This is a genomic window from Paenibacillus sp. SYP-B3998 (assembly GCF_010820665.1).
In the GTDB taxonomy this organism is placed as follows: Bacteria; Bacillota; Bacilli; order Paenibacillales; family NBRC-103111; genus Paenibacillus_E.
Genome location: NZ_JAAIKC010000012.1, coordinates 1 through 115,343 on the forward strand (window position 1 = coordinate 1; position 115,343 = coordinate 115,343).

A 115,343-nucleotide genomic window follows, 5' to 3' on the forward strand; every position below is an offset into this window, starting at 1 on the left:
TTAGGCACGCCGCCAGCGTTCGTCCTGAGCCAGGATCAAACTCTCCATAATAGTTAAACCTATTTGAAAGCTTAATTGCTCATTTGCGTTGCTAGCGAGATTTGCATCTCTTTTTTGGTCGATTGCTTGACCGTGCTTCTTTCACTCGTTGTTCAGTTTTCAAAGATCAATTTCTTTCGTTCGCCGCCGTTGTTTCCGAAGCAGCGAGATGTAATATACCATGTTGAAATTTCTTTTGCAAGTCTTTTTCACAATTTCTTTTTTTCGATCCATTCGTGAAGATAATCAACACGTTCAGATCTCGAAAAGCATTTGTTACCTGCCCGTTTGGGACAGGAGTCATAATATAACACATATAATATTGTAATGCAACAACGTTTATTAAAATTACATCAATACATGCAAGGACCGACGAGATGGTCGCCGTCCTAAATGTATCGCTTCATATAAAGGGCGAATAAACTATATCTATTTTCAGATTACCTGGTGCCTGTCCGCCGGGAATTCAAGACCCATTTGCTTGCGAGCTTCGTCCAAGATCTCAATTGTTACTCTAGAGTTCGTGTGAGAATTCGTTCTGGATTCCAGTTGACCTGCCTTAATCAAGCTAATAAATTCAGCTGCCTCATAAACCATCGTTCGACTCGATTGCGGTTGTGTTAAATCCTCTACCGCCCCATCTCGATAACGAATTTCCACTTTCTCAGGTTCATTGATTTTGTCGATAACCATGGTGCCGTGCTCTCCTTGAATTTCAGTTGGTAGGTAAGAGCTACTAATCTTCGCGTGCATAATAACTGCATTCATTTCCTCGTACTGAAGAAGGAGGCTTCCCTGCCCATCAACACCAGATTCCAGCAAAAGCCCGTTCGCTTGAATACTGACCGGCTTTCCAAACAGCACAACTAGGGGATATATGCAATAAATGCCAAGATCCATTAATGATCCATTCGAATAAATAGGATTGAATGCGTTAAGTACTGTTCCTTGCTTATAAGCATCATACCGAGATGAATATTGACAATAGCTCGCAAAATATCGGCGAATAGGTCCGAGCTTATGGATATTATCCTGTACAGCCCGAAAATTAGGAAGCAGGGTGGATTTAAGGGCTTCCATGAATACAACATTATTCCTCTGCGAAGCTTCAATCATAGCCGCAACCTCAGAAGCATTGGAAGCAGCCGGCTTTTCGCATAGTACGTGTTTACCGTGATCCATGCAAAGAACTGCCTGTTCAGAGTGAAAGGAGTTCGGACTAGCAATATAAACAGCGTCAAATTCTTTACTTTTCACAAACATATCCAGGTCATTGTAAAGATGTTGAACCTCATACTTTTGAGCAAATTCACGACCTTTTTCCTCTGTACGGGAGTATACAGCTGTTAATACAAACTCGCCTGTATCCCTAGCTGCTTGGATGAATATCTCCGTAATCCAATTGGTTCCGATAATACCAAAACGTATCATACGCTACTTCATTTCCTTTCATACATATGTTTCGTCCACTTTATCATTTTAACAAGGAAATGAGAAACCTGTTCTACGGAGTATCTCACTTTAATTTTGTTCGTGTTTACTGTCTTCAAAACATTTCGGGAATAAGTAAAATACAACTTCAGGTTATCAATGTCAATTCAATTAATCAGTAGTTGAATTGACAAAATAATTTTGTAAATTTTAAATCACAGTTGATTCACTTTACATATTTATGTGACCATTATAAAATCAAAATATGATTACTCTTCTCAAGGAGCTGCCAGAATGAACGAAAAAACCTCTATGCAAGATATTGCCGATAAGCTTAACATTTCCAAAAACGCGGTCTCTTTAGCTCTTAACAATAAATCGGGAGTAAGTGAGCAATTACGTTCACGAGTGTTGGAGGCTGCCAGTCAACTCAACTATAGGACCGAAGTTAGGGCTAAAAAAAAGCGCAGCAACCTCCTAGTTTTAATGCCGGAGCATATACACGACGACAAGTTTTTTTATTACGAAGTATGCTGGTCTACTGAAAAGAGAGCCAAGGAAAATGGCTACAACGCAATCATCTGCAGCGTTGCGAAGGACATGGAAAACAACCTTGTTTTGCCCGAAATATATAACGAAATGCTATTTAAGGGTGTGCTACTCATTGGTGCTTTCCAACTCGACTACGTGTCTAAGCTTTTTGAATCACAGCTTCCCTTAGTAACAGTAGATCATTATTACCACGATTTGAGACTTGATGCTGTAATCACAGCTAATGCTGAAGAAGCTCATACTATCGTAAACTACTTAATTAAAAAAGGGCACCAACATATCGGTTTTATTGGAGCCTCTCCTAATAACCAGAACTTTCGGGACCGATGGTACGGTTATCAAAATGCGATGTCCGCAGCTGGTTTGAATGTGGATAGGAACCATTGCTTCTTTCCTTCATCGTCACCAGAAGCTCACAGCACAATTTCGACCGAATTAACCGTTCATTTAAAGGGAATGCCTTCCCAGCCTACGGCCTTTTTCTGCGTCAACGATCGCATGGCGATATTAACTATACAACTTCTTAGCAGTGAAGGAATTAAAGTTCCTGATGACATTTCCATCGTGGGCTTCGACGATATTGAAGCCGCAAGTATGATTTCCCCACAGCTAACAACCATTCAAGTCAATCGCGAGCATCTCGGCTTCGAAGCCGTGGACTACCTAATCCGCAAAATTGATTATGGTGGAAGCCCAGCTAAAATTTCTATTTATGGCAACCTAATCGAGCGCGACTCTTGCACAGTTACGCTGTAATTTACATTTTTTTGTAAAGTTTCTTAGAACTATATATATAGGTAATGTGAAAAAAGGAGCATTTGACAAATTACTTGACAACAATGAAATTTAACCCTCGATCTGGAATAATGCCGCTTTAGTCTTTTAACGGGTAGATTTGCAGGTAGAAAAGCTGTAGCAAAAAGAGGGAGGAGGGGAGGAGGACGCCTCTAAAATTCTCGAAATTAGGAACGAATGGAGAGGTGCTTTTCATGTTTGTTTTCTGAAGAAACGGTTCGGGTCATTTCGTCGATTCGAACGCAGCGAATATCTCTACTGTGCAAGTCATGCAGAACATCTTCAAGAGCACGCAGCATATAAAGAGGCGCATCCTTATCTGCACCTAAGGTTTCTCCGCAATCATGAAGCAGAACAACAGAGCCATCCGTAATTTGGTGAAGCAGTACCGATTTCAAATTTTTTTGTCCCACACGACTGCGCCAGTCCTTGGCCATAAGTGACCAAAGAACAAAGGTATAGTCCCTTCTTAACAGCAAATCAAACACATTGAATATGCCCCAAGGCGGGCGGTAGCAAGTAGGATGCTCTCCAGTGATGTCTTGGATTTGTGCAGCACACCGTTCTACCTCCTTACGAACTGTCCAAGGAAGCATCAACCAGTTGGATTTGTGTAAATAATTATGCAAGCCGATCTGATGCCCTTCTCGATGCATACGCAGAATAAGATCAGGATACTGTTGCGCACGTACGCCCAAAACGAAAAACGTTGCTTTCACTTCGTGCCTTTTTAGCATATCTAGCAGTTGAGGTGTGTATAGTGGATTCGGACCATCATCGAACGTCAATGCAATCTCCCTTGTTTCCTCCCCTTTGCGAAAGACGCCTATTCCCAATATACGTGTAATAATCCATGGAACTAGTGTATATACCGCACCAATCGCCACCAGGCTGATTGCCAAATGTCTCATGATCGTCCTCCTTCTCGACTCTCCTGTTCAATGCTAGCTCTTCGGAAGTCAAATGGATCATACATTAGCATATGCCACATGCAGTCCTTCTCGTGCAGCCTTTGAGTGATGCTTTGTTTCCAGGATAGCTGCTATTGTATGAAATGCGCCCTCCTTCGACTGATTAGACTTCGCATTCTTCTTTAACTCGGATAACAACGATCGGTTTGCAATTACTTCAAGCAATTGGCTTTTCAATTCCGCTGCGTTCCGCGCTTCGATTGCTGCACCTAAACCAACTAGATAAGCTGCATTTCCCTGTTCTTGGCCTGGTATAGGTTTATACAGCATCATCGGAAGCTCTAGCGCAAGCGCCTCTGAAACCGTCAAACCACCAGGCTTGGTCACTATTAAATCTGATAGTGCCATCAATTCATGAATATGGTCTACAAATCCAGTTATGACCACGCGATGAGAAGTTTTTCCGCCTCCGAGCTCCTCTTCAAGCCTTTGCTTCAGTTTCTCGTTACGTCCACAAACGAAAATAAATTGCACAGGAGCGGCCAAATCATCCGATTGAAGCACAGACTTGAACTGCTTCCCAATTAAGCCATGCCCCCCGCCCATCACAAGTACTGTGGGCATCCTTCGATCTAATTGGTATTTATCCCGCAGTTCCGAACGATCATAGGTTTGTGTGAAAGGCATCCTAATCGGGATACCAGTCACCATAATGCGATGCTCAGGAACATGATAGCGTAACAAAGCCTTTTTAACATGTTCAGCGCCCACTAGATAGCGATCCGTGCATGGATGAATCCAATAGCTATGATCTGTGTAGTCCGTCATGACCGTTACTGTCGGTACACTGGTAAATCCATTGTTTTTTAAATAAGACATCGCCGCGGCTGCTCCTGGAAACGTACTCACGACCTCGGTAGGTTCATAATCATGAAGGAGCTCCAACATTCGATCCGTACTAAACGACTTCATCCGTTTAAACCAATAGGATAACGTATTGTCTTCGCGCGTCTTACGGTATAAATAACCGTAAACAGACGGCAGGCTTTTCACCCACTGCATATAGCAGTACTTCCCCACTGAATGCAAATGCGGGTGCGTCCATTCTAGGAAGTCAACAACCTTCACTTCTACATCCGGATGGTAAAAACGCGCTGCTTCTAAAATAGCTTGCGCTGCTTTATTGTGACCATCTCCAAGACTGCCGGACAGGATTAGTATTTTCTCTCTATGCATCATTTTTCAAGCCCTCCCTTTATATGACTAGGCTGCACATTCGCAGCTATCGGCACGATCTTCCAACCTCTACAAACTCTTTGTACAACGTAAATGACGCCTTCTGCAACCAATACGGCACCCACGATATCCAGCAAAACATGCTGTTTAACAAACAGTGTGGACGCAATAATAAGTACAGACATCAGTGTGACTATTACGGTATATAAACGAGGTATTTGCTTTGTATTTAAATAAGCTTTCATCATTAGATAGGACGTAAGCACATGTGTGCTGGGGAAACAATTAAACGGTTGGTCTGAAAGATAAACCCACTGAACCATTCGCAGCATCCAATCGTCTCCACTGATTACAGGTCGAGATACAAAGGTTTGGTACACTGCGTAAACACTATAACAAAGAAGTAAGCCGATTATGAACTGAAGCAGCGTTAGATAATAGGTGCGGCGATCTTTATAAGCCAGGTACATGAACCCAAGAAGGAGAAAGACGTACCACAGCATATAAGGGACAACGAATATTTTCAGAAAAGGAATTTGCCGATCCAAGTCCGTAACCAAGCTGTAGGAAACCACTCCCGCATGATTTAAGTGGATATAAATGAGACCCACCAACGGGATAGACAACAACGCACAGCAAGCAAGCAGATACGACTTTAATGACCCTTCTCTCACACGAACTCCTCACTCTCCTTAACGTTATTACCATCATAAAAGAAATTTGATACCTGCAAAACGCACTTTGGTACTGTCTTCCTTTAGCCAAAGGTCGCAAAAAAACCTAGACCTAAGGCTAAGTAGGGGCGATAGAAAAAAGAGCCTGCACCCAAAAGGCACAAGCTCAATGGAACAAATTGCTCCAAAGCTAAGGTATTAACTTTGTTTGCCTCGCCTTCTCGGCTACCCGTTTCGTGTAGCCGCTTAGCGGCTTTTTCAAAGCGAGAGCAACGACATAGCAGATCGCAATAAAAACGCAGAGGAAGAATACATCTTTGAGCACGACCTCAAGCTGCATGCCGCCCACCGCCTCGCGCATGACTCCGACCGCATAAGTGAACGGAACGAAGGGATTAAGCTTTTGGAAAAAAGGGGACGCGGTACTGACCGGAAACGTCCCACCAGAGCTTGAGAACTGAAGTACAAGGAAGATGATCGCAATTCCTTTGCCCATGTTTCCAAACACCGAGACGAGCGTATAGGTGATCGTTATAAACACTTTACTGATCAATATCGCGAACAGAACGAACCATATTTTATCCACAACGTAGGTGCCTAGAAGAAAGAAATCCCCCAGCGTGACGATTATCGCTTGAAAAAAGCCCACTGTTAAGAAAATCATCATACGTCCAAAGTAAACATGGTAGCTTTTCAGCAAGCCATCCGAGTTATCCACATCTACTCTCATCATTGAAACAAGTAGCATAGCACCTACCCACAGAGATAAGGTCGTGTAGAAGGGAGACATAGCCGATCCATAATTAGGAATCGGAAACAGCTTTTCCTCTTTAATCAGTACTGGATTGGAGAGAAAATCGCTTTGCTTTTGGATATCGTTTTGGAGCAGCTTGAGAATTTCCTCAATGCTGTTACCGCCTTCGACACGCCGGATCTGATCAGCAGCCCTCCGAACAGCCGCCTCAAACGCAGGAAGATCACTACGAACCAAATTCGCGGCTGCATGCACCGCATCTTCCACTTCCGGAAATTTCGTTTGGTACAAATCCGACACCTTACGAATCTCATCCTCTGCCGCAGGCAGATCGTTACGCACAAAGTCCGCCGCTTCATGTAGCTTCTGCTCAACTTTGGGCAGATCATTACGAACGAACGGCGCAGCTTCATTGATAGCTTTGGTAAATTCATTCATTTTGGTTTGAATGGTCTCCGATGCCTCGTGAACTTTCGCGCGAATTTGCGGCAAATCCTTTTGCAGCGCATCCAGTTGCGTTTGAGCGAAATGAATACCTGACTGGGCATCGAGCAGAATTTCTTTAATATTAGGCAACTGATCTTTAAGTGTTTTCAGCACGTCCGCTGAGTTTTTAGCAACAGACTTGATCTGATTCAATGCTATGGTAATGTTCGGAACGATCTCTGAGTCATAACGGGAAAGGATATTGCCTATTGCGCCGCTAGCTTCTCTGGACAAGGTGTTGAGATGGTCGACTAGATCTTTGGCAGGTTTTTCTCCTCGCTTAATGGCAGACTCTATTTTATTAATTGTTTGGATTTGATCATTAAACTTCGTTTTGATAGCGGTCAAACGGCTGATATTATCGCTTAACGGACTGCTCGGCAAGTAACCGTTGAGCCGTGTGAATAGATCGATTGTTTTGTCAATGACTGCCACGCCCGTTGTAAGTCGATCTCTTAGAAAGCCTAACGCAGTTAAAGCCTTCTCTGGATCCATATTCACATCTTGAAGCACTTGCGTAATCTGCGTGACTGCGTCTGCTGTTTGTTGAAGCAGGATCAAGTTTTGCTTAACGACAGGAATCATCGCTTGAAAAGCAGCATCGTTGTTCTGCAAATAATTGTATAGTTGATCGGCGAAAGCGCCGCCTTGCGTAGCAATAGCATCCACTTTCGGGAGGGCGCTTAATGCTGCGCTAACGACCTCGTCCGCTTTGCGAGACTTATCAATGGCTGTATTAAGGGCTTCTGCAACTTTATCAAAGTTCTGATCCAACTCCGCGATCCGATCAGCGGCCTGCTGTATCTCAGGAAGCTTCTGCTGAATAACAAGCACCTCTTGCGCTACGGCCTCTATCTTCGGCCAACGCTCCTCAATCTTCAGTACCGTATCCGCCGCTCGATCAATGTCGGGAATTTTCTTTTCGAGCTCGACGATTTTCTGACCTTTTTCCTTTAATTCAGGAAGTTTTTGTTCAATCTCTATCGCTTTATTGCCCATATCCTCGATAGCTGGAAGACGCTTTTCCAATTCAAAAATTTTCGTCTCCATATTACGAATGGTAGGAAGCTCTTTTTCAAAGTCAATGCCTAGCTCTTTCATTCGTGTCAGGATGGAGGTGCTCACGGTTTTGATAAAATTTTCACTGATTTGAGCAGTCACATTAGACGCGCCTTTACTCGTAATTTTGGGCGCAACTGCGTTAATTTTCTCATTCACGGTATAGAGAATTTCTGGCTTTTCCATCGTGCCATCCATAATGCTCGTGATTTTCTTGGAAAAGTCAGCAGGAATAATCAAGCTTGCGTAATAATCACCGTGTTCGACGCCGCGAAGCGCCTCCTTCTCATCCACAAACGTCCAACCAAGCGTATGATTGTTTTTCAAATTATCTACAACTTCATTACCGATGTTAATGGCCTTATCCTCAACAGTCGCGCCTTGGTCGTTGCTTGTAACCGCGATCTTGATGCCGGACGTATTCGAGTAAGGGTCCCACATCGCCTCCAGGTTAATCCATGCATAAACGGATGGTAAAATAGCTAGCGCAATCATGAGAAAAAGACCCGTGGGCACTTTCCACAAGTTCATAAGATCTGTTTTATAAATGCTAAAAATCTTCTTCATTTTCTGTCCACCTATTTCCACTCTTTTGGTAGTTAATGTTACCTTGCATCTCGTTTACCATACAAAAGAATTCGCTCGCTGTCTACTTACAAATTGTAGGGCTGTGGATATGTCTGCTTGTGGATATGTGCACAACGACTCTTAGATATTATACACAGCAGCTTCTGTGGACATGTTGATATTGTTGATAAGTATGTGGATAACTGTAGATAGAGAAATGAGAAAAGAACGTACGATTTCGATATAAAGTTCGCACTTGCCGAGGGAAGCAAGCCTGCAAATAGGCATACTGAGCATCTGACTTCTCGCATATGCTATAGGAATCCAATATCCGATTACACGCCTGGTTGCTTATCGGTTTTTCACATAAAATAACCTATAATTAAGGAGAAGATCCATACCCAGAAAGCTAGGTGATGACATGAAAAGAACTATTGTTATTAGTGATATTCATGGAGAGCTAGAAAAATTTGAACGTTTACTAAATGAAGTCCAGTATCAACCCGAGCATGATCAGCTCATTCTGCTAGGGGATTACGTAGACCGTGGGCCAGATGCGAAAAGCGTAGTGGAGAAGGTTATTGAATTAAAAGAAGCTGGCGCCCTTGTCCTAAAGGGCAATCACGAAGATATGATGATAAACGCCCTTACCAAAAATGAGGAAAGAACATGGAATCGCTGGGTACATATGAATGGCGGACATAAGACGTTAGAAAGCTACGGCTTTACGAAGACAGATTATCTTGTTGACAAAATGACTGAAGAATTCAACAGGCCTCCCTTACATTCGGACATATTGGAGCAGCACTTAACTTTTTTAATGGACCTAGACCATTATATTGAAACTGAGGACTACATTTTCGTCCATGCCGGCGTACATCCAACAACACCTATTGCTGAAACAGATCCTTATACGCTCATGTGGATTCGAAGTGATTTTCATGATGGATATGAGGGGGAGAAAACCGTAATATTCGGCCATACCACAACAGATTCCCTGCATGATGAAGAAGACAACTTTGAGGTCTACTTCGGAGAAAATCGGATTATCGGTATTGATGGCGGCGCTGTATATGGTGGACAGTTAAATGCGTTAGAGCTGCCAAGTTTAGCTGTTTACGCTGTAAAATGAATCCTACCTTCTAAACTCAACGCTTGACACGAAACCAAATGGTTTCGTACACTCATTTATGAAACCATTTGGTTTCTGATCAAATGAATCTTTGGGAGGAACGTGACGAATGAAAAGTGCCAACCCTTTTATCGTTGTTACTAATTGCGAAGAAGCTATTCATTATTATCAGCGCATTTTCGGCGGAGAAATTCACATCCTCAACCAACATGGAGGCAAAATCCTTCATGCTGAGCTGCATGTCGGCAATAGTTTGATTCATTTCTCGGATACCTATGGACAAACTTATACAGCAGGACAAAATACGAAGATCATTTTACAATTCGAGACCGAAGAGGAAATCAGACATGTTTTTGAAACACTGCTCATCGACGGTAATGCAACGATTGAACTGCAGGATACTTTTTTCGGAGCGCTGCATGGCCAAGTGACGGATAAGAACGGAATTGGCTGGGTCTTGAATTATTTTAGGTAAAGGCCAATTCTGGAGCACTTATCCGAAGATGAGTTCCAAAGTAAAAACTGACATTAACCGTGATACGCTTTGGAGCTTGGTACAACATATATGTTCATACCGTCCTGTCAGCAACGTGGCCGTCGAGTAAAGTGGTCAGCACTGCATTTCCGACATCAAGATAAAGTGAAACCTAGTAAATATCATTTGGAGGCCTTCTACAATGGAAAATCAAACACACACTCTGCCGGATATTCGGCAAACACTCGTCTTTCAAGCACCTATTCAGAAGGTGTGGAACGCTGTCGCTACCTCAGAGGGGATTGCCGCATGGTTCATGCCCAATGATTTCAAGCCCGAAGCCGGGTATGAATTCCATCTGGAAGCTGGCCCTTTCGGCAAATCGCCTTGTAAAGTAACGGAAATCGATCCCCCAAACCGACTAGCTTTCAATTGGGGCAAAGACTGGACATTAACATTCGAGTTAGTCGATCTGGATGGCAAAACGGAGTTCACGCTCGTTCATTCCGGCTGGGATGCCGACAAGGTTACTGAGTTCGGACAAACGCACAAGGAAGTTCGCGAAAGAATGTCGCAAGGCTGGGGCAGTCTTCAAAAGTCACTCGCTACTTACGTCGAGTCTTAAGATGACTGTTCCCTCGCAGAAGCATGACGTTTTCCAAGCGATTGCCGATCCGACTCGTCGTCAGGTCTTAAAGCTGCTAGGTGAGCAAGAGATGCCAGTTACGGTCATCAGCGGTCACTTCCCAATAAGCCGCACAGCTGTTTCCAAGCACCTGCGCATATTGGCTGATGCCGGGCTCGTCAAAGAGCGAAAGGTCGGTCGCGAGACCCGTTATCGCCTAGAAGCAGAACCCCTTATGGAACTAAAGCGATGGCTTTCCTACTACGAACGCTACTGGGATAATAGATTGAATGTACTCAAACGACTTGTTGAAGCTGACGATAGTGAAGGGGCTAACCCTCTTGCCGCGTTAGCCTTAATTGATCTGGATGAGAATAAGTCCTAATAGGAAATAGAAATTAAAAAGAAAGGTCAGCAACCCCGATGTTACTTAGGGTTGCTGACCTTTTGTTTATTCATGGCGCCACTTCATCAGGGACGGGCAGCCATTCAGAGGACCATTTGGCAATCTCACCGAAGATTGGGGCTAATGCCCTTCCTTTGTCGCTTAACGAATATTCTATACGAACAGGGCTTTCAGGGAAGACTACCCTCTTAACAATGCCTTCAAGCTCCAGTTCTTTGAGACGTTCGGACAAAACCTTGCCGCTTAAATTAGGGAGCGCATGATCAATATTAACAAAACGCTGCGGACCCGAAAGCAATTGAAAAACGATGAGCGACGTCCAACGTTTGCTCAGGATTTCTACTGCTTTTTCAAACCGAGGACACATTTGACTTTGGTCCATTTTCATCACCTCAATATATTCTTCTTATTATAGCGTAAGCATACAACGAAAACCAATGTTACGCAAAGTAAATTAATTACTTGACGGAACTTAGTGTGTATAATATACTCGGTTACATTAAGTAACTAAGTATTTAGAAGTAACGAAAATATTACTTAACAAAAGGAGTGTTCACAATGATTTCACCTATCTTCGTAGGACATGGTTCGCCCATGATGGCGATTCAAGATACTGCGTGTACGGCATTTCTGCTTACCTATGGAAAGAAGTTAGCCCCTAGTGCGATTGTTATTTTCACAGCTCATTGGGAAACTGAAGTGCTAACGATCTCATCAACGAATGACGTATACGAGACCATCTACGATTTCGGAGGTTTTCCGAAGGAGTTATACCAAATCAACTATCCAGCCAAAGGTTCGACTAAACTTGCCCAAACACTTGCCGACCGCTTTCAGGCCAAAGGAATCGCCGTGAATATGGACACGACCAGAGGGCTAGATCACGGATCATGGGTACCTCTGTCAAGGATGTTTCCTACCCCGCCATGTCCAGTTATTCAAGTGTCGGTGAATCCTTATTTACCGCCCTCTGAGCAGTATCGCATTGGAGAGGCGCTTCGCGGCCTCGATCAAGAAGATATTTTAATTATCGGAAGCGGTGCGACCGTCCATAATTTGCGGGCCATCAATTGGAACGCCACCGAGCCTGAGGCTTGGGCTGTAGGTTTCGATGATTGGTTAGTCGATCATATCCAGAAGCAGGAGTTGGATGCACTTTTCCACTACGAGACACAAGCTCCTAATGCCCGGATGGCCGTACCTAGAGCTGAGCATTTCATCCCACTCTATATCGCTATGGGAAGTGGCAACCCGGAACGTCAAGCTCAAGTGATTCACCGGAGTTACGAAGTCGGATCGCTTAGTTATCTTTCCATCGCTTTTTAATCGATGGAAAGCTGTTTCAATTTTTAAATTTACAGCTCTGTTTTCGTTTATTGTTGATTTTCGCCCAAAAGAAAACCGCCCCTTTTTATTCGGAACGGTAATCTTACTGGGGATTTAGAATATGTAATTTTTTTACAGCTATCTAGAAGACAAGAAGTCCATTTTGATTAACCTTTATCAAAATGGACTTCTTGTCTTTTTTGTAAAACAGTGGCCTCTGTACCTGGCGCTTACCGACATCTTTTTTGCTCTTAACTAGGATTATAATATTAGAGACTACTCAAGGAAGGCATGGACGAGCAATGGCCTATACATTCGACGATTTATATGAAGCAGTTGAAGGGGATGAATTCAAAAAAGTTAAAAAGATCCTACAAGCGGATCCCTCGCTAATTACTGGAAAAGATGATTATGAATTTAGCGTGCTTCATGGTGCAGTTATGACGGAAAATACCAAGATGGTTGAGTTTCTGCTAGATCAAGGTGCGGATGTGAATGCTCTAAATGATGAAGGCATTACCCCACTTCATATTGCTCTGTATCCCGATGTGGTCACATGCTTGCTCAATCGCGGAGCCGAGATCAACAAAAAGTCCTCGGACGGAAGCACACCTTTACATACACAAGTCTCAGACGGTGAAGAACGTTTGGACGTAGTTGAAATGCTTCTTGCCAAGGGGGCGGACAAAAGCATTAAGGATAACGACGGACAAACCCCGCTGGACATTGCAAGGGCAAGGGAAGAAGAAGAGATGATTGAACTGCTCAGCTAAAATAATAGACCTAAAAAGCGAACGCTCTTTCCAAAGGGTGCTCGCTTTTTTGAGCCACATTTTTTTACTTTTGCAAAGATAGTGCAAACTCAAGATTATTATTCAACAAGTTGATTTTTATTACTCAGTAGCAAAAAAACTTTTCCGAGGCATTTAATCTCATTGGAGCTGCTTATTAATTTGCTCCCTCAATACCAAGTGCATCTAGCGAAACTTGATAAATCGATAGATGCTCTGGCTGAAGAATTAATGGAGTATGATTTAATTCAATCTATACCGGTATTTGGCCCAAATTGCTGCAACAATTTTAGCTGAGATCGGGAAAATTGATCGGTTTGATCACGCAAAGAAACTGGTTGCTTTCTGCCTAATTTGAATAAGCAATGTTTAGACATCGAAGAAAACCGCCCCAATTTCTTTTCTATGGGACGGTTATTTGTCTTACACTTTTGTCAGCATAGCCAAGAAAAGAAGAGCTGACTGTTCACGCAGTCAGTTTTTTGCAGTATTCAACTCTACCACTACTCTGGTTTTCGATAGCATATAAAATGCTTAGCCCAAGATTATGTATAGTCTTGGGCTGCTCTTTGTTATTTTCTGAACCCATTCTACTAGGTCACCTTAATGGACTGTTTACACGATCTTAACTTGACCCTACTCTACTTTAAATTTATATTAATGACAAATGTACAACACAAGAACAAATGTAAAAACATGAAGTACAGACAACACTGAGGTGAAAACATATGCACGTAAATATCTTGGGTTACTGGGGAGGGTACCCCGCTCCCGGTGGTGCGACTGCTGGCTACTTAGTAACAACGGACGAAGGACATATTTTGCTGGACTGTGGAAGTGGCGTAATGAGCCAGCTCACTTTCCATACATCTGTGGAGAATTTATCCGGCGTTATTTTGTCCCATTTGCATGATGATCATATGGCGGACATCGGTATATTACAGTACGCTGCCGTCGGAGCCATTAGAAACAAACGGATGAACCATAAACTGAAGTTATTCGTTCCTGAAGAGCCGGCTGATAGTCTTAGCAAGCTGTATGGTCCACATACCGATATCACCTTGATTAACCCTGCTCTTAAGCTGCAATTGGCTGGCGCTGAAATCGAGTTTGTACCCGTACAGCATACGATTTCCTGTTATGCAGTAAAAATCACTTACAAAGATAAGGTACTAGTATATTCAGGTGATACCTCTTACTGTGATTCGCTGATTGAGATCGCTAAGGATGCGGATATCTTTCTATGTGAAGCGACAATCTGCGAGGGGAGTCATCATACGACTGGTGACGGGCATATGGATGCTAGCCAAGCGGCTACAATCGCAGAAAAAGCAAACGTGAAAAAACTGATTCTCGTGCATTTGCCCGGTGACGGCAATCTTGAATTGATGAAACAAACGGCAAGTGAAGTGTTCGGGGGGCCTGTCTTCCTTCCTAATACAGAGAGCATGTACAAGGTCTAAACCTGTAACCTAAAAGAAATGGAGCAAACACATGTATAGATTACTAGCCCTAGACATGGATGGAACACTCTTGAATCCACACAAAATGATTTCACCCAGGGTTTTCCATTCAATACAAGCAATTATTGGAAAGGGGGTGAACGTAACTATTGCTTCGGGGCGATTTCCTGCTTCGGTTTGGCTGCATGGAATGCATGTGGGTATGAATAGTCCTCTGGTGGCTTTTAATGGAGCCGTCATATTAGATCCCAACACCGGAGAGAAGCTACATGGCTATCCCCTTTCCTCTGATTCCGCTCGACGTATTGCGGCTTTGGGACAAATGATGGGTACATACGTACACTTTTACGGTTATAGTGAACTGTTTGTAGAACAATTAAATGAATGGAACGTTAAATGGCCCTTAGCCAATGTTGTTATTGACCCAGAAAAAGCCCATACCTATGAGAATTATAAGGATCAAGCTAGCAGGATTCAGATGAAACAAGTAGGCTCTATGGTCAAATTCACGGAAGCTGCTTCAGAACAGCTCTATAAAGCTACCTTCATCAGCGAAGATAGCCAGTTGTTGAACGAAGTATTTAATGAGCTTCAATCATGGAATGAGTTCACCTTAACAAGAACTGGAAGTAGGCGCTTCGATGTCAATGCAGCAGGTATCAGCAAAAGATCAGCGTTAGAGGTTGTAACTCGCAGATTAGGTATTTCGTCCGACCAAGTCGCTGCTGTGGGCGATTATGACAATGATGTGGACATGCTCCAGTGGGCGGGACTAGGTATTTCCATGGACAATGGCAGTGATGAAGCCAAAAAAGCAGCCAACGCCGTAACGGCAAGCAACAGTAATGATGGTGTTGCCGATGTGATTGAGCGCTACTTTTAAATCTTATTGGCCTACCTAGACTAGTGACTATCATATTTACAAACTAGGAATTCTCAGTTAATAACCTGCTGACAAATGAACGATATAATAAAAAAATAAAAAAGAACAATGGGGAGAACACCATGTTGAAGAAAAAAGGATCTATGATAGTTAGCTTGGCGGTATTACTCGTATTAAGTGCATGCGGTACAAATGGACAACCATCAGCTACTCAAGGAGCGCAGGCAACTCCGCAAACGACACCAAATCAAGAAACTTCTGCTACGATTTCAGGGAAGCTAACCTTCTATACTTCCCAGCCTGAAGATGATGTAACGAAACTGGTCGCTGCATTCAATAAGAAATATCCAGATGTCAAAGTAGAAAACTTTCGCTCTGGAACCGAGGAAGTGACTGCCAAAATCCAAGCGGAGAATCAAGCTGGAAAAGTCCAAGCCGACGTGCTTCTGTTGGCTGATGCTGTCACCTTCGAAGGTTTAAAGAAACAAAATCTATTAAACTCTTATAAATCACCGGAATTATCAAAAATTCCTAAAGATTTCGTAGATCCGGATGGTATGTATGCCGGAACAAAGGTAATGGCAACTGTTCTTGCCATTAATACGCAAAAAGTGAAAACACCACCGACCTCATGGAAAGCACTTACCTCATCTGAGAGCAAAGATACAGCTATCATGCCTAGTCCAATTTACTCTGGCGCAGCTGCTTATAATGTTGGCGTATTGACTCGAACAGATGGATTCGGTTGGGACTTCTTCAAGGGCTTAAAAGCGAATAATATTTCCGTTGTCAAAGGAAACGGGGCTGTTCTCAATGCCGTAGCAGCTGGAGAAAAATCGTATAGCATGGTCGTTGATTATCTAGTAGCCCGTGAGAAAGCAAAAGGCTCATCTGTTGATTTGATTTATCCTTCAGAGGGTGTGCCCGTTATTACCGAGCCGATCGGAATTATGAAAAATACAGCAAATGAAAAAGCGGCTAAAGCCTTTGTTGACTTCGTTCTCTCGGAAGATGGTCAAAAATTAGCATCTGGTATCGGTTATACCCCAATTCGCGAAGGCATTCCAGCCCCTAAAGGTTTAAAAAGTATCTCGGAATTCAAAGTCATCTCCTCTGACATTTCCAAACTGACTGAAGCACGGGACGCAGATAAAAAACAGTTTACGCAGATATTCGGACAATAAGAAGCGGAGCCTACAGACAATGATCGATTCCAAAAAGATTCAGATTGCGAGGGAGGAAGTCGGGATCAAACCCGCACTCCTCCCCTTTTTAATGAAACGAGCTGTTATTTTACTAACCCTACTCTTACTTTTTGTGTTCTTTATCGTGCCGATTGCCAAATTAATCTATTTAAGCATGCAAGACGGCGTTGGATTCACGCTTAAGCACTACATGGAAATGCTACAGCAGATAAGGTTATGGAAAACGCTGAAGGACACGTTTGTCATCGTCACAGGCTCCTCGCTTTTATCTATTTTATTGGGCGTTCTTGCAGCATGGTTCATGGCTTACACGGATCTTAAACACAAGAAATTGCTTCATATGGCCATCTTGCTTTCCTTTATTCTTCCGTCTTACGTTTTAACCTTATCTTGGTCTTCCTTCATGGGCACTCAAGGAGCCGTAGCCCAAATCTTGCACTTGTTTAATCCAGATGCTAAGCCATGGAGTATGTATAGCTACGGCGGTATCATTTTCGTTATGGGTATCCATCATTTCCCGCTTGTTTATCTCTTGACCGTTGATGTGTTGAGAAAAATTCCCCGCGATTTGGAGTGGGCAACAAGAGCTAGCGGTGCTGGAAAATGGAAAACATTTTATCTGGTTACCCTTCCCCTGTCTTTGCCAGGTTTGACAGCTGGAGGACTGCTCGTATTCTTAGCTTCGTTAGATAATTTCGGAATTCCAGCTTTTCTTGGCATTCCCAAAAATATATCCGTCTTAAGCACATTGATTTATGAAGAAATTATCGGTTTTGGCCCCTCTGCTTTCGCAAGAGCGGCAGCTTTATCCGTCATGCTAGGCATTATTGCGGTCTTTGGTACACTCCTGCAATGGCTTACCGTCAAAAAAATTAAAACCACTGATACCGTTATCATCGATAACAGCCCGCGCCATTTGCTAGGTAAAAACCGCTTATGGATTACGTCTGCCGTATGGGCATTCCTCACTCTGATTACAGTGGTACCTTTAAGTTCCATGGTAGCTATTTCCTTGAAAAAGGCATATGGACTCCCTTTTCAAGCCGTAAATTTAACGTTTGCCAATTATCAGTACATCCTGTTCGAGAATCCAAAGGTATGGAAATCCATTCAAAACAGCTTCATGCTTTCCGCTACGACGCTGATCATTTGCTTAGTGCTTGGATCTCTACTTGCTTATGTACGAGTACGTAAGCCTTCGTGGATTACCAAATCAATGGAGTTAGCCGTCGCCCTTCCTTATACGTTGCCTGGGATTGTATTTGCTTTATCCATGATTTTTGCATGGATGGAACCGATTCCCGGCTGGAATCCTGGTGTCTACGGTTCCATTCGCATTTTATTTATCGCTTATGTGTGCCGATTTCTTATTTTGCAGGTACGAGCAAGTATCACGGCCTTTATGCAAATCGATGTATCGATGGAAGAAGCAGCACATATTTTCGGTGCCGGTTTATGGAAAAAATGGACAACCATCCTTCTGCCACTTCTTCTGCCAGGACTGTTGAGTGGAGCTTTTCTCGTCTTTTTGACGGCTTTCACCGAGTTGACGGTATCTGCCTTATTATGGTCCACCGGCTCTCAAACTATCGGTGTTACGATATTTAGTTTTGAACAGGCCGGTAATACCCTGTACTCAACTGCTCTATCTAGCTTGATTGTCATATTGATCGTTCTAGGAATGGGCATTCTGTATATCTTCCAACAGTTTCAATCCAACAAAGGAGTTCAGCAGCCATGAGCATTCAAATCGCCAACGTCAGTAAAAAATTCGGAAGCTTTCAAGCGCTGAAGTTATTAAACCTCACGATAGCCGCAGGCGAGTTCGTCGCCATCCTAGGTCCATCTGGCTGCGGTAAAACAACCCTGCTCCGCATGCTTGCCGGATTCGAGCAGCCCACTACCGGAGAAATCCTCATGAACCATACAGCAGTAGCGAAGCCAGGCTTCAGTCTTCCTCCAGAAAAAAGAAGAATCGGCATGGTATTTCAGGCATTCGCCTTATGGCCGCATATGAATGTGACAGAGCACGTACGCTTTCCAATCCGCCATCATAAAGAGACGCCCTCTTACATTAAAGAGAAAGAACAGGATCGTATCGCAAGCGTGCTTGAAATGGTTGGCTTGTCGCAGCATGCTACACGTATGCCACACGAATTGTCTGGAGGTCAAAAACAGCGTGTTGCGCTTGCAAGAGCTATCGCCGCCGAACCTTCGCTTCTGTTGATGGATGAACCGCTTAGCAGTCTCGACGCCATGCTCCGCATGGATATGCGCCGGGAAATCCAATCCATTCATAGGCAAACGGGGACTGCCATCGTGTACGTTACTCATGACCAAGGCGAAGCTTTGGCAATGGCTGATCGGGTTGTGGTCATGAAGGATGGATTGATCGAACAAGTCGGTACACCACAAGACATTTACTTGCGTCCGCAAACGGAATTTGTCGCCAAATTCGTATCCAAGGCCAATTTGGTTCGTGGACGTTGGAACAACAGCATGTTTGTACCAATAAGTTCTGATGGCACCCTCCAGTGGCAAGGTGATTATGTAGCGGACTACTTTAGAACAAATGGATTGTATCCGGTCAGGCCCGATCAATTTCAACTGAGTTCTCCGCAGCAGCCTGGCGTTCAGGGCAAGGTTACCAATGTTCAATTTCAGGGAAAAGAATTTCACTATGATATCCAAACTGAAGATGGCCAGTGGGAAATTAGTTCTCCACTCCACTTTCAACTGAACGAAAAAGTATCCCTCAATTTAACAAGCGAACAAGTAACGAAGAAGAACAGAATTGAGGTACTTGCATGAAGCAAAAGCGAAGTATGATTTTTTTCGATATCGACGGTACGCTGCTTGATCATGGTAAACAATTGCCTCCATCAACAAAGGAAGCCATCCTTAGATTGAAGGATTCTGGCCATGAAATCTCATTTGCAACAGGACGCTCCCCTTTTATGCTCAAGTCACTAAAGGATGAGCTCGGGATAAATTCATTCGTTGGTTTCAACGGCCAATATGTGATGCTGAATGACGAGTTGATTTATAAAAATCCTATTCCGACAAATCTCATCCGCGCTTTGTCGGAATACGCCCAACAGAGCAGTAATCCTCTTGTCTATTTAGACCACGAAGGAATGAGAAGCAATATCAAACACCACTCTCACGTCGAAGAAAGCATAGGAACTTTGTGCTATACACTTCCGGAGTATGACCCTAACTATTATATGGGCAGAGAAATCTATCAATCGATGCTCTTTTGCACAGAGGATGAAGAAGCTAGTTATAAAGAACGCTTTCAAAAGCTGGATTTTGTTCGTTGGCATCCCGTCTCTATGGATGTATTGCCGTATGGGGGGTCCAAAGCACAGGGCATTGAGCGACTAATTGACAAGCTCGGATTTGCCAAGGAAGATGTCTATGCGTTTGGCGACAATCTAAACGATATGGAAATGCTGCAGTACGTAGGTCACAGCGTGGCGATGGGGAACTCTCCTGATTCCGTGAAAAAAGCCGCACGCTATGTTACAAAGGACGTTAGTCAGGACGGGATTGCCTATGGGTTAGAGCTTGTAGGCTTATTATAGAAGCATATAAGTAACACCCCAAATTTTGATCTGCCTCCACTGCGGATCAAAATTTGAGGTGTTCTTATGCATAATCATGCGTTTCTTGCAATTGATTTAGAAAAGGCCTCCCAACTCAGCTATTGTTGACCCGATATTTTTTAAAATAGACTCGAATTTCCTTTATTTCACGATAAACTCGAAAAGGCTTGCTTATGAATCTTCTCGGGAGGGTTAAAAGGAATTGGCTGACCTGATCATGGTATTCCTCTGTCATTCTGGAAGGCTTGCTTCGAATTCTCATAAAAACTTCCTCATAAAGCTCCTGAGAAAGATCAATCTGTAAAGAAAGTCCCCGATTGCAGCCCTGGCATTGAATCTTCGAAATACGTTGATTCAAATAGCTGATGACATGATTTTCATCGAGTCTGCAATGCATGCAGTGAAAGAAAGCTTCTAATTGGGTCTCTTTCATAATGATTTCTCCAATACCGATTTACTTTCTTTCAATCGAGCTACCAGGCTGCATGCGGTCAAATCGTCGGTAATTAACACATGTATATATTTTCCCTTTAATGCGGCTAGAATACTATCTATTTTATGTAAGCCTACAGCGATACCGATCACCATTTTGACCGTTTTCAGATGCTCAAGCTCGATGCCGATGACTTTATCGTTGATGGGATGCTCGCAGAGTTCACCATTATGGTCAATAAAGCGGGAATTAATATCCGCAACCGCGTTCATGGACTTCAATTCAGTCAGTACATCTTGGCTCAAATAGCCGATTTGTTCCATGGTTGACATAGCAAACGGATTTCCGATGCCGACTAAAGCGATATCAATTTGCTTGCCTTCCTCCAAAACGGATGCAATATAAGGAAGTTGGACAAGCTGATCTTTAAGAAACTCCGTTTCCACCACCGCTGGGGCATAAAGAGATTCGCATTTGACACCCATTTTTTTAGACAACTCATACGCGATTTGGTTAGAGTGAATCTCCGTCTTATCATTGCCCATCCCTCCGACTAGCGGAATAATCTTGAGATTATCTTTTTTTTCAAACGGAAATTCCTTCACCATATGAAACAACGTAGTCCCCCAAGATACGCCGATGCGCTCTATTTGTTTCATTGTTTTCAGAACAAAATTAGCTGTTGCCTTGCCTACTGTACTGTATATCAGATCCTGATTCAAATCACGGGTAGGCACTACGAGTACTTGTCTGAGATCAAATGTAGTTTCAATTTCTTTCTCAAGATCGCTTATTTCCAACATATCATCATGGATGAGGATTTCTACAACGTTCTCTTCTCGTGCCTTTTGCAGTAATTTAGAGACAAGTGGCCGTGAAATTCCGAACTTCACAGCAATTCGCTCCTGTGTCCATGACTCAAAATAATATAACTTGCATATCTTTACTATCAGCTTTCTTTCTTCAATATTTAACATACACGAAACCGCCTAACATTTGTTCTAGCTTCTTACATTTGTAATAAATATAAAATTAATAACGTATCACGTCAAGTTAAGAATCCGTAAACATGTTGTGGAATACCTCAGCCAAGAACCTTAGAGTTACTGAACTTCAAAGAGCCCCAACAAAAGGAATCGCACAACCGAGTATTCCATAACTAGAGTAGCCAAATTTGAAATAGAGGTGTTCGATTCGTGAAATGGACGGTTCGTATTCTACAAGGCTTACTCTCTTTAGCTTACTTCATATTTAGTTTTATGAAGCTCTCAGGAAATGAGATGCAGGTACAATCCTTCACTGAGACATACGGGTACAGTGTAGGATTCATGTATGTTATTGGCGTTATTGAACTCTTGGCAGCCATCGGACTTCTCATTGGCTTCAAGAAGCCGCGCATCGCGTTCTACTCCGCTGGTGTTATTGTCATTACAATGGCTGGGGCCGTATTCACCCATCTCAGGGTTGGCCAAGGCATGGGCATGGCTACGGTGCCATTAATTCTTCTCATCCTGGCCTTGATTGTTTTCCTTGGCCGTCGATTAAAGTAAGCATACATAAAGGCTTCTCCCGTTATCATCTAATCGATAACTAGGAAAAGCCTTTATGCTAAGATGAACATTTTAACCCTATTTCCAGCAACACAATTCTTAAAACTCACTCCCCCGAACCTTAGCAAATACCATCATATCCCGTAAATTTCCGGATACATCACAAGATTCGCTTCTCAAAACAGCTTCAAGGGCAAACCCTAAGCGTTCTGCTACTTTGGCGCTTCGCATGTTCCTTGCGTCACAGCGTATTTCAACCCGATTCGCTTGAAGTTCATTGATCACAAAATCCGTAGTACCTGAGACAGCTTCTGTAACAAGTCCCTGACCTACACAGGACGTTCTTAACCAGTAGCCAATTTCAAATTTGCGCGATTGCCAATTGATATGATGAAGGCCGCTTGAACCCATAAATTCACCTGATTGTTTATGAAATAAATGAAAGCATAAAGCCGTTCTTTCTAAAAAGCTTAATCTCGCTTTCCGCACACTCACTTCTGTCTCTTCCAATGTTGGCACCGATTTCGCCCAAGCCATCCAAGGCCGAAGTTCCTCCATACTTTCAATGATGGCTGGATTAACTAAGACTCCATCACCGAAATGAGCAGAACGAATGAGCAAACGTTCCGTTTCGAAGCTTTCAGGAAAAGATAGCGTGATTGGATTCTGATCAGAAAAATTCATTTCATGTCCACCTTCTCTATTTTCCATAATTTAACACATGAATCACAACGTGACAATCTAATAATAGTCAAGTGTCAAACATTTAGCAGAAGTAGGATGATCGAAGATAAGCTGAGACATCCACTAATTAAACATAGAAAAGCAACGACTTGTTTAGGACTTAACCCTGTCCGCAACAACCGATAATGCGCTTGACTTGCATCGGCTTGGTAGATCGGTTTCCCTTGTAAAAAACGCTTAATGACGACAAAAATATTATCAAAAATGGGTACCCCTAACGCTAAAATGGGTATGAACAGGGATAGGATAGTAGCTTGTTTAAATGCTCCATCCAGCGCAATAACACTTAGAATAAACCCTAAGAAGGTCGCGCCTGCATCCCCCATAAATATTTTGGCAGGCGGCTTATTAAATCGCAGATAGGCTACCGTGACGCCCACTAGAATGATCGCCATCATGGCAGAATCGCTTTGCCCTTTCGCTAATGCGACTACAAAGAGAGTAACCGCTGATATCGCCGACAAACCACCCGCCAACCCATCCATACCGTCTGAAAAATTAATAACGGTCGTAACTCCAAAAATCCATAAGATGGTTAAGACAAACTGCAACCACATAGCAAGTACAACAAACTCTCCGCTAAATGGATTATAGAAGCCAGTAAACGAAATACCGGATGCAAAAACAAGAACGGCTGCTGCAACCTGTACGATTAACTTCGGAAGGGTAGGAAAATCTTTCTGATGCGTTTTGTACCAGTCATCTATCGTACCAATACTTAATAGAAGCAGCCCCCCAATTAGAATGGCTCCCGTTTGGATGGTGAACCCTTTTAAAAATACTAAGAAGGTTACTACAAAGCCTATAAAGATAGCATAACTAGCTGTCAGGGGGATCGGCTCGCGGTGAATCTTTCTTTCAACATCTGCTCTAGGCTTGTCCACAAAATCAAACCGAAAAGCTAATTTCCCCAATGGTGGAATCAAAACGTACACGATAATAAACGATATTAGGAATGCAGCTAGGTATGTTATTGGGATCATCTCCAGTTATAAAATTTTCCAACTATATTTTTAGACAAGTTTCGCCTCAAAAAAGTTCATAACAAAAAGAGACCCACAGCAATGGGCTGCGGGTCTAAGTGTTTATATTTTAAAGGGGGGTCGACTTTTAGTATAGGCTTTAATCATTAAAGCTTGATGAAATCTATGTATCATTTTGATTACAAATTGTGAGGAAAATCTTATCCGCGTTTTGTCCAATTTACTCAAGGACAAGGTTCGAAATATCGCTAATTTGACGAAGCTCGTCGGTTGTCAGCGTAAATTGCATCGCCCTTACATTTTCCTCAGCATGGTGAGCTTTAGAAGCGCCTGGGATTGCAAAAACCGTTTCACCATTAGCATGAATCATCCAGTTTAAAGCAATCTGCGTCGGAGAAGTATCGTATTTAACCGTAAGCTCTTCTAGATAGTCGATCAGCGGCTTCGACTTCCGCATCCCTGATTCACGGAAAGCAGATGACCATTTACGCGGTCCGGTTATGGCTTGTATGAGAGCAGGATTCTTATGAAATTTGCCGCTCAATATCCCTTGCTCTAACGGCGAATAGGCGATAATGGCAATGCCCAGCTCCTTCGCGGTGTCCAGAATGCCGTTATGCTCAATACGGCGATCCAATAAGCTATACTTTACTTGATTGGAGATGAGCCGAAGTCCATGCTCACGCAGTACTCGATCTGCTTCTCGCATCTTCTTAGCGGAAAAGTTGCTGACACCAACATTCTGAATTTTGTTCAGCTTCACAAGCTGCGCCATCGTATTCATTTGCTTAGCTACAGACGAAAATGAATAGGGTTGATGCACTTGATGCAGATGAATCTTTCGATTGTCCAGTAAACGGATCCGTTCATCAATTGTATTCGTAATGCTGTTCGCGGTACGCATAATCGGCCACCATTTGGTAGCGACGTGTGCGCCATCAGCCAAGGAGCCAGCCTCATTCAGCGCTCTGGCAAGCATTTGCTCGGACTGGCCTTTCCCGTATACTTCAGCCGTATCAAACCAGTTAATGCCGCCTTTCAGGCTAGTTCGCACGATTTTCAGCACGTCCTCCTGAGCTAACACTGGCCAAAACTTACCGACCATTCCTTGGCCGTTACTGAATTGCCAACAACCGAGTCCCAATGGAGAAAGCTCCAAATTGGAACTACCCAATTTACGTAGAATAGACGTTGCTTCCGCCATCATGATCCATTCTCCTTTATCTCCTTGATATCAGGTGGCGCTATTTGTGGTGAGCATTTTTGAATTTTCTTGAGCAGGCCCGTCACCTGACCACGCAGTGCTAACGCCTCCTCTACGCTCATACCTACCTGAAAGGATCATTGTTGGGGAATGTATCCAGTTTGATCCTATTTATTTGAGCGCAATGTAATAGGTTCGCGCAGCATTCTCTTCATTCCATTATATTCTTTAGGCAATGGGAGTACAATGCGAACGATGCTCAACCTAAAGACAACGATGATGTCGATCGTTATACATATTTCAGTTGACTCCACCCTTAGGGGAGACTCTACACTTAGTTTAGGAGGTGAATCACGATGCTCTACACTGTGAAGGATGTAGCTGAGTTAGCCAAAGTAACAATCAAAACCCTTTACCACTACCAGAAGATAGGACTACTGCTCCCCTGCAAAGTCAGTGAGGCGGGCTATCGGTTGTATGGCGTAGCAGAACTCGAAAGACTGCAACAAATCCTATTTTATAGGGAATTAGATTTCTCGCTTGAAGAGATTAAACCGTTACTGGAGGATGGGAATAATCGGGGTGGAATTCTCGCCGCTCAAAAGGAGCTGCTGCTTGTCCGTAAGCTTAGGCTCGAGCTGTTGATTCAAACGATTGATATCTCTATGAATTGCGAGACGAAGGGAGAAAAAATGAAACCAACAGATATGTTTCAGGGTTTTCAAAACGAGGACGAATGGAAGAGCGCCTTGGCGGAGCAAGATGATTATTTGAAAAAGACATACAATTACGATCTCATTGATTCTTCACCGATTGAAGCGAAGGAAATGAACGAAAGCGCCTTGGAAGCACTCCATTTCATGAATGGCGTTGCTGACGCGCTAAGAACAGGAAAGAAAGTTAACAGCGCCGAAGTACAGACGCTGATTCAGACCCACATCGCGTTCTTAAATGCGCATGGACATGAAGTAAACCGTGCAAGCTTCGCTGCGCAAACGCGCTTCTTCCTGCAGGATGACTTTCACTGCAGTATGCTTGAGAGCCAGCAGATTGGGCTGGCCTACTACCTGTGCTTGGCTGCTGAAAGCCACTTGCAGACAACCTAAGGCAAACAAAGAGCCAACCAAGTCAATCCAATGACAAAGGTTGGCTCTTTAACGTGAACGAACATGTTAAAGAGATTCGATCCTCTTGCCGAGTATTGGTGCAAGTCTTATGATTGGAGACAACAGGAAGTTCAAATACTCAATTTTCTCAGAGGAGTGTGAAGACAAATGGTCAGTAAAAGCAACAAAGGGAGAGCTGACAAGGAGAGCCCAAACAAGGGGTGTCGTGTGCTCAGTCCGCGCGCTTTAAACCGCGCGCTTCTTGAGCGCCAGCTGTTGCTGCGCCGCTCGCCTTTGTCAGTTCCAGATGCCCTTGAGCATCTGGTTGGCTTACAAGCGCAAGCACCCAACCCGCCATACATCGGGTTGTGGTCTCGACTCGCTGACTTCCAACCCGAGGCCTTGTCACGGTTAATCCAAGACAGAAGCGCCGTGCGCATCGCGCTCATGCGCTCAACCCTACATCTTGTGACGGCCCGCGATTGCTTGGCCTTGCGTCCCGTTCTGCAGTCTGTCCATGAACGCGCCCTGAAAGGAACCTTCGGCAAGCATCTTAACGGCCTCGACATCGAGGCCCTTGCCGCTGCCGGCCGTAAGCTCGTAGAGACACAGCCGCGCACGTTCAGCGAACTCGGCATGCAGCTAGCTGAGCAATGGCCAAATCACGAGCCCGCCGCACTTGCCGCCGCCGTGCGTACAATAGTGCCACTCGTACAAGTCCCTCCTCGCGGCCTCTGGGGCGTGAGCGGACAAGCCAGCCATACCTCCGCTGAGGTGTGGTTAGGACAATCGCTTGCGGCTAACACCTCGCCAGACGACATGGTCTTACGCTATTTGGCAGCCTTTGGCCCAGCGACAATCAAAGATATCCAGGTCTGGTCAGGTTTGACGAAACTTCGGGAAGTCATCGAACGTCTGCGTCCACACCTGCACTTATTTCTCGACGAGCAAGGCAGTGAGCTCTTCGACCTGCCTGATGCCCCGCTTCCAGATGCAGGAACCGAAGCACCTGTGCGCTTCCTCGCCGAGTTCGATAACATGCTCCTGTCTTACGCTAATCGTACGCGCATTCTCGCAGACAAATATCGCCCCCGGGTATTCACCCAGAACGGTATTATTCACGCGACCCTACTTATCGATGGGTTCGTAAGCGGAACGTGGAAGATCGAGAAAAAGGCTGACACAACCATCCTTATTATTGAGCCCTTCACCCTCCTATCCTCAAAGGATCAGGTATCCTTGATCGAAGAGGGGACTCGGCTCCTCATCTTCGCGGCAGCAGGCGCCCCAGCACATGACATCCAAATCATTCCGCCACAATGACATCTATTGTCCACGCGTTGTTATCTATACATTTGGAGCCATTCGCTTACGAGAACCAAGGTGTATTTTGAATGACAGCTTGGTATAATGTATAGAAACTAAACATCGCAAGGGAGACTTCAACCTATTATGGAGCTCGATCAACTGATTACTTATAAATTTCGCGAAATTAAAAGCTCACTCTCCGCTTATTTAACTCAAGTTCTTCCAAGCTATCGCATCTCTCCTGTGATGATGTACACGCTAGAGTTTCTGCGCAAGCATCCAGACTGCATAGCGGTCGATATTGCCAACGAGTTTGGATTAACACGAGGCGCCGTTACCCAGCTTTTGGATAAATTAGAAGAGCACGGACTCGTCGTTCGCAAGCCTCATCCTACGAGCCGCAGGAGTTTATCTATTCAAGTGACAGATCATGGGAACGCATTAATAAATGAGATTTTAGCTGCGTATAATAAAAAGATCGAACAATTATTTATCAACTATTCAAAAGAGGAACTTGCAACCTTGAAACAACTTTTAGAAAAATTGCCTTTATGATTCCAACGCATTGGTGTTGGAATTTTTTTATTACCACTTGACTTATTTACTTAATAAATATATTGTTTAGTCATTAAACAATATAAACTTTAAACACAAGGAGTGTTCTTATAATGAGCAAAATTATTGCAATCACGGGTGCTTCGTCAGGTATCGGATTAGCTACTGCGCTACGATTCGCTGAAATTGGATGGACCGTCTACGCGGGCACGCGCCATGTAAAGCGAGATCAAGAGCAGCATGGCGACAAAGCGAATCTTCATTTTATTGAAATGGAGGTTACACAGCCTGAGTCTCTGGAACGAGCTTTCACGCTAATTGAACAAAAACATGGTCATCTGGATGTTTTGTTTTGCAATGCAGGATTTGGATTTTTGCGTGCACTAGGTCAAGCGACCTTTGAAGAAATCCAACATGTTTTTGATACAAATGTCTATGGAGTGATGCATACCATTCGCGCTGGGCTCCCGCTCCTTCGTAAATCCGAGGCTGGTCACCTTATCGCTACAACGAGTGTAGGCGGACTCGTGGGACAACCCTTAAATGAAATTTATTGCGCAAGTAAATTTGCCGTTGAAGGGTTGCTAGAAAGCTTGGCTACCTACTACAAACCTACATTTAACGTAGATGTCACGCTAGTTGAACCAGGCGCTATCGCGACTAATTTTAACAGTACGGTGCTCGCACACGTTGAGAAAACCGGCGGTCTTCGGGACGATGAATACAAGCCCGTTTTAGATACGTATATCGACACGTACTCCAAGCGAAACTTCGTAGCGCAAACCTCGGAATCTGTCGCTGAAGTCATGCTGAAGCTAGTAAATATGGAAACCAAACCGCTGCGCATTCGCACCTCCGAGCAGGCCGAAGCCTTTGTTCAATACAAAGTCAGCCAAGATCCTACCGGTTTGGAAGGTATGTTGCGCACGCGTAAGCTGCAATTGAATATGTAGGATGTCGAAAACTATCAACCCCTTATCTTAAAATGGAAAACAAGAAAACCGATGGCAGGAGCCAGCGGTTTTCTTGTTTTCTGTCTTATTCAATCTGCTTATTCTATTAGCAGACGGAAGCTTTTATCCCCAATCGAAATCAGCTCCATCTCCTGTTCATTCGCATATCTAACACTTGCGAGGAGCACATTCTCTTGTAGAACCTCATCGAAACGCTCTAATGCTTCCTTCAAATAAGCATCCACATCAAGAACAAGATTTACTCGTTTTTCAATCGGCAAGGCTAACTTTTTACGGTAATCCTGAATGGCGCGTATAACCTCACGCACAACCCCTTCTTGCTCCAATTCCTTGGTAATCGTTGTTTGGAAAGTAACGGTCATTTGGTAACCAGAGGCTGAAGCGAAACCTTCTACTGCATGTTTTTCAACAAGCAATTCATCCATTGTAATCCGGAAAGATTCTCCCTCCATGACTACCTCTAAGCCCCCATCGTCAACTACCTGTTTGGTCTCGGTAGCGGACAATTGCTTCAAATGGTTTTGTATGGCCCCTACGAATTTACCGTACTTTTTACCCGCTACCTTCAGGTTTAGCTTTAAGCTGAACCGAACAAACCCGCTGTCACTTTGATCCATTCGAATGACTTTGACATTGATTTCGTCCTTAATGATAGCTTCAAACGGACTTAGATTACAATCGCGCTCCAATGAGATAATCATTTCTGACAAAGGTTGGCGCGTCTTAATGCCGGTTTCATTACGAATGTTACGAGCCAGCTCGACGATTTGAATCACAGTCTTCATATCATTTTCAAGCGTTTCGTCGATTAGAGCCTGTTCAACCCTCGGATAATCAGTTACATGGACGCTTCCTTCGCCGCCAAGATTCCCGTGAAGATCATCCGCTATTAATGGCGCATACGGCGCGATAATCCGCGCTAGCGTCAGGAGGACATCACGTAGTGTTTGATAAGCCGAAACTTTATCCACAGACATTTCACTGCTCCAGAAACGGTCACGAGATCGTCTGATATACCAATTGCTAAGCTCATCGACGAAGGATTCGATTAGTTTGGCCGGATTCATAAAATCATTGACCTCTAGTCCCTTTAATACATGCTGTAGGGTGCTGTTCAGCCTAGACAAAATCCAACGATCTAATAAGTTCTCAGAAACTAAGGGAGCATGCTCCTCGTACTTGTATTGATCGATCGTTGCATATAGCGCATAGAAAGCATGCGTATTATTGATGGTGTCGATAACTTTCGACTTTGCTTCCGCCACGATTTGCTTAGAGAAACGTTTGCTATTCCAAGGAGCGCTATCCGATAGCAGCGCCCAACGTAAAGCGTCCGTACCGAATTCATTGATGATGTCCCAAGGATCGATGACATTGCCTTTGCTCTTGGACATTTTTTGCCCGTTCTCATCCAGTACATGACCAGTTGACATAACAGCCTTGTAAGGCGCTTTACCATTGTAGAGCGTTGAAACAGCCAACAAACTGAAGAACCAACCTCTGGTTTGGTCGATCCCTTCACAGATCATGTCAGCAGGATACTGCTCTTGGAAAACCTTCTCATCGCCAAATGGATGGTGATACTGCGCGAAAGGCATAGAGCCGCTGTCAAACCAAACGTCAATGACTTCGGATGTTCTATCCATTGTACCGCCGCAAGCGCAGCGAAGCTTCACGGTATCAACGTAAGGCTTATGAAGCTCCAGATTATCATCCAGTGGGTGTATGGATTTATCTTGCAGATCTTTACGACTTCCTGGCGCATACTCAGATCCGCAGTCTTGGCATAACCAAACATTAAGCGGAGTGCCCCAGTAGCGATTTCTACTAATATTCCAATCTACAAGATCTTCAAGAAACTTGCCAAATCGTCCTTCCTTAATGTGAGACGGGTACCAGGAGATGTTGTTATTGTTCTCGATTAACTGCTCCTTAACGGCTGTCGTTTTGATAAACCAACTTTCCATCGCATAGTAGAGCAAGGGTGATTTACAACGCCAGCAGAACGGATAGCTATGCTCATAACGCTCCTTAGCAAATAGCAGATTGCGTTCGGACAATTTTTTCACGATATCGATATCGCAATCTTTGACGAAGCGTCCGGCGAAATCGGCGATTTGGTCAGTGTAACATCCAGCCAAGTTAACTACGTTCACGAAATCAAGCTCATGCTGACGAGCTGTCCGGTAATCGTCTTCCCCGTGAGCCGGAGCAATATGAACGATACCCGTCCCACTTGAATCGCTGACATACTCTGCATCTACAACAATATGCCCTTTATTGACTTGGATATCGTCAAAAGGCGGCTCGTAAGACATACCTACAAATTCCGATCCTTTATGCGTAGATACAATCTCGTACTCTTCCTTCATGACTTTTTCCACGAGATTCTTTGCTACGATGTATACTTCATTATTCTTTTTGACTTTGACATAGTCGATATCTTTATTGACTGCTAAGGCAATGTTTGCAGGAAGCGTCCAAGGCGTTGTCGTCCATGCCAGAAAAATGCCTTCGCCGTTTTTACTTCTGAACTTGACGGTGGCACTCAAATCTTTGACATCCTCATAGCCTTGGGCTACTTCATGAGAACTGAGTGTCGTTTGGCAGCAAGGACAATACGGGCTCACGCGATGGCCTTTGTATAGAAGCTCTTTTTTATGGATTTCAGATAAAATGTGCCAAACACTCTCGATGTAACCATTCGTCAGTGTAATATACGGATTATCCATATCCGTCCAGTAAGCAATCGCTTCGGTCAGCTCCCGCCACTGCTTCTCGTACTCGAACACACTGCTTTTACATTTCTCGACGAACTCTGCTACGCCATATTTCTCGATCTCCTGTTTCCCGGAGATGCCCAACTGCTTCTCTACCCCGAGCTCGACTGGGAGACCATGCGTATCCCAACCCGCTTTACGGATAACACGGAAGCCTGACATTGTTTTGTAACGACAGATGAAATCTTTGATAACGCGGCCAAGCACATGACCGATATGCGGCTTACCGTTGGCCGTAGGAGGTCCTTCATAAAAGACGAAATGAGGCTTGCCTACTCGATTTTCAATCGACTGACCGAACGTGCCCTCCTTTTGCCATTGCTCAAGCACGCGCAGCTCACGAGTCCTCGCTTTTTCCTTCACATCCACTTTTTTCATGTATACCATCCTCTCTCTTCGGAACCACAATCACTTTTGAAAAACACAAAAAAATCCCGTCCCGTAAGGGACGAGATTATCTCTCGCGATACCACCCTAATTCCGCAACGATTATATCCAGTATAATCTTACGGCGCCTCCACTACGCACCAGCATACGTGTCCCTTGTAACGGCGGGATCCCGGGTCAGCTTAGTAGTTGCTTCAGCTTTCCTTCTCGGAGAGGATTTTCAGTTAAGTCTTGAACGTCGGCTTTCAGCACATGGCCAACTCTCTGGAGAACAAGGATTTAACGTACTCTTTCTCGTCAATGAATTTGAATAGATCATTCAATTCGTTTTTACTTTCAATTAGTTTATATTTACACCAACCGCAATGAATTGTCAACTAGTGATCGCTCACTTGTCTTCATCCCTACCCTTTAATGCATTGCTCCAGATGCTCCACATCCCTAATCCCCAAGCTTACTAACGCGTCACCAACATCCATAGTTACATTCGAAATAAACCACATGCTTGTGCTTGGAATTAACGACCGTTTATATTCACTAAATAGTGCAGTTCTATATGTTTTAAGAACCGACATGAACTCAACGGTCGGAGGTGTAAATGTACGAATTCCTGAAACGATGCCAAAAAAAGTCTTCACCTCATGGATGTCAATTCCTGTGCGATCCAATTTCCTAATCATTTCAAAAAACTTATCAATGATATCCTGTCTATTTGAGATCATTATTGTCACCTTGCTCTCATTTTCATTGTCACCTGACAAACTTACCATAAAAGTGAAGCCATGTGTAAGATAAACAAATTTACTCTCGAAATTCGCGGAATACTAGAATGATTATGAATTTGAAAAATGCAGCCTTCTCTCCTCACGAGATGTGCTGCATTTCTTTGTAATTCATGCCAAGCCGCGTTTCTTCAGAGTAACCTTGTCTCTAAAAAAGGAACTGTTTAGCTTGGCTGATTATAGCTATCCATTTTTTCGTATTTTCTTGGTAATTTCCCGTAGGTTCCCATTCGCCAGAGCCATTCCATGGGGCCGTGATTAAATTTGTTCAACCAGATCGCGCTATACACCATTTGTACCAGCAATATGCCCAAACAAATCAGCATAAGTGTCCAGACATGAACATGATTATTCAGCTTGAATAAGGAGCTTATGGATAAGATAAGAATGGTTTGAACCACATAATTAGTTAAAGCCATTCTCCCCAAATATTTTAATGGAGCTAACCATTTCCTCATCACTTCGTGTTCAAGTAATAACGTAAGCGAACTGACGTAACAAACACTCATAAACAAGCCGCCTACCAGCATGCCAGAATCCAGCAATCCTGTTTTTTCGATAATTATATATTGCGCATACATCGCAAAGGGAACGAGCAATAATGAGATCCGTTGGACTACCCGTATTTGCTTCTTGTAGGCATCAATTTTCCTAAAGAGATCGAGCTGGCCTGCACACAAGCCTAATAAAAACATGCCTAGAATCGCAAATAGATAGCCTATCCAAAAAGCACCGACTAGCACAATCATAGCAACAATAAAATTAGTTCTTGGCTTCAAACGATAAAAGGGAATTAAAATGAACCCGATGATCGCATAATAGAATAAAGCTTCTCCAGACTGAAATTGATGATGAATCCAACCAAAAACCAAGAGAATGAGAAGTCTTCTAATAAATAACTTGTTGCCGCTTTCGCCTCGTGCTTTGGCACGTGAGACAAACAAATAAAAGCCAATCCCGAACAAGAAGGAGAAAATAACATAGAATCGCTGAAAGACAGCGTAATCCAGAAACCTATTCACATAAAAATCGAGGGAGCTATCATAGTCGGCCGCTTCCCTGAGTGAAATAGCATCCACCATCTGGGTAATGTTGATCAAAATAATGCCGATTAGCGCAAATCCCCGTAAATAATCCAAAGTATCTATCCGCTTCATCCTTTATTCATATCCTCTCTATCTTTAGAAAAGCTTATCTGTACACGTATTTTTTTAAATGTTTCACGTAATTGAATCTGACAGCTAGGAAGAAGAGAAGCTGCAGCATAAAGAATCCAACTATCGTAATCACACCCTGCGTAATGACCTCATGCCCACTCTCGCGCTCAATGACCCGCAACGCGAATGCTGTATTAACGACAGCCAGCAGCAGGGGAAGAAAGAAAAGAACAGCCATTTGCAGTGTTGCACTACTCGACATTTCGTTTTCACTTAACCCTATTTTCGCAAGAGCTTTGTATTTCTGCCTTTCTTCATGCAGATCGGTGAACAAACGGAAGTATAAGAAGCTTCCCGCTGCAAAGAAAAAAATCACTGCAATAAATAAACCAATAAACAGACCAAGATTAGGCGTTTGAACACGCTCAAAATATTGAATGGCCTTGGAATAAAAATGGGAATTCACGTTGGAGTAATTTCCGTACACTTCGTCATGGATACGATTGCTAATTTCTAGGGTATCCTTCCAATTTGCAACTTGAAACCCATAAAATTTCCTTGGCTGCCCTCTTTGCTTCAACTGCTCATAGGCATTCTCATTCACAATCAATATGCCTGATGTGGCGACCACTGGATTCTCGATGGACTTCAAATGAAAGGAAACTCCCGTATCTTTCAATTGCAGTTGTGTAGGAATATCCTTCACCGCTTCGTGCTTGCTTCTCATATACAAAGCCTCTTGATTGTTAAGCTGAACCTGCTTCCAACCTGGGAGCATCGATGCGATTTGTTTCTGAGTCATTACCATCACAGGAGGGTTCTCTATCGCGTTTCGTTCATAACGAACTTCAAAAACATCAAAGAAATACGGCCGATACTGTATGTTATGTTCGGCTAGCTGTTGTTCCATATATTGAAGCTGATCGCTTTCTTTAACGTTGTCCGGGTAGGAATAGAACTCCATATCGTAGACGGCATCTTTTTCCGTAAATTCATTGGCCGTTGAAACAAGTAAATAGCTAGTAGCCGTAAAAGTAACCGAGGAAATAATACTGACAAGAAAAAACATCCGGGCATTATCCCGCATTCGGTACATTAAATCGGATATCCACAGCAGATTCAAGCCTTTCCAATAGAACCTCCGGCTGCGCTTTAAAAGCTTGAGGAGCCATAGGCTTATTTGACTGTAAAAGAAGTAGGTTCCGACAACCGTACAGAGCAGAATAAGAACGGCCGCTCGAAAATGGATATCGGCAAACATAGCCAAGCCATACCCAAAGGTTAGAAAGGCAGATCCCGTTAAAGATAAGAGAATGGACGGTTTTGGCTCCTTTTTCGGCACAGGCGAGCCTTTCAATAAAGCGATCGCCGCTCCCTTGCGAATTGTAAAAAGAATAAACTGCGAAAAGAGCAAAAATAAAGGAATAAATACACCTGTCGTTAGTCCCAGCGCTCTCCAAGGCACATATAAGGGCAAGGGTTTCATCTCCAGCACATAGCTCCCTACAGTGAAAAACAGCTTAGAAAAGACCAAGCCTCCCAAGATCCCAGTTACAATCGCGGCGATGCCGATAAACAGGTTTTCTAAGGTTATCAACGAACGAAGCTGAAGCGGGGTAATGCCTTGTATAGTAAGGATACCCAGCTCCTTTTTTCTTGTTCGTAAAAATGCGCTGCCTGAGTAAACTACGAAAAAAATAGAGAAGCAGAAGATCATCCATTCAGCAGTGACCATCCCTTTTTTAGCGATATCATTCAGATAGCCATTTCCCAGTCCTGGATGAAAGATGAACATGGCAAACATGAAAAAGATCATCACCGCTAGCGTGCTGCTCAAATAAAAAGCCGCGTACGCTCTCATATTCCTAGTAACATTTCTATAGGCGAATTGTGGAAAGGTCATTCGCGTCACCACCCAACATGGATAAAGCATCAATGATTTGTTGAAAAAATACCTGACGGTTCGAGCCGCGATGAATCTCGTTGAATAGCTTACCGTCTTTTATAAAAAGAATCCGATGACAGTAGCTGGCCGCAAGGGGGTCATGGGTCACCATCAACATGGTAGCTTGCTGCTGTTCATTCATTGCTTGCATGGCCACCAGAACATCTTTAGCTGACTTTGAATCTAAATTCCCCGTCGGTTCGTCCGCTAGCAGCAGAGAAGGCTTATGGATGATGGCTCGGGCAATCGCGGCCCGTTGCTTCTGGCCGCCGGATACCTCGTGGGTACGTTTGTTTAAGATGGAGCTAATCCCTAATTTTTCAGCGATAGCTTGGAGCGCATAGTTGGTTTCTTTGGGATGCACCTTCTCCAGCACCAATGGAAGAATGATGTTTTCACCCATGGTTAACGTATCCAACAGGTTAAAATCCTGAAAAATAAACCCCAATTGCTTTCTACGAAACTGGGCCAAGCTACTGCCTCCCAAGCGGTGCGGAGCTTGGCCGTTAATGAGCACTTCTCCCGTTGTTGGAAAATCAATTGTCGAGATCAGATTCAGCAGGGTCGTTTTTCCAGAGCCAGATGGACCCATAATGCCAATAAATTCGCCTGTTTCTACTTGAAATGAAACATTTGATAACGCTTGGAATGGAGATTTTCCCTCATAAATTTTATTTACTTGTTTCACTTGTAGTACTTCTGTCATAGAAATGTCCCCTTTTTTCCAATCGCTTCACCCATTATAGCTATAAAATGAAATCCTCACGATTGCTTTACCTTAACTCAACCTTACACTTTAGTAAGAAAACAAAAACCTTACAGGATTCGTTATCCAGTAAGGTTGATCATTCAGAAAAATATTTTACATACCGTGCCTTTGCCTAATTCAGAGTCCAGCTCCATTCGGTGCCCTAGTTTGTACAAGATTTCTTTAGCCAAATACAACCCCATACCGGTTGCTTCTGGATATAATCTCCCATTCACACCTGTAAAATAAGGATCAAACACCCGTTTCAAATCATACGGCGGAATACCGATACCGAAATCCTCGATTCTCAGCACAATTTGCTGCCCTTCCTGCTCTACTTGAAGAGTAAAGGTATCGCTTTTCATCGCAGAGTACTTAACCGCATTCGTGATGAGCTGACTAATAGCAAATCCCAGCCATTTCTTATCGGTAACGATGCCTATCGCTTCAACAGGATATACCTTCTTCGGAAACACTTTATTCTGAATAAATAACCTTTTATTTTCCATAATAATCTCATCCAATAAGGTTTGAATGCCTATTTTTTCAATAAAATAGTCTTTCTCAAACAAAGATAATCTCGAAGAATACAGCACTGTTTTAAGTCCTTCTTCTAAACGATATAGCTCTTTACGAATATCTTGGAAAGGCTCCTCGTCCTCATCTTGAATCATTAAATCGATGACCGACACAGGTGTTTTCATTTGATGGACCCATTGATTCATAAACGTCACCCTTGCCTCTAAATCCGCATGTACTTGTTGAATTCTGTTTTCCACATGCTGCGTCTTTGCCAGTTGTTGCTCGTATAAAGCCTCTGAGAACGAACTGCTGCCTAAATGGGGAATTGACATCTCCGTCCGTTGTTTATGATCGCTTAACCACTCATATAACCGATGATCTTGTATCCAGCGATAACAAAAATAAAGGCAAACCAAAAAAATTTGCACAAAAAACACATACATTAGATGGTTTAGCTGCTGAAACCCCAAAAACCAATAGTACCCGAATATGAATACGCCCTGTATAACGACGAGAACAAGAACAGATAGGTGCGAACGAATAAATAACCTCATTCTGGTTTTATCCACGTAAGCTTCATCCGATAGCCAGCACCGCGTACCGTTTCAATGGCGTCGTGAATGCCCAGTTCAGATAGTTTTTTTCTCACCCGCGTCATGTATACATTTAACGTATTCTCATCTACATACATATCCGTATCCCACATCTTCTCCATCAACCTGTCGCGGCTCGTTACTTTATCTCCGCGTTCAAGTAAAACCTCTAACAAAGAGGCCTCTTTTTTGGATAGCTCTATCGATTGAGCCTGGAACTGAAGCTCCATTTTTTCGATGACGTAGGTTAGACCATGAAAATGCACAACGCGTTCTCCCACAGTCGCAGCATATTCTCCATAGGCTCGTCTCAAATGGCTTCTCACCTTAGCTGTAACCATCTCATAGGAGAACGGCTTCGTAATGAAATCATCCGCTCCATTATCCAACGCCATAATTTGATCCATGGTGCCTTCACGTGCGGAAATAAAAATAATCGGACAAGTGGAATGTTGGCGAATCTGTCTGCACCAATAATAACCGTCAAAGGAAGGGAGATTAATGTCCAGTAGCACCAAATCAGGCTTGCCCTCCAGAAAATCACCCAATACCCGCTCAAATTGAACGGTAGCCATCGTCTGAAATCCATGCTTGTCTAAATGCACGGCCAACAATGAACGCAGGTCTTCATTATCCTCTACAATGAGTATTTTCTGCATAAACGTTTCCTTTCGAAATCAGCATTGCTGTACGCTAATCTTTCTCGCTCTTCTCCAACCTTAGCATGTGGAACACATTAGTTCAATGCGTTCCACAGAGCTGTATCCAATGGCAATAACTTGCTTCAAAAGCGTTATTGCCCCTGTTTAAACTGTTCATTTTTCAGTATCGAAAAACCCAAATTATACACTATGAACACAATTGTCAAAATTTACTTGTACACTTTCGTCGGATTTGTGTCTAATATAGACATTGAACAAACAACTAGGGGGTCATATCATGAAAGGTCAACTAAAAAGCATCGGTTTTGTAAGCGTTATCATAGGCACGTTGTTAGTGAGTGCATGCAGCCAAGGAACAGCTTCCAACAACGCAACTAACGGAAGCGACATTTTGATCGGACTGCAGTTGCCCCTAAGTGGTAATGAAGCAAAAATGGGGCAAGATATGAAGCAGGCGGCGGAACTGGCTGTTGAGCAAATTAACGGCACAGGGGGGATCAACGGCAAAAAGATCAAACTAGCTGCCGAGGATGATGCATGCGATCCGCAAACTGCGACAGCGGCTGCAAACAAGCTAGTGTCACAAGGTGTCAGCGCAGTTGTGGGCGGGTATTGCTCCGGGGCTACCATTCCGGCAACAGGTGTCTATCATCAAAGCGGAATCCCGATGGTCGTTACTGCTGCGAACTCCATGAAAATTCCTGATCAAAAGTTTCCAGAAATTTTCATGATCAACGGCACCACCGTTCACCAAGCCGAGATTGCTACGGATTACATGATGAAAAAGAAAAACGCGAAAAAAATCGCCATCATCCACGATAACTCCGGTTATGCGAAAGATTTAGCCGAACGTACCAAAGCTGCCGTTACTGCCGCTGGCGGACAAGTTGTCGTCTACGATGCAGTGAATCCAGATGAGACAGACTTCTCTCCACTTGTTTCCAAGTTGAAACAGGCGCAGCCGGATGCAACCTACTGGACGGCTTACTATAAAGCAGGCGGATTGTTTATCAAGCAGTTCAAGCAGCAGGGCGTTAGTGGAATGATCGGTATAGGAGACGGTGCAAACGACAAAACTATCGTCGACATTGCTGGTAAAGACGTAGTTGAAGGAACTTTCGTGACAACACCGCCAACCGCAGATCTGCTGCCGGAAGCGAAAAAGTTCACAGAAGCATATAAAGCCAAATTTAGTCAAGAACCAGGTCCCTACTCTGCCCTTGAATATGACGGGATCAATATTATGGCCGATGCGATTAAACGTGCAGGCTCCACAGACAAAGCTGCAATCGCCGCAGCCTTGAAGAAATCGGACCTCAAGACGCTAAATACTGACCAAATCATATTTAACGACAACGGAACGCTGAAAAAATCGAACTTCGTGCTGCTGCAAATTAAGAACGGCAGCTTTACGAAAATCGACTAATCGAAATTTAAATTTTTCTCGGTGTGAGGTGCCAGCGGCGCCTCACGCCACTCTAACTGAAAAAGGAGTGCCCGCCTTGCAAATTACGGCTGACTTGCTTGTTCAACAGTTGATCAACGCGCTCATAATCGGTTCTTTCTATGCTTTAATTGCTTTGGGTTATTCCATGGTATACGGCATTATCAAATTACTGAACTTTGCCCATGGCGATGTGTTCATGGCTGGTGCTTTTGTCGGTTATACCGTGCTTGCGAAGCTTACCGGTATAGGAGGAAGCGTGTTGGGATTAGTAGCTGCCTTTCTCGTAGCGATGGTTGTGACCGGATTTCTCGGGATGGGTATTGAAAGAATTGCCTACCGGCCTCTCTTGAAAGCACCGAAACTATCCATACTCATTACCGCCGTAGGCATGTCGCTCGTTCTGGAAAACGGCGTGATGGCGGCATATGGCGCCAAACCGCATATTATGCCGATCACGCTCCCAACGACCGGCTTTCAATTATTCGGTGCGCAAATCACGTATGCGCAAATTGGCATCATTGCAATCTCCCTTCTACTCATGATTGGCCTACAGCTGTTTATCCACAAAACCATTTATGGGAAGGCGATGCGAGCAATTGCCCTTGACCAAACAGCATGCAGCCTCATGGGTATCAATGTTAGACGCGTAATTGCGCTTACGTTCTTCGTAGGCTCATCTCTTGCAGCCTCAGCTGGTATGATGAACGCGACCTATTACGGTACCATCACCTTTATGATGGGTTTCATTTTCGGATTGAAAGCATTCACAGCCGCCGTCATCGGCGGAATCGGCAGCATACCGGGCGCCATGCTAGGTGGGCTTGTCCTCGGACTTCTAGAAACATTCGGTACGTATGCGCTCGGAAGTGAGTGGAAAGATGTATTTGCCTTCATTATTCTCATATTACTGCTTGTCTTGAAACCAACCGGTATGCTTGGAAAAAAAGTCACGGAAAGGATGTAGATGATGGAGAAAGCGATCCACCGCACCTCTGCCACAATGAGATTATTGGGGCAGCGTAAGCCTGTACTGATTGGAATTCTACTCGTTGCCGCGGCGTTACTTCCCTTCTACGCAGGCAACTACTGGCTTGATGTCGGGTTTCTCGCGGTATTTTATATTTGTCTTGGACTCGGACTAAACATCGTTGTAGGTTATGCAGGACTGCTCGATCTCGGATACTCTGCTTTCTTCGCAGTAGGAGCTTATACGACAGGCATTCTGATGACCCAGTTCCATATGAATTTCTGGCCGACAATGCTGATCGGCGGCGCTTTGGCGGCGTTAGCAGGCATTATCGTAGGGGCCCCGACGCTTCGTTTACGCAGTGACTATCTAGCAATCGTTACGCTAGGATTCGGTGAAATTGTCCGCACCTCGGCCAAAAATCTTGATTTTACCGGAAGCGCCTCTGGCATCTATGGCATTATGAGCCCGTTTCCAGCACCTACGCGCTTTGCTGGCGTGATGATTAACAACTTGAGCTATTCGTTCTGGGCAATCCTAGCGCTTATGCTGATCGTCATCTTCGTTTCTTTGCGTTTGAAAAATTCACGGATCGGCCGTTCCTGGGCCTATATTCGCGAGGACGAAGACGCAGCGGAAGCCATGGGCATTAACCGCACACGCTCCAAGCTTGCTGCTTACGCGATGGGTGCTATGCTCGGCGGCTTAGCTGGTTCAATCTTTGCTGTCAAGATGACGGCAATTGCGCCGGAAAGCTTCAGCTTCATGCAATCAACGATGATTTTGCTCGCCGTCATTCTCGGTGGCGTCGGCAGAGTATCGGGCGTTATTATCGGAGCTGTCCTTGTTATCGTCCTACCGGAATTGCTTCGCGATTTTGACAAAGTCGTTCATCTGAACATCGGCGTTGATCGTTACCGTTACCTTGTATTCGGTGTCGCCCTCGTGATTTTGATGATTTTCCGTCCGAAAGGGCTCGTCCCCGACAAAGAAGATACCGAACAGTAACCGGAGGTGAAACCCTTTATGTCGATTATCCAAGTCAAAAATTTGCATTTGCAGTTCGGCGGATTAACAGCCGTGAACAATTTAAGCTTCGACATTCCTCATGACACCGTGATGAGTGTAATCGGGCCGAATGGAGCTGGCAAAACGTCGTTGTTCAACATGATCTCGGGTTTTTACCGGCCGACGCGCGGGGAAATTATGTTTAACGGAACCGATATCGTCGGAAAACAACCGCATCAGATAACGGCGCACGGCATGGCGAGAACATTCCAAAATCTCAGAGTATTCCCGAATTTGACAGTTCTTGAGAACGTCATGGCTGGGATGCATTCTCGTACGAAACAAGGCCTCTACGGCGCCTTGTTTCATACGAAGGCGCAGCGAATAGAGGAAGAGAAAATCCTAAGCGTGGCGGAAGAATGCATCCGATTTGTTGGCATTGAAAAATACAGAAACCGCCGAGCCAAGAATTTACCTTATGGAGCGCAGCGATATTTGGAAATTGCCCGAGCACTCGCTATTCAGCCCAAAATTCTATTCCTAGACGAACCCGCGGCAGGGTTCAATTTCACTGAGAAGCAGGATTTAATCGATTTAATAGGCCGCATTCGCCGTACCTATAAGTTTTCTGTTGTGCTAATCGAGCATGATATGGGTCTTATCAGTAAAGTATCGGAGCGGATTCTTGTTCTTAATTATGGGCAAAAGCTCGCGGAAGGAAGCCCAGACGAGGTGCTGAATAATCCACTCGTTATCGAAGCCTACCTCGGAAAGGAGGATGAAGCCGGATGAACCCTGTTCTTGAAGTAAAAGACCTAAAGACATTCTATGGCAAAATCCAAGCCGTTAAGGGCATATCCCTTACCGTAAAACAAGGTGAAATCGTTGCTCTGCTCGGCGCCAACGGCGCTGGCAAGAGCACGATCCTAAAAACGATTTCCGGCCTTGTCCGGCCTTCCGTAGGTTCGGTTTCATTCAACGGGGAGAACATCACAACCACTGAAGCGCACGTCATCGCAGAAAAAGGATTAATCCATGTTCCAGAAGGAAGGCGCGTTTTTGGCGCGCTGACCGTGACGGAAAATTTGGAGCTTGGCGCGTTTACCAAAAAAGGCGATAAAGCCAAGACAACGCAAAAAATCGCCATGGTCTTCGATATGTTCCCTCGTTTGGCGGAACGCCACAAGCAAATGGCTGGCACGCTAAGTGGTGGCGAGCAGCAGATGCTGGCGATTGGCAGGGCGCTGATGGCCGAGCCGAAGCTGCTTATGCTCGACGAGCCATCCATGGGACTTGCGCCTATTATCGTGATTGAAATCATGAAAATCATTAAAACCATTAATGAACAGAACAAGACGACGATACTGCTCGTGGAGCAGAATGCCAAAGCTGCGCTTAAGCTAGCTCACCGAGGGTATGTCCTGGAAACGGGTACCATCACAATGGAAGAAAGCTCGGAAGCGCTTCGCAGCAATGATAACATCGTCAAAGCCTATTTAGGCGCACATTAGACTCATCGTTTCACATTTTTCAGCCCTTACACTTCCCTCAAAGAGGTGTTCAGGGCATTATTTATGTCCAAATTTTTCACCCCGAAATGATAAAGAACATCATTTCGGGGTTCAGTTGCATGTCAATGAAGTTGTTATCATTCTAAGCAGATTGCTTCATTCAGGGGGTGGAACAAATCCCATGGAAATGGATAGACGATTCCAGTTATTGATCATCATAATTTCCGTAAAATACATCCTGACATTGTCATATATTCCGTCCAGCACTTTCAATATCGGTAATATGATTACATGTTCGGTCAACGCTAAGGCAGTAGAGCCTCATTTACGGTTTCCCCTAGTTTTCGTGCATCTGCCCAGCTAACTTCATCACCTGATAAAAGTCAAAACGTGTGCACATACAGAACCTCTACCTTCCTGAGCGTATTTGGAAGATGTTCAAGCATAAGGCTCCAATCCTTTTTCAATCCAATCTTCACGAGTGGGACCTAGTACATAAGGAACGCGTAAACCTGCTTGACGCATCAGTACTGTCATTTGACCCCGATGATGAATTTCATGCCGTAATGAATACCGTAAAGAAGCACCGTTCTGCCACTCCTCACCAGCCACGTTAACAAGCTGACCAAGCGAATCATCGGTCCATTGGCTTCTCATGGCGCGCATCATGGATTGTCCAAGACGATGGTATTCACTCGCGATCTTTGCAGCCGACGCAGGTGCATTTTCTTCCGCCAAAGACTCGTCATAGGATAATCCTAAATAGGTTAGGAAGTTAATCGAGGTTACGAGATGCCAAGCAATCTGACCAAGAGTGCGCTGATTGTCTGAGACGATTTGTGTAAGTGATTCATCTGTAAGTGAGTCTAAAACCCGTTCAGTAATAGCAGACTCCATTTCGAATTCCTGCACGAAATCATTGATTCTGGTAAACATACATGATTCCTCCAATAAAATAATTTTCCTACACCGCCAATTATATAGAGCTATTCCTGACACCTACGGTCAGTAATTTTGGTACATAAACTAACTATAGGACGTCAAAAAAAGAGCTACTCCCTATTAGGAGAAGCCCCTATGTTTTATCCGATTAATGCCAATGCAAGTTTTGGTTTATTGCCGATTTCATCGATTGGTAATGCGCTGCGACACCACCGCTTATCTCCGCCAGCTTCTCGATAAGAATGTCCGGCTCGAGAATAACAAGCGATTCTCCATAAGGAAGAAGAAAATAAGGCACATAAGACTGTAAGGAAGGAACACCAAGTCTGAATAAAGCTTGTCCATCCTTACGTTCAACAAGCGCATGGCCAAACAACTAATGCTGACATAAGAGATCCAGCACTTGCTCATGCCCTTGTATCTTTACCGCTACGAGAGATTCCGCATCAAGGGAGTCCGGAAGCAAATTACGCATCCGAATATGAATCTCCAACTCATCCGCAAGCTGCTGGGCCATCATTCGCCTGCCCGACCTTAGCAACCATAGGATGGAAAGCATGTTAGTTGCTTTGGACATACGCTCGTCCATTCCTTCCTATCATGGAATCAGTTATCAGTTTGACCAAGGATAAATTTTTTCGCAATTTGCAATCGGATTCCCAGTGAAGTGGCATGATTGTCCTCAAGCCAATTATCGAGAGATTGTTGTTCGTTAAAGAACAAAATCGGTAATTCATTGGATTTCTTGATCACTTGATTCTCTCCCCTGCTTGTAGTGTACATAATTATTACTGACAGAAACAGTCAGTGTTTATCTCTGATTTTTCATACACCATCCATAAATCCTTCAATGTCATAAATAAAAACCCTCCCAATTATAAGTTAACTCTAGCTTTACTAGAATTGGGAGGGTTTAATCTTATTTGTGTATTATTGTTCTAGCGTTCCCCGTTAGCAGGAATCCTCGATAGGGATTCACGAGCAACATTGAGAAAAGCAAGGATTGCTGGTGAAATCCATTTTTCTCTATGCCAGGCCATCTGTGTAGCTACTCTAAGCTCTGACATCTCCCAAGGAAGGACAACGAGTTCTCCTCTTTCCAGTTCACCCGATACGGCCAGTTGAGGAAGAAATGCAATGCCAATGCCGGAGATTGCACATTGTTTTATTGCTTCAGCACTTGAAAATTCCAAATTCATATGTAATCTATCGATGCCTTCCCGAGCTAAAGCCTGATCAAAAAAGGTTCTGTACGTACAGCCTTTTTCGTTCAGAAGCAGGAGTTCTCCACGTAAATCTTCCAAATGAATCTCGCTTTTTTTCGTTAGAAGATGGTCCGGTGCTGCGTAGAGTCTAAATGGTTCTTCCAATAAGAGCTCAATTGAAAGTCCCGATGAATATATGGGTTGGTCAAGCATGAACACAACATCATTTCTACCGTCATACAGACTCTGTTTCAAATCCTCGTTAGGTGTCGGTCTAAAAATAAGTTGAACATCAGGACAACGCTTTCGATATAGTTGCAGAACTTTAGGAAGACGGTAAGCGCAATGCATCTCATTGGCGCCAATCGTGACCGTCCCGGTCATGTCATGATTATCGCTTACGGAAAGACGTGCTTCCTCAATGTTATTTAGCACACGCTCAACGTGAAACAAAAACTGCTTTCCAGCATCTGTCAACACAACCTGTTTGCCTAAACGATCAAAAAGACGAACACCCAATTCTCCCTCTAATGCTTGTATTTGCAGGGTTACATTCGAAGGTACGTAGTTAAGCGCGGCCGCAGCCCGGCTGAAATTAAGAGTTGAGGCAACCATGCGAAAAGTAATCAGTTGACGAAGTTCCAAACGTCATTCCCTCCCCGAAGTTTAATAATACTGAATTACACATTAAGTATCATTCAATATACTTAACACTATCACTCGATTAGAATGAAATCAATTCAATTGTGGGAGAGGTTTTATCATGGACTATGAAATTTTTGAGCTAGGCGATTACACCCTGCAGTCGGGAACCGTGTTAAATAACGCCTTTCTGGCATACAAAACTTATGGGACTTTGAATGCTGAGAAGAACAATGTTATCTTGTATCCAACCGCTCTGGGCGATACCCATCGAAGTAATGAATGGTTGATCGGCGAAGGTATGGCACTGGATCCAAATAAATACTTTATTGTTGTTCCAAATCTGCTGGGAAACGGCTTGTCATCATCCCCTAGCAACTCAGAAACACCGTTAGATAAGAATTCCTTTCCTCTCATTACCATCTATGATAATGTGCGGATGCAGCACCATCTCATGACGTACAAGCTAGGGATTAAAAAGATCGCTCTGGTCACAGGCTGGTCATTGGGAGCTATGCAAACCTTTGAATGGGGAGCCGCATATCCCGATATGGTTCAGCGGATAGCCCCTTTTAACGGTACAGCCAAAACTTGGCCACACGCCTATGCCTTCTTTGAAGGTGTTAAAGCTCCACTGGAGGCTGATGCGAGCACAGGCTTACGAGCTGTGGGACGTATTTACGCCGGATGGGGATTCTCGCATGCGTTCTATCGTAAAGGCTGCTACAAGGAGCTAGGGTACTATTCATTAGATGAGTTTATTACCGGTTTCTGGGAACAAAACTTTCTTACTCTTGACCCTTATAACTTATTGACAATGTTTCGTACAGGGCAACATGCCGATATCAGCAATAATTCATTGTACAATGGCGATTTCAATAAGGCGCTCCATTGCATCAAGGCTCAAGCCTGCATCATGCCAGGAGCAACAGATCTCTATTTTACGCACGATGATAACAAGTTCGAAGTCGATCATATGCCGAACGCACGCTTACATCCGATAGACTCCATTTGGGGGCATTTTGCTGGAAGGGGTATTCATCAGCCTGATATCACATTCATTAATGATGCGTTAAATCATCTTCTATCCATTAAACAATAAATTCTTAACATACTACCTTGCTCGAAGTTTTTTTGACAAAAATATCCCCCCATTGTTATGCCAGTTGCTTGGTCACAGATAAGTTTTATCAGTTATACTGCCAGTTAGGTTAGAAAAGGCAGCCTTCTTACCGGCTGCCTTTTCCTGTAGTTGTTTCAACTATCGTTTCTTGTTAGATGAACGACATCATTATTTCTTCTATTCTCGTCTTTTGAGAAGCTGATGATGATCTTTTCGCTCAGTTCTTATGAACCTCTTCGTCTCCAGCCGAACACGCGCACATGTACGATTCCCTTAGTCACCCAATGCGTCAGCACGTAAAGCGCAATAAAAAGAATGATGAGCGGTTTAAATAAAAACCATGCGAGTATCCATGAGACTAAAATCTGCCACGGTTTCAATTTGCGCAAAACCTTCGTAGGCCACAAAAATAAGCGAAACACCGTATAACGGTGCTGCAACGCCTCTAAATATTCGTCTTGAATCTGTTTATCCTCGGGATTTAGCCGTACCGCATTCTGCATGTACGTTTCTTTAAGGTCGTAATCACCGCGATGGCCCGCAGCCCAAGCCAAATACAAGAGCATGTACGGCATTTCGGCGTCATACTGAACAGCCTGGCGGTCTAGTCGCCTAGATTCTGCGACGTTTCCTAACATCGCCTCCGTATAGCTCAGCATTGCCAAATAAAGCGGAGTTTCCGGACTGAGCTCCAAAGCCTGCAGCAGTTGCTCCCTCGACTCTTTGAAATTCCCCTTCTTATTCAACTTATTCGCTTTCAAGAAATAATAATGAGCCTCGTAAGGATCGATTCGCAAGGCTTCCTGAAGTGCTTCGTTGAACGAATGTTCGTCCTCTGTCTCATAATAGACACCCACGCGCACATACCACGCCAGTTCATGCTCCGGCTCTCTTGCAAGCGCCTCTTTTGCCCAATGCAGCGCCTTCTGATTTTCGTCCATCAAAGAATAAATCCGGGCGATCAGCGCATAAGCATCCGGGTTATCCGGATCCTGTCGCAGCAATTGCTCCGCTTCCACTAGAGCTTCCTTATATCGCTTCCAATTGATAAGTTGATTCACCACGGCATAGGCTGCTTTAATCGAATCTTTTTCCACCGTAGAAGACCTCCCGTTTCCCCACCATACTACTTGATCCCGTGCTTTTTCACATAGTCTAATACGATCTGGTAATCTCTGTTCACATCGCTGAAAGTAGCGTAATTTTTCGCCGTCGAGAACCAATCCAGCGTCGTTGCCTTCCGGGTCTTCGCCGCTTTCTTCAAATCATCCTGCGTGATCGGCTGGATCTCCCCCGTCTCGAACATGCGCTCCATCGCGGATTCTACAGCATCCTTCACCACTTGCTCCAAATCAGCACCAGAAAAATGCTTTGTCTCTGTTGCAATCTTCGATAAATTCAACGACTCCGTCGGCTTGCCGGAGATCTTCAGTTGAAGAATCGTCTGACGTTCGGCTTCCTCTGGCGGCGGTACGAACACTAGATGGTTGAAGCGACCCGGGCGCCGCAGCGCGGAATCGAGATACCACGGTGTATTGGTCGCGCCGATCACAAACACGTTATCGTTCTGTGATTGCAGCCCGTCAAGCTCCAGCAGAAGCTGATTGACGAGCATCCGGTCGTGATGCTGCCGCATCTGATGACGGCTCCCCCCCATGGCATCCAGCTCGTCGATAAAGATAACGCACGGCTTGTTCTCCCGCGCCTTCTCGAAAATATCATGCAAATTGTGCTCGCTCTGACCCACATACATCGAGAGGATTGCTTGAAGCTCGATGTGCATGAAATTCGCGTCGATCTCTCCCGCTACCGCCCGCGCCAAGAACGTTTTACCGCAGCCCGGAGGTCCAAACAACAGCAGACTTCCCCCAGCTTCCTTTCCGTATGCGGCAAATAACTCAGGCTGCTTCAGCGGTAAGATGAAGTTCATCCTGATTTTCTTTTTCACGTCCTCCAAGCCGCCTACATCGGCGAATGTCTCCTTTGGCTTCTCTGACTCGACAAGCGAGTGATCATCTTTGCTGAATTGAATGAGCTTTAAATTTTTGCGTCTTTTTTCCGCGAGCTCGTCATGATCGGTCATCCTTTTCTCTCCCCTATAATTGGTAAGATAAGTTTACCATATTTTCGAAGACATATTACTCAACTGATCTGTAAGACTCATATCGTAAACAAATAAGCATAAGCGACATTTTCATAGCAACGGGATTTGACTTGCTTCTGTTACTCCCCAAAATCAATCATATTACAAATAAACAACTATAAAATAATGGTTCCATTATTTGAATTTTTTTCTAAATGTGATATCATCATAATATCATTAGATTATAACAAATGGCCGCAAGGGGATGAACTAAAGGCTATTTCTGTGGCAAAAGGAGGAATGACATGAATGAACAGACAGCTTAGGGCATGCTTGTCGAAAAGGCATATTCAGCGGTGGGCCGAACGCCCCAACCATCAGTTAACCGTCGGATTGATTCACCATTCCGCGCGTTCGATCTGGACTTCGGGACAGGGGAACGGAGTGGATTCATCCCAATTCCTATATGAGATTGGTTCGATTACCAAAACAATGACCGGCTTGTTATTGGCTATCGGCGAGAAGAATGGAGTCTGGAGCCCTTCCGACCGACTGTCTGACTTCGTTCCCGAATGGTCCTCCAGTCCATTTGCCAGAGGGACAACTTTGCTGCAGCTGGCTACTCACACGTCGGGTCTACCCATGGTGCCTAAAAATATGAAAGGATCCATCATAAATTCACTGAATCCTTATGCGAATTACAAGGATGATGATTTAATCAGCGCTGTTGCATTGGAAAGTCCGAAGAAAAGCAACAAACACAGCTATTCCAATTATGGTTTTGGTCTGCTGGGTTGGCTGTTTGCCAGACGCTTGGGGGGTAGCCTGGATGAAGCCTTGCGCGATCTGGTATTTAAACCTCTCGGAATGGTCGATACCGCTATAAGACTCCCCGAAGACCAACGCAAACAGATGCTGCCCGTCTTCAATGCCAAGGGGAAACCTGTACCGCATTGGGATTTCGGAGATACAATGGCAGGAGCTGGAGCCGTTCGTTCGACCGTTTCAGACATGCTTCATTACATTGACGCTCAGTTGAGTGACACCGATCATTCCCTGCATACCTCGCTTGCGGAATGTAGGAAAGCGCAGCACGACATTTTTCCGAGCAGGGGGGTCGGCATCGGTTTTGGCTGGATGTTCTTCAGAGAGAAGGATGGTTCCACCACGCACTGGCATAACGGAGGAACGTACGGATCAAGCAGTTTTGCAACATTCAATCGGGATAAAAGGATCGGATTGGTCATTTTATCCAATAACGGAAGTGATATTTGGAGCCAACTTGCACCTATGATCGGCATCCGCAAGATGTCTGTTGATATGCTGGCTACCCTACTTACAAAGGAATTGTTCAAAACCGATTTCGCTGCCGAACAATCAAAAGAATAAGGAGTGAAGCCACATGGTAAGTCAAGGCTCCATCATCGCTATGATTGTTCAGGTTATTCTAGGCATTGTCATTCCGTTGTCTTTGCTCATTTATTACCGCAGTACGCTTAAAATTTCTTATCGTGCGGTCGGTGTCGGCATTCTTATCTTTATCGTTTTCTCGCAGTTATTGGAGCAAGTGCTGCATGTATATATGCTTTCAGGTAACCAAACAACGACAGAGTGGCTGAAAAATCCGTGGATGGCAGCCGTTTACGGCGGACTGGCCGCAAGTATATTTGAAAACGCGGGACGTTGGCTAGGCTTCTCGTTTCTATTAAAAAAGCGTCAAGAGCGCAAAGACGGCATTGCTGTAGGGATAGGCCACGGAGGTATCGAGGTATTGCTTATAAGCGTGGTTATGGGCATAATGGGGATCGTGTTTGCAACCATGATTAACACAGGAACCTTCGAGCAAATGTTCAGCTCCAAAGTACCCCCAGAGCAAATTGCGCTGTTCCAAGGGCTCCGAGACCGAATTACTCATGCATCGCAGAGTGAATATTGGCTGGGCGCGTTCGAGCGCATCCCAGCAATCTTTATCCAAATTGCACTTTCATTAATTGTTTTGTACGGGATTCGGACACGTAAGGCCGTATACTTGCTTTATGTTGTTTTGCTTCATGCTCTAGTCGATTTTTTTGCAGGTCTGTATCAAGCTAAGATGTTACCGCTATGGGTAGTGGAATGTATCGTTTGGATATGCGGGCTCGTTGCCGTCATTGTGATTGTGAAGTCAAAAGAATGGTTTGCTAAATTGGCGCCGTGTTCAGAAAAAACAAAGGGGGACTCTCCAGATGAACAGCCGTAATTGTGGGTGTTGTCAAAACATGCGTCTCTTTTGCGGATGTAAAACGCAGTTACAGAATACAATAGGATGTGCCCTTTGGCTGTTCCACAGTCAAGGGGCGCATCCTATTGTTTCGCGCACAAGTAGAGCGGAGGTCACCCTGCATACCAGTGCATTCAGCTATTAAACAAATTCATCATAAATAAGGTTATAGGCGCAAATGCTCCTTGCATATTTGCTACTACTATCACCATCATTAACAAAGAAAGAACAACCGTGGCAATTCCAAAAACAAAGTAAGCTTTTTCTTTAAATCTCCATTTTGAATCATTTGATTTAGCCCTTTTTACTAATGCGTTCCAAATATACACACTAAGTCCCACAAATAGTATCAACAATATTCCACAAACAATAGCTTTTGTAGTATGAAACTCAATGCGTTTATTAATCTTTTCCTGAAGAATAGACGGGATATTTTCATTACCTGATTGTATCCACTCATTAAACGCATAGCGTAATTCGTCCTTATATGTTGCTCCATTGGATATTTTAAACGAAACATTAAGCAATGAAAACCCATGCAACGGATTCAATACATTTGTCAGATTTGCCACAACAATCAAAATCATCAATAAAGCGACGCTACTACTCAAAAGCCCGAAAGAAAAGTATGCTTTTCTTTCAAATCCCCATTTTAACTTGCTTATCTTAGGCGATCTTTTAAATTTAGTCCAAAAAATTATACTAAGTAATGCGAATAGGAGTACCAAGCATCCACCAACAATAACGAGTACAGCATGATACTTAGCATAATCACTAATCAGTACATTCACGGCGGGGTTAGATTGTGAACCTGATTCAAGTATCTCACTTAACGTACGTTGTAACTCGTCATTCATTTTAACTGCCTCCGAAATTGGATTTTTGCTCTGTATACCAAAATATTATAGCGTACTTTCACCCCAAAAAATTTATTTATATTATTTCAGTATGAATGACTACAATATTTCTCGGGAACCGTCGCCTGACAGATTAATGATTTAAAGGGTTGCCCGTTCTATACATTTTTTCTGCTTCAATAGGATTTTCTTTTGCTGTCATATAGTGTGGGATTACCCGGCAAACTTGAACCGGTCCGCCAAATACAGCCGACCTATACTTGTCCACATGTTGTTTGGGCAAGGGGCGGTTATAATAGCCGGGTACATATTTATTGATCATTTCCTGAAGTACATGAGTGGCTTCGTCCAAATCTGTGATCGGTTCTGCTTGTCCAAATATCATTACGCTCATATAAGCCGTATCTGTTTTGGCAGGTACTGGATCCGCGATGGTTCCGTATTCCTCACATACCGTAAAACATACCTCTGGATTTTCACTCATGACCTGATTACGTCTTCCATCTCCAGCCCCGTGAAAATAGAGCTTCCCCTCAGTCCATACATAATTAAGCGGTACAACATAGGGGAGATTCCCATCAACCAACCCAAGATACCCAATTCTCGCTTGGTGAAGGAAACTTTCAATTTTCTCATGATCCTGGCATTCCCTAATCTTGTAACGAACCGAATCCATTTCGAAATCTCTCCTTTTACTCATAAGATATTCATCCCACTCCAATTGTCTTAACTCCGATGGTCTTCTAGAGTCCGGCAACGACCAGATTGCAAATACCAGCGTTATTACGGTAGTATATCAATGAATGGAGTGTGTGAAAACATCCAAACATCACGGTTATGAACAATCCATAATTAATATTTTAGGGTTGGAGCTTCTATTTGGAGGTGTGTACGATGATGAAAGTAATTCGTAATGATAAGAGACCGATCTGGCAGCAATTGTTAGATCAAGCGATTTATAATATTACAAGCGGAATCTGGGCCCCAGGAGAATTGCTGATTCCTTCCCGCGAACTCGCTCACATGGTAGGTATCTCTCGCTCAACTATACAGATCGTGTATGAGGAATTGCTAAGTCGAGGCTATACAGTTACATCTCGCCGAGGGGGAACGCGAGTTAGTGAATGGAAGCAAGTCACTGAGTCAACGAAGGAAATAATAACAGATGGCCCCATCCCCCCCTCACTTCCCTTGTTGAACTCAGCGGTCGATCAATTACATGACTGGTTCAGAGGCAAAGAACAGCGAGAAGTGGATATTGATTTCAGTCCCCATGAACCCTATTTGGATGGACAATTTCAAAAAAACTGGCGACAATCGCTTCTCCACGCATCTGCTGAAATGGATTTATCGAGCTGGGCTTATGGTAATCCCTATGGTTTCACACCATTACGCGAGCAAATTCAGCGTTATTTATCACTTGAACGAGGCATCCATATCCAAACAAATCAGATTCTGTTGACCTCAGGAGCTCAGCATAGCATTGACTTAATCGCACAATCGCTTTTAGCTGATGGCGACACTGTCTCTGTAGAAGATCCCGGTTTTCCAGCTGCCTGGATGGCAATGAAATATCGGCGTATGAATGTGGTGCCCATTCCCGTTGATGAGTATGGTCTAGTGGTTGAGCGTATTCACCCACAATCCAAACTGATCTTTGTGACCCCTTCGCACCAGTGTGCGGCCGGGGTCGTTATGTCGGAGCCGCGTAGGCAACAATTATTACATAAGGCAACTAAAGAACAATTTTGGATCATTGAGGACGATTATGATAGTGAATTTCGATATCGTGGGGAGCCGCTTCCAACATTGTTTAGCCAGACATCTTATAATACCTTATACCTCATGAGTTTTTCTAAAATGATTGCTCCAGGCATTCGTATTTCGGCTATCGTTGGATCTATCGAGGCAATTGCTCAACTAGCCAGGGTACAGGAGTTGACTTACCGTCATCTTCCGATTATGGATCAGCTTACATTAACGCACTTCATCAAGAATGGGCATTTTATGCGCCATATGAGAAGGGTCAGAAATGTGTACCGACGAAGACACGAAGCCATGACAAAGGCTATTATTGCTAGCGGTTTAGGGGAGCGGTTCACACTAAGCGGTGTAGAAACGGGATTGCATATGTTACTTGAAGCTGAAGAGTCATACGACGAAGAAACCGTGACAAAGTTAGCCCTTCAACAGGGAATACGTGTATACCCTCTTGGACCCTATTGTTTGGAAAGCAAACGAAAGGGATGGGTGTTGGGGTTTGCAAAAGTAGATGAAGTATCGATTGAGCAGGGGATTCATCGTCTTGCGGAGTTGATCTTATAGGATCATCTTCACAAGCTAGTTTCGCTACGCCTCTACTCTCTTTTCGTCCAAAAATTTATCCGTCATTTGTGATAGGGTTCACCGTAACGGGGCGATCAGCGAAAAATTCGCCTTAATAGGCTGTCAGATTTCTACTACCGTCCTCCCGTTACTATAATAAAAATCGCCGTCCGATTCCCGACAGGGAACGTGAACGGCGACAATTTTAGAGTCATCACGTAAGTGACAGTTCTTTCGGGTAAAAACCCGATATAACTTAAGCCAATTCCGCCAGCACCTTGCCAAGTCGGTCAAGCTGCTGCTCATTAGCTTCTATGCAGATCGGCTTAGCTTGTTCAAACTCTTCTTTTTTCTTGAAAAGTTGACGGAAGGTGACCCTAGTGCGGCCTTCGAAGCTCTCGAAGGTAGCCGTTACCCGAAATTCGTGACCGGATAGATGATCAAGCACGATCCGCTCCGGCGGCATGATCTCAACAAAGACGTTATGGTTAGGATAATCCACGCCATCCGGTCCATGCATGGTGAACCGCCACGTACCTCCCGGCCTCATATCGCATTCGTGAAACGTATTCGTGAAGCCTTGAGGTCCCCACCATCGGGCTAACAAATCAGGGGTTGTCCAAGCCCGAAACACAAGCTCCCGCGGGACATCGTACTCACGCGTAGCAATAAGTTCATTTTCACCTATTGTCATGTTCATACCTCCCCTTCCACTACCTTGCCCAGTGCGTCCAACATGACGTTTGTACCGTGTTCCCGTATTTCTGGCGTATCGTGTCCGTCAAAGAACGCACCTTGCTCCGTGAAAATCAGCTTCGTGCCGCCCTCCATTTTGATAAGCTCGACCGTTGCGATCGAGACGGAGATGCGTATGCCGCCCGAATCTAGGGTGTACGTATAGACAATGCGCTGCTCTGGAACAAGCTCCTGGTAGTTGGCGTCGAAGGTAAAGATCGGCCCTTCCGGCGGCCCGCCGCTGCTGTACTCGCGCCCGCCAACCTGGAAATCGAAGATGTCTGGCTTCGAAAACCACTTGGCTTTGGCAATCGGATCGGCCCATGCGTGATAAACCCGCTCCGGCGAAGCGGCATAAGTACGCTCTACGACGAAGGTTCCATGCTTGATGAATCGTTCGTTCATTGATTTTCCTCCTTATGTTTCGGAATTCCGCTCTCCTCGGCAAGAAAGTCTCCTAACAGGTCCAAATGTCGCTCCCAACTCGTTTGCCGCTCAATGACCGGTTTCTCAAATCCCATCTTCATCGCTTGCAGTAGGCTCGTGAAATCTTCAACTGTTAATTCCGCCTTGCCCTGCATAAGCTTGGATACATGTCTGAGCTGCTCCAATAGTTTCTGCTGCAGTTTGATCTGTTCTTGGATTTGGTTTATCTGGAGGCCCACGATTTCAAGCGGACTGATTTGCCCGCCCGTCAAGGCCGACTTAATCTCCTCGAGAGATAATCCCAGCTCCTTAAGCGATAAAATCTGGTGCAAGCGTGACAAGTTGACGTCACTATACAGCCTGTGACCCGATTCCGTCTGGCCGGATGGAGATAACAAACCGATTTGATCATAAAAACGCAGGGTTCTTACGGTAAGCCCCGTCAGCTTGGCGAGGTCCCCGACCTTCCAATGTCTCTCCATTAACCATCTCCACTCTTTGGCGCTAGCTATGTACCGGTAGCTCTATTGTAAAACATTACGTTACGTAAGGTGCAAGCGAAATCGTGACGCAATAACGGAATTTTTTTGTGCCACTGATTTTGAACACAAGCTATTGTGTCTGTCGGCAAAAAATTCGCGCAGCGCTCATTAATTCCTTTTTATAAGTAATATGTGCTTGGAATCCCCAAGCGTATATTCTAGCATTTTTTGAAAATTCAGCCCTACTTATGATACGGTTCAGTGTATGACCTACTAGGCGAATTTCTCAAACGATCCAACTATCTGCAATTATTTCATGCTATGCAAGTGTATTTTTCTCCAAGCACTGATAAACCGCCATCATATCTCGTTTATTCAACTCACGAATACGATTGAAAATAGGAATATCTGCAACTGCCTCAGTTAGTAAGCCTTCTGCTACAACATCACTGACTTTGCCGGTTAGCCATGTTTGCACATTAATGCCCTCGACGATTTCCTTGCGCCCTTCATCATTGATGCCACTTACGTAACAGCTAACACATGGCACCGATAACTTATGTACGCCATCATGGAGTCCATCTTCAGAAATTACTTTCTTCCCGTTACAGAATGGACATGGATGACTTGCTTTAATCTTATTAATTTGGGTAACAATCTTATTGTAATTAAACGCTTCATAGACATAAGTTAGTTTTTTATATTTTCCATTGGTGAAGTACTTATCAATAATGGTTTCTCTTGTTTCAGTAATATGGGGAAAATCACAGATGGTAATCCTATTTTTGCTGCTGATCGCCTCAATGTTCCCTTTAATCGTATCCCAAAATGGTACAGCATTTTGTAAAACCACCTCATAGTGGGCAAAGCTTGCAAGCTCCAATTCAAACATTTTCAGTGCAACTTGTGTTTCCCTAGGAAATAAGGAGACATCTTCCGTTAGTGCAAGGTCGCCGCCAACAATTGCCTTTAGTTTTTCTAGTTCGGGTAACTTCCCTACGGTTTTTATGACCTGATCAATCGGTTGCTGAATAATCTCACGAATATCCGTGCCACCAAATTTCAGTTTTTTATGATGGTTTAACACGGTTCCCTGACAAACTGGGCAGGCAATCATTTCTTTTGAAGCTTTCATAGCCTCTTTAATAGGCAGGTTCTTCGAAATAACCATATAACGCCCAAGGATGAGATTAAAGCCTTCCCATGTTCTCGAAGCCTTCCCTGCTTTATCATAAAAAGACTTTTCCCAATAACCATATAAGAAAGTATGCTTTTCTGCTTCTGACATCTCATTATAGCTTTTACTAATATCGTGACCAAGTTCATTCTTTAACTCTTCAAATAGGAAGTGCAATTTGGCATGTTGATAATATTTCAAGACCTCCATAACTTCTGGAAGTAATAAGCCATCCCAGAATGGCACTGTTTTGTCTTGAATGAGAACATCCATATCAAATTGTTCAATGGCACGACGACCCGAACAACTCGGGCAATGATTGTCTTGATAATAGAAATCGAAGCTTCTTGTATCTTTATTGGTCGGATGAGCTTCCACAATATGGTTGATCAGTCCACCCATTTCATAAAGAAAGCTATATTGACTATACAGGTGTCGTTCAAGATCGATGGCAATGACAGGTGCAATCTTATCAGATTCATATTCACCATAAATCAGATGGGCCATGGATGATAAGCTTTTTAGGATACCGCCTTTATAGACGTTTTCTGCCTTTTTAAAATAACCCATATGATTTTCTTGTAAGTAGTGAACACCATTTTGCTGCTTGAGTGTGGAAGAAATATGCAAGGGGGCCTTGCTATCTTCCTTCTGTGTTTGACGATAATAATCATCATGACTGACAACATCAAGATGCCGAACAGGTTCAGATTGCCTTTTGCCAAAATCAACGATAAAATCAGAGCTTTCCAGCATATAGGCATTATGTTCAATCATTAGGATGGAGACAGATTCATCTTGCAGAATGCCCCTAACACTATCAATGAATTGGTTTAAAATATTTTGAGATAAACCTTTTGAAGGCTCGTCAAAAATAAAAAGCGTATATGGGTTTCTTGAGTTGGCAAACAGCTCAGAAACTAAATGGACACATTGGAATTCTCCAGTCGATAAGGACTGTGTTTTTCTTTCCAACGTCAAATAACCAAGTCCAAGTTTGATCAATAAGCTCAAGCGTTTATGAGCGATGTCTTCATTTGGCAGTTCATCAATAATCTCTTCAATCGAACGTTGAAAAATATCATCAATGTCCTCACTATATTTGGTGAGTTTCTTTTTAATATCAAGAAAAGTCGCAACGGTTGACCGACTGGAAATCGATTGGTTTCGATCTTGCCCGACCATGACCAATTTATCTTTTGGATATCGTTTTAGAAAATCTTTGGACATACACTCATTGACAAGTGTAGATTTACCACAGCCGGACTCACCCGTAAAAGTGACAAGTCTATTTTGGGGAATCTGAATTTCAGCCATTTGAATATTACGACAGTAAAGATCTTGAAATTGGTAATATCGGGTTGGTATTTCCAGATTTCGTTCCCAAATGATTGGTTGTGGACGTGGTGATTCTTCAACAATTTTCCCACCGTATTTACCACTACCAGGTCCGAAGAACAATTGCTCATCTGATGTGTCAAGCACCGTGTCAGAATGGTCAATGAGCCAAATTTGATTCTTATACCCCAATTGTTTGATCTCATCTAAAATTTTCAATAGTGTTTGGTGATCAAGGCCCACAGAGATTTCATCAATAATAATAACCGTATTTTCACTTGTTGCCATGAATTCTGCCAAGTACATTCGTGTTATTTCTCCACCTGACAAAGTACCCATAATACGATTTAATGTTAAGTAACCAATATTCATATTGATGATATTTTTTAGAATATGTTGTTTACCTTCACTTATATTTAAATCTTCTGCTAGTAATAAAATGGTTTCAATGCTTAAGTCGTTGATATCGGAAATATTGTGTGCTTTATCAAATAATTCAATTGTGTATTGCTCAACTTCATGATTATAGCGCTTGCCCTTACACTTTGGACATTCAATATTCTTAGTAGTACCGCGCCCTTTACAATCCGGACACCAGCCTAGGGCATTATTAAAGGAAAAAACTTCCGGAGAAAGATTAAACTTTTCAGCTAGACGCTCGCGAATCTCTTTAAAAACGCCAGTATGTGTGCCAATGGTTGAACGAGGATTGGATGAAATCGATGATTTTCCGAGAAAAAGGACTAAAGGCATTTCTTCCATCTTGATAGCACTGAAATTGGTTTCCATAATATCAGGAAATAAATACTGATACTCTGCCTTTGGCAATAAAGAAACGAGGCGCTTCTTGGATTCTTCACCAATGGTTTGACAAAAAGTTGTTTTACCCGATCCAGATAAACCTGCAATTCCTAATGATTTATCTACTGGTAGTTCTGCATCTAATAAGTTAATATTATTCGAAATTAATCGATTTATTTTCACATGCACACATCCTCTCTATTCTTATAATCTTAGTCTTTCCATGTTAGCACAGCGTTAAATATATTAATTCCTTTTTTTATCATTTATCAACGAAAATCATAGTAAATACCTTCATCACAAAAAATTCGCCCCCCGCCTAACCGACTCCCTCCTGCCCGTTATCTTCATTCAACATCGACATTAACCTCGTGAAATGAAATTGGTAATTCAATGCTTTTAGGCTCATTGTTAATTCACAACATAATTTTTCGCCGTTACTTATCCTCAAAAATTAGCTGAGCATGGTCTTTAATATCAACTGTGCCATAGAGACGATCTTACTAGGGTGTACGCAAAGTAAAGCGGATAAGGGTCAAAACATGAAAAAACAAAATGTAGGCTACACCATGCCTGATGAAAGCAGCAAACATGAAGGTACTTGGTTACAATGGCCCCATAACTTTACCTATGGTAATGGTCATAAAGAAAAGCTTAAATCCATTTGGATAGAGATGGCAAGCACTTTATTAAGTGAAGGGGAAAATGTTCATATTATCGCATATGATAAATACGAAAAAATATATATTTATGATCTTCTATATGATGAGGGTATAAATATGGACAAAATCGACTTCTATATTATTCCTATGGACGATGTATGGGCAAGAGATACAGCTCCGATCCTTGCTTAAATAAGCTTCGATTAGTGTTTCTTCAATTTTATCCATGTCATCGGCTGCTTTACGGAGGGCAATAGCATTGCCAACCATGAAATCAATAGATCAATCGCTGCCGCTGACAACATGCCAGAAATGCAACGAACAGATACGATAGGGAGGGCCTAAAAGATGTATTCAATTCAGCGTGAAAGCAATCAAGTCCTCTACAAACAACGACCGTGCAAAAGAACGCGGATACTGGCTTATTTACGAGCAAGGTGTCTTCGTATCAGATTAAAGGCCCGAAGGAAGCTTTCCCTCGGGCTTTTTTTGTCCAATCAGCATTTGATTAGCGCATTTTACTACTGTTTGAATTTGGTTTTTGGTTTTTTTGCTCTTCAGATTTCGCACTCTTTTTTTGCTTGGCCATGGCATTAGTCCACTCCTTAATTGAGTAAATTTGAAACATCATTATTGTACTCAAATATGGAGTAATGTAAGCACCCATGTGGTGCTTTTTTTATTGCGCCAGATTTGCATAAATTCACAGTCCAAAAGGGATCATTTAGCAAGGTTTTATTGTTCGAATAAGGAAGAGGTTATGAATGAGCAAAATACTAATATCACCCGATACAGAGCAGAAGAAAAAACAACCATCAAAATGTCATGGGTGTATATGGGTTAATTGGGATTTTGAATCCTCAATTTGACATTATTCATCATAATAAGTTGAAAAATTAACAATTTTTCACTTTAGATAATTGGTATTTTAAGTCTATATTTACTAAACTATGGAAATGATATCTTTAATTTGAATAAAGAACTTTTATTACAAATTGAACTTCGAGAGGATGATAGTTTTGGAGAAAAAGAAATTTGGTAGAAAATTACTAGTGGGGGTTTTGGCAAGCGCAATATCTTTGGTCGGAGGCACGTCAGCGTTTGCTTATGATGGATTTGCTGATTCAGTTCGAACGGCCCACCCACTTAATGGACCAGTAGGTGGTATATCATCACTTATCCAGGGTTCTGATGATGTCGATTGGTACTCTTGGACAAATACTGGGCCTACTGTTTATATAACTGCAACATTGCAATCTCCTACTGGCAAAAATTACGACTTACATGTAGCCATGATGACTAATGGTATCAATCCTACTTCCATAGGAGCAGCAACTGATCATGGAGTAGGTGGAGCAGATACCTTTGCAACTGCCGTGATACATAGTGGTACTATATATTATCAAGTCAGAGGACAAAAAGGTTCGGACTATGACTATAATGTACCCTATACGTTAAATATCACCAATTAATAATTCAAAGTTCATGTTTTCTATAGAAAACACTCCACTCGGGGTGCTTCTTTTATTGCCCATCAAACCGCGTTTAAATGGTGAAATGATCCTTTGCGCAGAGGTTGAGGAAACAGGGGAGGGCTGAGAATCCCGCGCACCTCGGGTATGTCGTATTACCAGTGGGCAAACCATTCGGAATTATGAGAAAAAAAACGGCCTCATCTGCTGAGGAAGTCCTTCATCACTAATCCGTTCGATACGACCCCAACAACTAAAAGGATCTGTCCGAAAAGTAGTTTTAACCAGCAGTAACAATAGCGATTTACAAAAATCATCTTAAAAAGAGTTCTTGCTCTGACGTTCTGGGGATAATTAGCCTATCCCAACCCCATGTACGTTTCTCTCCAAAAAACTTGCCGTCACTTATGATAAGGTTCATCTTAACATTTATAAAACGAAATAAAGGACACCCTGATTGGGTGTCCTTCATTGTAGAGACAAGGGTTAAATACGACATTTTTACTGAGCAAATCGCCGAATCAGTCCGTCTTAGTACAGCAAACCACATTGGAAATCCAGCCATCCCGAATACGGTTTACCTCTTCATCAATCACATGAATTGGCACAAGGAATCATGTTCTCATACATTAGTTCGTTCTAGTAACAAGCACTAGATCCAAGTATCATTGGCTGCTGTTAATTCGGACTCAGTACCGCCAGTGTTTACAACGCTTTTAGGCTCCACCAACATGATATGGCATTCCTTTTCGGCGAAAGGCTTCATCTCTATTCCCCTCGGGACAATAAACATCTCACCCTTGGCAATTTTTACTTGGCCATCACGAAAATCAATGATCATCTCCCCTTCGAGTGCGATAAATACCTTATCGGTATCTTGATGAACGTGCCATACATAATCCCCAGCAATCTTAATAAGCTTAAATTGATAGTCATTCATTTCACCAATGACTTTCAGAGACCAATAGTCGTTGAATTTAGATAGCTTCTCATTCAGATTAATAGCTTGGTAACGGATATTAACCCCTCCTTATTTTTTTAATTTTCAATATACCGTTATAGTGAACAGGCCTTTAATCTTTTGCATAGAAAATTGCTCCAACATAATGTTTTCTTTGATCTGACATTATTATAGAAAAGTAATTTGTAGATTAGAATGGATGCTTGTTGAAATTAGCATGGATTATTGATGAGCTTCTCTCGATATTCAGTGGGAGAAATACCAAATTTTTTCTTGAACACTCTACTAAAATAAAAGGGATCAGCAATTCCAACAGTTTGCGCAATTTGTTGTACAGGCGCATCACTTGTAAATAGCATTTCTTGCGCCATGTTTATACGATATTTTAATAAATATTCTGCTGGTCCCATACCTGCATGTCTTCTAAACACATAAGAAAGTCGATTTCGATTAACGTTATTTTGTTCTGCAAGCGATGCTATTGTAAGGCTTTGATAATAGTATTCTTGAATATAATTAGATACCCGTTCGAATAATGTATGCGATTCACAACTATTTTGCCTGTTATCAACACATAATAAGGCTTCATTCAGTACATCGCGAAACAGCATCTCGGTCTGAAACATCGAAATGCCTCCACGCTGATTATAGACATGCCAAAGACGCATAATTAATTCAATAAGACGAGGAGATTGCCCCGTTAATAATTCAAAATGCTGATGCGAAAAGCTTGACTCTTCTAGTTCTGAGTTACATATCCGGTATAAAACTAGGATGTATTCCCAGTCAGTTTTACCAAACACCTTTTGGGCTAGTTTCATTTTTGCACCCCCATGTACAACTTTTCCTGGCGAAAAGATATAGGGCGTGCTATTAAATTGAAATTGTATTTTCCCTGTAAGAGGAAACACAAATCCAGGAAAAGAATCAGTATAGTCAGCGTGAGGCACACCTGGATTTCTAGCGTATCGATATACTCCTTGTACTTGAAAAGGAGTGTGTGCCAGATGCTCTGCTAACTGATTAACGTCGATTTTCACATTGCATACCTCATTTCAATAGGAATTGACCGTTAATTTTGAGATCGATCGTTGTACATCCTGTGCAGCTCTTGACCACAAGCAGTACATACGATTTAACAAGCTGCTGTCCCAGTTGTCAGGTGAGGAGCAATTCCGCTTTGCATAGCTTTTACCACAGTTCTTCCAACTAATCAGCGGATAATTCAATCCGGTCAGACACCGGACAAATTATGTTCCAAACGTTCGGCAGTCCTAGCATTCCTGCTGACTAGGCGATAATTCGATTTTCAGCCCCGGCAGCTCCCCGTCCCTCCATGTATAAGTGCCCAGTAAAATACATCGAGAACCAATTTTAAGGTCAGTTTCCCACCCTAGTCATGCTGCCATAAGTCTATCTAATAGGCGCCTTAATCCGAATCTCTTCTTTAACTGGGCTATATAAACTCGGAATCAATCAAAAATCTGCCGTTGGAATACAGAAAGGTGGGCATGAGGACTTTCGTCTATTCCCACATTATTGATAACAATTATCATTGTCAACCTATATGAACAATAAAAAAACCGCACCCTGATAATGTACTTATTGATGATCTGCTGCAAGAACTTTCAGGCGTAATAAATCTTGTATTATTTGGATGAGATAGTAGCATCATATAAGGAAGGAATTAATCCGGTCGAAACGTTCGTAGAAGAAATCATTGTTAAAGGAACCCCTGACGAAAAAAGCTCATTATTACTATCTGACCTGACATAGTCTCTGCTAATAGCAGGAATTCCAACAAAATCTGGCGTGATATAACACAATATAAAAGTATAGGTTCAAAGGAAGTGATAACAAAATGGGGTTAGTGAACTGGGGATCTTATTTAGCTTTCTACCTTCTCATATTTTTCTACGATCCAACCTAAATCATCAATTAAGTAAAAATCATATCTTTGAATACTTCGGTTCTCTTCGTTTTTAAAAATGCACTCACATTCAACCCTATAGATACGACTTCTAAACTCCTTCTCTCTCAAAGCAATACTAATGATCTTATATTCCTTGGTCTTGGAATTTAAATATCGCTCAACTGAAGCTTCTGGACTCGCATCCACATGACCCGCATCCATGAACAATTCCACATATTTTACGGCGTAAGCAATTGAAATACATAAGAGAAAGCTAAGTAATACTATTTTAATCTTTGTTAGCTTCATAATTACCACCTCACCTAATGTGCAGTCAATATGGAACATACGCAGCACTTTCCAGAAAGTTTCTGTATGGGTCTTGCATCCGTAAGTAGATGCACTGCCAAAAGTGCAAAAAAGACGAGCCCTTCGGCTCGTCCCCTCATTCAAATTTACTCATTAATGAATTCCGCTTTTAGTAGCATTCGGTAAAGGAGCACGGTCGTCTCGGCACGAGTTAATGACTTCTGCGGCCGCAATTCATTGCCATACCCATTCACCAAGCCCTCATGCATGGCTGTCCGTATCGCATCACTCGCCCAGTCGCCAATTTGATTATGGTCGACGTAGACGGCCAAATCCTCTTGCACGCCAACATTGCTTGTTGCCAAAGAAGCATCGGCCAGTCGCAGCGCTCGAACGATCGTTACGATCGCTTCTTGCCTTGATACCTCACGATTTGGCCCAAATGTTCCTTCCTTGAAACCATCCATAATTCCGTATGCTTTAACTGCTGCTACGGCGCTGCTGTACCAGCTCGACTCGCTTACGTCTTGGAAATCTGCATGATTTCCGCCTTCCGGCAAGCCCAACGCTCTTACAAGCAACGCAGCAAGTTCAGCCCGCGTAATAGCAACATCAGGAGCGAATCGGCTTTCATCTACGCCATGTACGATCATTCTACTATTCATGTCGCCAATTTCAGATGCGGCCCAGTGTCCTTGAATATCTGTTAATTGGGACGTTTTGGATACCAGCACATAAGCGCTATTCGTGAGACTGCGAATAACAGCTGCCGGATGTCCATCAACTTTGGTAAATTCCGTCGGCACCGGGCGTACACCGAGCTTCTGGTCCCAAACCGTGACCGTTGAAGCGGATCTGGCAAAGTCCATTGGCAAGTAAATGACCCTTTCCACATAACGCTTGAAGCTTGAAATCTCTTTTCTCTCACCATGATTCCTCACATGCAGATCAAAATAAATCGGATCCGCCACCAGTTGGAAACCGCCTTTATTCGCTGCTTCCTGCAGTCCAGGTAGCACTTCACCATTGCCATGCTTGATCGTTATTTGAGCTTCCGCATCGTTCGCCCAATCGGACTCCTGGTTTACGACTTCAGCTAGAGGCAATCGATACTGGCCATGCTGAGTTTTCAAAGTAATTGTAGCCGACTTCTTAGCGAGGAGCGTGACAGCTTCACCTGGAAGTCGTAGAGCTATTTTGTCCGCCTTATCCGTAACCGAAATCGAGAGATTCACTTCAGTCGCAGCGGATAGTGAATCGATTACCTTCCTTAGGGTATCCGTATCCAATAGAACATCGATTGACTTTACTCCATTCGTATCTATTTGAAATGAGGCAATCCCTGGCACCCCTTTATCATTTATCCAAATCACAAGCGAATTGTTGGGTGACGAAGGGCTCGCAGCATTCGAAGGACTATTCCGATCGGAATCGGAATTGGAGCTTGCACTTGAACGAACCACGTCCAGTGTATACATTTTAATGGAACCGTCTTGCGCTTTGACACGGATCTCGAACGTGTTTTTACCTGTTACAAGCGAATATTCCTTAGTAATCGAGTTGCTAGTTACCTGCAATCCATTCACATAGACGACAGAATAGGCCTCTGCGGTTGTCAATATCATTTTCAGACCATATACCGAATGACTTACATCTACACTATTGCTCATGGTCTTAGGGTCAAAATCAAACTTTACAGTCCCACCCAATCCTATAAGCTGCCAACCACTCAAGCTCGCATTGCTGCTCAAAGGAACGATATTCTGGACTTCAATCAAGCTAACGTTCGCGTTGCCCGCTGTATCTGCCACATAGACAGAATAAATCCCGTTCTCTTGTACGGTAAAATGGTCAGTAATTTTCACGCCCAACGTATCAAAATACGAAATAGAACGGCTTCCTGCTGCCCACTTGATCGAAGAAACGCTATTGAATTCGCCGTATACAGACGCCATTACTGTAACAGTCACGCTTCCAAAGGTTGCGGCGATAGGATCCGCCTGCAATTCGATGTTCGGAGGCTGGTCATACGTAAACGTAATATTCACGGTTTGGTCTAACGATAGACCGCTTGCTTCTTCCTTTGCGGAATACATCACGTTCTCTGCGACTGTATTACTCACCGAAAGCGTGGCAAGACCGTTCTCATCGGTCAATCCATAAACATCATTAATGACTGATCGCCCACCATGCGCTTGAAGCAGCACTCGTTTTCCAGTGATCGGATGGTTATAATCATCCTTGAGTTTCACGAAAATCAAGGCTTTGCTTTTGCCATCCGCTCGTACGACTAGATCACTCGCAGTAACTGTTGAGTGAGACGAACTCACCGCCCCAGTCACAAACTGTACACTGACCGTCGCTACTATCGCACTCCCGCCGACACTTGCGCTTATCGTCGCGGTGCCCACCGTCAGCGGGGCCTTTAGCGTCGCCGTATAGGTGCCATTTTGGTTGTCTGTTACTGGGCCAACCGTCCCTAACGTCGAAGTGATGGCGACCGCCGCCCCTCCGTTCGTCAAAGCATGGCCCTGCGCGTCTTTCAGCTTCACGCTCACTGTCGTCTGACTTGTTCCGTCGGCCGTCAGGGAAGCGTCGCCCACTTCAACCGTGCTCTTCGCTGTTGACGGCGCCCCAGTCACGAACTGGACGGTAGCCGTCGCTGCTATCGCACTCCCGCCGACACTTGCGTTTATCGTTGCAGTGCCCACCGTCAGCGGAGCCTTTAGCGTCGCCGTATAGGTGCCATTTTGGTTGTCTGTTACTGGGCCAACCGCCCCTAACGTCGAGGTGATGGTGACCGCCGCCCCTCCGCTCGTCAATGCATTACCCTGCGCGTCTTTCAGCTTCACGCTAACCGTCGTCTGACTTGTTCCGTCGGCCGTCAGGGAAGCATCACCCGCTTCAACCGTGCTCTTCGCTGTTGACGGCGCCCCAGTCACGAACTGCACGCTGACCGTCGCTGCTATCGCATTCCCGCCGACACTTGCGCTTATCGTCGCGGTGCCCACCGTCAGCGGAGCCTTTAGCGTCGCTGTGTAGGTGCCATTTTGGTTGTCTGTTACTGGGCCAACCGTCCCTAACGTCGAGGTGATGGCGACCGTCGCACCTCCGCTCGTCAAAGCATTACCCTGCGCATCTTTCAGCTTCACGCTAACCGTCGTCTGACTTGTTCCGTCAGCCGTCAGGGAAGCATCGCCCGCTTCAACCGTGCTCTTCGCTGTTGACGGCGCTCCAGGCACGAACTGGACGGTAGCCGTCGCTGTTATCGCACTGCCGCCGACACTTGCGCTTATCGTCGCGGTGCCCACCGTCGTCGGGGCCGTCAGCGTCGCCATATAGGTGCCGTTTTGGTTGTCTGTCACAGGGCCAACCGCCCCTAACGTCGAGGTGATGGCGACCGCCGCCCCTCCGCTCGTCAAAGCATTACCCTGCGCGTCTTTCAGCTTCACGCTGATCGTCGTCTGACTTGTTCCGTCAGCCGTCAGGGAAGCATCACCCGCTTCAACCGTGCTCTTCGCTGTTGACGGCGCCCCAGTCACGAACTGCACGCTGACCGTCGCTGCTATCGCATTCCCGCCGACACTTGCGCTTATCGTCGCGGTGCCCACCGTCAGCGGAGCCTTTAGCGTCGCTGTGTAGGTGCCATTTTGGTTGTCTGTTACTGGGCCAACCGTCCCTAACGTCGAGGTGATGGCGACCGTCGCACCTCCGCTCGTCAAAGCATTACCCTGCGCATCTTTCAGCTTCACGCTAACCGTCGTCAGACTTGTTCCGTCAGCCGTCAGGGAAGCATCGCCCGCTTCAACCGTGCTCTTCGCTGTTGACGGCGCTCCAGGCACGAACTGGACGCTGACCGTCCCTGCTATCGCACTCCCGCCGACACTTGCGTTTATCGTCGCGGTGCCCACCGTCAGCGGAGCCTTTAGCGTCGCCGTATAAGTGCCATTTTGGTTGTCTGTTACTGGGCCAACCGCCCCTAACGTCGAGGTGATGGCGACCGCCGCCCCTCCGCTCGTCAAAGCATTACCCTGCGCGTCTTTCAGCTTCACGCTGATCGTCGTCTGACTTGTCCCGTCAGCGGCCAAAGTAGCGTTGCCCGCTTCAACCATGCTCTTCACTGTTGACGGCGCTCCAGGCACGAACTGGACGGTAGCCGTCGCTGTTATCGCACTGCCGCCTACACTTGCGCTTATCGTCGCGGCGCCCACCGTCGTCGGGGCAGTTAGCGTCGCCGTATAGGTACCATTTTGGTTGTCTGTTACTGGGCCAACCGTGCCTAACGTCGAGGCGATGGCGACCGCCGCCCCTCCACTCGTCAAAGCATTACCCTGCGCATCTTTCAGCTTCACGCTGATCGTCGTCTGACTTGTTCCATCGGCTATAAGATTAGAATGAGCACTAGAGACATCGCTCCCTCCCGGGGATATCGAATAATCCGCAATCATGTATGTTCTGAAAGAGAAGTCACGATCATTAGCTGAGCAATATCCTCGTGTATACAGATTGCTGCTGCTAAGATACCATCCAAAACCAGAAGGGTTCCCGAATTCCGTGGTGGCAATCATTCTATACATCGTGTCCTTTTTCAAATAAGGCGATGCCCCAGAGAAATCGAACGATACCCAACCTGCGCTGTATGCCCCCAACTGAGCTGTAGCAAGCGGCGTCGAAAGATCCCCTTCTTTATAAATGCTCAACAGGATTGCTCCAGGTGAGCCGAAGCTATCGAACGTATTGAGATCAATCTTACTGAGATTACCCGTAATTGCAGGAGTAAATGTCTGATAACGCGGGTTATCATGGCTGACCCAAACATTCCCGGAAGCATTTAGCTGCTCTTGATCCAAAACAGCTGAACTTACAGCAAAAACATATCCGCCAGATGATCCCCCTAAAGTAATCATAAATATAAGAATCATGGCAATCCATCGTTTATTTCGCTTCAAACCTTTCATCCATATCCTCCATTCTTAGCTTCATGTTATCGCTATCGATGACTACTCACAGTGCCCTAAAATTGAATAACTCCCAAATACGCGCACACCCCAACAATTAGCCCCGCTATAAAAAAAATACCAAAGAACCATTTGGTAAATGTAAAGCTCGTACCTGCTCCGTCCCACCATATCTTAATGAAGATAACAATTCCAAGAAGAATGATGCATGTAAAAGCTATGAGGGCATTTTCCATTTTCGATCCACACCAACCTTTCCAATCCAAATTTCTTAATGCAGTTAATAAGTTGTATGAATAAAATAAAACAAAACCTTCCATTTCTCCATACCTATAAAGGAGTATCTTCCTTAAAAAAACGTTAAACGCACGGCAGTGAATCCTACCCCTATAGAGGTATGGAGTTTTTGGTTGTGCGGCTTTATGATGTCGATAGATTTCTTATGAAAATGAGTGAACCACATGAAAGGGGATCAGCATGTCAACAATCTCAACAGTAGCCCGTTCCCGCAGTAAACGGATGGAACTAATTGTAAACATATTCACCCACAGTTTCTACATCTTAACACTGCCTGTATGGTTCCGTTTTTTTATCTGTAATTAGGGCATCTCTTCCATTACAATAGAATGTAATCATTAGTAAGTTGACGTTAGAGGTGTTCGAAAATGAAAATGAACAATCATATCGAGAGTCAAACGGGCAATTCTGGCCTTAACATGCAGCCCTCTGCTTTGTCGCTAGAGCATGAAACTGGCATGACGCTTAGGGAATTTATGAATGGACAAACATGCATGAATCCAGATGTGTTTCTCATACTTGCCAGGGTAATTGCCGCCTGTGTCGGGAAACTTCATCAGCGGCAGACCCTTCATCTCGATTTGCGGCCAGAGCGGATCAGTGTTCTTTCAAATGGAAAAAAGGCTTATTTGAGCGATTCAGGCTATGCGATGCATCGCTCGGACGATGGCTATGACCGTCCACCCCTCTACGGCATCTTTGAAACAGGCTTACCCTATTGCTCACCTGAGCATACTGGCAGAATGCTGCGAACTGTAGATGAACGTAGTGATCTATATTCTTTAGGCATTATTTTCTACGAAATGCTGGCAGACCGTCTGCCTTTTATAGCCGACAATCCCCTCGAATGGGTATATTTGCATCTAGCGCAAAGTCCCCCGCCGCTGACGAATCAAAGAACACATTTGCCCGATGGTCTAGCATCTATAGTAATGAAGCTATTGGAAAAAAATCCAGATAATCGTTACCAGAATGCAGGTTTTCTAATAGCGGATTTGGATAAAATAGGACGTTCTCACGATAAGTTCTTCATGGAGTCGGGATTTCACGGCAGAGAGCATGAAATTTCAATGCTGACGCAAGCCTTTTATTCCGTTTGCTTCGGATCAACAGAAATGGTTTACGTCTCGGGCGAAGCCGGCATCGGCAAAACAAGCTTGATGGATGAGATGTTTCGAAAACAACAGCATTCACGAGATTTTTTCTATATCACCGGAAAATTCGAGCAAATATCGAATGAAAGCCCTTATCATCCGATTATTCAGGCATTTCGCGGGTTAATGCGTCATTTGCTAGGGGAACGCAAGGATCAGACCGAGTTATGGAAGCTTAAGCTGCGCGAAGCTTTGGGTGCTAGCGCCAACGTCATTACAGCGATTATTCCTGAAGCTGGGTTGATATTGGGCGGCGGGCCTGCTGCGGAGGAGCTTCCGGCCAATGAATCGAAGAAACGATTCATTTATGTTTTTCGCAAATTTGTACAGGCACTGGCCTCTAAAGAGCATCCACTCGTCCTGTTTATCGATGATTTGCAATGGGCCAATTCTTCGTCTCTTCAGTTAATTCATGCGTTGCTATGCGATCCAGAATGCCAATATTTGATGTTTGTCTGCGCTTATCGCCATACGGAAACAGACCGAAGCAAGCTGCCGGGGTACGAAGCGGACGGAAGCGTCACAGATCAAGCAGTTGTCCGTCATATTCATCTGTCCCCGCTGAGCCTTACGCAAATGAACCTAATCGTTATGGAGACGCTTAATAGCCAAGCCGACACTACCTTGTCCTTAACGGAATTGCTGTATCACAACTCGGGCGGTAATCCATTTCATTTCAAACAAATATTGCTCCGCCTACAAGACGATAGCATTCTGCAGTACAACCACGAGAAGCGATGCTGGCAATGGAATTTGGGACAGATTATTGAGCAGGGACCAAGCTATGCCATCAATGATCTGATAGAGCACAGGCTGCACCGTCTTTCGAGTGATGCGCAGGAGCTGCTCAAAGTTGCTGCCTGTGTAGGAAGCACATTTCACCCGCATTTGATAGCTTGCGTTGCGAATCAGGAACTAGAAGATATGATTGCAGAATGGTCCACGATTGAAGCCGAAGGGATGATTTTGCCGTTTGAAACAAATAAATTTCGTTTTGCACACGATAACATACAGAAGCTGATATACAGCCGGATAGATGATGAATCTAAGCAGGTCATTCATATCCGAATTGGCAAATGCATGAACGAGATGGACGCCGAGTATGGAGAGAACTCGTTCGATATTGTTAATCATCTTAATCAGGGCTCGAAAAGAATAACGAACAGACAGCAGTTATTGCAGCTCGTAAAGCTGAATCTCGATGCGGGAAACCGTGCCAAGGCCTCCTCCGCCTACGATATTGCCTTAGGCTATTTCAGAAAAGGAGTAGGGCTGCTGTCACCGGAAGATTGGGACAATGAGTTCGAGCTCATCTTCGAATTGCATGCCCAAAAAGCGGAGTGTGAATATTTATGCGGCAATCATATGAAGTCTGATCAGGAAATCGATTTCTTGCTTGGTCATGCGCGCAATCCGGTTGAGCGGAGCAGGGTGCAAATGATCAGAATTATGCAGTACATTAATCAAGGGAAATATTTGGAAGGTACTGCCCTCGGCCTAGAAAGCCTAAGGGAGCATCAAATTATCATTTCGCCCAATCCAGGGAGCTTCATGCTCCTGATTGAAGGGATGAGAATTGAGCTGTTGCTGCGCAATCGATATGACAGACTCGCTCATTTGAAGGAAATGTCGGATAAAGAGCGGATTGCTGCGATGAATCTGATTTTCGCCATTGTTCCCTCCACCTTCTTCACCAATAAGAAGGTCTATTTTCTGCTGATGTGCAGAGCCATTCAGCTATCGCTTAAATATGGAAACACGCCTGTCTCCGCAGCTGTCTATTCCGCATATGGCATGATTTTGGGGGGTGCATTAGGCAAATTCGATAAAGGCTATGCCATTGGCAAAGTAGGCGTGGAGCTTTCCGAGCAATACAATATCAATTCAATTAAAAGTAAAACCTATACGGTATTCGGCGGGGTACTCTGCCAATTTGCCGGAAATGCCCGTGAAGGAGATGCTTATTTGGCAAAAGCGCTTCGTTTCGGCATGGATTCAGGGGACTATGTGTTTGCCAGCTATGCAGTTGGCGCGCATATCAATTCCTTGTATACGAGAGCGCCATTAAGTGAATTAGCAAGAACGATAGCAGACTATATGGCGGTGCTTGATACAACAAATGATGATTTTGTGAAGCTGAACTTTTACCTATACCAGCAATTTATTCTCGCCCTTCAGGGTGGGACGGCTGCGCCAGACTCGTTCAGCAGCGCTGGCTTCGAAGAAGAGGAATTTTTAAACCACATTCACAAGGAGGAGACTTCGGCCACCACCTTATTTCAATACAGCACATATAAGACGCAGCTTTGCTATTTGTTAGGCAGGTACGAGGACGCTATCCGTTGGGCTCAACAAGCCAAGCCTTATGAGGCCTATGCGACTCATTTGCCTCATTTGCCAGAATGCCTATTCTATGAGTCGCTCGCCACATTTACCGCTTATACACACTCGCAGAAACGGTCACCTATGAAAAAAAACTTGATTCGAAGTCTTCGTCGTTTCAGCAAATGGACAAAATGGAGCCCAGCTAATTATCAGTCTAGGCAGTATCTCCTTCAAGCCGAATTTGCGCGTGCCTCCAGCGAATTCAAGATGGCTGAGGAGCTGTATGATAAAGCCATCCGCGAGGCGAGGGAGCAAGGCGATATACAAGTGACAAGCCTTGCAGGCGAGCTCGCAGCCAACCACTATTGGAGACGTGACAAGAGAAAGACGGCTATATTTTATTTGCAATTGGCTGCCCAGGGGTACACGCAGTGGGAAATACCTGTGAAGGTAACGCAGTTGGAGGAGCTCCTGCTCCACTGGCAGCGGCAAGCGGATGCTGATCAAATATCTGAAAATGAACAGTCACCGGGAGGCCAGAGTGATGCAGAGCAGGTGGCCGGAGCATCTGGCTTTCGGAACGAGCCCGCTTCCGTGGACAGCGTTGATCTCGCGGCGATCCTTAAAACAACACAGGCGATAACGAATCAAATGGACATGGATACTGTGCTTGCGGAAATCATGAATACCATTATGAAGTATGCAGGTGCAAGTAAGGGCGCTTTGCTGACGGGCAGCAATGATGTACTTTATATTCAGGTATATGCGGATTCAGAGGCGCAGGCTGTCCCGTCTCCTTTAGAAATGGATGACAGTTCCCTCTTGCCGGAAGGGATCATCCGATATGTCTTTCGTACACAGGAGGAGGTCCATTATACCGAAGGAGAAGAGAGTTGGCTGATTCACAACCCGTATATTGCCAAGCACCAGCCTCAATCGGCCCTGTGCATCCCCGTAACTGTTCATGGCACTTTGCTGGGCGTTCTTTACCTTGAAAACAAGCTCGCAAGCGGTGTGTTCGCGTACGATCGTATGGCTGTTCTTCTGGCTATGGCTTCACATGGTGTATTGATGTGTGTGCTGCAAAGCTCGACCGAGCAATCTTATACAGAACCAGGTATGGAGGAAGAAGCACAGCCATTGGCTAGGATGATGGAGGAACCTCTTACGGACCGTGAGCTGGAGGTGCTCGCATTATTAGCCGCAGGATTGTCCAATAAGGAAATTGCCGATCACCTGATTATTGCCATAGGTACAGTGAAGGTCCATGTAAAAAATATTTTTGCCAAATTAAAGGTCAATCGGCGCACAAAAGCAATAGCGCAGGCCAAGGAACTTAAACTTCTCGGTCAGAGCAAGTGACATCCTATGTTCTGAGTATTGGGGAAAAAGAGCAACCTAAGCGCAGGTTCATCATCTCAGCTCCACGACACGCAGTAAATCTTCTTCCTGAACCTTATAGCTTAAAAACCAAAAAGGACGATATTCCGGATAGTCAAATGACTTCACGGTATCGCCCTTTTTGCATGAAATAGCCTTTATTATTGTTCTTCTATAATCCAAGTCTGGTACCCATCAATATTCTCTTTAGACTTATCCGAAGCATCGGACGTTTTGAAGTATCGAGCGAAATAAGCATGTTTAATTGTTTGATGATCTTTATCGCCATTGACAGCAAGATGAATTTCAGATACCTCTAAATCCCATTTGACGGATTGGGCAACTTCATTCATATTGTCAACTGTTGCGAACGCCTTGACATTTGACAATATCGAGTCAAGTATTTCCTTACTTGGTACTTCTGTCAATTTAATATCGATAAACAGATCAGGGCGGGTAAACGTAAACTTAACATTTCTAATTGATTTGGAAATTTGCTTCAAGTCCTCTGCTAATGATTTGGTTGGTTTAGTACTGACTGTATGAGAAACGCTGCAACCGATTGTCATCGTACAAATGATAAGAAATATAAAAAGTCTAAAAGCGATTTTTTTCATATCAACATACAACTCCTAACTGCTAAATGAAACGAATTAGCCGTGATTCCTCTTGGGATACTTCAATCAATTCAACACTTTCATATTTTCATTACAAATACCTCTACACTTTTATTCAGTATACCAAATGGAATTGCATCGTAGATATTGCCTTAGCATGGCTTAATTCTTCTTGCTGAAGCAAATCAATCAAATTTATATTCAAAGCATGAACATTATCTCGGTCCTTCAATCGCTTATGAATCCTCTCTGGACAAACAAAACCCTACTCATTAATCACCTCAAGTAGATAAATTTCACTAAGAAATATAACAAAAGTATTGTGGAGCATGAAATGACTCATACTCCACTCGGCGGATTTGGCTGATGGCTTTCTTACGTAGCTTGTTTTTGGGTTTTATCTTGCAATGAACGTTCTAAATGCTCAACTGCCCGCTCTAACTTCTCGCTTATGAGCTTGGTATGATATCCGAGCTCCAAAAGATCTTGTCCGCTATGCGCATGATCTTCTTGTTTTTCTGCTTCTTCAATCGTTACGAATAACGTCTGCACTTTTTCTTGGAGCTTCGTCTTAAACCTCACTACAACTTTTCCCCATACAAAGGTGTAACGATTCGCATTGGCTTCAATCTTCGTACCATCCACGAAGCAGTGATTTGAGGATACGTATTTTTCTCCAACGAGAAACTGAAATTTCCTGCAATACGATTTAACATTTGACTCCAGATCGAACAAATTTATTAATTTCACTCCTTTTATTTATTAGGGTATTCAAGGTTGGATTTAACCCAAACAATATAATTTTATACATATAATTACAATTAAATCAAAGTATTTAATTTTAGTACTAAAAACATAGAAAAAACGAGTATTAGCCAGTTTTTAATCTTAAATTTAAGAAAACACTAACTTTTATCACATAAACGGTAAAATTAAGATTATATAAGCTGTTTTTAGCTGTATTTAGGACTTGAAAAATGTTGCATATGGTTTTTTATCATGGTATTGTATTGTAGTACTGGAAAATTGAGATAGAATTTAGCGGTTCTAGATTCAAAAAAAACTAATGGCAAAGGAGTTTTGTTTATGAAAAAAGAAGTTGCTTCCGAGGCTAATATGGAAAATAGTTTGTCAACTGAGATTTTGAAGGGACCGATTATACCGATTTCGATGAAGTTAGCAATTCCAGTTTTAATTGGTCAAATCCTATTGCTGGTATATGGGGTTATGGATACTCTATTCGTCTCTATGATCGATAAATCGTCCACCGCTCTTATTAGCGGAATCGGTCTTGCGTTCCCAGTCTTTATACTGTTCATGGCTTTAAGTACAGGATTGTTTACTGGAATTAGTTCGGTAGTTGCTAGGGGGCTTGGCGCGAGAAATGAGTTAGTGATACGGCGGGCTACAGATTCTGGATTGTTGATCTCGACCATAACAGCAATTGTAATGGTTATAGTGCTGTATTTAATCGGAGAACCCATTATAAATATGATGGCTGGCAAGGAAATGAGCGCAGAAGCAATTAGTAGTGGCGTAACCTACTTATTTTATATTATTCCAGGCCTTGGCTTGATGCTGATCTTTCAATCACTACTGGGGGTTTTGCAGGGGGAGGGATTGGCGAAGTACTACGGAATTTCAATGTTGCTGTCTACTTTAATTAACATCATCTTAAATCCAATCTTAATTTTTTCTTTCGGTATGGGTGTAGCAGGGTCAGCTTTGGCGACTACGATATCTCTAGCTGTATCCTTACTTTTTGTTGTAATGATATTCCTGAAGAAAAAATCTTCTCTTCCTGTTAGTTGGAATATCTTTAATGGGAGTGGTAAAGTCGTTCTGGAAATTGTTCGTATCGGTATCCCTCAGGTGCTAAGTATGGCTTCCCTTAGCGTCACTATGATGTTCTTGAACAATTTATTTGGTTCAATCAGTGAGAATGCTATGAATGCATGGGTGTTGGTTGGACGAATGGATGAGTTCCTTCTATTGTCCGGCTATGCTTTTGGAAATGCTACATTAACTCTCATTGGGCAAAACTATGGGAAACAAAATATGGATAGAGTCATGAGTGCATTCAAAACGAATCTGCTGCTTGGTTTAATACTTACGGCTGTCATCGCAACCTTCTATGTCGTGTTTGCTAGGCAGCTGTTTTCTTTGTTCACAGATGTTTCTCAGGTTGTGGAGTATTGTGTAGCACAGGTTCAAATTATCGCTTTCTCCTTTCTGGGCATTGTGACAGCTATTATCGTTACAACATCCTTTCAGGCGACAGGCCGAGCAATGCCAGGATTAGTGCTTGATATTTTTCGGATGGGGGTTCTTACGATCCCGCTAACTTACGCGATCATTCGAATGTTCGATTTGGGTACTATAGAAGTTTTTTATACGATTGCAGGTATTAATCTCCTGATGATGGTATTCTCCTTCACATGGTGTTATCTATACTTGAAGAGCACAAAGACGAAAGCAATCATCGAGTCAGCGGCAATCTGAGCTTAACTTAATTGCAGTTTGAGCGCACAGCTTCCTATTGATTGGGTGAGGCTGTCTCATAAGTTGGTCAGCCTCTTTTCTTTAATCGTTTAGGGTTAAAAACGGGGGAGTATCTTCTTCCGGTTGCTCTCCCACCCCACAAAGTGAAGAAAAGCTTCAAAGTTAATTCCGAATACTTTGCAGGGGCCCCCGGTTGAAATTGTGAAATTAGATGGATAAGTTCGTAATAAGGTGATTTCGCAATTTCAAAGCATTCCTGTAGGGCGTCATGCTTGTTAAAAAAAGAAGAACACCTTCGTATGATGAATTTGCGGGGCCAGACAACCCTTATCATTCATTAGGAAGGTGTTCATATTATAAAGTTTAAGCTAAGCCACAAACAAAACCAACACTCCTGCCAATTACAGTAAGGATAAAACAGTTCTGCCGTCCACAAAAACCGAATTTCCTCAAGAAATGCTCAATGTGACCAAACGAGTGACCACGGTTTAATTTCTCCTAGGGGGCTCGAACCTCTGACCTTATCGCTGCCAGCGATACGCTCTCCCAGCTGAACTGATTCCCCGCGAAATTCTTAATATTTTGGAACAGTGTTCTCGACCAGCCCGTCTCCCACTGAACTAAAGCCTCGCATTTAACGAACAAAATTGCCATAATAAGAAAGAGGTCAAGCTTACATTTGCAAAACCAGTTTTCCGACCGTGTTTTTCTTTTCCAAGAGAGCAAGTGCTTCTGCGGCATTTTCCAGAGGATACACCCCTTGAATCTCCGCATGTATTTCTTTTCTTGCCAGCATACCTAACGCTTCTCGCGCCGCTTTCCCAGTCTCCACAGGATTACTGTCGCTGTATCCGCCTAATGTAAAACCTGCGAACTGTTTGTTGGAAAACCATATTTGATTATAAGAATGTATAACATCCTCTTCTCCGCTTGCGTTTCCAACTACAACCAGTTGCCCTAACGGACGAAGCACCTCTAAGCTTTGTTTGCGCATATTCCCCCCGACAGGATCAAAGACGGCATGAACGCCTTTTTGTCCGGTTGCCCGTAGGGTTTGCTCCACAAAATCAGATCGGACAAATAATTCGTCGTATCCGAGGGATTCGGCCAGCTTTACTTTCTCCGCGCTTCCGACGGTTCCCAATACCTTGCCTGCTCCCAGAAGTTTCGCCATTTGCCCCAGAAAACTGCCCAGCCCGCCAACCGCTGCATGAACCAGTATGCTGTCACCCGTTCTCATTCTATAAACATCTTTTATAGCCAGATAAGCGGTTGTCAGATTTACAATGGAGGCTGCCGCTGTCGCTAAGTCGAGGTCGGCTCCTAATTGATCTAACGGAACCGTCAGATCTGGCCGTACATTCGCCATTGATGCAAAGCCGTTAAGATCATGCAGTGTCATCGAGGCAACAGGTTGACCAACGTAGAAGCCCTTTACTCCTTCCCCGATGGTACGTACATATCCCGATACTTCTAATCCGGGCGTAAGCGGCATCGGAAATACGGAGCTGAATTCACCACGGCTAAGCAACACTTCGAAATACCCTACTCCAGCATAAGCAACGTCAATGGTTAGCATACCGGGGATCGGTTGTAGATCCGGCTTCTCGCGCAACTGCAAATTTGCAGGTCCTCCTGGTCGATCAATTATGATAGCTTTCAATTTATATAACCTCCTTGATTGCGAATAAGTTTATTATATTCGATGACCAAGGAGGCAACCTGTTTGCAGTTATACAGGTATCCAGACTAACAGGCTCATTGACAAATATGTACTAATTTTTGCTCAGTGTCGGTACCTGCAATGGGAGTAAATACACAGCAGTGTAGGTTTTCATTGCCGTTAATAGTAGAAAAGGTGTTCAATTGAAAGTATAATCGCCCTGCGACGAGGTGATCAAACGTGTAAAGTATGGCTTTCTTTTGCTGCACATCATGCAAACGCCATAAGGTTAGAAACTCCTCGCTTTCCTTGCACATCCGCCGCACGAATTCCTCATACCAGGGATCGCCCGCCTTTTGGTCAAAATACATACGAAATACCCCTAACGTAAAATCAGCAAATTCCTTCCAATTCGCCAACTGCTTGCGCAGGTTTGGATCGGTAAATATCAACCGTGTCATCACGCGTTTCTCAGCGGGTATCGCATTGAAATCCACAATGATTTCAGAAGCCATCCGATTGTAGGCCAACACCTCGGTTCGATTGTTTGCGATGATCGCCGGATAGTTCATTTGGTCGATAATGTTCTGAAGCTCTGGATATATTTCCTTAGCGTTCGGGTAAGAGTCGCCCTCTCCGCCATAATTTGCCAAACGAAGCAAATGAAGATGCTCATCTGAAGATAGTCGCAAGGCTTTGCCGATGCTCTCGATCACTTCTCTTGAGGCGGTGACGGCCCTGCCTTGTTCCAGCCAGGTATACCAGGTGATGCTTACTCCCGCCAGATGGGCAACCTCTTCTCTGCGTAATCCCGGCGTTCTTCTTGTTCCAAAGCGACCGACAATGCTGACATGATCCGGCTTGATCCGTGCCCGGCGGGATTTTAAAAAGTCTCCAAGTACATTGATTTTTTGGTTTTCTGAAGACATTCCATAACCTCTTTCTTCGCGATCAATTCAATTTATCAGCTTGAAAATTTTGAATGATTCCCACCTACAATGTCTACGTGTCAGTTTCTATTATACAGATATGAATAAAAAAACGACATCTCTGCCGTTTCGCTTGTTGATATGGTGGAGCGTGGGGAATTCGAACCCCCGACCCTTTCGCTGCCAGCGAAATATTCTCCCACTGAACTAACGCCCCCATTTTAGGGTTTTTATGAAATAGCTTGCCATTCGATGGTTTAATTACTTTTTGGGGTAGTGTAACCAACCAGCCCGTGCTCCCGTATGGGGGTATAATCGTCTTTTATTTTCTGTCCATCAACTTGGCATAAATCCTGCTAACACTTTATAACTTGTTGATCCCTCCACGTATTTTTTGACTGCTGCTGACTTAAATTCTTCCGTATAGTGCTGAAACACTTTTGCCTACTGGACTTCGGTCCAGTTATGGATCCTACCCGAGCATGGGTAAATATATTGCATAACATGATATTCTTGGAATAAATGAGACTAACTAAACAAAACCTTACAGGTTCAAGATGTTAGAAAGAAATTCAGTTTGACTATTTCCATCTCTCTAGAAAACTTGAAATCGCGTCAAACCAAGCTTCAAAAAATACGATACGAGGAGATGTAAGAAGTGAAAAAGTTAATCGAATTCAAAAAAGTAACGAAAGAATACAAAATAGGAGAAGTGCCAATCAAGGCCCTTGATGGTGTTGATTTATCCATATCTGAGGGAGAATTCGTCGTTATTTTGGGTGCAAGTGGTGCCGGTAAAAGTACGATTTTGAATATACTTGGCGGTATGGATACCGCTACCTCAGGTCAAGTGTTTGTTGGTGATCAAGAAATAACAAGTTTTAATGAAAAAAAATTAACAGAATATCGCGGTGAGAAAATTGGCTTTGTATTTCAATTCTATAACTTAATTCCGAATTTAAACGCTCTAGAGAATGTTGAATTTGCCACTGAAGTATGTAAAAACCATCTGGATGCTAAAGATATTTTACATAAAGTTGGGTTAAAGGATCGTATCAAAAACTTCCCTTCCCAGCTCTCTGGAGGAGAACAACAAAGAGTGGCTATAGCTAGAGCTGTTGCAAAAAATCCTTTACTTTTACTCTGTGATGAACCAACCGGAGCATTGGATTATGTGACAGGTAAGTCCGTCTTAAAGCTTCTTCAAGATTTGAACAAAGAAACGAAAAAATGTGTCGTATTGGTCACACATAATTCCGCAATTGCTCCTATGGCCGATAAAATTATTAAGGTTAAAAGCGGAATGATAGAAAGTGTTACGATTAATGATGAAAAACAAAGTGTTGAAGGGATTGAGTGGTGATTATGAAATTATTTTTGAAATTATTAAGGGATATTAAACAATCTACTGGGCAATTTATAGCCTTAGTTTTGGTTATCGCAGTAGGAGCTTTTCTCTATGCGGGGCTGATCACTTATAGCAATAAGCTTAGCACTTATACGGATGCTTACTTTAAAGAACATAATTTAAGCGACTTAAATGTATATTACAGTCAAATTTCCAAATATGATGTGGCTGGTTTAAGTCAAGTTGAGGGTATAAATAAAATAGAAGGACGTTATACCTTTGATGCCACGCAAGTCTTTGAAGATTATAAAGCTTCATTAAAAATTCATTCGATCCCCGTAAAAAATGAAATAAATACGCTTACTATGATTGAGGGCAGTATTCCGTCAAAAAAGGATGAGATCTTATTAGATTCCCATTATGCCAAAGAACATCTTTATCATGTAGGTGATAAAATCAGTGTAAGTACGAATGGAAGAGATTTTACGTTTACAATTAGCGGCTTGGGTGAGAATGTCGAACATGCAAAAAAGAACCGAACGCAAGACCATAAGACCGACGGAGTAGCTTATATTGCCGAAGAGACAATACCTGAAATCTTAAACGGCTTTTCCTATAATGAAATCATGATTGATGCTAAAGAAGGTTACGATATTGACAAATTAGGGAAATCCCTTGAAGTACAATCCAAACAAATTACTTATTTAGACCAAGTAAGCAAAGAACGGACTTTCAATTATTCTCAAATAACTCAAACGATATATAATAATGGCATGATGAGTAAGGTTATCCCTTTCGTTCTCTTTTTGATTTCAGCTATTATCCTGTTTCTTAGCATGTCGATGACTATAGATTCTCAAAGAAATCAAGTAGGGATTATGAAGGCTTTGGGTATAAAAAACAGAAACATCATGCTTCATTACATGGGATACCCTGTGCTGGTAGGTATAATAGGCTCAATCCTAGGTTGTGCCATTGCCGCTTTTGTATTTGTCCCATTTGTAACTGCATCGTGCGCGAGGGCCTACTCTCTGCCAGGCATTCAGTTCTCACTTTCTTTTTATTCGATCTTTCCTCCCATCATTTTCTCTAGTGCTTTTGGGATCCTATCCTGTTACTTAAGTGGTAGAACCCTATTAAAAGAACGTGCTTCTCAGGCTATGCGTCCTAAACCGCCAAGGACGATGAAAAAGCTACTCATAGAAAGAATTCCGGGTATTTGGAGTCATCTTTCCTACAGTTACAAACTCATTTTGAGAAATATATTTCTAAATAAACAAAAAGCGTTAGCGAGCTCAGTTGGTGTTGTTGTCAGCACGGTTTTATTGATCACTGCTTTTGGCACTCAAACGGCCTTGCAAAAAGTAGCTGACCAAATTGAAGATGTGTACACCTATGATTTAAGAGTAGATTACACGATGGGAACATCTCCTGATCCGTCAAAACTACCTTCCGGTATTAAAAATAGTTATTTTTTATCCACCTTCCCTGTTGAATTCATAAAAGATAATGAAAAAGAAAATGCCACTTTAGTTGTTTCTGAAAAAGAAAACAATCTCATTCATTTCTTTGACGAAAATGACAATAGGATATCATTAGAAAACAATGGTGTGCTGGTCCCCAAATCTTACGCCGACAAATATCGTATTTTAGAAGGGGATACAATCAAAATCAAGTTCATAGCACCAGAGCTTAAAAATAAATCTGTAGATATGAAGGTTTTAAACATATCTTCACAGTATTCGAATCCGTCGTTTTATAGCACACCAGCCTATTTAAAGAGCTTTGGCATAGACTACAGTCCAACCTCGCTTTTAGCCCAAGCCAATAATTCTACAGATCTTGTAAGCGTTCGTAACTTCTTTGAACAAGATCATCATGTAGATACCATTGCAGATAAGACTGATCTAAAGAAATCAGCTCAATATATTTTGAAGCAAAACAGTTTTATATTTATCATGTTTATCATTTGTGCCGTCGTACTCTCCTTTGGCGCCATATATACGATATCTTCCATAAACATTTATGAAAGGAATCGTGAGCTTGCAACACTTAAGGTATTAGGCTATCAAAAATATAAAATAAACAGACTTATATTTTTGGAAAACCTCATCCTAACCACATTTGCAGTAATTGTAGCTTTACCGTTAAGTGGCTATATGTTTTCAAATATTGTAAAGGTACTGTCTAGTACCCATCAACAAATCCCAGATCAATTAAATATTTTTGCCATGTTGGTATCTGTTATTCTTGCATTTTTACTTACCATTCTATCTAACCTACTACTTAGGAGAAAAGTAACCAAAATAAATATGATTGAGTCATTAAAAAGTATAGAATAAAAATTTCAGGCTTCGTCGATATAGCGCATGGCTGACCCAGTAGCGCGAAGAGTCAGGAAAAAACAAAAAACGGCATCTCTGCCGTTCTGAGATTACGTATGGTGGAGACTAGCGGGATCGAACCGCTGACCTCATCGCTGCCAGTGAAGAGAGAGGTATTGTAGGTTAAGGGAATTGTGGAGGTAAGCCTTTCAGAGGCAAGGCTTTTTTGAATTAAATGCTTCTACATTCGAGTGCACCGCGGCTCTCAGAAATCAGAAAGTGTGACCATATTTGTGACCAAAAGTGAAACCAACTTTTATATTTTGCCCAAAATAGCTTCTTCAGACATAAGCTACACAGCCGCAAAAAGAAATCATATTTTGCCTAGCTGCCAATAATAATTCAACATTAGACGCAGAAACAAGACAACAGTACAGATACGTGAGATCGACGTTTCTTTCTCATGCAATCTGATTGTTGCCTCGTAGCGGGCGTCTTTTTTGTTGTCTAAAAAGGGGATGAGCCAAGATACACACTATATCTGCAAAGATGAAAAGTAGACAATAACGAATAGGAGGCTAATCAATATGCCGGAATCGCAATGGGAAGTGCGATGGTCTTCACGCTCTACTTATGCAACAATGCTTTCTTGGGTCCAAAAATCATAAAACTGATCGCGGCCAAAACCCAGACGCCAATACCGCCATAGAGCATCACCAAGCCAAAGCCGTGTGCAAGCGCTGCATGGACGACGGCTCCGGACGCATCCAGAGAGGATAGTTCTGGAAAACCCTGCTTGAGAGATGAAGTGTTTCCGACGGCTATTTTTTCGGCCAAAGACCGCAATTGCACTGCATCGAGAGTCCCAGAAAGGGCACCCTTCAAATAAGACAGGATGCCTTCCTGCAAGATGAATCCCATTACGGCGATGTTGATGGCTAGACTGATTAATCTTGCACTCGTGTCTATGCCAGAAGCCATGCCTGCACGGGTACTCGGAACCGAGCCGGTGGTCGTGTTGGTCACAGGCGTGTTGGTTAAGCCAAGCCCAATACCAGCCAACAGGGAACCGGGGAGCATAGTCAACCAGCTGGCGTGATCGCCGCCGCTGCCAAATTTCATCAAAATGAAGCCTATGCCGATGATGAACAGACCCGATGGGATGACTATGCGCGGCTGATAGCGGAGCGAAAGGCGCTCTGCCAGAGGCGGAATCACCAGGGTGGGCAGCGTATAAGCCAAGAGAGACAGCCCAGCTGCCACGATGCCGTAACCAAGGCCGCTCTGGAAATAGATCGGCAGATAGATCATGAACGGCCAGAAACTGAAATTCATGCCGACGGAGCCAAAGAGAGCGCCGGAAAAATTACGTATCCTGAATACGGAAAAGTCGAACATCGGATGGGTGCTGAGCTTTTCCGCAAACAGAAAAATAATGAAACATGTTGCCGTTGCAACAAGGGTGCTGATGGCGGCTATGCTGGTAAAGCCGAGTTCCGGCCCTTGCGTGATAAAGTATGCCAGCCCAAAAACCGTCAACGAAAGCGTGACAATGCCGATAATGTCCAGCTTTTTCGCCTGCGGATCGCTGGACTCCTCCACGCTGCCTATGACAAAGATCAAAGTGAGGATGGTCAGCGGGACGTGGACTAGGAAAACCCAATGCCAGTTCGAAACGGCCACGATCATGCCGCCGATGATGGGTCCAAAACCGAGGCCGATACCGAACACGATCCCCCACGCGCCAAAGGCTTTACTGCGTTCTTTTCCTTCCTGAAACTGATGCGAAAGAATTGCTATCTGGCAAATCAGCATCGCGCCAGCACCCACGCCTTGAAGAAACCGGCTGACGATCAGAACTGTCGTGCTTTGTGCCAAGCCACAAATCACGGATGTAATGCCGAACAAGACGAGGCTGATAATAAAAATACGCCTCCTTCCATACCGGTCAGCCAGCGTTCCAACAGCCATCAGAACTGTCGTACTAGCAATGGTGTAGGCGTTCATAATCCATTGCATATCCTTGAGATTGCCATGCAATACCTTTTCCAGGGTTGGCAGTATCACTGGCACACTGGAAATTTCGAGGCCGAACATTAGCGCGGACAAACATATAGCGGCCAATGCAATTATATTTTTGCTGGAGTGGGAGAGGCTCATTGAGAGTTCCCTCCAGACTTAGATTTGGTAATTGGGCCACGCCATAGCGGCCAGCGAGCCGTGCCATTGCGCCACCTGCGCATATTCGAAGCCGAGCTTGCACTGCCTACCTTGCCGGCTCCACCTGACTGATACGCCGTATCATCAAGTGCCCGGCCGGGAGCAAGCCTGAAACCCGAAGTACCTTCTATATCTTGCATGAACCGGCTTTGTTCACGGTTTGCATATCCGGCAGCGCGACTATAACATTGCGTTCCATTAAGCGCAACTCGGACAACAGCACCAACCAGCCTTTTTTCGTCAATAGTATAATCAATGACCTCATCAATTCGTGCCTGAAAATCTTCTGTACCTACCTTATTTAAATCGTATTTGCTCAATGGTAGCCATCCTCTCTAACTTTTCATATATGGATCATCTTATTGGTGTGAAATTATTATATAATTAAAATCATTTATTTTACATATCACAATCAATCAATTATGATGATTATACAGATTAATTAAATCAGTTTCATCTGAAACACCTTAAATTTAAAGGAGGACATTCAAAGTGGATCATGTAGACAAACAAATCCTCTTCTATCTTCAAAATCAGGCAAGGATTTCAATGACAGAGCTGGGTAAAAGCGTTGGTTTGTCCCAACCTGCTGTAACGGAACGAGTTAGAAGAATGGAAGAAAACGGAATTATCGAGGAGTATCGCACCATCATCTCTCCTGAAAAAATTGGGAAGCATGCGGCAGCCTATATGTTGTTTCGGACTAGAGACTGCCTGGCATTTCTTGATTTTGTCCATGCATCTCCCCATGTTGCCGAGTGCCACCGCATAAGCGGAGAACACAGTTATTTATTAAAAGTAGTGACCGGATCCACACGCGCTCTCGAAGAGTTTGGCAATCAGTGCGATAAGTATGGAACCTATACGATCCTGATTGTCATGTCTTCACCGATCGATCATAGACTTCTCATTCATTCTCTCGAAGAAGCATGTGGAGTTGACTAATGCCAAGCAGAAGGGATGCCGATGCGAAAGCATTGGGTTATATCAGATTGGATAACTATCTTCTGACGCAAATCGATTAGAAAAAAGAATGTGTTCTGATAAAAAGAAAAACCCGCTATTTTTGAAGTGCTCCTTTTTTATGGAGCTTAGGGGATGCCCGAATCTTTGATTTTGGGGGGGAGCTAATATGATGAGGACTTTTTTAATTATTAGGATTGAAATATCCTATACTCTAGATATACTAAAAATATAACGTCGGTTGTGAAGCACACGCCGCTTTGACATCAAACCCGCTTGGCGGGTTTGATGTCAAAGCGGCGTTTTAGCTTTCAGAAACCATGATAAGAAAGGATGTGAAGAGCGATTTTAAGATTTGACCAAGCTTATGAGGAATGGATGCAAAGAACCATTACACAAGAACCAAATCACAGAAGACGCGAATTACTGAATAAAGGGCTCGGCCACGGCACTCTTGAATTTTTACGTTCTGTTTGGTTTCCGGTTATAAGAAACTTCGACCATCTGTATCCTGAATGGGAAGTGCGTGATTTCAACAACGGTTATCGTTACCTGGATCTGGCTTTTATGCCTGACGGCAATGTAAAGGGAGGGATCGAGATTCAAGGATATGGATCTCACGCAAGAGATCTTGATGTGAGACGCTTTAAGGATTTATGTTGGCGGCATTGCTTATTAGCATTGGACGATTGGATTTTCCTGCCGATTGCCTATCCTTCCATTACGGATGAGCCCAAACGCTGTCAGCAGCTTGTCCTCTCCTTTATCGGAAAATTCATGGCTACGGATGTGCCTAAGCATTTGACCTGGCTGGAAGCGGAAGCCATCCGTTATGCGAGGCGGCTACTTCGTCCTTTTGCAGCAGCAGAATTGGCAACTCATCTGCGAATTACAGCTCAACATGCGAGGCGAATTCTTCACAAGTTAGTCGAACTTCAGCTATTGATCGTTACAGGTGGCAAACAGCGTTATCGTTCGTACGGACTACGAATCCAATAAACCTTATTTGATCAAAATAACGTGTTCTGAAATTGTAACGAACTCCAGAGTCGCTATTACCGGCAAAGGCCTGCATTTCCACTACTTTTTCATTATTAATGCCGCTAGAATTCGTTAGATCAGCCAAAAATCAATTTAGACGATCATAAGGACAATACGATTCGTTAGCAAGGTAGCGGTAGCACTGGGGAGCCAAGGGGTTAGTTCTTTTCCAGCTTGAGATGTCCGATTATTGATTAAGCTTGCTGACGGAGCCGACCGACGAGGACAATCTCAGAGGTAGATTCAGACGCCGTTTTCTTACCCCACAAAGTGACGTTACACTTCGAAGTTTATTCATCCGTTCCGTCCGCGCGGACGGAACCCTGAGGGGTTCGCTCCAGCCCTAAGCCCCCAAAATCTTACCTTAATAAGAGCATGCCGCCCCTATACATCGTTAATGCTTTGAGCCAACCTGTCACACTCCACATGTGTGGAGTGCTGTTTACTGTTAGTATCGTAATGTGAGGTCACCAGGTCTTTCTGGTGGACCTCATTTTTGTGTGGTCGTAAGATAAGTGGTACCTTGGTCAGGGTTCGGAGATGTGCGGAATGGATATAACGCGAGGGAGGACGACGTCTACACTTTCAATGACGTAGCCATGAACGTGAAAGCGGTCAGCAAAGCAAATCGCATGAGGAAAGCATTCGTTGGATAAGCCTGAGCTACATCCATGACGACTGCTTTAGGCCTCAGCGAAAAAAAATCGGGACCCCTGGGATGCACATACCGGTTTTCAGCAGACCGGCAGTATTAAGCAGGAGTTATCTCATCCAAGGCAAAATATCCATTATAGTCTTCAACATATATGGCTGCCCTGTGGCCAAACAAAACCATCGCTTTGGTTCTGGTTTTCAATTCTTCGTTATACCCCTGACAGGTTACCTTCGTTCCTATGGGATAGCTCTTATTCCAGTCCGCGATTTTTTGATAAGTGACTTCGATTTTTCGTTTATATGCTGTTCTGCCTTCAATATCCTCATCAGTATCATCTATTGATTTATTAACTGTTGGTTCCTCTCTTGATGAGGATTCTATATTTATTGTCTCTTTAAACTGATTTCGAAGATTTTCCTCAGCATGAGCAGCAACCTCCTTCACGTTGGTTGCTTCTTGCTGTGCTGTCGGAGTCTCAGATTTAATTCTAGCTATTAACTGTGTTAGTACACTACCAGATCCAAGTTCTTCAAATTCCATTTCCCCCTGGCTAATCAAGTATCGTATACTATCTGTCCATCTCACTGAACAACGTAACTGATCTGCCAGATTGGAAACTACATCATTAGGATCATAAGGTTTGGCAGTCACATTTGAAATAACGGGAATGGTAATCTCTGAAAACTTAAAACCCTTCAGGTATTCTTCAAATTCATCTTTTGCGTCCTGCATGTATCTGGAATGAAAAGCTGCACTGACATTAAGCGCAATATAGCTAGCTCCTTCACGTTCAAAAAAGGGCTTTGCACGATCAATATCGTCCTTATAACCCGAAATAACTATCTGTGTAGTTGTATTCAAATTAGCAATATCAATATCCGTCAATTCGTTTTTTCTCAGTATCTCTTTTATTTTATCTTCGGTCAGTCCGACTACGGCCGCCATAGCCCCACCGGATGCCCTGCTCATCAACTCACCTCTTTTTTTCACCAGCTTTAAGCCTGTTTCGAAATCGAACCCACCGGCAGCCAGGATTGCATTGTACTCGCCCAAGCTATGCCCGGCTAAAAAATTGGGCTTTTTATTCATTCCTTTAAGTTTCTTAAAGTAGGTCAACGCATTTACCACATATAATGCAGGCTGTGTATATTGAGTGAGACGAAGCTTTCCATCAGGATTTTCAAGACAAAGTGTTTTTATAGAATACCCTAAAATCGCATCGCTTTTCTCTATCAGATCAGGAAACTCTTCAAAGAGGTTTTCACCCATACCTTTAGCCTGAGAACCTTGGCCTGGAAATACATAAGTCTTCATATTTTCCTCCTTTTATCCTTTTGTTAAAAGTAATTTTAAACAATCTTAGTAGGACTTATAGTTATGTGGGCAACTTCGAAACATTACCTTCCTTTTTAACTGAAAATCATATACTTATTCTATTATTGCAGGAATAATATAATCCTCAAGAAGCTCCCATCGGTCTATTATCATTTTGTCGAACTTAGATGCAATTACTACTATCAGTTCTTTTTCCGGAATACAATAGATATAAGTACCACCTATACCTGCAGCTATATAAGTAGCGATGCCATTATCTTCTCTAAGCCACCATAAATAGCCATAATCCTCAGAATGCTGAGCTACCGACTCATCTATCCAATTCTCTGAAATAATCTGTTTGTTGTCCCACTTACCGCGATTCACATATAAATATCCGAAACGTGCCATATCTCTGGGAGTTAATGTAAGTCCCCATCCTCCTGTGTTGTAATCCTGAGGGTCCTTGATCCAACCGGTTGTATTTTTTCCGAACACATCATCTTTAGAGAATGATTTCATCTTTTGATCCGGGATTTCTCTCATTCCAAGAGGTCGAAATAAATGTTCATTCGCAAACTCACGGGCAGATACACCTGTGCTTCGCTTGATGATGGCTGAAAGAAGGTGCGCACTTGCCAAGCTATACTGAAATTCTCCAGCCTTCCCTTTTTGACCTAGCATGTCAAGGATAAACATAGTCCAGTTCTTTTGCCTTCGCAGCCTATCCAAAGGCTCGCTTCCCTTCCAAGCATATGGCGCAGTCATAGTGAGAAGATGTTTAAGGGTCAGGGAACGTTTCAGTAAATCACTGGCTCCGGAAGCGGCTTCCGGGAAAAAATCCAGTATCTTCTGATCAACGCTTTTGATATATCCTGCATCTATGGCAATACCAATTAAAGCAGAAATGATACTTTGAGTCACTGAGGTAACATCATGAATATCCTGAGGTCCAAAGCCCTTAAAATATTTTTCAAAAACGATGCCTCCCTTCCTGACAACGACTACACTATTAATAATACCGAGCTGGAAGTTTAATGCGTTATCCAGTTCTTTCAGCTTATCCGAACGCATGCCAACGGATTCAGCCTCCCTAGTCTCCCATTCAGTTAAGTTGTTCATAAAAGCAATATCCCCCTTTTATACGGTTTTAGTTATGACCATCAAGATCCAAATATTTTCCGGTTATAGAGTTCGGATCTTTTTTCAATGCTTGAGGCGACCCTTCTGCAATAATCCTTCCTCCCCCTGCTCCTCCTACAGGGCCAACTTCTATAATCCAATCACAGGATTCAAGTACTTCATGATTATGTTCAATGACAATTACAGAATTGCCATTTTCAACAAGTTCGTTCAATAATTTGATTAGTTGGGCTGTATCATAAAGACTAAGACCTGTCGTAGGTTCATCCAGCACATAAAGGATATTGCCTTTCCTTTGTTTACCGATTTCCTTTGCAAGTTTGAGCCTTTGCGCTTCACCTCCACTCATGGTTGAAGTGGGTTGGCCAAGTGTAATATATCCCATACCAATTCGTTCCATAACCTTTAATGTGGAAACAATGGCCTTGTTATCCTTAAAAAACGAAACGGCTTCTGATACTTGCATATCAAGAATTTCAGAGATATTTTTACCTTTGTATCTAACAGTTAAAGCTTCTGCATTATATCTTTTACCCTTGCATTTTCCGCATGTAGTATACATTTTTATACTGGCACCCGGAAAGATCGTTTTACGACCGCTCCCGCCACACTCCGGACAGGCCCCTTCTGAGTTGAATGAAAAATGCCCGGCGGATAAATTCAACCGTTTGACTTCCGGTTGTTCAGCAAACAGCTTGCGTATTTTATCCCAGATTTTTATAAAGGTTATAGGGTTGGAGTTTATATTTCTTCCAATCGGGGCTTGTGATACTTCCGCGAAACCTGAAATATGTTCCACTCCGTCCAGTCTTTCCGCTATTGTTTCAATTAGTGTTGATTCATCTTCGAAGTCTATTTGGTTATCTTCAGTATTCGCTGCACCATTCTTAGAATGATCACGAAAATGGCTTTTTAATAGAGGGATTAACGTATCTGAAATGAGAGAACTTTTCCCGCTTCCGGATACGCCGGCAACTCCAACAATGACTCCCAATGGGAATGATACTGTAACATCTTTAAGATTGTTTGTTTTGGCATGCTGGATTGTCAGGCGAGGCATCGTTATATCTTCAAGAATATTTTGTTTTATCGTTCTGGTAGGCATCTTGGCTTTACCAGAAAGATACTGACCGGTCAACGATTTATCGCATTTTAGCAAACCCGCAAAATCGCCCTCATAGATGACCTGCCCACCTTCGATACCGGCTTTTGGCCCTATGTCGATAATATGGTCAGCCATTTCGATTGTACTTTTATCATGTTCCACTACAATAACTGTGTTTCCCAATTCCTTAAGAGCATGTATCGATTTTAATAGTTCAGCTTTCTCAGATTCATGTAGACCTACAGTCGGTTCATCTAGGATATAAATCAGCGATTCCATCTTTGATTCCAGATGAGAGTTGAGAAATAATCGTTGTATTTCTCCTCCGCTCAATGAAGACATTTCTCTGTATAAAGATAGATGCCCCAGACGAGAATTAATTAACGAAGTTGTCTTACGCAGGATATCTCGAAGTAGGTTTTTCCCAAGTTGTGTTAATTCTACTTTCTCTAATATGGACTCTAAAAACTCCTTTGCTTCAGTAAGAGTCATTTTCCCGACTTCTCCAATATGTCTACCATTTATAAAAACTCTGCGTGCTTCTTCTCCAATGCGGAACCCATGACATTCGGGGCAGGCAACCATTTCATAAAGCCCACTTAAATGTTCACCTTTTTTATGACGAATCTGTAGGATTCTTGACAAGCAAAAGCTTTGATTTTCACTGTTGTTATTTATATAATGACCATTGATAACTTCTTCTTTTACATCCTCGGGTAATGTTGAATAAGGCATATCCATGTATTCTTTAAGATTTCTTTCCAATACTCTACCGATACCAGGTGTTACCTCAATAGAATCAAAAATTTCTCTAACAGTTGTATTGTCATGTGGAACCAGTTTTTCCATATTAACTTTATAGTATGCCCCTCGGCCGGAACACTTCATACACATTCCATTTGCATTGTTATACGAGAAGTAGCCTGATTCCAGGCGTTCTTCCTCATTCCCACAGTTGCTGCAGGTCAAGTCGGCCTCAACAAGTGTCTCGCATTGGGAACAAGAAATTTGGCCTTCACTGGAATAAAGGAGACTGAGCAGACCTAAAATTTGTGTCCTTGAACCGACAGTTGATCGCGGATTACTTTGACGGACAATACTTTGCTTCACTGCTATCGTAGGGCCTATACCTGATATGCTGTCGAACTTTCTTTCATCTTCGAGTCCTGGAAACATACCTAAAGACTGGAGATATTCCCTGCGCCCTTCCTCGAAAATGATATCAAACATCAGGCTGGATTTACCTGATCCACTAACACCTGTCGCTACGATAAGCTTGTTTTTGGGGATTGAGATATCAAATTCTTTAAGGTTGTGAATACGTGCCCCTGTTATTTTTATGCTCTTCATTACATCATCTCCCAGATCTATAATATCCTTCATTACTTGTATACAATATACTAAAAAAAAGATCAAGCTCCTTAAAGGCTCAATCTCAAAATAAGATGGACTGTCTGGCTTTTATGAAGCTATTAACGCAGCATTTCGGGCGCAGATTCAATTGTGTGTTATTCATCAGATTCGCAATTCTATGAAATACGTACCGTTCATCTATCTTGCCACCACTTCGAAATTGGAAAGAATGTATGTCACACTCGGTTTAGCAGAAAAAAACTAACCGGATACTAATCTATCGATAAAGATTTTAAATATTCATCTGTAAGCTGTTCATCAGAATATAACGTCTCACAAAATCTAGTAATAATTTCTTGAGATTTAGGTTCCGTCAATAATGTCAAATGATTAGATGCATCTACCTTTAAAGTGTTTAATGCCGGTAGTTTTTCTTTCCACTTCTCGGAAAAGCTGCGATAATCATATACGCGGCCTTTATCAACTAAGCGAAAATATGATTCATGTTCTCCAAATAGTGACCCCGTTGGGTTACAAAAATAGTAACACTGTACTGAACTCGGATCAGCCAAAGGTATAACATCATAAACAGTTGTACCCATATCTAAAGTATTTAAGATTTTTTCCAATTGTATAATTGACTTACGTAATTGATTAGCTGATTTAGTACTACCTTTTTTCCCAGCAAGCATTACTAACTGTTCTAAAAACGCTTCGTCGGAAACATCTAAATTTAATTCACTTTCAGGAATGAGCACCAATTCTTCTGTTGATGAAAAGGCTAATAGAAGATTAATGGCCCTAAGCATCCGGTCTTTCTTCAAATTTAATGTCGGTATAGCTAACCAATTATTTTTCATCGTTTCATCTACATAAATCGATTCCAACATGATTATTGAATTAACAACTTGTCCCATCTCTTGCATCTGACGAGCAACTTCATATGCAATCATTCCACCTAATGATAATCCTCCAAAATCATATGGTCCTTCAGGCTGAACTGATTGAATAATACGGACATAATACGACGCCATAGCTTCTATCCCCTGTATAGGCTCATGGTCTGACATGTATCCCCGGGCTTGAATACCGTAAAAAGGCCTCTGAATTTTTTGTGCGATTAACCGATAAACTTCAACCCCGCCAAAGCCTCCATGAAACCAAAAGACAGGCCTTTTTTGAAAAGCTTTATTAAGTCTAATGAGTTCAGGATATTCAGATAAAAGCGTATTAGAAGGTGTACCATTCTTAGATTTATCAAGAATTGCCTGTTCATTTTTTGCAGATGATATAATAGGATGTATATCATCATATTTTTTTTCAGCCTCAACTGATACTTGAGGTTGGATATCATTTGTGCTCTCATCAACATTTTCGTTTGTATTTGTTATCCCAGAACTATCTTCCCTGTCATTTCTAAGTGAATCCTTCTCAGATACTGGTTCCCCATTACTTTCCTCTTTAATCTGATCCTCAGGTGTTGATATAACATCCATGACTTCATTTATCGTTTTGCAATGATATAATGTTTCAAAATCAATAGACGGATCCATTACTTGTAGCTGTTGCAATAATTGGGTCAATATAATAGAATCTACCCCCAATTGCGCAACGGATTGATCAACATCAATCTCTGAAGCATCAATGCTTAGTAAACTGGAAAACAAATGCAAGACAATATTCTTTGTTGAAGTTCTATTTAATTCTTGAAATTGGCTATCATTTGTACCCCTATTAACAGTTTTGTTTATTTTCGCTGATTGCCGACTCTCTTCTTGCACCGCTTCAGGTAAGTTTTTATCTTGTATAGCTATCCAGTGACGCTTTCTTTCAAACGGGTATGTGGGAAGTGATATCCGTTGAGGTTTACTATTGTTATAAAGCCTGTTCCAATCAATTATCAATCCCCTCACCCATAAGCTTAATAACTTGTTGTATTCCCCTTTTTTTATCCATACTTCGATTACGTCATCCATTGCCTCATCTTTTGCCAATAATGCAACTACATCATTGCTCTTTTTAGCCTGACCTCGTTGAACAGTATTACTAAAGACATTGTTTTTTTGTATAAATTCCGAAAGTTTCTCTGTAAGTTCATCTATCGAAGCTGCAGTTAGCGCCAACCGCTCATCCAAGGCTTCTCGTCCTACCTGTAATGTGTATGCGATGTTCGATAAATCTTCATCCTTAAATTGACGCTTTTCAACAGCATCCAATAACAACTTTGCCTGTTCGGTTAGACGTTCTTCATTGTTTGCTGATAGTACTATTATGGCAGGGTTCTCTGTGGTAACCATCATTCGCGGCCGTTCATTATTCTTTGCTATATGTTCCTCTAGCATGATATGAGCATTTACACCACCAAATCCAAAAGCACTAACTCCAGCTCTTCGCGGTATATCCTTTTCTATACGATTCCATGGTTTGATCTTTTCGTTAATATAGAAGGGACTATTGTTCAAGCTAATATACGGATTCAGTTCTTTAAAGTGAAGTGTACTCAGTAGTTTTTCATTTTTCATAGAGAGGAGCACCTTTATAACAGCCCCAATCCCTGCGGCTGTCTCGAGATGACCAGTATTGGTCTTGAGGGAGCCTATAGCACAGTGAGGTTGTATAGATGAAATCCCATTTTTTCTGTACAATTCACTAAAAGCATTCTTAAGTCCCGTAACTTCAATGGGGTCCCCTAATTTGGTTCCTGTACTATGGGTTTCAATGTAACTTATTGTTGTCGGGTCTATTTTAGCTTTTTGATACACCTCAACTAATAAATCTGATTGAGCATTCGCACTAGGAGCTGTCAAGGAGGCGCTTTTACCTTTATGATTCTCTGCTGAGCTTGTAATGAGCGCATAAATGTGATCCCCGTCAGATATGGCATCACTCATTCTTTTCAGTAATATCGCACCTACACCTTCACTTCGAACCGTACCATTTGCTTCTTTGTCGAAAACTTTGCATTGTCCGTTATCGCTAAGCATCCCCGCAGCACTGAAAGCAAGATGAACCGATGGCGTAAGGATCACATTAACTCCACCTGCGATCGCCATTTGGCATGATCCTCTCTGTATCGATTCCACGGCTTTATGAATCGCTACGAGCGAGCTTGAACATGCCGTATCTATAGGCTCACTCGGGCCATGTAGGTTCAACATGGAGGATATTCGATTCACCAACATAAAAGGTGTTCTTCCCGTAAGTGCATAAGGATTATGCTCTACTAAGTGTTTATCCATAATTTGAGAATAATCCTGTGTTCCGATCCCAACAAATATTCCTGTCTTTGATCCTGATAAATCTGAAGGCTTATATCCAGCATCTTCAATAGTACTCCATGCTACCTGAAGGAATAGCCTATGCTGGGGATCCATCACTTCCGCTTCACGCGCTGATATGCCGAAGAAAGCTGCATCGAATTTATCGACTTCTTTCATAAACCCACCCCATTTAACCTTGGGATCATCGAATGCTTTCCAATCAAACCGGTCTTGAGGAATTTCGGTAATAAGGTTTTTTTCCTCCTCGAGATTTTTCCAGAATTCGTCGAGGTTTTCAGACTGAGGAAAAATACCGTTCATACCTATAATAGCTATCGGCTCATCATCTATTCTGTCTCTTTGATATTCAGCGTCTTTTGTCTCGGGATAAGAGAAACGTGACGGGGTTTTGAATCCGTCTGTTCTGATGATATCTTCTTCCTCAGAAGAACGAGAACGTAGAACCGGGTTTGTTGTTACACCTTTATTCGATTTAGGCAGATCAGTCCTAGCCATGATGTCTTTTTGATAATAGATGCTGAGACTTTTTGCATATTTTCCACATAAATGATGCGCCAAAGACCTGATAGTCGGTTGATCGAGTTCAAAGAAGATTGTCGGCATGACATCCAAATGATAATGATCATTGATTTTATTGGAAAATTCTGTATTGCTGATAGAATCGAAGCCATATTGCACCATATCTCGATCTATATCTACTTCCTGTATCTTCAGTAACGAAGAAGCCGTTTTTACCAGGAAGTTCTTAACGTTTTCGAATAATGCTTTATCATCGGTTTCCAATAGGGGTTGATGGGTTATTGTTCTCTTAGGTTCAGCTTCGATATTTCTAAACTCAGTGCTTTGTCTAATTTTTATGGGATCACCATGATACACCATGATTTGACTATGTTTTTGTAATAGAGCTTTTTCTAAAGCATTTAATCCGACTTCGATTGAAACAGGGTGAATGCCCTTTATTGTTTTGAGCAACTTTAATGATGCTTCACTGATCCGCATTCCACCTTCTTCCCAAATCGGCCAGTTTATACTTACCGTCTTCCCCGAACACTTGTTCCACCTGTGCAGTTTTTCACGATACTCTGCATAGTAATTAAGAAAACTGTTCGCATATGCGTAATCCGACTGTCCTGCATTACCCAAGTGTGATATTGAAGAGAATAGAATAAAGAAATCGAGAGATTCCTCCCTGGATGCTTCATCTAAAAATATTGTGCCATTAACTTTTGGGGAAAGCACAGCCTTCATTTCCTCATAAGTTTTATTCATAATGAGATTATCATTAATAATTCCTGCACAATGGATGATGCCGTGAAGCGCATTGAATCGGCTGAGTGTTTGTATGAGCATTTTTTCTACATCTTCGCGTATGGATACGTCAGCCTTTAAATAGAACACTTCTGAACCTAAAGATTCCAGATCGGCAATGGCAGCCTTTTTGTCGTCATCCAGATTCGATCGACCAACAAGCACTAATCTTGCTTTTAATGTTCTTGCGAGATATTTCGCTAATATGAGCCCCAATCCGCTCATACCTCCGGTTATTAGATAGACACCGTTATTTCTGTAAGGAATCGGTTTATCGGCCGTCTCTGTTTCAATATCATCCTCTCTTAATCGTTTGATAAAACGCCCTTCGTCCGTATAGCATATTTCATCGCCGTCTTCAGCTTCAAATTCAGACAGCAAAATATCTTTCAGATGAGTTGACTCTGACTTTTGTTGAATGATTTTAAAGAAAAATTTCGGATGTTCTATTCGAAGTGTTTTTGCAAAACCGCTGATCGCTCCACTGAGAGCCGAAGAAATATGGGCCTCATCTTTGTAGATCACTAATACCTTCACTTTTTCATTAGGGGTCTCTTCCATAAGTGATCTGGTTAAATAAAATAACGAATAAATACCCTTTTGCATCAGATTTTCAATTTCGTTAGATGAAGTATTTCGCGACCACATGTGGACAATCTTATTGGGTATGATGTTTTTCTTTCTGAGATCAGCTAACAGTTTTCGATAATCGTCTTGCTGCATTGGATTAATCTCATAACTATTGTTTTGATAATCTTTGTAAGTTTCCCCCGGCTTTACGAGAATGATTGGATTGTCCGTTTTTAACCTGTCTCGAGTTTCTACACTGTCATCAAAAATGAGCAACGTTCCTAAAGGGTCTTCAGGTAACTCTTCAATGTTTGCCTTTTCCCACGAACTGTGATAATACACAGTGTCTAACCCTTCTGATTTTGAGGATACCGTTTCGGAAGCTGTCGTGATCGTTCTGATTGAATAATTCTTAATGGCGGCCAAAAGCTGACCTTGAGGATCAAAAAGTTTGATATTAAACTTTGTAGCGTCGGCCTTGTCAGACTCTCTATCCGCTAATGTCGCATACACGTAGCATTGCTTAGGAAATGTATTTATTATTTCTATCTCATCTATTGAAAATGGCATGAAAGGTGAGGGATCTTTCGCTTTCATCAGTCCGACTACGGTTTGTAGGCAGCCTTCTAACAAAGAGGGATGGAGGGTAAACTTGCTGAAATCGCTGTCTCTTCCAAGAGGCAGCTCTATTCGTGATATCGCTTCTGAGTCGTTAAAGTAAATTTCTTTTATCGGTCTGAAGGTTGCACCGTATTGATAAACTGACCCAGCATCTGATTCATAAAATTCGGTATGACTGATGTAACCATTACATCTCTCTTTGCAAGCTTCAATATCAATCGTTTCATGCAATTTCGAGGTTTCTTTCTTTGTTGATGTTCCATTCACGTATTCCAGCTTTCCCTGTGAGTGAATGACTTTTTGCCCATTTTCTACTGTTCTTACTTTATATTCGATCTCATTTTCATGTGGGTAAAGCACGATATCAACTTCACGAGACTCATCAACAATAATCGGGCGTGCCCAAATAATATTTTTAATCTTATGTATCTTCTGCTTCGTTGCCATCTCACCGGCCATTCTTCCCATCTCGATATAGGTTACACCCGGCAAAACTTTCTTATTATTTATGATATGATCCAATAGAAAAAATTCTTCTCCTGACAGTGTTGTTGTATATTTCTGCTCCATGAAATCCGATGTATTACGATCAATTAAGGGATGGAGTTTGTCAACAACCGCTTTTCCTTCTACTAATGCAATTGTCTTTGCTTCTGTTTCAACCTTCCAGTATTTTTCTTTAGCAAATGGATAGGTTGGCAGACTAACGCGACGTGGCTTACCCATATGATCATAAAGCAAACCCCAATCCAACTGAAATCCTTTTACCCATAACATTGCTAGTTTCTGTATTTTGCCCTTTGTGATCCATTTTCTTATTAACTCGTTTGAATCTTCATCCTTTTCAAATAATGGAATGGCTTCTAGTGGTTGCTTAGCCTTTTTCTCAAAACAATTATCTATTTTCACCTTACCTTCCATATATGCCTCTAATTTTTGCATTAAATCATCGATATCCTTTACGACAAATATAATCCGACTATCCATCGCTTCACGGCCAACTTGTAAGGTATATGCTATATTTTTTATATGATTGTGACGGTTATTATGACTTTGCAGAAATCGAAGGAGTTCGATCGCATATTCTTTAAGACGATCCTCATTTTTTGCGGATAACGGAATTAAGTAGGAATCATTAGGATTAGATTCTGAGAGACTTCCTAATCCATTCGTCTCTGTATACTTCTCAAATATAGCATGCGCGTTTGTCCCTCCTATTCCGAATGAGCTCAACGCCGCCCGATGAGGAATAGGTTGATCTCCCAAGTCCTTTAGTTCATCTACCACATAAAATGGAGAATGACTAAAATCGATTTCCTGATTTGATTCCTTAAAATTAAGAGTTGGAGGAATCTGATTATTATAGAAACTTAATGCGACCTTAATACTTCCAGCTAGACCTGCAGCAGTATCCAAATGTCCGATATTCGTTTTTACAGATCCTATCCCGCAAAACTGCTTTTTCATTGTGTATTTCTTATAGATGTGACTAAGCGCAGAAATTTCTATCGGGTCGCCTAATTTCGTGCCCGTTCCATGTGCTTCTACGTAACCAATGGTTTCAGGATCAATCTTCGTCGATTCCAACACCCTCTGAATGACTTCTGCCTGACCTTTAGTACTCGGAGCATAAAATCCAACTTTATCTGATCCATCGTTATTGATATGAATACCTCTTAGCAGAGCATAAATGTTATCACCGTCATTTATCGCATTTATCGCATTTTTCAGTACGATTACCGCGACTCCTTCTCCTCCCACCATCCCATCGGCTGAAGAGTCAAAAGCTTTTAAATGCCCATCACTTGAAAAATTCAATCCGGGTAGATGGACATATCCTGCATTTGTAGTGGCATGTATAGTCGATGCCCCAACTAAAGCGTACTCCACCTCTCCTGATCGCAGGCTTTGATACGCTGAATATAATCCTACTAAAGAGGAAGAACAATTCGAATGTACAGAGAAGCTCGGTCCTCTTAGTCCTAATTGGTAGGATATCATTGTCGGAATTGTCCCGTCTTGACCTAATATCCATGTTACATAGCTATTTGCATCCTCCAAAACAGTAACCTTTTGTGAATCATTTGGCGCTTGGTAGAAGTTGTTGCTTGAGGACATATATACGGCTGTGTTCGGTATTTCCTTTGAAATATATCCAGCATCCTCTATTGCTTTCCATGAATTAAGCAATAAGAGCCTCATCTGCGGATCCATGAACTCCGCATCCTTTGGTGATATTTTAAAAAACTCAGGATCAAATAACTCTTTTCCTTCAATTGTTAATTGAATGGGCACATAGTTGGGATTCTCTATCATTTCTTTAGGTATGTTTAACTCTTTCAGCTCTTCTGGGGAAAGATGTTTGACACTTTCTTTCCCTGCCCGTAAGTTTTGCCAGAATTCATTGTAGTTATTTGCTTCAGGGAATTGGCATGATATTCCAATGATTGCTACACTATCTTCATAGTACTCAGGGTATGATGTTATTTTGTTTTCCTTCTTGTAATCGTTTACGTTTTGATTTTTCTCTTCATAGGTGAAACGATCCTGATTTTTTGATTCCGAAATATATTTACTGATGTCTCTGATATTAGAGTATTCGAATATTGTAGTTACCTTTATATCACAGTCCAACTTCTGGCTGATTCTTTCCGCTACAGTAACCGCGGTGAAAGAGTCTCCTCCTACTTCAAAAAAACCGTCTGCAATGTTTATTTCATCAACGCCAATAACATCTTTCCATATCTCAACGATTATATTTTCTGTCTCAGACGCAGTGATATCGTTTTTTTCTTTAATCGGTTGAGTAACTTTACGTTTGGACAGCTCTAATCTGTTTACTTTTCCGTTTGGTGTTAAGGGTATGGATTCAAGCTCTGTAAACACACTTGGAACCATATGAACCGGAAGCCATTTTTTCAAATAACTACGTAACTCTTTGGTATCGAGATTATTTTTTTTGTGACTCTGATCTTTGCACACATAAAACGCTCTTAGCTGCTTATTCTCATGATGTTCATTTATTACGACTGTACTTTCTTGAATTCCCGGAAACATGTTCAATCTCGTTTCAATTTCATCAAATTCTATTCGAAATCCGTGCAGCTTAACCTGATTATCGATACGTCCCAGAAATTCTATCTCACCGCAAGCCAGCCATCTTGCTGAATCTCCTGTCTTGTAAAGCTTTGTCCCAGGATGAAAAGGATTGTCTATAAACCGCTCCTCTGTAAGCTCAGGTAAATTTAGATATCCCCGAGCTAACCCATCACCTGCTATATATAGCTCTCCTACAACACTAATCGGGACCGGCATCATGTGTTTATTTAGGATATAAATTTGTGTATTAGCAATAGGTTTTCCTATAGTGATAGGTTCATTTCTCTTGATCTGTTTAATGGTTGACCAAATAGTCGTTTCCGTGGGGCCAAACATATTCCATACTTCACTGTGTGTTTCAGTAAAATACTGTTTTAACCTTTCCGGAAGGGCTTCTCCTCCACAGAGAATTTTGATTCTCTCTTCATTCCTCCAGCCGATCAGATAAAGTGCCGTCCAAGTGGCGGGAGTCGCTTGCATAATTGTCGGTTTAATGGTTTGAATTTCCTGTTTAAGCCTTTCAACGTTTTTCTGCTTGGCTGTACTGCAGATATAACATTCTGCTCCTTTGATCAAGGGCAAATACAATTCCAAGCCAGCAATATCAAAACAATAGGTTGTGACTGCGAATAATTTATCTTCAGATGTTAAGCCTGGTTCATTCCCCATTGTTAGTAAAAAATTGGTCAATGCTGAATGTGGAATCATAACTCCTTTTGGATTCCCTGTACTTCCAGACGTATATAACACATAGGCTAAGTTATCTGGTCCCACTTCTCTTTTCAATTGCTCCTGTTGGGACACCGTTTGTTCAATTGTATCCCAATAAGTATCCAAAGGAATTGCTTTGACGTTATCTCCTAACAAGTCTTTCATTTTAGTCATTAGAGTCAACTGACTTAAAACAATGGATACTTTGCTATCCTGGATCATGTACGCTAAGCGTTCAGTCGGATACTCAGGATCTAAGGGTACATATGCACCGCCTGCTTTAAGAATCCCCAACAAGCCTACAATCATATGTAATGACCGTTCTACACTTATTCCTACTAGGCTATCAGGCTTCACACCTTGTTTCTGCAGGTAGATTGCCAATTTTGTGCTTCTGTCATCCAATTCCCGGTAGGTTAACGATTCGTTTTCATAACTAACAGCTACCGCTTCGGGGGTCTTCTTCACCTGTTCTTCGAATAATTGTTGTACACATTTATCCTTCGAATACTCTCTCTCTGTTGCATTCCAATCAATAAGTATCGTTTTCTCTTCTTCTGCTGAAAGCAGCGGATATTCTTTGGGGGTCAATTCCGGATTCTTGATAACTCCTTCTGTTAATCTAACAAAATTTTCGCTAATCCGATTGATAGTGGAAGTATGATATAGGTTAGGATTGTATTTCATATTTAAGAGGAACTCATTTTCACGTTCAAAAACTTCTAATGTAAGTTCATATTCTCCTTCTTGATGGATCTCTTCTAAAAGCTCTATATGAAGAGTGTTTTGGTAATGACTGAGCTCTGGCAAACTGTTGGATGGAATGAAATTTTGATAAAAATAGCCAACTTGGAATACAGGAGAGTTCAATAGCGTTCGTGGTAAGTTCAATTCTTTTACGATGGCAGGAAACGGATAATCTGCATGATCCATTCCGTCAAGCATCGACAACTGCAATTGTTTGATAAACTGCAAAAAATGTTGAGTTTCTTCGATTCGGCTTCGTATTGGAATCATATTGATAAAATAGCCAATTAAAGATTCAAATCGATCAGCAGGTCTTCCCGAACTCGCCATCCCAACAATAATATCATCCTGGTTTGAATATTGATGCAGCAGAACTTTCAAAATACCTAGAAAAAAAGTAGGTAAACTAATTCGTTGTAACTTAGAAAAAGATTTAATCTTATTAGTTAGTTCAGATGGAATGAAAACACGATGTGTCTCTCCTTTAAAAGCTGTTTGTGAATGACGCGTGCGATCTGTAGGGAGCTCTAAATTCGGCAAAACTCCTGATAACTGTTGTTTCCAATAAGCGCGATGTTCTTCCCCTCTCTTGCTTGACAGCATCTCTTGTTCCCAATCAATAAAATCATTGTAGGTTGAAGAGGAGGAATTCCTTATTAATGGAATACCCCTAGTGAGATCAAGATAGGCATCCAATAATGGCTTTAATAATATGGCTATAGAGATACCATCAAAAATAATATGATGGACATTAATTAACACAATATGCTCTTCCTCTAATCCCTTGAATAAATGAACACGCATTAATGGACCTTTATTTAGGGAAAAAGGCTCACTTGCTATTTTTTTAATGTAAGGAAGTATGTCTTCACTTTTAAGATTAGAAATATCTTCTTTATCGAAATAAAGTGCTTGCGACTGCTGAATAATTTGATAGGGAATTCCATTTTCTTCTTCTATCACTGTTTTTAAAATCGGATTTTGCTCTACAATATAATGAAGAGCTTGCTTAAATAAATCAACATCAATTCTCTCGCGAATTCGGAAGCAAATTGGAAGATTGTACGCACTCATTCCAGGAGAAACCTTCTCCAGTACCCATAACCCTTTCTGACCTTCGGATAACGGCTTCCTATTAAAAGATTGATACTTAAGCTCGTGAAGTTTTTTAAGTAATTCAGTTGTTGATAATTCGCCTTCTTTATAATTGATTAAAATATCTTTAGCTATCATATCCTACCAACTCCTACGCTTTTTTCTACTTCATCAAGATCTATCATTCCCCGGACATATTTCTCCATAGCTTCGATGACTTCTTTATCCTTGTATTCGCTCTTATTTAAAGCGGATTTTCCAATCTTGTTCTCTTTATCGTGAAGATGGCTACCAATAGGATCAGTTTCTAGTTTTTCGATCAGGTAAGTCGTTAATGAACTAATCGTCGGGTATTGTAGTAAGTCTCGACCTGAAATACTGAACTGAAAATGTTTTTCAAAATCTCGAATAAATTGCATGATAAGAATAGAATCTACTCCATAGTCTTGAATATATTTATTCAATTTAATCTCTTCTTTAGGAATATCCAGTTTCCCTGAAAAAAAGTTTACTATATATCCCTCTATCATTTGTTGTGTTGATTTGCCGGTGTTTGCATTTAGCAGATCTTTTTCATTAACCCATTCATCTTTTTCTGTTGTTATCCAATAACGCTCATTTTTAAAAGGATACGTTGGTAGAGAAATTCTCCGACCATCTTCCGTCTCATATAAAGATTCCCATGTCATTTTGCCACCTTTGGTCCAGTGCATGGCTATTATTTCGAGATTGTTTTTCTTAACAAACTCTTGCAACAGTGCTTCTTCATATTTAATAGATGACAAAGCTTGCGCTTTTAAATAACCGTCCTCTACGTTCCCGGTAAAAAAGGGGACAGAGCTCTCTATCTCATTTTTAGCTTGAACAGAATTTAAATAGTTATTCATAGCCTGAATAAGCTCATCTTTACTCGTTGCCACGATTGCCAATCGGCATGCCATAGCCTCCCGTCCTACTTGAAGCGTATAGGCAATATCAGACAATAAAATCTTGTCATTACATTCGATGTATTCGAGTAGCTTTTTTACAACTACCTGCAATCGCTCATTATCCGTAGCTGAAAATATAAAAATCCGGCTTTGATGAATAGATTTATGTTTATTCCTTTCCTCCGGGGGTTTAATGTACTCTTCAATGACAGCAAATGCATTTGTTCCACTATTCGCTGAAGTACTAATCGCCCCTAGTCTTGGTTGATTTTTTTGCCTTGTCCATGGTTGATCGCTTGTACTTGCTATAAATGGAGTTTTAGAAAAATCAATATTTTCGTTACTATTTTTATAGTTATGCAATCCTAGAATAGTTTGTTCTTTCATTGCCATCAACATGGTTAATAAACTGACTATTCCTGAAGCAGCAAAGGTATGTCCGATTAATGGTTTTATAGAACCGATAGAACAATACTGCTCGTTTGAATATTTACTAAATGCTTTTCTTAATCCGTCTATTTCCGCAGCATCTCCTAGTTTAGTACCCACGCTACTTGCAATCGTATATTGGATGTTTAATGGGTCAATTTGATATTTATCAAATGTATTATTTATCAATTCTGCTTGCCTTAATGGATTTGGTGACATTATTCCATGGCCTTTGCCGTTATAATTGACCCCGCTTCCTTTAATACATCCATATATCTGGTCTTTATCACGAATTGCCTTTGATAAAGGCTTCAACAAAACAACTGCAACTGCTTCACTAGGCACTAAACCGTCAGCACGATCATCAAATACATAAGACTTCCCGGTAGGAGAGAGTAAATCGAGCATACTCATACCTACATGTACCATTGGAGAAACGAACAAGTTTATCCCTCCAACTAAAGCCATTTCACAATCATCGTGACGTAAGGCCTGACATGCTTGATGTAATGCAACTAGACCGGAAGAACATGATGCGGTTATCGATAAATTTGGCCCCGTTAAATCTAAAGCATATGCAATACGAGCAGATAAGACAGCATTTTGATTGCTGTAAAACTGTCCCTCTTGCCTCACCATAAATCCATATTCACCTTCTTCAATACCGACATACACGCCACACGATTTCCCTTTGATTAGCTCGCCCATATACCCTGCATCCTCTAACGCATGCCAAGCTTCTTCTAAAAACAATCGCTGGCATGGATCCATGATATGGGCTTCCTTAGGAGATATTTTAAAAAATAAAGGATCAAATCGATCTATATTTGTAAGAAATCCCCCCCATTTAGAATTGCTTTTTCCTATTTCATTATGAGAATCTCCGTAATACTCTCGCCAATCCCAACGATCTTTCGGAACTTCTGTAATACATTCTTTTCTATCCTTCAGATTGTTCCAAAGACTCTCCACCGTGTCCGCTTGGGGGAATCTTCCGCTGATCCCTATAATTGCAATGGGTTCAGATATTTTTTCAAAAGGATTGTTTATTATGTCTCTGTCTAATCCGTTTTTTTCTTCTTTTTGCGTCTCTGGGTGGAGAGAGGCTTGCGGGGTATTTTTTTCTGTTTTTTCATTATAAAATTGTTCTATTGTTTCTTTGTGGTCCAACATAAAGTATTCTATTATTTTTCCTATCGTTGAATACCCTAATAACGATGAAGGCGTTATATCAATCCCGTAGAAATCTGCTATCATTCCGGCAAATTCAAATAAATTGATGGAGTCAAATCCGTATTCGATCAAATGTTCTTCAACATCCAATTTCTCGACCGGCAAATTATGCAATTTGCTTATCATTTCTTTTAGATCCCGTTCCACGAACTGTTCAATGGCGAATCCTTGCATTTCTTTTGGTTGAACTCTACTTATGTCGGAGTTGCCTGTATCAACCCGAACTGTTTTCGTAGTCTGTTCCCGGTTTAATCTTAAAAACCGATATACCATGCTCTTTTGTCCTACCATTACAAGGTGCTGCGTTTGGGGTTGCGTTAAAATCTTTTCAAATATTGATACTCCTTCTTCTGTTTCCAAATAACGTTGGCCACTTGACTTTAAATACATTTCGTTATCATCTTGGGCTAATCCCATACCTCCGTCTCGCCATAACGGCCAATTGACAACTACCGTCTTACTTAATACTTCCTTTTGATCTTCCAACTTATTTTTATAACGGGTATATGCCATTTGAAAACGATTCCCTACAGCATAATCACATGCACCAAAATCCCCCAAAATTGCAGCTGATGATGAAAAATAGCATATGAAATCAAGTGGACTTCCCTTCAACAGTTCATCTAGAATTAACGTTCCTTTGATCTTGGGATTGATTACTTTTTCAAAACTCTCTATTTCTTTTTGAAATATACCCTGCTGATCTACTATACCTGCCGCGTGAATGATTCCATGGATCTCCCCAAATTGTTCTTTTGCCGCTTCTATCCCTTTTCTCATTCCATCCCGGTCACATAGATCCGCCTGTATATATAGTATCCGGCTACCCAATTTCTCTATTTCCTTTATGAGTATTTGCTTCTCTTTATCTAGTTTTGACCTGCCGCTTAATATTAAATTTGTACTGTATTCTTGCGCGAGATGCCTTGCAAAAATAAGCCCCAGTTTGCCTAATCCTCCTGTTATTAAATAGGTTCCTCCTGTTTTTAACGGAGTTTCTCCGGGATTTGCACTTGTTTCTTTGATTTTATATTCATATCTTTTTCCTTCTTTATACAGCACGCTTTGAACCTTGCTAACTGCCTCAATTTCCTTCCACAGTCTCTCTGAGATTTCTTCAGTTATTTCCCTTTGATTGGAGTTTTCTTTCTCCTGGATGACTACCTTTACTCTCGTTTTCGACACCATCGGTCCTAATGACCGTTCGAAGCCAATCCATGATTCCAGGTAGCATCTTTCTAATTCAGTCTTATATTGTGCGCCTAATATGAACCTTTCTGTCTCCACTTTTTCAGATGCGATTGCTTGCAATATATATACTATGTTCTTATAATCTTCGATACACTCCGGATCTTCATACGGCCAAAGATATACGACTGCTGTTATTTTTTTATAATCTGTTAGTATGCCGCTAAATGCTTCTTCATATGTTCTTTTATCACTTTTGGAAATGAGATAATTCTCTTCATTATCTTTCTGAAAGTCTTTTCCTTGTGAAATGAAAATGACATTGGCTCCCGGATTACGTTTTTTTATTTGTACCTTTATCCTTTTCTGATTTTCTGGATTTGATAGAAAACATACGATTGTTTTTAATTCATTGACTGGGTAATCATTTAAGGGGGCTTCTTCCCATTCTTCTGTGAACATCATTAATTCGTGGGGATCTTCCGGTGAGTGATCCCGGGAAAATGGCTCCTCGTTTTCTTTCTTTCTTACTCCTGCGTTCGTCTGTATCCAGTATCGTTCTTTTGCAAACGGATAGGTTGGCAAAGATATTCTCTTGGGTTTGTTATTACGATATAAGCCTTCCCAATCAATCACGAACCCTTCCACCCATAGCTCCATCGCTTCCTGCATTTCCTTGCCTACTGCTGATATTGCCAATCCGCCCTTTTTCGGTTTTACCTGACTTCTATATATGTCCTCACTGTTTTCCTTACCTTCCAAATATGTTTTAAACTTCTCTTTCAACTCTTTTATCGAGGCCACTGTCATCGCTAAACGGGCTTCCATACTTTCACGCCCTACTTGCAGTGTATAGGCTATATCCGCTAAGTCTTTATCCGTATACTCTTCGTTCTCTAATGCTATTAAAAACCGATCTACATACTCTTTTAGTCTATTTTCATCCTTTGCCGACAATACAATGATTGCGGGATTTTGTACCTGAGTATTTACCACCGTATCTTTTTTATGAGTTGAAACGTATTCCTCTATTACCAGATGTGCATTAGTGCCTGTTGCCCCAAAAGAATTCATAGCGGCGCAGCGTGGCTCATTTAATTTCGTTTCCCATTCTCTTAAAGCTGTATTCACAAAAAATGGGCTATTCTCCACAGCCATCTGTGGACTCGCATTCTCATAATTTAAGCTTGGGGGAATCTGACAATTCTTTATAGATAATAAAATTTTTATTAGTCCCGCTATTCCGGAACCAAAAAAAGCATGACCAATATTCGTTTTTAAAGATCCTAAAGCACAATAATCTAAGTTTGTTGTAAATTTACGGAATGTCTCTGTCAGAGCTTGATATTCAATCGCGTCACCTAATTGAGTGCCCGTTCCATGAGCTTCAAACATCGTTATGTTCTCTGGATTTATGTTGAACTTCTCATACACACTTGTTTGAAGCCGACTTTGTGCCAGTCCACTTGGAGCTGTTATCCCATTGGTTTTCCCATCCTGGTTCATTCCCCAACCCCGGATGACCCCATAAATATGATCATTGTCTTCAATCGCTTTATCTAAAAGCTTTAAAACAACAACCCCAATCGCCTCAGCGACAACTGTACCGTTAGCTCTCTGGTCAAATGTATAACATTGACCATCAGGAGATAAAAGTAAGGATTGACTTGAACCGATCAATATATTGGGGGTAGTATATACGGCTCCTCCCCCAACGATCGCGGCTTCGCAATTACCTAATATCAAACTATTGCAAGCTTCAACGACAACCGACAAAGTTGATGAGCATGCTGTGTCTATCGTCATTGCCGGTCCCACTAAATTTAACAAGTATGAAAGTCTGGTAGCGGAATAAGAATCTGTTGGAAGGTAATAGGTTTCAATCTCATTTTGTACCGTTATGGAGTAATCTCCTTTAGCACAAGCGAACACTCCCCATGGTTTTCCGCTAATGCTTCCTGGGTTATATCCTGCGTCTTCAATGGCTTTCCATGCTTCTTGGATAAATATGCGCTCACTAGGATCCATAAGCTCAGATTCCCGCGGTGATATTTTGAAAAATAACGGATCGAACTTATCGATATCCGTTAAAAAACCTCCCCATTTAGAAAATGTTTTCCCGGGTGTTTTCAGCTTTGGATCATAATAATCATTAATATTCCAGCCCCGGTCATCAGGCACTTCCCTTATGCTGTTGCGGCCATTTTTCAAGTTCTCCCAAAATTGTTGAACGTTCTCCGCATCCGGAAACCTTCCTGAGATTCCAACAATTGCAATAGATGGATGTTGCGCTGCGTTTGAACGATTTGTATAAATGTTTCTACAGTAATCATAGAATTTTTTTATACTTTTATCAGAATGCAGAATATCGAAATGATTATCCCCTTCTAATATAATCGTTTGAAGCTTTGGTAATACTGAATTCCATTGTTGAAGTAACGGCAGAAATGACCCCTTTTCTCTCTGTATATTTTCTAGATAGTCAGGATTCCAAATTGTACGTGATACTGCCTGTGCAGATTCCGTTCTAAATAACCAGGCTTTTATATTATTAGGACGTAGTATTTTTGCTGCATGATATTCCTGCAATGCTCGAAGATTAGAAATATGGACATCTGACATGGAAAGTAATTTGAATTCCAATTCTTTATCCGCTTGCTTGAGACCTTTTTGTTTGCAGAACCGGACTATATCCTTTACTAAAACTTCATCCTGAAAATCTTTAACATCATCCGCAGTAATTTTATAAAAATTCCAATCGATGTCTCCATTGGGCAGCTTCCGGGAAAGATTTTGCTCCGTATTCAAGAGGGTTAACAATAAAAAATTCGCATTCATTAAAAGGTTGTTTCTAAAAGTTGTTTTAAATAATTCGGATTCTTTTCCCGAAATTAACGGCGATTCAACAAGAAGTAACGTATCAACCTCTTTACCCTGCATTTGCAATTGGTGTGCTATTTCATAAGCAACCGTCCCTCCAAAAGAAAATCCGACCAGATGATATGGCCCTTCTGGTTCTACTGCTGTAATCATTTCACAATAGTATTTGGCCATGTCTATAACAGATGTTAAGGGTTTATTTTCTGATGATAAAAATCCACGTGCTTTAATGGCAATCATTCTAAATGTACCGTCCGTTTGACTGGCTATCCTATTATAGATACCAACATCTCCGGAAAGTGGATGAATCCAAAAGGTACATGGTCCTTCTCCATCTATTGATAAAGGCACTATTTCAGGATATTGACGCATAAGACTACGTATCTGTTTTTTTAACGGCTGCTGTTTGGTATCTGTTGATTTAACGTTTTCCCCGTCTTCACAAAGCTGAAGAAGTTCATACAAATTTTTATTATTGAGATCATGGATAGATACATCAACACCTAATTTTTCATGCATAAATATTAGTACATCCGCGAAATCAAGAGAATCTAAACCAAGTTCTTTTAAACTTTTTTGATCATTTATGTTGGTTGTATTTAATTTCCGTTGGAGTAAATCCAATAATAGATTTCCTGAATGTTGTTGTTTCTTTGCAGAACCTTTAGTGGACAATTTGCCATTCCATGGACGATTGTTTATATCATATTGAATTAATACTCCATATCCATGATTTTCATCATCATTTGGTCTGTAATTATCCATCAAACCCAACACTTTTGCCCCGTGTAATTGATGGAATTTTAAAATTGGATCATCTAATTCGCCGTTCCGATTAATTTTTTTCAAATAATCTTGAATGGTAGAACAGTTCGATTTGTAAAAATCACGACAACGCGTTACTGCATATACATTATTGATCTCTGGATGTAAGGAATAGTATTGAAGAACAAATTCTAGTAATTCATTGCCCCATCCTTTATCTTGATAGACAGGTTGAATATTCAACGCAATAAATTGAATACATTGACCGGTTTTAACCCTATATTTATTAACCGTATTGGATCTGATTTTTTTAATATTATCCTGATGAATCCGTTGAGTATAAATAACACCTATTACTTTTCCTTCGTATTCTAAAACAAAATTAAAACAAGCCGGATCCATCAATCGCTGTTCAATTTCTGACCTATCTGTTTGTAAGGGAATAGCCCAGCAATTCGCCTCTATGTCCATTAATGAGTGAATATCATCCGGTGAGGCAAGACGAATGATGTATTCACGTTTGATAAAAAATTTTTCCAGGTACTCACCGTTCTTAAACTTATCCTCGAAATTAGCATCTGGAAACAACTGCTGCTGTGATCCATCAAGTAAATTTTCGTTCAAATGTTTGTTATACATCGTTTTATCTAACCTCCCATATGAGTTGTGAGGCAATATACTTTGATAGCTGGAAAGTGTTCGGGTAATCAAACATCACTGTTTCTCTTAAATTCAGATTACATTTACTATTCATTTTTTGTATAAATTTACCTGATAGAATAGAGTCTAATCCGAGTTCCATGAAATTAGCCTCATTATCAAATTCATCGAGATCATCTAAATATAAAATTTCATATAGAATTTCTTTAATCAATTGTTGGATTTCCAACGTTTCAGGTGAATCTTCCGACTGATTATCATTTATTATCGAATAATTGTAATTCTCATCTTCCTGGTGCAAAATGCTTTCTAATGAAATAAATTCAGTCCCTAAAATAGCGTCTAAAGAAATAAAGTCTTGGCTTTCTGATTCATTCGAAAGATTGTCTTCTTTCACATTTAGCCAAAACTGCTTTTGTCTAAAAGGGTATGTAGGGAGCTGTGAAATATGTTTTGGGACATTATCGTTATATAATTTTTCCCATGACAAAGAAGCTCCGTTTACCCATAACTGAGCCCATTTAGACAAATCCTTTTCCGAATTAAGATTATCTATTTGATGGTCGAAAAGCGGATTTTGCAGTGTTGACTGGGAATTACCTCCTTTGTTCATATTCTCCGTATAGCTATTGTGATTGGTCACATCATTCAGGTAATCCTCAATGTTATTTATTAACTGTTCTGTGTTTTGGGCGATAGAAGCAAACCTTCTTTTCATTGCTTCTCGCTTATTTTGCAGGATATATGCGAGTTGGCACAGATCCAGATCCGGTTGTTTTGCCAAATATTCCTTCCAGATCTGAAGATACCTTCTCAACGAATGATTGGTTTTTGCAGAAAAAACAAATAGGTTCGGAGTACCTTTAGAAGGAATAACAATGGCATGGTCAGCTGGCTTATCATACTCTTCCAATATTAAATGCGAGTATACACCTCCGGCCCCAAAGCTGTTGATTCCGATACGCCGCGGGCTTCTATCCCCATCGACATCCATATTCGGCCATTCCACAAAATTCGTTTCAATCTTAAAGGGCAGCGTA

General features: G+C 42.5%; 80 protein-coding genes, 1 tRNA gene, 5 pseudogenes and 1 other annotated feature (1 of these 87 running past the window's edge). Of the genes and pseudogenes, 37 read left to right on the plus strand and 49 right to left on the minus strand.

What is annotated here, in order from left to right:
* Positions 1-474 precede the first annotated feature (474 nt).
* Complete coding sequence (locus GK047_RS23350) at positions 475-1,470, minus strand: Gfo/Idh/MocA family protein (RefSeq protein WP_163952305.1); 996 nt, start codon at positions 1,468-1,470, stop codon at positions 475-477.
* Positions 1,471-1,764: 294 nt separating this feature from the next.
* On the opposite strand from GK047_RS23350, the gene GK047_RS23355 reads away from it, so the two are divergent.
* Entirely contained in the window at positions 1,765-2,778 is a 1,014-nt protein-coding gene (locus GK047_RS23355) for a LacI family DNA-binding transcriptional regulator (RefSeq protein ID WP_163952307.1), read from the plus strand.
* A 206-nt stretch (positions 2,779-2,984) separates the two neighbouring features.
* On the opposite strand, the gene GK047_RS23360 is transcribed toward GK047_RS23355, so the two are convergent.
* The 4 genes from GK047_RS23360 to GK047_RS23375 form a co-directional block, all read right to left on the minus strand.
* Entirely contained in the window at positions 2,985-3,728 is a 744-nt protein-coding gene (locus GK047_RS23360; RefSeq protein ID WP_163952309.1) for a polysaccharide deacetylase family protein, read from the minus strand.
* 57 nt (positions 3,729-3,785) lie between these two features.
* Positions 3,786-4,967 (minus strand): MGDG synthase family glycosyltransferase, encoded by a 1,182-nt coding sequence (locus GK047_RS23365; RefSeq protein WP_163952311.1) that lies wholly within the window; start codon positions 4,965-4,967, stop codon positions 3,786-3,788.
* Entirely contained in the window at positions 4,964-5,638 is a 675-nt protein-coding gene (locus GK047_RS23370) for a phosphatase PAP2 family protein (RefSeq protein WP_163952313.1), read from the minus strand. The genes GK047_RS23365 and GK047_RS23370 overlap by 4 nt, the downstream gene beginning before the upstream one ends.
* Positions 5,639-5,828: 190 nt before the next feature.
* Entirely contained in the window at positions 5,829-8,504 is a 2,676-nt protein-coding gene (locus GK047_RS23375) for a YhgE/Pip domain-containing protein (protein WP_163952315.1), read from the minus strand.
* Between the two features lie 421 nt (positions 8,505-8,925).
* Here GK047_RS23375 and GK047_RS23380 point away from each other — a divergent pair, with 421 nt between their 5' ends.
* The 4 genes from GK047_RS23380 to GK047_RS23395 all read left to right on the plus strand — a co-directional run bounded on the left by GK047_RS23380 (position 8,926) and on the right by GK047_RS23395 (position 11,121).
* On the plus strand, positions 8,926-9,636 hold the full coding sequence (locus tag GK047_RS23380) for a metallophosphoesterase family protein (protein WP_163952317.1): 711 nt from the start codon (positions 8,926-8,928) through the stop codon (positions 9,634-9,636).
* Positions 9,637-9,745: 109 nt separating this feature from the next.
* Positions 9,746-10,111 carry a VOC family protein gene (locus GK047_RS23385; RefSeq protein ID WP_163952319.1) on the plus strand — a complete coding sequence of 122 codons (366 nt, stop codon included), beginning with the start codon at positions 9,746-9,748 and terminating at the stop codon, positions 10,109-10,111.
* Between the two features lie 202 nt (positions 10,112-10,313).
* Positions 10,314-10,736, plus strand: coding sequence for an SRPBCC family protein (locus GK047_RS23390; RefSeq protein ID WP_163952321.1), 423 nt, complete (start codon positions 10,314-10,316; stop codon positions 10,734-10,736).
* 1 nt (position 10,737) lies between these two features.
* Entirely contained in the window at positions 10,738-11,121 is a 384-nt protein-coding gene (locus GK047_RS23395) for an ArsR/SmtB family transcription factor (RefSeq protein WP_163952323.1), read from the plus strand.
* A 70-nt stretch (positions 11,122-11,191) separates the two neighbouring features.
* Here the strand turns inward: GK047_RS23395 and GK047_RS23400 are convergent, their stop codons facing one another.
* Complete coding sequence (locus GK047_RS23400; protein ID WP_163952326.1) at positions 11,192-11,524, minus strand: winged helix-turn-helix transcriptional regulator; 333 nt, start codon at positions 11,522-11,524, stop codon at positions 11,192-11,194.
* 176 nt (positions 11,525-11,700) lie between these two features.
* Here GK047_RS23400 and GK047_RS23405 point away from each other — a divergent pair, with 176 nt between their 5' ends.
* From GK047_RS23405 to GK047_RS23445, 9 genes and pseudogenes are all read left to right on the plus strand, one after another.
* Positions 11,701-12,468 carry a DODA-type extradiol aromatic ring-opening family dioxygenase gene (locus tag GK047_RS23405; protein ID WP_163952328.1) on the plus strand — a complete coding sequence of 256 codons (768 nt, stop codon included), beginning with the start codon at positions 11,701-11,703 and terminating at the stop codon, positions 12,466-12,468.
* 302 nt (positions 12,469-12,770) lie between these two features.
* Entirely contained in the window at positions 12,771-13,241 is a 471-nt protein-coding gene (locus GK047_RS23410) for an ankyrin repeat domain-containing protein (RefSeq protein WP_163952330.1), read from the plus strand.
* A 150-nt stretch (positions 13,242-13,391) separates the two neighbouring features.
* Positions 13,392-13,605 (plus strand): annotated as a pseudogene (locus GK047_RS23415) (transposase); the annotation flags it as partial.
* A 382-nt stretch (positions 13,606-13,987) separates the two neighbouring features.
* Positions 13,988-14,722 (plus strand): MBL fold metallo-hydrolase, encoded by a 735-nt coding sequence (locus GK047_RS23420; protein WP_163952332.1) that lies wholly within the window; start codon positions 13,988-13,990, stop codon positions 14,720-14,722.
* Between the two features lie 31 nt (positions 14,723-14,753).
* Positions 14,754-15,605, plus strand: a complete 852-nt coding sequence (locus tag GK047_RS23425; RefSeq protein ID WP_163952334.1) for a Cof-type HAD-IIB family hydrolase — start codon at positions 14,754-14,756, stop codon at positions 15,603-15,605.
* Positions 15,606-15,727: 122 nt separating this feature from the next.
* On the plus strand, positions 15,728-16,789 hold the full coding sequence (locus GK047_RS23430; RefSeq protein WP_163952336.1) for an ABC transporter substrate-binding protein: 1,062 nt from the start codon (positions 15,728-15,730) through the stop codon (positions 16,787-16,789).
* Between the two features lie 19 nt (positions 16,790-16,808).
* On the plus strand, positions 16,809-18,551 hold the full coding sequence (locus tag GK047_RS23435) for an ABC transporter permease (protein ID WP_163952338.1): 1,743 nt from the start codon (positions 16,809-16,811) through the stop codon (positions 18,549-18,551).
* The gene (locus tag GK047_RS23440) at positions 18,548-19,621 is read left to right on the plus strand and encodes an ABC transporter ATP-binding protein (RefSeq protein WP_163952341.1); all 1,074 of its coding nucleotides are present in this window, start codon (positions 18,548-18,550) and stop codon (positions 19,619-19,621) included. Before GK047_RS23435 ends, GK047_RS23440 begins: the two co-directional genes overlap by 4 nt.
* Positions 19,618-20,397: a Cof-type HAD-IIB family hydrolase gene (locus tag GK047_RS23445; protein ID WP_163952343.1), complete on the plus strand. Its 780-nt coding sequence runs from the start codon at positions 19,618-19,620 to the stop codon at positions 20,395-20,397. Before GK047_RS23440 ends, GK047_RS23445 begins: the two co-directional genes overlap by 4 nt.
* A gap of 450 nt (positions 20,398-20,847) precedes the next feature.
* Here GK047_RS23445 and GK047_RS23450 read toward each other — a convergent pair whose 3' ends face one another.
* Positions 20,848-21,828, minus strand: a complete 981-nt coding sequence (locus GK047_RS23450) for a sugar-binding transcriptional regulator (RefSeq protein ID WP_163952344.1) — start codon at positions 21,826-21,828, stop codon at positions 20,848-20,850.
* Between the two features lie 219 nt (positions 21,829-22,047).
* Between GK047_RS23450 and GK047_RS23455 the strand changes: the two genes are divergently transcribed.
* Entirely contained in the window at positions 22,048-22,401 is a 354-nt protein-coding gene (locus GK047_RS23455; RefSeq protein ID WP_163952346.1) for a DoxX family protein, read from the plus strand.
* A 99-nt stretch (positions 22,402-22,500) separates the two neighbouring features.
* On the opposite strand, the gene GK047_RS23460 is transcribed toward GK047_RS23455, so the two are convergent.
* The 3 genes from GK047_RS23460 to GK047_RS23470 form a co-directional block, all read right to left on the minus strand.
* Positions 22,501-23,085: a GNAT family N-acetyltransferase gene (locus GK047_RS23460; protein ID WP_163952348.1), complete on the minus strand. Its 585-nt coding sequence runs from the start codon at positions 23,083-23,085 to the stop codon at positions 22,501-22,503.
* A 74-nt stretch (positions 23,086-23,159) separates the two neighbouring features.
* The gene (locus GK047_RS23465) at positions 23,160-24,128 is read right to left on the minus strand and encodes an MraY family glycosyltransferase (protein ID WP_163952350.1); all 969 of its coding nucleotides are present in this window, start codon (positions 24,126-24,128) and stop codon (positions 23,160-23,162) included.
* A gap of 220 nt (positions 24,129-24,348) precedes the next feature.
* Positions 24,349-25,335, minus strand: coding sequence for an aldo/keto reductase (locus GK047_RS23470; RefSeq protein WP_163952352.1), 987 nt, complete (start codon positions 25,333-25,335; stop codon positions 24,349-24,351).
* A gap of 353 nt (positions 25,336-25,688) precedes the next feature.
* Between GK047_RS23470 and GK047_RS23475 the strand changes: the two genes are divergently transcribed.
* Positions 25,689-26,438, plus strand: a complete 750-nt coding sequence (locus GK047_RS23475; protein WP_163952354.1) for a MerR family transcriptional regulator — start codon at positions 25,689-25,691, stop codon at positions 26,436-26,438.
* A 232-nt stretch (positions 26,439-26,670) separates the two neighbouring features.
* Here the strand turns inward: GK047_RS23475 and GK047_RS30430 are convergent, their stop codons facing one another.
* Complete coding sequence (locus tag GK047_RS30430) at positions 26,671-26,847, minus strand: hypothetical protein (RefSeq protein WP_346010382.1); 177 nt, start codon at positions 26,845-26,847, stop codon at positions 26,671-26,673.
* On the opposite strand from GK047_RS30430, the gene GK047_RS23480 reads away from it, so the two are divergent.
* The 3 genes from GK047_RS23480 to GK047_RS23490 all read left to right on the plus strand — a co-directional run bounded on the left by GK047_RS23480 (position 26,805) and on the right by GK047_RS23490 (position 29,254).
* The gene (locus tag GK047_RS23480) at positions 26,805-27,761 is read left to right on the plus strand and encodes a winged helix DNA-binding domain-containing protein (protein WP_346010381.1); all 957 of its coding nucleotides are present in this window, start codon (positions 26,805-26,807) and stop codon (positions 27,759-27,761) included. The genes GK047_RS30430 and GK047_RS23480 overlap by 43 nt on opposite strands.
* A gap of 129 nt (positions 27,762-27,890) precedes the next feature.
* Positions 27,891-28,301 carry a MarR family winged helix-turn-helix transcriptional regulator gene (locus GK047_RS23485; protein ID WP_163952358.1) on the plus strand — a complete coding sequence of 137 codons (411 nt, stop codon included), beginning with the start codon at positions 27,891-27,893 and terminating at the stop codon, positions 28,299-28,301.
* A gap of 113 nt (positions 28,302-28,414) precedes the next feature.
* Positions 28,415-29,254 (plus strand): SDR family oxidoreductase, encoded by an 840-nt coding sequence (locus GK047_RS23490; RefSeq protein ID WP_163952360.1) that lies wholly within the window; start codon positions 28,415-28,417, stop codon positions 29,252-29,254.
* Between the two features lie 98 nt (positions 29,255-29,352).
* Here the strand turns inward: GK047_RS23490 and ileS are convergent, their stop codons facing one another.
* From ileS to GK047_RS23525, 7 genes are all read right to left on the minus strand, one after another.
* Complete coding sequence (gene ileS, locus GK047_RS23495) at positions 29,353-32,433, minus strand: isoleucine--tRNA ligase (protein ID WP_163952362.1); 3,081 nt, start codon at positions 32,431-32,433, stop codon at positions 29,353-29,355.
* Positions 32,434-32,496: 63 nt separating this feature from the next.
* Positions 32,497-32,752, minus strand: a binding site (T-box leader).
* 94 nt (positions 32,753-32,846) lie between these two features.
* Positions 32,847-33,164 (minus strand): hypothetical protein, encoded by a 318-nt coding sequence (locus GK047_RS23500; protein ID WP_205516942.1) that lies wholly within the window; start codon positions 33,162-33,164, stop codon positions 32,847-32,849.
* Positions 33,165-33,388: 224 nt separating this feature from the next.
* Entirely contained in the window at positions 33,389-34,381 is a 993-nt protein-coding gene (locus tag GK047_RS23505; RefSeq protein WP_163952367.1) for a DUF418 domain-containing protein, read from the minus strand.
* Positions 34,382-34,415: 34 nt separating this feature from the next.
* Entirely contained in the window at positions 34,416-36,284 is a 1,869-nt protein-coding gene (locus GK047_RS23510; RefSeq protein ID WP_163952369.1) for an ABC transporter permease, read from the minus strand.
* Positions 36,259-37,032, minus strand: a complete 774-nt coding sequence (locus GK047_RS23515; protein ID WP_163952371.1) for an ABC transporter ATP-binding protein — start codon at positions 37,030-37,032, stop codon at positions 36,259-36,261. Before GK047_RS23515 ends, GK047_RS23510 begins: the two co-directional genes overlap by 26 nt.
* A 143-nt stretch (positions 37,033-37,175) precedes the next feature.
* The gene (locus GK047_RS23520; RefSeq protein ID WP_163952373.1) at positions 37,176-38,150 is read right to left on the minus strand and encodes a sensor histidine kinase; all 975 of its coding nucleotides are present in this window, start codon (positions 38,148-38,150) and stop codon (positions 37,176-37,178) included.
* Positions 38,147-38,848 (minus strand): response regulator transcription factor, encoded by a 702-nt coding sequence (locus GK047_RS23525; RefSeq protein WP_163952375.1) that lies wholly within the window; start codon positions 38,846-38,848, stop codon positions 38,147-38,149. The genes GK047_RS23520 and GK047_RS23525 overlap by 4 nt, the downstream gene beginning before the upstream one ends.
* A gap of 280 nt (positions 38,849-39,128) precedes the next feature.
* Here GK047_RS23525 and GK047_RS23530 point away from each other — a divergent pair, with 280 nt between their 5' ends.
* From GK047_RS23530 to GK047_RS23550, 5 genes are all read left to right on the plus strand, one after another.
* Positions 39,129-40,277 carry a branched-chain amino acid ABC transporter substrate-binding protein gene (locus GK047_RS23530; protein WP_163952377.1) on the plus strand — a complete coding sequence of 383 codons (1,149 nt, stop codon included), beginning with the start codon at positions 39,129-39,131 and terminating at the stop codon, positions 40,275-40,277.
* A gap of 76 nt (positions 40,278-40,353) precedes the next feature.
* Positions 40,354-41,262: a branched-chain amino acid ABC transporter permease gene (locus tag GK047_RS23535; RefSeq protein WP_205516943.1), complete on the plus strand. Its 909-nt coding sequence runs from the start codon at positions 40,354-40,356 to the stop codon at positions 41,260-41,262.
* The gene (locus tag GK047_RS23540; protein WP_240344146.1) at positions 41,263-42,273 is read left to right on the plus strand and encodes a branched-chain amino acid ABC transporter permease; all 1,011 of its coding nucleotides are present in this window, start codon (positions 41,263-41,265) and stop codon (positions 42,271-42,273) included.
* An 18-nt stretch (positions 42,274-42,291) separates the two neighbouring features.
* Positions 42,292-43,065 carry an ABC transporter ATP-binding protein gene (locus tag GK047_RS23545; protein WP_163952382.1) on the plus strand — a complete coding sequence of 258 codons (774 nt, stop codon included), beginning with the start codon at positions 42,292-42,294 and terminating at the stop codon, positions 43,063-43,065.
* Positions 43,062-43,784: an ABC transporter ATP-binding protein gene (locus GK047_RS23550; protein WP_163952385.1), complete on the plus strand. Its 723-nt coding sequence runs from the start codon at positions 43,062-43,064 to the stop codon at positions 43,782-43,784. Before GK047_RS23545 ends, GK047_RS23550 begins: the two co-directional genes overlap by 4 nt.
* Positions 43,785-44,222: 438 nt before the next feature.
* Here GK047_RS23550 and GK047_RS23555 read toward each other — a convergent pair whose 3' ends face one another.
* The 5 genes from GK047_RS23555 to GK047_RS23575 form a co-directional block, all read right to left on the minus strand.
* Positions 44,223-44,720 (minus strand): DinB family protein, encoded by a 498-nt coding sequence (locus GK047_RS23555; RefSeq protein WP_163952387.1) that lies wholly within the window; start codon positions 44,718-44,720, stop codon positions 44,223-44,225.
* A 154-nt stretch (positions 44,721-44,874) separates the two neighbouring features.
* A complete protein-coding gene (locus GK047_RS23560) occupies positions 44,875-45,102 on the minus strand; it encodes a WYL domain-containing protein (protein ID WP_163952389.1) in 228 nt (75 codons plus the stop codon).
* On the minus strand, positions 45,103-45,303 hold the full coding sequence (locus GK047_RS29315) for a hypothetical protein (protein WP_205516944.1): 201 nt from the start codon (positions 45,301-45,303) through the stop codon (positions 45,103-45,105). It lies immediately after the preceding gene.
* 29 nt (positions 45,304-45,332) lie between these two features.
* Complete coding sequence (locus GK047_RS23570; protein ID WP_163952391.1) at positions 45,333-45,479, minus strand: hypothetical protein; 147 nt, start codon at positions 45,477-45,479, stop codon at positions 45,333-45,335.
* A 185-nt stretch (positions 45,480-45,664) separates the two neighbouring features.
* The gene (locus GK047_RS23575; protein WP_163952393.1) at positions 45,665-46,576 is read right to left on the minus strand and encodes a LysR family transcriptional regulator; all 912 of its coding nucleotides are present in this window, start codon (positions 46,574-46,576) and stop codon (positions 45,665-45,667) included.
* 118 nt (positions 46,577-46,694) lie between these two features.
* Here GK047_RS23575 and GK047_RS23580 point away from each other — a divergent pair, with 118 nt between their 5' ends.
* Positions 46,695-47,675, plus strand: a complete 981-nt coding sequence (locus GK047_RS23580) for an alpha/beta fold hydrolase (RefSeq protein ID WP_163952395.1) — start codon at positions 46,695-46,697, stop codon at positions 47,673-47,675.
* 245 nt (positions 47,676-47,920) lie between these two features.
* Here GK047_RS23580 and GK047_RS23585 read toward each other — a convergent pair whose 3' ends face one another.
* Together GK047_RS23585 and GK047_RS23590 are read right to left on the minus strand one after the other, a co-directional pair.
* Positions 47,921-48,793, minus strand: a complete 873-nt coding sequence (locus GK047_RS23585) for a tetratricopeptide repeat protein (RefSeq protein WP_163952397.1) — start codon at positions 48,791-48,793, stop codon at positions 47,921-47,923.
* Between the two features lie 29 nt (positions 48,794-48,822).
* A complete protein-coding gene (locus tag GK047_RS23590) occupies positions 48,823-49,779 on the minus strand; it encodes an ATP-binding protein (RefSeq protein ID WP_163952399.1) in 957 nt (318 codons plus the stop codon).
* A gap of 309 nt (positions 49,780-50,088) precedes the next feature.
* On the opposite strand from GK047_RS23590, the gene GK047_RS23595 reads away from it, so the two are divergent.
* Positions 50,089-51,168, plus strand: a complete 1,080-nt coding sequence (locus GK047_RS23595) for a serine hydrolase domain-containing protein (RefSeq protein WP_163952401.1) — start codon at positions 50,089-50,091, stop codon at positions 51,166-51,168.
* 13 nt (positions 51,169-51,181) lie between these two features.
* Positions 51,182-52,018: a YhfC family intramembrane metalloprotease gene (locus tag GK047_RS23600; RefSeq protein WP_163952403.1), complete on the plus strand. Its 837-nt coding sequence runs from the start codon at positions 51,182-51,184 to the stop codon at positions 52,016-52,018.
* Positions 52,019-52,173: 155 nt separating this feature from the next.
* Here GK047_RS23600 and GK047_RS23605 read toward each other — a convergent pair whose 3' ends face one another.
* Positions 52,174-52,896, minus strand: a complete 723-nt coding sequence (locus GK047_RS23605; RefSeq protein ID WP_163952405.1) for a hypothetical protein — start codon at positions 52,894-52,896, stop codon at positions 52,174-52,176.
* Positions 52,897-53,029: 133 nt separating this feature from the next.
* The gene (locus GK047_RS23610; RefSeq protein ID WP_163952500.1) at positions 53,030-53,572 is read right to left on the minus strand and encodes a pyridoxamine 5'-phosphate oxidase family protein; all 543 of its coding nucleotides are present in this window, start codon (positions 53,570-53,572) and stop codon (positions 53,030-53,032) included.
* A 218-nt stretch (positions 53,573-53,790) separates the two neighbouring features.
* Here GK047_RS23610 and pdxR point away from each other — a divergent pair, with 218 nt between their 5' ends.
* A complete protein-coding gene (pdxR, locus tag GK047_RS23615) occupies positions 53,791-55,221 on the plus strand; it encodes a MocR-like pyridoxine biosynthesis transcription factor PdxR (RefSeq protein ID WP_163952407.1) in 1,431 nt (476 codons plus the stop codon).
* Between the two features lie 256 nt (positions 55,222-55,477).
* On the opposite strand, the gene GK047_RS23620 is transcribed toward pdxR, so the two are convergent.
* The 4 genes from GK047_RS23620 to GK047_RS23635 all read right to left on the minus strand — a co-directional run bounded on the left by GK047_RS23620 (position 55,478) and on the right by GK047_RS23635 (position 60,363).
* Entirely contained in the window at positions 55,478-55,915 is a 438-nt protein-coding gene (locus GK047_RS23620) for an SRPBCC family protein (RefSeq protein WP_163952409.1), read from the minus strand.
* Between the two features lie 2 nt (positions 55,916-55,917).
* Complete coding sequence (locus tag GK047_RS23625) at positions 55,918-56,361, minus strand: SRPBCC family protein (protein WP_163952411.1); 444 nt, start codon at positions 56,359-56,361, stop codon at positions 55,918-55,920.
* Positions 56,358-56,864 carry a MerR family transcriptional regulator gene (locus GK047_RS23630; protein WP_163952412.1) on the minus strand — a complete coding sequence of 169 codons (507 nt, stop codon included), beginning with the start codon at positions 56,862-56,864 and terminating at the stop codon, positions 56,358-56,360. The genes GK047_RS23625 and GK047_RS23630 overlap by 4 nt, the downstream gene beginning before the upstream one ends.
* A gap of 319 nt (positions 56,865-57,183) precedes the next feature.
* Positions 57,184-60,363 carry an ATP-binding cassette domain-containing protein gene (locus GK047_RS23635; RefSeq protein WP_163952415.1) on the minus strand — a complete coding sequence of 1,060 codons (3,180 nt, stop codon included), beginning with the start codon at positions 60,361-60,363 and terminating at the stop codon, positions 57,184-57,186.
* Positions 60,364-60,722: 359 nt separating this feature from the next.
* Between GK047_RS23635 and GK047_RS23640 the strand changes: the two genes are divergently transcribed.
* Entirely contained in the window at positions 60,723-61,034 is a 312-nt protein-coding gene (locus tag GK047_RS23640) for an agmatine deiminase family protein (protein WP_481856043.1), read from the plus strand.
* A gap of 827 nt (positions 61,035-61,861) precedes the next feature.
* Positions 61,862-62,314 carry a hypothetical protein gene (locus tag GK047_RS23645; RefSeq protein ID WP_163952417.1) on the plus strand — a complete coding sequence of 151 codons (453 nt, stop codon included), beginning with the start codon at positions 61,862-61,864 and terminating at the stop codon, positions 62,312-62,314.
* A gap of 652 nt (positions 62,315-62,966) precedes the next feature.
* On the opposite strand, the gene GK047_RS23650 is transcribed toward GK047_RS23645, so the two are convergent.
* From GK047_RS23650 to GK047_RS23665, 4 genes are all read right to left on the minus strand, one after another.
* Positions 62,967-63,332 (minus strand): cupin domain-containing protein, encoded by a 366-nt coding sequence (locus GK047_RS23650; RefSeq protein WP_163952502.1) that lies wholly within the window; start codon positions 63,330-63,332, stop codon positions 62,967-62,969.
* Between the two features lie 155 nt (positions 63,333-63,487).
* Positions 63,488-64,315, minus strand: coding sequence for a helix-turn-helix domain-containing protein (locus tag GK047_RS23655; RefSeq protein ID WP_163952419.1), 828 nt, complete (start codon positions 64,313-64,315; stop codon positions 63,488-63,490).
* An 848-nt stretch (positions 64,316-65,163) separates the two neighbouring features.
* Positions 65,164-65,496: a hypothetical protein gene (locus tag GK047_RS23660; RefSeq protein WP_163952421.1), complete on the minus strand. Its 333-nt coding sequence runs from the start codon at positions 65,494-65,496 to the stop codon at positions 65,164-65,166.
* A 146-nt stretch (positions 65,497-65,642) separates the two neighbouring features.
* Positions 65,643-70,454: an invasin domain 3-containing protein gene (locus GK047_RS23665; RefSeq protein ID WP_163952423.1), complete on the minus strand. Its 4,812-nt coding sequence runs from the start codon at positions 70,452-70,454 to the stop codon at positions 65,643-65,645.
* 665 nt (positions 70,455-71,119) lie between these two features.
* Here GK047_RS23665 and GK047_RS23670 point away from each other — a divergent pair.
* A complete protein-coding gene (locus tag GK047_RS23670; protein ID WP_163952425.1) occupies positions 71,120-75,592 on the plus strand; it encodes a helix-turn-helix transcriptional regulator in 4,473 nt (1,490 codons plus the stop codon).
* A 179-nt stretch (positions 75,593-75,771) separates the two neighbouring features.
* Here GK047_RS23670 and GK047_RS23675 read toward each other — a convergent pair whose 3' ends face one another.
* Together GK047_RS23675 and GK047_RS23680 are read right to left on the minus strand one after the other, a co-directional pair.
* Positions 75,772-76,227 carry a hypothetical protein gene (locus GK047_RS23675; protein WP_163952427.1) on the minus strand — a complete coding sequence of 152 codons (456 nt, stop codon included), beginning with the start codon at positions 76,225-76,227 and terminating at the stop codon, positions 75,772-75,774.
* A gap of 350 nt (positions 76,228-76,577) precedes the next feature.
* Positions 76,578-76,917, minus strand: a pseudogene (locus GK047_RS23680) (IS1182 family transposase); the annotation flags it as partial.
* A 396-nt stretch (positions 76,918-77,313) separates the two neighbouring features.
* Here GK047_RS23680 and GK047_RS23685 point away from each other — a divergent pair.
* On the plus strand, positions 77,314-78,729 hold the full coding sequence (locus GK047_RS23685; RefSeq protein WP_163952431.1) for an MATE family efflux transporter: 1,416 nt from the start codon (positions 77,314-77,316) through the stop codon (positions 78,727-78,729).
* Positions 78,730-79,402: 673 nt separating this feature from the next.
* On the opposite strand, the gene GK047_RS23690 is transcribed toward GK047_RS23685, so the two are convergent.
* The 3 genes from GK047_RS23690 to GK047_RS23700 form a co-directional block, all read right to left on the minus strand.
* On the minus strand, positions 79,403-80,392 hold the full coding sequence (locus GK047_RS23690) for a quinone oxidoreductase family protein (RefSeq protein WP_163952433.1): 990 nt from the start codon (positions 80,390-80,392) through the stop codon (positions 79,403-79,405).
* A 95-nt stretch (positions 80,393-80,487) separates the two neighbouring features.
* On the minus strand, positions 80,488-81,321 hold the full coding sequence (locus tag GK047_RS23695) for a helix-turn-helix transcriptional regulator (RefSeq protein WP_163952436.1): 834 nt from the start codon (positions 81,319-81,321) through the stop codon (positions 80,488-80,490).
* Between the two features lie 142 nt (positions 81,322-81,463).
* Positions 81,464-81,538, minus strand: a tRNA-Ala gene (locus GK047_RS23700).
* A 441-nt stretch (positions 81,539-81,979) separates the two neighbouring features.
* Between GK047_RS23700 and GK047_RS23705 the strand changes: the two genes are divergently transcribed.
* Together GK047_RS23705 and GK047_RS23710 are read left to right on the plus strand one after the other, a co-directional pair.
* The gene (locus GK047_RS23705; RefSeq protein ID WP_163952438.1) at positions 81,980-82,684 is read left to right on the plus strand and encodes an ATP-binding cassette domain-containing protein; all 705 of its coding nucleotides are present in this window, start codon (positions 81,980-81,982) and stop codon (positions 82,682-82,684) included.
* A 2-nt stretch (positions 82,685-82,686) separates the two neighbouring features.
* Entirely contained in the window at positions 82,687-85,011 is a 2,325-nt protein-coding gene (locus tag GK047_RS23710; protein ID WP_163952441.1) for an ABC transporter permease, read from the plus strand.
* A gap of 609 nt (positions 85,012-85,620) precedes the next feature.
* On the opposite strand, the gene GK047_RS23715 is transcribed toward GK047_RS23710, so the two are convergent.
* Positions 85,621-87,153: an MFS transporter gene (locus GK047_RS23715; RefSeq protein WP_163952443.1), complete on the minus strand. Its 1,533-nt coding sequence runs from the start codon at positions 87,151-87,153 to the stop codon at positions 85,621-85,623.
* Positions 87,150-87,533, minus strand: a complete 384-nt coding sequence (locus tag GK047_RS23720; protein ID WP_163952301.1) for a hypothetical protein — start codon at positions 87,531-87,533, stop codon at positions 87,150-87,152. Before GK047_RS23720 ends, GK047_RS23715 begins: the two co-directional genes overlap by 4 nt.
* Positions 87,534-87,705: 172 nt before the next feature.
* Between GK047_RS23720 and GK047_RS23725 the strand changes: the two genes are divergently transcribed.
* Positions 87,706-88,158 (plus strand): winged helix-turn-helix transcriptional regulator, encoded by a 453-nt coding sequence (locus GK047_RS23725; protein WP_163952445.1) that lies wholly within the window; start codon positions 87,706-87,708, stop codon positions 88,156-88,158.
* Positions 88,159-88,521: 363 nt separating this feature from the next.
* Positions 88,522-89,175: a transcriptional regulator gene (locus tag GK047_RS23730; protein ID WP_163952504.1), complete on the plus strand. Its 654-nt coding sequence runs from the start codon at positions 88,522-88,524 to the stop codon at positions 89,173-89,175.
* Positions 89,176-89,786: 611 nt separating this feature from the next.
* Here GK047_RS23730 and GK047_RS30715 read toward each other — a convergent pair.
* From GK047_RS30715 to GK047_RS23745, 4 genes and pseudogenes are all read right to left on the minus strand, one after another.
* A pseudogene (locus tag GK047_RS30715) lies at positions 89,787-89,926 on the minus strand (transposase); the annotation flags it as partial.
* Between the two features lie 42 nt (positions 89,927-89,968).
* Complete coding sequence (fabD, locus tag GK047_RS23735; RefSeq protein ID WP_163952448.1) at positions 89,969-91,186, minus strand: ACP S-malonyltransferase; 1,218 nt, start codon at positions 91,184-91,186, stop codon at positions 89,969-89,971.
* Between the two features lie 114 nt (positions 91,187-91,300).
* On the minus strand, positions 91,301-92,308 hold the full coding sequence (locus GK047_RS23740) for a serine hydrolase domain-containing protein (RefSeq protein WP_163952451.1): 1,008 nt from the start codon (positions 92,306-92,308) through the stop codon (positions 91,301-91,303).
* A gap of 28 nt (positions 92,309-92,336) precedes the next feature.
* Positions 92,337-94,817, minus strand: a complete 2,481-nt coding sequence (locus GK047_RS23745) for an excinuclease ABC subunit UvrA (RefSeq protein WP_240344152.1) — start codon at positions 94,815-94,817, stop codon at positions 92,337-92,339.
* A gap of 61 nt (positions 94,818-94,878) precedes the next feature.
* On the opposite strand from GK047_RS23745, the pseudogene GK047_RS23750 reads away from it, so the two are divergent.
* Positions 94,879-94,983: pseudogene (locus GK047_RS23750) on the plus strand (transposase); the annotation flags it as partial.
* A gap of 76 nt (positions 94,984-95,059) precedes the next feature.
* On the opposite strand, the gene GK047_RS23755 reads toward GK047_RS23750, so the two are convergent.
* The 3 genes and pseudogenes from GK047_RS23755 to GK047_RS23765 all read right to left on the minus strand — a co-directional run.
* Positions 95,060-106,357: a non-ribosomal peptide synthetase gene (locus tag GK047_RS23755; protein WP_163952455.1), complete on the minus strand. Its 11,298-nt coding sequence runs from the start codon at positions 106,355-106,357 to the stop codon at positions 95,060-95,062.
* Positions 106,354-114,282: an SDR family NAD(P)-dependent oxidoreductase gene (locus tag GK047_RS23760; RefSeq protein WP_163952457.1), complete on the minus strand. Its 7,929-nt coding sequence runs from the start codon at positions 114,280-114,282 to the stop codon at positions 106,354-106,356. The genes GK047_RS23755 and GK047_RS23760 overlap by 4 nt, the downstream gene beginning before the upstream one ends.
* A gap of 46 nt (positions 114,283-114,328) precedes the next feature.
* Positions 114,329-115,343: pseudogene (locus GK047_RS23765) on the minus strand (SDR family NAD(P)-dependent oxidoreductase); its annotated part runs 9,851 nt beyond the window's last position; the annotation flags it as partial.

Excerpts from the sequence above, each read along its gene's own strand:
- GK047_RS23525 (WP_163952375.1), bottom strand. The coding sequence starts at position 38,848 with ATGCAGAAAATACTCATTGTAGAGGATAATGAAGACCTGCGTTCATTG.
- ileS (WP_163952362.1), bottom strand. The coding sequence starts at position 32,433 with ATGAAAAAAGTGGATGTGAAGGAAAAAGCGAGGACTCGTGAGCTGCGC.
- GK047_RS23450 (WP_163952344.1), bottom strand. The coding sequence starts at position 21,828 with ATGTTAAATATTGAAGAAAGAAAGCTGATAGTAAAGATATGCAAGTTA.
- GK047_RS23375 (WP_163952315.1), bottom strand. The coding sequence starts at position 8,504 with ATGAAGAAGATTTTTAGCATTTATAAAACAGATCTTATGAACTTGTGG.
- GK047_RS23760 (WP_163952457.1), bottom strand. The coding sequence starts at position 114,282 with ATGTATAACAAACATTTGAACGAAAATTTACTTGATGGATCACAGCAG.
- GK047_RS23540 (WP_240344146.1), top strand. The coding sequence starts at position 41,263 with ATGATGGAGAAAGCGATCCACCGCACCTCTGCCACAATGAGATTATTG.
- GK047_RS23360 (WP_163952309.1), bottom strand. The coding sequence starts at position 3,728 with ATGAGACATTTGGCAATCAGCCTGGTGGCGATTGGTGCGGTATATACA.
- GK047_RS23755 (WP_163952455.1), bottom strand. The coding sequence starts at position 106,357 with ATGATAGCTAAAGATATTTTAATCAATTATAAAGAAGGCGAATTATCA.
- GK047_RS23530 (WP_163952377.1), top strand. The coding sequence starts at position 39,129 with ATGAAAGGTCAACTAAAAAGCATCGGTTTTGTAAGCGTTATCATAGGC.
- GK047_RS23395 (WP_163952323.1), top strand. The coding sequence starts at position 10,738 with ATGACTGTTCCCTCGCAGAAGCATGACGTTTTCCAAGCGATTGCCGAT.
- GK047_RS23555 (WP_163952387.1), bottom strand. The coding sequence starts at position 44,720 with ATGTTTACCAGAATCAATGATTTCGTGCAGGAATTCGAAATGGAGTCT.
- GK047_RS23405 (WP_163952328.1), top strand. The coding sequence starts at position 11,701 with ATGATTTCACCTATCTTCGTAGGACATGGTTCGCCCATGATGGCGATT.
- GK047_RS23420 (WP_163952332.1), top strand. The coding sequence starts at position 13,988 with ATGCACGTAAATATCTTGGGTTACTGGGGAGGGTACCCCGCTCCCGGT.
- GK047_RS23400 (WP_163952326.1), bottom strand. The coding sequence starts at position 11,524 with ATGGACCAAAGTCAAATGTGTCCTCGGTTTGAAAAAGCAGTAGAAATC.
- GK047_RS23630 (WP_163952412.1), bottom strand. The coding sequence starts at position 56,864 with ATGGAGAGACATTGGAAGGTCGGGGACCTCGCCAAGCTGACGGGGCTT.
- GK047_RS23600 (WP_163952403.1), top strand. The coding sequence starts at position 51,182 with ATGGTAAGTCAAGGCTCCATCATCGCTATGATTGTTCAGGTTATTCTA.
- GK047_RS23465 (WP_163952350.1), bottom strand. The coding sequence starts at position 24,128 with ATGATCCCAATAACATACCTAGCTGCATTCCTAATATCGTTTATTATC.
- GK047_RS23510 (WP_163952369.1), bottom strand. The coding sequence starts at position 36,284 with ATGACCTTTCCACAATTCGCCTATAGAAATGTTACTAGGAATATGAGA.
- GK047_RS23520 (WP_163952373.1), bottom strand. The coding sequence starts at position 38,150 with ATGAGGTTATTTATTCGTTCGCACCTATCTGTTCTTGTTCTCGTCGTT.
- GK047_RS23640 (WP_481856043.1), top strand. The coding sequence starts at position 60,723 with ATGAAAAAACAAAATGTAGGCTACACCATGCCTGATGAAAGCAGCAAA.
- GK047_RS23685 (WP_163952431.1), top strand. The coding sequence starts at position 77,314 with ATGAAAAAAGAAGTTGCTTCCGAGGCTAATATGGAAAATAGTTTGTCA.
- GK047_RS23460 (WP_163952348.1), bottom strand. The coding sequence starts at position 23,085 with ATGAATTTTTCTGATCAGAATCCAATCACGCTATCTTTTCCTGAAAGC.
- GK047_RS23350 (WP_163952305.1), bottom strand. The coding sequence starts at position 1,470 with ATGATACGTTTTGGTATTATCGGAACCAATTGGATTACGGAGATATTC.
- GK047_RS23385 (WP_163952319.1), top strand. The coding sequence starts at position 9,746 with ATGAAAAGTGCCAACCCTTTTATCGTTGTTACTAATTGCGAAGAAGCT.
- GK047_RS23505 (WP_163952367.1), bottom strand. The coding sequence starts at position 34,381 with ATGAAGCGGATAGATACTTTGGATTATTTACGGGGATTTGCGCTAATC.
- GK047_RS23485 (WP_163952358.1), top strand. The coding sequence starts at position 27,891 with ATGGAGCTCGATCAACTGATTACTTATAAATTTCGCGAAATTAAAAGC.
- GK047_RS23550 (WP_163952385.1), top strand. The coding sequence starts at position 43,062 with ATGAACCCTGTTCTTGAAGTAAAAGACCTAAAGACATTCTATGGCAAA.
- GK047_RS23625 (WP_163952411.1), bottom strand. The coding sequence starts at position 56,361 with ATGAACGAACGATTCATCAAGCATGGAACCTTCGTCGTAGAGCGTACT.
- GK047_RS23745 (WP_240344152.1), bottom strand. The coding sequence starts at position 94,817 with ATGAAGGATATTATAGATCTGGGAGATGATGTAATGAAGAGCATAAAA.
- GK047_RS23660 (WP_163952421.1), bottom strand. The coding sequence starts at position 65,496 with ATGAAGCTAACAAAGATTAAAATAGTATTACTTAGCTTTCTCTTATGT.
- GK047_RS23715 (WP_163952443.1), bottom strand. The coding sequence starts at position 87,153 with ATGAGCCTCTCCCACTCCAGCAAAAATATAATTGCATTGGCCGCTATA.
- GK047_RS23430 (WP_163952336.1), top strand. The coding sequence starts at position 15,728 with ATGTTGAAGAAAAAAGGATCTATGATAGTTAGCTTGGCGGTATTACTC.
- GK047_RS23595 (WP_163952401.1), top strand. The coding sequence starts at position 50,089 with ATGAACAGACAGCTTAGGGCATGCTTGTCGAAAAGGCATATTCAGCGG.
- GK047_RS23390 (WP_163952321.1), top strand. The coding sequence starts at position 10,314 with ATGGAAAATCAAACACACACTCTGCCGGATATTCGGCAAACACTCGTC.
- GK047_RS23425 (WP_163952334.1), top strand. The coding sequence starts at position 14,754 with ATGTATAGATTACTAGCCCTAGACATGGATGGAACACTCTTGAATCCA.
- GK047_RS23740 (WP_163952451.1), bottom strand. The coding sequence starts at position 92,308 with ATGAACAACTTAACTGAATGGGAGACTAGGGAGGCTGAATCCGTTGGC.
- GK047_RS23670 (WP_163952425.1), top strand. The coding sequence starts at position 71,120 with ATGAAAATGAACAATCATATCGAGAGTCAAACGGGCAATTCTGGCCTT.
- GK047_RS23695 (WP_163952436.1), bottom strand. The coding sequence starts at position 81,321 with ATGTCTTCAGAAAACCAAAAAATCAATGTACTTGGAGACTTTTTAAAA.
- GK047_RS23590 (WP_163952399.1), bottom strand. The coding sequence starts at position 49,779 with ATGACCGATCATGACGAGCTCGCGGAAAAAAGACGCAAAAATTTAAAG.
- GK047_RS23515 (WP_163952371.1), bottom strand. The coding sequence starts at position 37,032 with ATGACAGAAGTACTACAAGTGAAACAAGTAAATAAAATTTATGAGGGA.
- GK047_RS23675 (WP_163952427.1), bottom strand. The coding sequence starts at position 76,227 with ATGAAAAAAATCGCTTTTAGACTTTTTATATTTCTTATCATTTGTACG.
- pdxR (WP_163952407.1), top strand. The coding sequence starts at position 53,791 with ATGATGAAAGTAATTCGTAATGATAAGAGACCGATCTGGCAGCAATTG.
- GK047_RS23665 (WP_163952423.1), bottom strand. The coding sequence starts at position 70,454 with ATGAAAGGTTTGAAGCGAAATAAACGATGGATTGCCATGATTCTTATA.
- GK047_RS23440 (WP_163952341.1), top strand. The coding sequence starts at position 18,548 with ATGAGCATTCAAATCGCCAACGTCAGTAAAAAATTCGGAAGCTTTCAA.
- GK047_RS23380 (WP_163952317.1), top strand. The coding sequence starts at position 8,926 with ATGAAAAGAACTATTGTTATTAGTGATATTCATGGAGAGCTAGAAAAA.
- GK047_RS23710 (WP_163952441.1), top strand. The coding sequence starts at position 82,687 with ATGAAATTATTTTTGAAATTATTAAGGGATATTAAACAATCTACTGGG.
- GK047_RS23490 (WP_163952360.1), top strand. The coding sequence starts at position 28,415 with ATGAGCAAAATTATTGCAATCACGGGTGCTTCGTCAGGTATCGGATTA.
- GK047_RS23475 (WP_163952354.1), top strand. The coding sequence starts at position 25,689 with ATGCTCTACACTGTGAAGGATGTAGCTGAGTTAGCCAAAGTAACAATC.
- GK047_RS23355 (WP_163952307.1), top strand. The coding sequence starts at position 1,765 with ATGAACGAAAAAACCTCTATGCAAGATATTGCCGATAAGCTTAACATT.
- GK047_RS29315 (WP_205516944.1), bottom strand. The coding sequence starts at position 45,303 with ATGTCCAAAGCAACTAACATGCTTTCCATCCTATGGTTGCTAAGGTCG.
- GK047_RS23545 (WP_163952382.1), top strand. The coding sequence starts at position 42,292 with ATGTCGATTATCCAAGTCAAAAATTTGCATTTGCAGTTCGGCGGATTA.
- GK047_RS23445 (WP_163952343.1), top strand. The coding sequence starts at position 19,618 with ATGAAGCAAAAGCGAAGTATGATTTTTTTCGATATCGACGGTACGCTG.
- GK047_RS23500 (WP_205516942.1), bottom strand. The coding sequence starts at position 33,164 with ATGATCTCAAATAGACAGGATATCATTGATAAGTTTTTTGAAATGATT.
- GK047_RS23605 (WP_163952405.1), bottom strand. The coding sequence starts at position 52,896 with ATGAATGACGAGTTACAACGTACGTTAAGTGAGATACTTGAATCAGGT.
- GK047_RS23610 (WP_163952500.1), bottom strand. The coding sequence starts at position 53,572 with ATGGATTCGGTTCGTTACAAGATTAGGGAATGCCAGGATCATGAGAAA.
- GK047_RS23365 (WP_163952311.1), bottom strand. The coding sequence starts at position 4,967 with ATGATGCATAGAGAGAAAATACTAATCCTGTCCGGCAGTCTTGGAGAT.
- GK047_RS23580 (WP_163952395.1), top strand. The coding sequence starts at position 46,695 with ATGGACTATGAAATTTTTGAGCTAGGCGATTACACCCTGCAGTCGGGA.
- GK047_RS23435 (WP_163952338.1), top strand. The coding sequence starts at position 16,809 with ATGATCGATTCCAAAAAGATTCAGATTGCGAGGGAGGAAGTCGGGATC.
- GK047_RS23410 (WP_163952330.1), top strand. The coding sequence starts at position 12,771 with ATGGCCTATACATTCGACGATTTATATGAAGCAGTTGAAGGGGATGAA.
- GK047_RS23620 (WP_163952409.1), bottom strand. The coding sequence starts at position 55,915 with ATGACAATAGGTGAAAATGAACTTATTGCTACGCGTGAGTACGATGTC.
- GK047_RS23470 (WP_163952352.1), bottom strand. The coding sequence starts at position 25,335 with ATGATGGCGGAAGCAACGTCTATTCTACGTAAATTGGGTAGTTCCAAT.
- fabD (WP_163952448.1), bottom strand. The coding sequence starts at position 91,186 with ATGAAGACTTATGTATTTCCAGGCCAAGGTTCTCAGGCTAAAGGTATG.